At 69.9% G+C, this 86,067-nt stretch carries 88 protein-coding genes and 2 pseudogenes; 39 read left to right on the top strand and 51 right to left on the bottom strand.

The window, feature by feature from the left end; translation table 11 throughout:
• Window positions 1-92 precede the first annotated feature (92 nt).
• Genes gad through AU195_RS10585 form a run of 4 tightly spaced genes read right to left on the bottom strand, consistent with a single transcriptional unit; the run spans window position 93 to window position 4,388 of the window.
• Window positions 93-1,484, bottom strand: a complete 1,392-nt coding sequence (gene gad / locus AU195_RS10600; protein WP_059159019.1) for a glutamate decarboxylase — start codon at window positions 1,482-1,484, stop codon at window positions 93-95.
• An 18-nt stretch (window positions 1,485-1,502) separates the two neighbouring features.
• Complete coding sequence (locus AU195_RS10595) at window positions 1,503-2,924, bottom strand: NAD(P)H-hydrate dehydratase (RefSeq protein ID WP_059159031.1); 1,422 nt, start codon at window positions 2,922-2,924, stop codon at window positions 1,503-1,505.
• Window positions 2,925-2,965: 41 nt separating this feature from the next.
• Window positions 2,966-3,637 (bottom strand): maleylpyruvate isomerase family mycothiol-dependent enzyme, encoded by a 672-nt coding sequence (locus AU195_RS10590; protein ID WP_286149214.1) that lies wholly within the window; start codon window positions 3,635-3,637, stop codon window positions 2,966-2,968.
• On the bottom strand, window positions 3,624-4,388 hold the full coding sequence (locus AU195_RS10585; protein ID WP_059159018.1) for a DUF899 domain-containing protein: 765 nt from the start codon (window positions 4,386-4,388) through the stop codon (window positions 3,624-3,626). Before AU195_RS10585 ends, AU195_RS10590 begins: the two co-directional genes overlap by 14 nt.
• An 85-nt stretch (window positions 4,389-4,473) precedes the next feature.
• On the opposite strand from AU195_RS10585, the gene AU195_RS10580 reads away from it, so the two are divergent.
• A complete protein-coding gene (locus AU195_RS10580) occupies window positions 4,474-4,806 on the top strand; it encodes an ArsR/SmtB family transcription factor (RefSeq protein WP_059159017.1) in 333 nt (110 codons plus the stop codon).
• Window positions 4,803-5,237 carry an SRPBCC family protein gene (locus AU195_RS10575; RefSeq protein WP_059159016.1) on the top strand — a complete coding sequence of 145 codons (435 nt, stop codon included), beginning with the start codon at window positions 4,803-4,805 and terminating at the stop codon, window positions 5,235-5,237. Before AU195_RS10580 ends, AU195_RS10575 begins: the two co-directional genes overlap by 4 nt.
• A gap of 19 nt (window positions 5,238-5,256) precedes the next feature.
• On the opposite strand, the gene glmS is transcribed toward AU195_RS10575, so the two are convergent.
• Window positions 5,257-7,122 carry a glutamine--fructose-6-phosphate transaminase (isomerizing) gene (glmS, locus tag AU195_RS10570; protein ID WP_059159015.1) on the bottom strand — a complete coding sequence of 622 codons (1,866 nt, stop codon included), beginning with the start codon at window positions 7,120-7,122 and terminating at the stop codon, window positions 5,257-5,259.
• Between the two features lie 55 nt (window positions 7,123-7,177).
• Here glmS and AU195_RS10565 point away from each other — a divergent pair, with 55 nt between their 5' ends.
• Together AU195_RS10565 and AU195_RS10560 are read left to right on the top strand one after the other, a co-directional pair.
• Entirely contained in the window at window positions 7,178-8,023 is an 846-nt protein-coding gene (locus AU195_RS10565) for a dienelactone hydrolase family protein (RefSeq protein WP_059159014.1), read from the top strand.
• Window positions 8,024-8,059: 36 nt separating this feature from the next.
• Entirely contained in the window at window positions 8,060-9,109 is a 1,050-nt protein-coding gene (locus tag AU195_RS10560; protein ID WP_157531102.1) for an LLM class F420-dependent oxidoreductase, read from the top strand.
• 22 nt (window positions 9,110-9,131) lie between these two features.
• On the opposite strand, the gene AU195_RS10555 is transcribed toward AU195_RS10560, so the two are convergent.
• The 11 genes from AU195_RS10555 to eccCa all read right to left on the bottom strand — a co-directional run bounded on the left by AU195_RS10555 (window position 9,132) and on the right by eccCa (window position 20,499).
• A complete protein-coding gene (locus AU195_RS10555) occupies window positions 9,132-10,478 on the bottom strand; it encodes a hypothetical protein (RefSeq protein ID WP_059159013.1) in 1,347 nt (448 codons plus the stop codon).
• A gap of 3 nt (window positions 10,479-10,481) precedes the next feature.
• The gene (locus AU195_RS10550; protein WP_059159012.1) at window positions 10,482-10,787 is read right to left on the bottom strand and encodes a DUF7162 family protein; all 306 of its coding nucleotides are present in this window, start codon (window positions 10,785-10,787) and stop codon (window positions 10,482-10,484) included.
• A gap of 41 nt (window positions 10,788-10,828) precedes the next feature.
• Window positions 10,829-12,166: a phosphoglucosamine mutase gene (gene glmM / locus AU195_RS10545; protein WP_059159011.1), complete on the bottom strand. Its 1,338-nt coding sequence runs from the start codon at window positions 12,164-12,166 to the stop codon at window positions 10,829-10,831.
• Window positions 12,167-12,262: 96 nt separating this feature from the next.
• Window positions 12,263-12,631, bottom strand: coding sequence for a hypothetical protein (locus tag AU195_RS10540; RefSeq protein ID WP_059159010.1), 369 nt, complete (start codon window positions 12,629-12,631; stop codon window positions 12,263-12,265).
• A 379-nt stretch (window positions 12,632-13,010) separates the two neighbouring features.
• Window positions 13,011-13,448 carry a hypothetical protein gene (locus AU195_RS10535; RefSeq protein ID WP_059159009.1) on the bottom strand — a complete coding sequence of 146 codons (438 nt, stop codon included), beginning with the start codon at window positions 13,446-13,448 and terminating at the stop codon, window positions 13,011-13,013.
• Between the two features lie 339 nt (window positions 13,449-13,787).
• On the bottom strand, window positions 13,788-14,264 hold the full coding sequence (gene rpsI, locus AU195_RS10530) for a 30S ribosomal protein S9 (RefSeq protein WP_059159008.1): 477 nt from the start codon (window positions 14,262-14,264) through the stop codon (window positions 13,788-13,790).
• Window positions 14,261-14,704 carry a 50S ribosomal protein L13 gene (gene rplM, locus AU195_RS10525; RefSeq protein WP_059159007.1) on the bottom strand — a complete coding sequence of 148 codons (444 nt, stop codon included), beginning with the start codon at window positions 14,702-14,704 and terminating at the stop codon, window positions 14,261-14,263. Before rplM ends, rpsI begins: the two co-directional genes overlap by 4 nt.
• A gap of 262 nt (window positions 14,705-14,966) precedes the next feature.
• Window positions 14,967-15,263 (bottom strand): WXG100 family type VII secretion target, encoded by a 297-nt coding sequence (locus AU195_RS10520; protein ID WP_059159006.1) that lies wholly within the window; start codon window positions 15,261-15,263, stop codon window positions 14,967-14,969.
• 20 nt (window positions 15,264-15,283) lie between these two features.
• The gene (locus AU195_RS10515; protein ID WP_059159005.1) at window positions 15,284-15,607 is read right to left on the bottom strand and encodes a WXG100 family type VII secretion target; all 324 of its coding nucleotides are present in this window, start codon (window positions 15,605-15,607) and stop codon (window positions 15,284-15,286) included.
• 33 nt (window positions 15,608-15,640) lie between these two features.
• Window positions 15,641-16,831 (bottom strand): type VII secretion-associated protein, encoded by a 1,191-nt coding sequence (locus AU195_RS10510; RefSeq protein ID WP_286149213.1) that lies wholly within the window; start codon window positions 16,829-16,831, stop codon window positions 15,641-15,643.
• On the bottom strand, window positions 16,813-20,499 hold the full coding sequence (gene eccCa / locus AU195_RS10505; RefSeq protein WP_059159027.1) for a type VII secretion protein EccCa: 3,687 nt from the start codon (window positions 20,497-20,499) through the stop codon (window positions 16,813-16,815). The genes AU195_RS10510 and eccCa overlap by 19 nt, the downstream gene beginning before the upstream one ends.
• A 118-nt stretch (window positions 20,500-20,617) precedes the next feature.
• Here eccCa and eccD point away from each other — a divergent pair, with 118 nt between their 5' ends.
• Together eccD and mycP are read left to right on the top strand one after the other, a co-directional pair.
• Window positions 20,618-21,922 carry a type VII secretion integral membrane protein EccD gene (eccD, locus tag AU195_RS10500; RefSeq protein WP_286149212.1) on the top strand — a complete coding sequence of 435 codons (1,305 nt, stop codon included), beginning with the start codon at window positions 20,618-20,620 and terminating at the stop codon, window positions 21,920-21,922.
• Window positions 21,919-23,256 carry a type VII secretion-associated serine protease mycosin gene (gene mycP / locus AU195_RS10495; protein ID WP_059159003.1) on the top strand — a complete coding sequence of 446 codons (1,338 nt, stop codon included), beginning with the start codon at window positions 21,919-21,921 and terminating at the stop codon, window positions 23,254-23,256. The genes eccD and mycP overlap by 4 nt, the downstream gene beginning before the upstream one ends.
• Here the strand turns inward: mycP and eccB are convergent.
• A complete protein-coding gene (gene eccB / locus AU195_RS10490; RefSeq protein WP_059159002.1) occupies window positions 23,212-24,585 on the bottom strand; it encodes a type VII secretion protein EccB in 1,374 nt (457 codons plus the stop codon). The two genes, mycP and eccB, sit on opposite strands and share 45 nt — an antisense overlap.
• A gap of 99 nt (window positions 24,586-24,684) precedes the next feature.
• Between eccB and AU195_RS10485 the strand changes: the two genes are divergently transcribed.
• Window positions 24,685-25,827 carry a GGDEF domain-containing protein gene (locus AU195_RS10485; protein WP_286149211.1) on the top strand — a complete coding sequence of 381 codons (1,143 nt, stop codon included), beginning with the start codon at window positions 24,685-24,687 and terminating at the stop codon, window positions 25,825-25,827.
• Here AU195_RS10485 and AU195_RS10480 read toward each other — a convergent pair.
• Window positions 25,824-26,378, bottom strand: a complete 555-nt coding sequence (locus AU195_RS10480; protein ID WP_059159000.1) for a CGNR zinc finger domain-containing protein — start codon at window positions 26,376-26,378, stop codon at window positions 25,824-25,826. The genes AU195_RS10485 and AU195_RS10480 overlap by 4 nt on opposite strands.
• A gap of 75 nt (window positions 26,379-26,453) precedes the next feature.
• On the opposite strand from AU195_RS10480, the gene AU195_RS10475 reads away from it, so the two are divergent.
• From AU195_RS10475 to AU195_RS10465, 3 genes are read left to right on the top strand one after another with little or no spacing between them, the layout of a single operon-like run.
• A complete protein-coding gene (locus tag AU195_RS10475) occupies window positions 26,454-27,527 on the top strand; it encodes an EamA family transporter (protein WP_059158999.1) in 1,074 nt (357 codons plus the stop codon).
• A gap of 17 nt (window positions 27,528-27,544) precedes the next feature.
• On the top strand, window positions 27,545-28,219 hold the full coding sequence (locus tag AU195_RS10470; protein WP_082703027.1) for a cutinase family protein: 675 nt from the start codon (window positions 27,545-27,547) through the stop codon (window positions 28,217-28,219).
• Window positions 28,220-28,224: 5 nt separating this feature from the next.
• Window positions 28,225-28,938, top strand: a complete 714-nt coding sequence (locus AU195_RS10465) for a cutinase family protein (RefSeq protein WP_059159025.1) — start codon at window positions 28,225-28,227, stop codon at window positions 28,936-28,938.
• Between the two features lie 3 nt (window positions 28,939-28,941).
• Here AU195_RS10465 and truA read toward each other — a convergent pair whose 3' ends face one another.
• The 8 genes from truA to infA all read right to left on the bottom strand — a co-directional run bounded on the left by truA (window position 28,942) and on the right by infA (window position 33,609).
• The gene (gene truA / locus AU195_RS10460) at window positions 28,942-29,844 is read right to left on the bottom strand and encodes a tRNA pseudouridine(38-40) synthase TruA (protein WP_059158998.1); all 903 of its coding nucleotides are present in this window, start codon (window positions 29,842-29,844) and stop codon (window positions 28,942-28,944) included.
• A 4-nt stretch (window positions 29,845-29,848) separates the two neighbouring features.
• Window positions 29,849-30,454 carry a 50S ribosomal protein L17 gene (rplQ, locus tag AU195_RS10455; protein ID WP_059158997.1) on the bottom strand — a complete coding sequence of 202 codons (606 nt, stop codon included), beginning with the start codon at window positions 30,452-30,454 and terminating at the stop codon, window positions 29,849-29,851.
• A gap of 63 nt (window positions 30,455-30,517) precedes the next feature.
• Window positions 30,518-31,570, bottom strand: coding sequence for a DNA-directed RNA polymerase subunit alpha (locus tag AU195_RS10450; RefSeq protein ID WP_059158996.1), 1,053 nt, complete (start codon window positions 31,568-31,570; stop codon window positions 30,518-30,520).
• A gap of 75 nt (window positions 31,571-31,645) precedes the next feature.
• Complete coding sequence (gene rpsD / locus AU195_RS10445; protein ID WP_059096607.1) at window positions 31,646-32,251, bottom strand: 30S ribosomal protein S4; 606 nt, start codon at window positions 32,249-32,251, stop codon at window positions 31,646-31,648.
• 20 nt (window positions 32,252-32,271) lie between these two features.
• The gene (gene rpsK, locus AU195_RS10440) at window positions 32,272-32,688 is read right to left on the bottom strand and encodes a 30S ribosomal protein S11 (protein ID WP_011558523.1); all 417 of its coding nucleotides are present in this window, start codon (window positions 32,686-32,688) and stop codon (window positions 32,272-32,274) included.
• 4 nt (window positions 32,689-32,692) lie between these two features.
• On the bottom strand, window positions 32,693-33,067 hold the full coding sequence (gene rpsM, locus AU195_RS10435) for a 30S ribosomal protein S13 (protein ID WP_011558522.1): 375 nt from the start codon (window positions 33,065-33,067) through the stop codon (window positions 32,693-32,695).
• A gap of 171 nt (window positions 33,068-33,238) precedes the next feature.
• Window positions 33,239-33,352 (bottom strand): 50S ribosomal protein L36, encoded by a 114-nt coding sequence (gene rpmJ / locus AU195_RS10430; RefSeq protein WP_003879483.1) that lies wholly within the window; start codon window positions 33,350-33,352, stop codon window positions 33,239-33,241.
• A gap of 35 nt (window positions 33,353-33,387) precedes the next feature.
• Window positions 33,388-33,609 carry a translation initiation factor IF-1 gene (gene infA / locus AU195_RS10425; protein WP_003418601.1) on the bottom strand — a complete coding sequence of 74 codons (222 nt, stop codon included), beginning with the start codon at window positions 33,607-33,609 and terminating at the stop codon, window positions 33,388-33,390.
• A 356-nt stretch (window positions 33,610-33,965) separates the two neighbouring features.
• On the opposite strand from infA, the gene AU195_RS10420 reads away from it, so the two are divergent.
• Window positions 33,966-34,958: an Acg family FMN-binding oxidoreductase gene (locus tag AU195_RS10420; RefSeq protein WP_059158995.1), complete on the top strand. Its 993-nt coding sequence runs from the start codon at window positions 33,966-33,968 to the stop codon at window positions 34,956-34,958.
• Window positions 34,959-34,962: 4 nt separating this feature from the next.
• Here the strand turns inward: AU195_RS10420 and AU195_RS10415 are convergent, their stop codons facing one another.
• Complete coding sequence (locus AU195_RS10415; RefSeq protein ID WP_059158994.1) at window positions 34,963-35,502, bottom strand: GNAT family N-acetyltransferase; 540 nt, start codon at window positions 35,500-35,502, stop codon at window positions 34,963-34,965.
• Window positions 35,502-36,317: a universal stress protein gene (locus AU195_RS10410; RefSeq protein WP_157531101.1), complete on the bottom strand. Its 816-nt coding sequence runs from the start codon at window positions 36,315-36,317 to the stop codon at window positions 35,502-35,504. Before AU195_RS10410 ends, AU195_RS10415 begins: the two co-directional genes overlap by 1 nt.
• 186 nt (window positions 36,318-36,503) lie before the next feature.
• Here AU195_RS10410 and AU195_RS10405 point away from each other — a divergent pair, with 186 nt between their 5' ends.
• From AU195_RS10405 to AU195_RS10395, 3 genes are all read left to right on the top strand, one after another.
• The gene (locus AU195_RS10405; protein ID WP_059158993.1) at window positions 36,504-37,397 is read left to right on the top strand and encodes a universal stress protein; all 894 of its coding nucleotides are present in this window, start codon (window positions 36,504-36,506) and stop codon (window positions 37,395-37,397) included.
• Window positions 37,398-37,404: 7 nt separating this feature from the next.
• Window positions 37,405-38,403, top strand: a complete 999-nt coding sequence (locus AU195_RS10400; RefSeq protein ID WP_059158992.1) for a magnesium transporter — start codon at window positions 37,405-37,407, stop codon at window positions 38,401-38,403.
• A 103-nt stretch (window positions 38,404-38,506) separates the two neighbouring features.
• Window positions 38,507-39,385, top strand: coding sequence for a universal stress protein (locus AU195_RS10395; protein ID WP_059158991.1), 879 nt, complete (start codon window positions 38,507-38,509; stop codon window positions 39,383-39,385).
• Here AU195_RS10395 and AU195_RS10390 read toward each other — a convergent pair.
• The 5 genes and pseudogenes from AU195_RS10390 to AU195_RS10370 form a co-directional block, all read right to left on the bottom strand.
• On the bottom strand, window positions 39,369-40,019 hold the full coding sequence (locus tag AU195_RS10390; protein WP_059158990.1) for a hypothetical protein: 651 nt from the start codon (window positions 40,017-40,019) through the stop codon (window positions 39,369-39,371). The genes AU195_RS10395 and AU195_RS10390 overlap by 17 nt on opposite strands.
• Before the next feature lie 119 nt (window positions 40,020-40,138).
• Window positions 40,139-41,140 (bottom strand): zinc-binding alcohol dehydrogenase family protein, encoded by a 1,002-nt coding sequence (locus tag AU195_RS10385; RefSeq protein WP_059159024.1) that lies wholly within the window; start codon window positions 41,138-41,140, stop codon window positions 40,139-40,141.
• Window positions 41,141-41,161: 21 nt separating this feature from the next.
• Window positions 41,162-41,983 (bottom strand): sigma 54 modulation/S30EA ribosomal C-terminal domain-containing protein, encoded by an 822-nt coding sequence (locus AU195_RS10380; protein WP_059158989.1) that lies wholly within the window; start codon window positions 41,981-41,983, stop codon window positions 41,162-41,164.
• A 101-nt stretch (window positions 41,984-42,084) separates the two neighbouring features.
• Window positions 42,085-42,891: pseudogene (locus tag AU195_RS10375) on the bottom strand (universal stress protein).
• Window positions 42,892-42,917: 26 nt separating this feature from the next.
• Window positions 42,918-43,184: a DUF1918 domain-containing protein gene (locus AU195_RS10370; protein WP_059158988.1), complete on the bottom strand. Its 267-nt coding sequence runs from the start codon at window positions 43,182-43,184 to the stop codon at window positions 42,918-42,920.
• Window positions 43,185-43,371: 187 nt separating this feature from the next.
• On the opposite strand from AU195_RS10370, the gene AU195_RS10365 reads away from it, so the two are divergent.
• Complete coding sequence (locus AU195_RS10365; protein ID WP_059158987.1) at window positions 43,372-43,803, top strand: pyridoxamine 5'-phosphate oxidase family protein; 432 nt, start codon at window positions 43,372-43,374, stop codon at window positions 43,801-43,803.
• Here AU195_RS10365 and AU195_RS10360 read toward each other — a convergent pair.
• Window positions 43,800-44,477, bottom strand: coding sequence for a hypothetical protein (locus AU195_RS10360; RefSeq protein WP_059158986.1), 678 nt, complete (start codon window positions 44,475-44,477; stop codon window positions 43,800-43,802). The two genes, AU195_RS10365 and AU195_RS10360, sit on opposite strands and share 4 nt — an antisense overlap.
• 192 nt (window positions 44,478-44,669) lie before the next feature.
• Here AU195_RS10360 and AU195_RS10355 point away from each other — a divergent pair, with 192 nt between their 5' ends.
• The 4 genes from AU195_RS10355 to AU195_RS10340 all read left to right on the top strand — a co-directional run bounded on the left by AU195_RS10355 (window position 44,670) and on the right by AU195_RS10340 (window position 50,877).
• Complete coding sequence (locus tag AU195_RS10355; protein ID WP_059159023.1) at window positions 44,670-46,712, top strand: erythromycin esterase family protein; 2,043 nt, start codon at window positions 44,670-44,672, stop codon at window positions 46,710-46,712.
• Window positions 46,713-46,757: 45 nt separating this feature from the next.
• A complete protein-coding gene (locus AU195_RS10350; protein WP_286149215.1) occupies window positions 46,758-47,390 on the top strand; it encodes a hypothetical protein in 633 nt (210 codons plus the stop codon).
• Window positions 47,390-49,714 carry a heavy metal translocating P-type ATPase gene (locus AU195_RS10345; protein WP_059158985.1) on the top strand — a complete coding sequence of 775 codons (2,325 nt, stop codon included), beginning with the start codon at window positions 47,390-47,392 and terminating at the stop codon, window positions 49,712-49,714. The genes AU195_RS10350 and AU195_RS10345 overlap by 1 nt, the downstream gene beginning before the upstream one ends.
• 170 nt (window positions 49,715-49,884) lie before the next feature.
• The gene (locus AU195_RS10340; protein ID WP_059158984.1) at window positions 49,885-50,877 is read left to right on the top strand and encodes an Acg family FMN-binding oxidoreductase; all 993 of its coding nucleotides are present in this window, start codon (window positions 49,885-49,887) and stop codon (window positions 50,875-50,877) included.
• Between the two features lie 47 nt (window positions 50,878-50,924).
• Here the strand turns inward: AU195_RS10340 and AU195_RS10335 are convergent, their stop codons facing one another.
• Complete coding sequence (locus AU195_RS10335) at window positions 50,925-51,569, bottom strand: response regulator transcription factor (protein WP_172800538.1); 645 nt, start codon at window positions 51,567-51,569, stop codon at window positions 50,925-50,927.
• Window positions 51,570-51,580: 11 nt separating this feature from the next.
• Window positions 51,581-52,561, bottom strand: a complete 981-nt coding sequence (locus AU195_RS10330; RefSeq protein ID WP_059158982.1) for an Acg family FMN-binding oxidoreductase — start codon at window positions 52,559-52,561, stop codon at window positions 51,581-51,583.
• A gap of 184 nt (window positions 52,562-52,745) precedes the next feature.
• On the opposite strand from AU195_RS10330, the gene AU195_RS10325 reads away from it, so the two are divergent.
• The 3 genes from AU195_RS10325 to AU195_RS10315 are packed head-to-tail and all read left to right on the top strand — an operon-like array spanning window position 52,746 to window position 56,232.
• Window positions 52,746-54,233: a bifunctional aminoglycoside phosphotransferase/ATP-binding protein gene (locus AU195_RS10325; RefSeq protein ID WP_286149209.1), complete on the top strand. Its 1,488-nt coding sequence runs from the start codon at window positions 52,746-52,748 to the stop codon at window positions 54,231-54,233.
• Between the two features lie 36 nt (window positions 54,234-54,269).
• Window positions 54,270-55,325: a zinc-dependent alcohol dehydrogenase family protein gene (locus tag AU195_RS10320; RefSeq protein WP_059158981.1), complete on the top strand. Its 1,056-nt coding sequence runs from the start codon at window positions 54,270-54,272 to the stop codon at window positions 55,323-55,325.
• A gap of 19 nt (window positions 55,326-55,344) precedes the next feature.
• Entirely contained in the window at window positions 55,345-56,232 is an 888-nt protein-coding gene (locus AU195_RS10315) for a universal stress protein (RefSeq protein WP_059158980.1), read from the top strand.
• Here the strand turns inward: AU195_RS10315 and AU195_RS10310 are convergent.
• Window positions 56,229-56,693: an SRPBCC family protein gene (locus AU195_RS10310; RefSeq protein WP_059158979.1), complete on the bottom strand. Its 465-nt coding sequence runs from the start codon at window positions 56,691-56,693 to the stop codon at window positions 56,229-56,231. The two genes, AU195_RS10315 and AU195_RS10310, sit on opposite strands and share 4 nt — an antisense overlap.
• 71 nt (window positions 56,694-56,764) lie before the next feature.
• Between AU195_RS10310 and AU195_RS10305 the strand changes: the two genes are divergently transcribed.
• The 9 genes from AU195_RS10305 to mmsB all read left to right on the top strand — a co-directional run bounded on the left by AU195_RS10305 (window position 56,765) and on the right by mmsB (window position 67,018).
• Entirely contained in the window at window positions 56,765-58,429 is a 1,665-nt protein-coding gene (locus tag AU195_RS10305) for an NAD(P)/FAD-dependent oxidoreductase (RefSeq protein ID WP_059158978.1), read from the top strand.
• An 11-nt stretch (window positions 58,430-58,440) separates the two neighbouring features.
• Complete coding sequence (locus AU195_RS10300) at window positions 58,441-59,901, top strand: ATP-binding protein (RefSeq protein ID WP_059158977.1); 1,461 nt, start codon at window positions 58,441-58,443, stop codon at window positions 59,899-59,901.
• A gap of 29 nt (window positions 59,902-59,930) precedes the next feature.
• Window positions 59,931-60,761 carry an LLM class F420-dependent oxidoreductase gene (locus tag AU195_RS10295; RefSeq protein WP_059158976.1) on the top strand — a complete coding sequence of 277 codons (831 nt, stop codon included), beginning with the start codon at window positions 59,931-59,933 and terminating at the stop codon, window positions 60,759-60,761.
• A 30-nt stretch (window positions 60,762-60,791) separates the two neighbouring features.
• Complete coding sequence (locus tag AU195_RS10290; protein WP_059158975.1) at window positions 60,792-61,643, top strand: LLM class F420-dependent oxidoreductase; 852 nt, start codon at window positions 60,792-60,794, stop codon at window positions 61,641-61,643.
• Window positions 61,644-61,748: 105 nt separating this feature from the next.
• A complete protein-coding gene (rfbB, locus tag AU195_RS10285; RefSeq protein ID WP_059158974.1) occupies window positions 61,749-62,756 on the top strand; it encodes a dTDP-glucose 4,6-dehydratase in 1,008 nt (335 codons plus the stop codon).
• The gene (rfbC, locus tag AU195_RS10280) at window positions 62,753-63,373 is read left to right on the top strand and encodes a dTDP-4-dehydrorhamnose 3,5-epimerase (protein ID WP_059158973.1); all 621 of its coding nucleotides are present in this window, start codon (window positions 62,753-62,755) and stop codon (window positions 63,371-63,373) included. The genes rfbB and rfbC overlap by 4 nt, the downstream gene beginning before the upstream one ends.
• A gap of 40 nt (window positions 63,374-63,413) precedes the next feature.
• Window positions 63,414-64,934 (top strand): CoA-acylating methylmalonate-semialdehyde dehydrogenase, encoded by a 1,521-nt coding sequence (locus AU195_RS10275; RefSeq protein ID WP_059158972.1) that lies wholly within the window; start codon window positions 63,414-63,416, stop codon window positions 64,932-64,934.
• An 8-nt stretch (window positions 64,935-64,942) separates the two neighbouring features.
• Window positions 64,943-66,109 carry an isobutyryl-CoA dehydrogenase gene (locus tag AU195_RS10270; RefSeq protein ID WP_059158971.1) on the top strand — a complete coding sequence of 389 codons (1,167 nt, stop codon included), beginning with the start codon at window positions 64,943-64,945 and terminating at the stop codon, window positions 66,107-66,109.
• Between the two features lie 36 nt (window positions 66,110-66,145).
• Window positions 66,146-67,018 carry a 3-hydroxyisobutyrate dehydrogenase gene (gene mmsB / locus AU195_RS10265; RefSeq protein ID WP_059158970.1) on the top strand — a complete coding sequence of 291 codons (873 nt, stop codon included), beginning with the start codon at window positions 66,146-66,148 and terminating at the stop codon, window positions 67,016-67,018.
• Between the two features lie 6 nt (window positions 67,019-67,024).
• Here the strand turns inward: mmsB and AU195_RS10260 are convergent, their stop codons facing one another.
• From AU195_RS10260 to AU195_RS10240, 5 genes are all read right to left on the bottom strand, one after another.
• Window positions 67,025-68,041, bottom strand: a complete 1,017-nt coding sequence (locus AU195_RS10260) for an NAD(P)/FAD-dependent oxidoreductase (protein WP_059158969.1) — start codon at window positions 68,039-68,041, stop codon at window positions 67,025-67,027.
• Window positions 68,038-68,547 (bottom strand): isoprenylcysteine carboxyl methyltransferase family protein, encoded by a 510-nt coding sequence (locus AU195_RS10255; RefSeq protein WP_059158968.1) that lies wholly within the window; start codon window positions 68,545-68,547, stop codon window positions 68,038-68,040. Before AU195_RS10255 ends, AU195_RS10260 begins: the two co-directional genes overlap by 4 nt.
• 3 nt (window positions 68,548-68,550) lie before the next feature.
• Complete coding sequence (locus AU195_RS10250; protein ID WP_059158967.1) at window positions 68,551-69,603, bottom strand: type III polyketide synthase; 1,053 nt, start codon at window positions 69,601-69,603, stop codon at window positions 68,551-68,553.
• A gap of 118 nt (window positions 69,604-69,721) precedes the next feature.
• Window positions 69,722-70,285, bottom strand: coding sequence for a TetR/AcrR family transcriptional regulator (locus AU195_RS10245; RefSeq protein ID WP_059158966.1), 564 nt, complete (start codon window positions 70,283-70,285; stop codon window positions 69,722-69,724).
• A 54-nt stretch (window positions 70,286-70,339) separates the two neighbouring features.
• Window positions 70,340-71,143: an HAD family hydrolase gene (locus AU195_RS10240; protein WP_059158965.1), complete on the bottom strand. Its 804-nt coding sequence runs from the start codon at window positions 71,141-71,143 to the stop codon at window positions 70,340-70,342.
• A gap of 140 nt (window positions 71,144-71,283) precedes the next feature.
• Between AU195_RS10240 and AU195_RS10235 the strand changes: the two genes are divergently transcribed.
• Together AU195_RS10235 and AU195_RS10230 are read left to right on the top strand one after the other, a co-directional pair.
• Window positions 71,284-71,943 (top strand): response regulator, encoded by a 660-nt coding sequence (locus tag AU195_RS10235; RefSeq protein ID WP_059158964.1) that lies wholly within the window; start codon window positions 71,284-71,286, stop codon window positions 71,941-71,943.
• Complete coding sequence (locus AU195_RS10230; RefSeq protein WP_059158963.1) at window positions 71,940-73,133, top strand: GAF domain-containing sensor histidine kinase; 1,194 nt, start codon at window positions 71,940-71,942, stop codon at window positions 73,131-73,133. The genes AU195_RS10235 and AU195_RS10230 overlap by 4 nt, the downstream gene beginning before the upstream one ends.
• Before the next feature lie 16 nt (window positions 73,134-73,149).
• Here the strand turns inward: AU195_RS10230 and AU195_RS10225 are convergent, their stop codons facing one another.
• Window positions 73,150-73,629 (bottom strand): MarR family winged helix-turn-helix transcriptional regulator, encoded by a 480-nt coding sequence (locus tag AU195_RS10225; protein WP_059158962.1) that lies wholly within the window; start codon window positions 73,627-73,629, stop codon window positions 73,150-73,152.
• A gap of 92 nt (window positions 73,630-73,721) precedes the next feature.
• On the opposite strand from AU195_RS10225, the gene AU195_RS10220 reads away from it, so the two are divergent.
• Window positions 73,722-74,666, top strand: coding sequence for an NmrA/HSCARG family protein (locus AU195_RS10220; protein ID WP_059158961.1), 945 nt, complete (start codon window positions 73,722-73,724; stop codon window positions 74,664-74,666).
• Here AU195_RS10220 and AU195_RS10215 read toward each other — a convergent pair.
• The 6 genes from AU195_RS10215 to secY form a co-directional block, all read right to left on the bottom strand.
• Window positions 74,648-75,151: a MarR family winged helix-turn-helix transcriptional regulator gene (locus AU195_RS10215; RefSeq protein ID WP_059096577.1), complete on the bottom strand. Its 504-nt coding sequence runs from the start codon at window positions 75,149-75,151 to the stop codon at window positions 74,648-74,650. The two genes, AU195_RS10220 and AU195_RS10215, sit on opposite strands and share 19 nt — an antisense overlap.
• 25 nt (window positions 75,152-75,176) lie before the next feature.
• The gene (locus AU195_RS10210; protein ID WP_059158960.1) at window positions 75,177-75,905 is read right to left on the bottom strand and encodes an anti-sigma factor family protein; all 729 of its coding nucleotides are present in this window, start codon (window positions 75,903-75,905) and stop codon (window positions 75,177-75,179) included.
• Window positions 75,902-76,402, bottom strand: a complete 501-nt coding sequence (locus tag AU195_RS10205) for a sigma-70 family RNA polymerase sigma factor (RefSeq protein WP_059159020.1) — start codon at window positions 76,400-76,402, stop codon at window positions 75,902-75,904. The genes AU195_RS10210 and AU195_RS10205 overlap by 4 nt, the downstream gene beginning before the upstream one ends.
• Window positions 76,403-76,475: 73 nt before the next feature.
• Window positions 76,476-77,279, bottom strand: a complete 804-nt coding sequence (gene map, locus AU195_RS10200; RefSeq protein WP_059158959.1) for a type I methionyl aminopeptidase — start codon at window positions 77,277-77,279, stop codon at window positions 76,476-76,478.
• A 1-nt stretch (window position 77,280) separates the two neighbouring features.
• A complete protein-coding gene (locus tag AU195_RS10195) occupies window positions 77,281-77,826 on the bottom strand; it encodes an adenylate kinase (RefSeq protein WP_059158958.1) in 546 nt (181 codons plus the stop codon).
• Window positions 77,823-79,148 carry a preprotein translocase subunit SecY gene (secY, locus tag AU195_RS10190; protein WP_059096573.1) on the bottom strand — a complete coding sequence of 442 codons (1,326 nt, stop codon included), beginning with the start codon at window positions 79,146-79,148 and terminating at the stop codon, window positions 77,823-77,825. The genes AU195_RS10195 and secY overlap by 4 nt, the downstream gene beginning before the upstream one ends.
• 276 nt (window positions 79,149-79,424) lie before the next feature.
• On the opposite strand from secY, the gene AU195_RS10185 reads away from it, so the two are divergent.
• From AU195_RS10185 to AU195_RS10170, 4 genes are read left to right on the top strand one after another with little or no spacing between them, the layout of a single operon-like run.
• Complete coding sequence (locus tag AU195_RS10185) at window positions 79,425-80,351, top strand: class I SAM-dependent methyltransferase (protein WP_059158957.1); 927 nt, start codon at window positions 79,425-79,427, stop codon at window positions 80,349-80,351.
• A 10-nt stretch (window positions 80,352-80,361) separates the two neighbouring features.
• Window positions 80,362-81,291, top strand: a complete 930-nt coding sequence (locus AU195_RS10180; RefSeq protein WP_059158956.1) for a class I SAM-dependent methyltransferase — start codon at window positions 80,362-80,364, stop codon at window positions 81,289-81,291.
• Window positions 81,272-82,171: a class I SAM-dependent methyltransferase gene (locus AU195_RS10175; RefSeq protein WP_059158955.1), complete on the top strand. Its 900-nt coding sequence runs from the start codon at window positions 81,272-81,274 to the stop codon at window positions 82,169-82,171. Before AU195_RS10180 ends, AU195_RS10175 begins: the two co-directional genes overlap by 20 nt.
• 3 nt (window positions 82,172-82,174) lie before the next feature.
• Window positions 82,175-83,083, top strand: a complete 909-nt coding sequence (locus tag AU195_RS10170; protein WP_059158954.1) for a class I SAM-dependent methyltransferase — start codon at window positions 82,175-82,177, stop codon at window positions 83,081-83,083.
• A 19-nt stretch (window positions 83,084-83,102) separates the two neighbouring features.
• Here AU195_RS10170 and sppA read toward each other — a convergent pair whose 3' ends face one another.
• Entirely contained in the window at window positions 83,103-84,884 is a 1,782-nt protein-coding gene (sppA, locus tag AU195_RS10165; protein WP_059158953.1) for a signal peptide peptidase SppA, read from the bottom strand.
• Between the two features lie 58 nt (window positions 84,885-84,942).
• On the opposite strand from sppA, the gene AU195_RS10160 reads away from it, so the two are divergent.
• A complete protein-coding gene (locus tag AU195_RS10160) occupies window positions 84,943-85,869 on the top strand; it encodes an LLM class flavin-dependent oxidoreductase (protein ID WP_059158952.1) in 927 nt (308 codons plus the stop codon).
• Between the two features lie 10 nt (window positions 85,870-85,879).
• Here the strand turns inward: AU195_RS10160 and AU195_RS26065 are convergent.
• A pseudogene (locus tag AU195_RS26065) lies at window positions 85,880-86,067 on the bottom strand (HNH endonuclease signature motif containing protein); the annotation flags it as partial.

Raw genomic sequence — 86,067 nt, 5'->3', positions numbered from 1 at the left:
CGCACCCGCGCCCAAGACCGGGCCCGCCGCATCGAAGCCGAACGCAAACTCAACGACGACCTCGTCGCCGAACGCAACAAACCACCGCCCTTCTAATGGGCGAACGGCTGCACCTCGTCGAAGTGGCCGCCGGGCTTGAGCTCGTCGAGATGCTTGAGCACGGTGACCATGTCGTCACGCAACGCACGGGCCAGGTCGGCGGAGAAGCCTTCCCGCACCACGACCCTCAGCACCGTGACGTCCTCCGCGCCCTCCGGCATGGTGTAGGCCGGCACCTGCCAGCCATAGGAGCGCAGCGTCTGCGAGATGTCGAACTCGGTGTAGCCCGGGTCGCCCTTCAGCCGGAAGCTCACCACCGGGATCGCCGAGCCGTCGGTGATCAGCTCGAAGTGCTCGCTGTCGCGCAGTTCGTCACCCAGCCACCGGGCGGTCTGCGACAGCGACTGCATGACCTGTGCGTACCCGCCGCGGCCCAGCCGCAGAAAGTTGTAGTACTGGCCGACGACCTGATTGCCCGGCCGCGAGAAGTTCAGCGTGAAGGTCGGCATATCGCCGCCCAGATAGTTGACCCGGAACACGAGGTCCTCGGGCAGATGCTCGGCGTTGCGCCACACGACGAAGCCGATCCCGGGATAGGTCAGCCCGTATTTGTGCCCGCTGACGTTGATCGACACCACCCGCGGTAACCGGAAGTCCCACACCAGATCCGGATGCACGAACGGCACCACGAACCCGCCGCTGGCGGCATCGACATGCACGGGTACGTCGACCCCGCCGTCGGCGGCCAGCTTGTCGAGCGCGGTGCAGATCTCCCCGATCGGTTCGAGCTCACCGGTGTAGGTGGTGCCCAGGATCGCCACCACCCCGATCGTGTCCTCGTCGACGTGGTCGAGTACCTGCTCGGGGGTGATGACGTAACGCCCCTCCTCCATCGGCAGGTAGCGCGGTTCCACATCGAAGTAGCGACAGAACTTCTCCCACACGACCTGGACGTTCGAACCCATCACCAGGTTTGGGGTATGAGAGCGCCAGTCCTTCCCCTCCTTCTCCAGGCGCTCGCGCCACCGCCACTTCATCGCCAGGCCGGCCAGCATGACGGCCTCGCTCGATCCGATCGTGGACACCCCGGTCGCGCTGTAAGGGTCGTCGTCGCGTAGGTCCTCGGCATGGAAGAGGTCGGCCACCATGCACACGCACCGCTGCTCGATGGCCGCGGTGGCCGGGTACTCGTCCTTGTCGATCATGTTCTTGTCGAACGTCTCGGCCATCAGTTTCTCGGCCTCGGGGTCCATCCACGTGGTGACGAAGGTGGCCAGGTTGAGTCGCGAGCTTCCGTCGAGCATCAGTTCGTCGTGGATGAACCGGTATGCCGCCTGCGGTTCCATCGCCTCGTCCGGCAGCCGCAGGGAGGGCACCGGCGCCATCGCCAGCCGACCGGTGTAGGCGGGCGAGATCTGCGGGACGCGACCGTGTGTGCGGGACATAGACGGTTCCTTTCGGGATCAGATACTGGCGAGTGCGGTGCGGATGTGGTGCAGGATGCGCGACGCCGAGGTCGGCGCCGGTCGAGGTCCGGGGTCGGCTGCGGACGCGTTCGCGGCGTGGGCGTGGACGAAGGCCGCCACCGCCGCGGCCTCGCCGGGAGGCAGGCCCGCGGCCAGCAGCGCGCCGATCATTCCCGACAGGACGTCGCCGGAACCGGCGGTGGCGGCCCACGCCTCACCCGCCGGGTTGAGGTACGCCCGACCGTCCGGTTCGGCGACGACGGTGACGTTGCCCTTCAGCAGCACGGTGGCGCCGAACTGCTCGGCCAGGCGGCGGGCCGAGCGGATCCGGTCGTCTCCCGGTGGGGATCCGGCCAGTCGCGCGAATTCCCCGGCATGCGGGGTGAGCACAGTCGGCGCGCTGCGGTGGGCGACGAGGTCGGGATGGGCGGCCAGCAGCGTGAGCCCGTCGGCGTCGACGATCACCGGCAGGTCGGTGTCCAGCGCGAAGCACAGCGCCGCCGCCCCGGCCTCGTCCGTGCCGAGCCCGGGGCCCACGACCCAGGACTGCACCCGCCCCGCCGCGGCGGCGCTCGGCGCGGCGACGACTTCCGGCCAGTGCGAAACCACCTCGGCCGCAGCGCTTCCGGCGTAGCGCACCATGCCGCTGGTGGCGGCGACGGCCGCCCCGGTGCACAGGATCGCCGCACCCGGGTAGGTCGACGAACCGGCCAGCACGCCGGTGACCCCCTGGGTGTACTTGTCGTCCGTCGGCCCCGGTCGCGGCCACCGGGCGCGCACGTCGGCGACCTCGATGCCGAGCACATCCGACGGCGGCAGGTCCAGACCGATGTCGATCAGTTCGACGCGGCCGCACTCCCCCAGCGCATGCACGGGTTTGAACCCGCCGAACGTCACCGTCAGCGCGGCGTGCACATGCGGCCCGTCGGCGCCACCGGTGTGCACGTCGAGACCGCTGGGGATGTCGACGGCCACCACCGGGATCCCGGCGGTGTCGACGGCGGCGAACACCTCGGCCGCGGCGGGTCGCAGCGCCCCGGAACCGGAGATACCCACCACACCGTCGATCACCAGATCCGTTGCTGGCGGAACCCTTTCGACTATCCGACCACCGACCGCACGCAACGCGGCGAGCCCCTTCGGATGGGCCCGGTCCGGGTTGAGCAGCACTGCGGTGGCCGACGCCCCGCGCCGGCGCAGAAACGTCGCGGCCCACAGCGCGTCGCCGCCGTTGTCCCCTGACCCGACGACGGCGCAGACCTTCCGGCCGGCGACACCGCCGGTGCGCGCGGTGAGTTCGCGGGCGATCGCCGTCGCCAGACCGAACGCCGCGCGCCGCATGAGAGCGCCGTCGGGGAGGCGCTGCAGCAGCGGTGCTTCCGCGTCGCGGATCGCCTCCGCGCTGTAGTAGTGCCGCATCAGCCACACCCTACGTGGGGAGGTGGTGCGCGCGGGTGGCCTTACTCGACGATGTCGGTGGCGGCCGGACCGAACAGGTACAGCGCGTCGAGAACCGGTTCGGGGTCACCCGACCAGTCCATCGCCGCCAACTGCGCGCGACTGCGACGCCCCGTCCGCCACCGCAGCGTCTCGAATCTCGATGTCCGTAAACGCAGTTCGCCGTCACCGGTCGCGGGCCCGCTGAGGTGCTCGCCGTCGTCGAGCACAACGCGCAGCGTGACGGGCGGATCCAGCATCTCGAGCAGTTGGTCGCAGACGTGCCGAACGGCCTCGGAGTCGCGTGCTCCCGGTCGGCCGAGCGCCCCGCGGATGTCGTGCTCGTGGCTGACGATGTCGCCGACCGGCGCGACCAGCCCTCGGGTGCCGGCCAGTTCGTTCAACGTGTCCGTCGCCTCGCCCCAGGCGGCGAGCAGGTCGGCGGTGCCGGTCTCCCGGGACCTGGCGACCTGGGCCGCGGTGTGCGCGTCGGTCGGCACTCCGGACAGGCGGCCGTCGCACCATTCCTCGGCCACGGCCACGAGGTGCCCCACGACATCGCGGACCGTCCACCCCGGGCACGCCGGCACCGCGGTGGCCCACTGCGCGTCGTCGAGTCGGGAGACGAGCTCGACGATCCGCTCGTAGCACCCCCGGTACAGCTCTGCGCTGCGCTCGGCCTCAGTGCTCGGCACAGCAGTCACGCCCCTCGGGCCGGCGGGGAGGTCGTGGGTCACGGGGATCGTCCGGATCAGGATCGCCGAACCATCTCGACGGTTCGCGCTGACCGTATTCGTCGTGCCAGCACCACCATTCGTACGGTGGTTCCTGCGGATAACCCGGCGGCGAGTCCTCCCACGTCTCCTGGCGCCCGAGCGCGGTCATGTCGAGGAACGCCCAGGTGTTGACGAACACCTCGTCACCGCGGTCGTTGATGAAGTAGGTGCGGTAGACCCTGTCGCCGTCGCGGATGAAGGCGTTGGTGCCGTGCCACTGGTCGCAATCGAAGTCGGCGTCGAAGTCGTCGGTGATGCTGTACCAGGGGATGTTCCAGCCCATTCGCGCCTTCACCCGGTCGAGGTCCGTCTGCGATGCGCGCGAGGCGTAGACCAACGTGGTGTCGCGTGCGTTGAGGTGCGCGAGGTGACCGATGTGGTCGGCCATCAACGAACAGCCGACGCAGCCATGCTCGGGCCAACCGTGCACACCCGGTTCGACGAAGGCGCGGTACACGATCAACTGGCGGCGGCCGTCGAACAGATCGAGCAGCGTCGCCGGTCCGTCCGGCCCCTCGAACGCGTACGGCTTGTCGACGGCCATCCACGGCATCCGCCTGCGCATCGCGGCCAATGCGTCACGCGCGCGCGTCATCTCCTTCTCCTTGACGAGCATCTGCCGGTGCGCGTCCTGCCATTCCTGCGCAGACACGATCGGTGGTGTGGTCATCACGTCCCCTTCGACAAACATTAAACAAATCAGTTGAACGTCACTTCAGCCAGCACACCACACGACTGCCGCTATAGTCAACAACATGGTTGAAGATCAGGTGCTGGATCGCGCGTACGCCGCGCTCGCCGATCCGACCCGCCGCCGACTACTGGAGACCCTGCGCGGTGGTGACGCGCGCATCACCGATCTGGCCGCTCCCCTGCCCATGACCTTCGCCGGCGTCTCCCGCCACATCGGGGTGCTCGAATCGGCGGGCCTGGTCACCCGGGAGGTGCGCGGCCGCGAACACTGGTTGTCGCTGCGGCCGGACGGTCTCACCGGCGCCGCCCAGTGGATGGACGAACAGACCGAGTTCTGGTCCACCCGCGCCGACGCCCTGGCGGCCCGGCTGTCCCGGAAGCGGCGGGCGAAGTGACCGAGGCGCCGACCGTCCGCGTGCAGCGCCTGATGCCCGCACCCCCGGACGAGGTGTTCGACGAGTGGCTCGATCCGGAATCGCTGAAGGAATGGATGTGTCCGCATCCGACCCGCGTCGTCGACGTGCGACTCGACCCCCGCGTCGGGGGGCAGGTCCGCTTCGACGTCGACAATGTGGGCGTCCCGCTGCTGATCACCGGACAGTTCCTCGAGATCGACCGACCGCGCCTCCTGCGCTTCACCTGGAGCAACTCGGACTGGCCGGACCCCACCGCGGTCAGCATCGTCGAGGTCACCTTCGCCCCCGCCGACAACGACGAGACGCTCATGTCGATCGAGCACAGGCTGCTCCCGCCAACGGAATTCGAGAACTTCCGCAGCGGCTGGGCGCTCACCTTCGATCAGCTCGCCGCGCAGTTGGCCGGCTAGGCGTCGACGCCGGCCGGCGCTATTCGACGGTGACGGACTTCGCCAGGTTGCGCGGTTTGTCGACGTCGTAACCGCGGGCCCGGGCGACCTCGGCGGCGAAGACCTGCAGCGGGATGGTCGAGAGCAACGGCTGGAAAAGCGTTGTGGTGGCGGGGATCTCGAAGATGTAGTCCGCGAACGGCCGGACGGTGTCGTCACCTTCCTCGGCGATCACGATGGTGACCGCGCCGCGGGCCTGGATCTCCCGGATGTTCGACAGCAGCTTCGCGTGCAGCATCGACGCCCCCTTGGGTGAGGGCATCACCACGATCACCGGGAGGTCCTCGTCGATCAGCGCGATCGGACCGTGTTTGAGCTCACCGGCGGCGAAGCCCTCGGCGTGCATGTACGCCAGTTCCTTCAGCTTGAGCGCGCCCTCGAGCGCCACCGGATAGCCGACGTGACGGCCGAGGAACAGGATCGTCGGCTTCTCGGCGAAGCGCCGCGCCAGTTCCACGATCGGGTTGAGCTGCTTGAGCACCTGCGCGACCAGCCCCGGCATCGCCTCGAGTTCGCGGTACTCCCGCGACACCTCGTCGGGGTACTTGGTGCCACGCGCCTGCGCCAGCGCCAGGCCGACGAGGTAGTTGGCGGCGATCTGAGCGAGGAACGTCTTGGTCGCCGCGACGCCGATCTCCGGTCCGGCACGGGTGTAGAGCACGGCGTCCGCCTCGCGCGGGATCTGGCTGCCGTTGGTGTTGCAGATCGCCAGCACCTTGGCCTTCTGCTTCTTGGCATGCCGCACCGCCTCGAGGGTGTCGGCGGTCTCACCGGACTGCGAGATCGCGACGACCAGGGTGCTGCGGTCCAGCACCGGGTCGCGGTAGCGGAACTCGCTGGCCAGTTCGGCCTCGACGGGCAGCCGCGTCCAGTGTTCGATCGCGTACTTGGCCAGCAGCCCGGAGTGGTACGCCGTTCCGCAGGCGACCACGAACACCTTGTCGATGTCGCGCAGTTCCTGATCGCTCAGGCGCTGCTCGTCGAGCACGATGCGACCGTCGACGAAGTGGCCGAGCAGCGTGTCGGACACCGCCGCGGGCTGCTCGGCGATCTCCTTGAGCATGAAGTACTCGTAGCCGCCCTTCTCGGCGGCCGACAGGTCCCAGTCGATGTGGAACTCTCGGAAGTCGACGTCGGTGTTGCCGTGGAAGTCGCTGACGGTGTAGCCGTCCGCGGTGACCACGACGGCCTGGTCCTGGCCGAGTTCGACGGCGTGGCGGGTGTGCTCGATGAACGCCGCGACGTCGGAGCTGACGAACATCTCCCCGTCGCCGATCCCGAGCACCAGCGGCGTCGAGCGGCGGGCCGCGACGATCGTGCCCGGTTCGTCGGCGTTGGCGAACACCAGCGTGAAGTGCCCCTCCAGCCGGCGCAGCACGGCCAGCACCGAGGCCGGGAAATCACCCGCGGTGTCGCCGTAGCGGTACTGGCGCCCGACCAGGTGGACGGCGACCTCGGTGTCGGTGTCGCTGGCGAACTCGACGCCCTCGGCCTCGAGCTCACCGCGCAGCGGGGCGTAGTTCTCGATGATCCCGTTGTGGACGACGACGATCTTGCCGTCCGAGTCGCGGTGCGGGTGCGCGTTGCGGTCGGTCGGCCGACCGTGCGTCGCCCATCGGGTGTGGCCGAGCCCGCTGCAGCCGGCCAGCGTCTCCGGCGCCGAGCATTCGAGGACCTCGCCGAGGTTGGCCAGCCGGCCCGCCCGCCGGTGCACCGTCATCCCGCCGTGTCCGTCCAGGAGCGCGATGCCTGCCGAGTCGTACCCGCGGTACTCCATCCGGTGCAACGCGTCGACCACGATCGCGCAGGCAGGACGATGCCCGACATAGCCGACGATTCCACACATAGAGAACCAGGGTAGTGCAAGAGCCTCACGGGGCACGGTGAGCTACGGTCGTCAGGTGGCCAGCACAAAGAAGCTGTTCAAGGCTTTGACCCGCCGCGGCCCGCATCGCGTTCTGCGCGGTGACCTGGCCTTCGCCGGTCTACCCGGCGTGGTGTACACCCCCGAGTCGGGGCTGAACCTGCCCGGTGTGGCGTTCGGTCACGACTGGCTGGCCAGTGGCATGCGTTACAGCGGCACGCTCGAACACCTCGCATCGTGGGGCATCGTGGCCGCCGCCCCGGATACGGAGACCGGTATCGCGCCTTCGGTGCTGAACCTGGCCTTCGACCTGGGCACCACCCTGGACATCATCACCGGCGTGCGGCTGGGACCCGGCAAGATCAGCGTGCACCCGACGAAGCTCGCCGTCGCCGGGCACGGGTTCGGCGGATCGGCGGCGGTGTTCACCGCCGCGGGGATGCCGGGTCGGCTGAAGGCGGTCGCCGCACTCTTCCCGACGGTGTCGCGCCCCCCTGCAGAGCAACCGGCGGCGTCGCTGGGGCTGCCGGGGCTGATCCTGGCCGATCCGGGCGATCCCATGTCCCTGCGGTCGAATGCGGTCGAGTTGGCGCGGGCGTGGAAGCCGGCGACGTTGCGCGCGGTGCACAAGGTGACCGCCGGTGGCCTGGTGGAGGGCCGCCGGTTGGCCCGGGCGATGAAACTGCCCGGTGAGGACAAGGGCACGCAGAAGATCGTGCGCGCGCTGCTGACCGGCTACCTGTTGCACGAGTTGACCGGCGACAAGGCTTATCGCGACTTCAGCGACCCCGAGGCGGTGCTGCCCAAGACCGACCCGATGGATCCGCACTCCGACGATCCGGTCGATCTGGAGAACAAGGTGGTCGCGCTACTCAAGCCGTAATTACCCCAACCAACCGGTTGGGTGTATAACCCTTCCATGTCTTCTCTGCGCACTGGCATCTTCTTGAGTTATGCGGGCGGCTTCCGTGAGGCGGTCGAGGACGTGGTCGAACTCGAGAAGGTCGGGGTCGACCTCGCCCTGGTCGCGGAGGCCTACTCGTTCGACGCGATCAGCCAGCTGGGTTACCTGGCGGCCAAGACCACCCGCATCGAGCTCGGCTCCGGAGTGGTGCCGATCTACGTGCGGACCCCGTCGCTGCTGGCGATGACCGCGGCCGGGCTGGACTACGTCTCCGACGGCCGCTTCCGGCTGGGCATCGGCACATCCGGCCCGCAGGTGATGGAGGGGTTCCACGGCGTCCCGTTCGACGCGCCGCTGGGCCGCACCCGCGAGGTGGTGGAGATCTGCCGCAAGGTGTGGCGCCGCGAGAACGTCGAGTTCGACGGCCGGTACTACCAGATCCCGTTGCCCGCCGACCGCGGCAGCGGCCTCGGCAAGCCGCTGCATCTGATCAATCATCCGGTGCGCGAACGCATTCCGATCACCATCGCCGCGCTCGGGCCGAAGAACGTCGAGCTGACCGCCGAGATCGCCGAGGGTTGGCAGCCGGTGTTCTTCTACCCCGAGAAGGCGGACGCGGTGTGGGGTGAGGCCCTGCGCGCGGGCTTCGCCAAACGCGACCCGGAACTCGGGCCGCTCGACGTGATGGTGAGCGCGGCGCTGGCGATCGGCGACGACGTCGATGACCGGCTGGAGTGGGTGAAACCCCAACTGGCGCTGTACATCGGCGGTATGGGTGCGCGCGGCAAGAACTTCTACCACAACCTCGCGACGCGCTACGGGTTCGGTGAGGTGGCCGATCGCATCCAGGATCTGTACCTGTCCGGCAAGAAGGCAGAGGCGATTGCCGCGGTGCCCGACGACCTCGTCCGCTCGGTGTCGCTGATCGGGCCGAAGAGCTTCGTCCAGGAACGGCTGGCCGCGTTCGCCGAGGGCGGCGCCACCACCCTGCTGCTGCAGCCGGTGACGGCCGATCGCGGCGAATCCGTGCGTTTTGTGGAAGACCTGCAGGCGTTGCTGCCCTGAGCTCGGCCGTCACGAAGCGGCCTCACTCGCCCACCTGCGGAACCTCGTCGGCGGCGATCTCACACGGCGTGGCCGGCTCGGCCGCGGGCGCTGGTGCGGCCAACGGCGCGGCGGGAGCCGGGGTCGGGGTGGTCGGCTCGGGGACGGGCTCGTCGGCAGTGGCGGTGGCCGACTCCTGCTCCGCGGCCGGCTCGTCGGCGTCGGGCTCGGGTTGGGGCTCGGCTTCCGGGGTGTCTTCCTGCTTTTCCGTCTCCTCTCCGTCTGTCTCCTGTTCCCCGGTCTCCTCTTCGGGTGTCGCGTCCTCCTCGGTGTCTTCCTCGTCGTCTTGCTCGTCGTCTTGCTCGCCGAGTTCGAGCGGATCCTCGAGGTCGCCGGGCTCGGGGACGTCGCCGAGCGCATCGCCGATCGACGGCATCAGTCCGCCGATCATCTCGCCGAGCTGCTGACCGAGGCCTCCTATGCCGGACGTGCCCGAAAGACCCGGAAGACCCGAGCCGATATCGGGTAGCGCGCCGGCCGACGGCATCGGCGGGGCCGGCATCGCGGCCGCGGCCGCGGGTTCGGTCATCGGAGGAAGTGCGGTCGCTGGTGGCGGCGGTGCCATGGGTGTTGGCGCCGCCATCGGTGGCGGCGGTGTCCACGGTGCGGCGGCGCCGACCCCCGGCGCAGGTGCAGGGCCGGCTGCCCACGACTGGGCCGGCTCCGGAAAGTTGGGCGCCCCTTCACTTCTCACCGCGGTGGTCGCGGTGTCGAAGCATCGCACGATCGCCGCGCTGGCGGCCTCCATCGCAGTGACCCACTCCGCGCGGACGTCCCGTTCGACGAACGGTGCGACGTGGGCGTCGACCAGTTCGCTGGCTGCGGCCCGGTCCCCCACCCCGGTGGTGACGGTCTCCGCAGCGGCCCGCCACTCCCCGCGCACACCGTCGGTTCTCGCGTCGACCTCCTCCGCCGCGGCGACCTTGGCGTCGACGATCCGCCAGAGCTCGTCGCGCAGCGCCCCCACCTGTTCGGCCGCCGCAGACAGCGCGGTGACCGCCTGCGCCGACGCCGCGCTGTGCCGGCGCAGGAATTCGGCGGCCGCATCCGCACCCGCCCCTTTCCACGCCGCGCCCAGCGCGATCACCTGCGCGTCCTGCAACTCCTGCGCGTCGCGCACCGCGGCCACTGCCGCGCGAAGTGCGGCGTGATCGGCGTCGAGCGCGTGCAGGTCGAGCCCCGCCTCACTGGCGTAGGCATGTTCCACGCGGTCGGTCAGGCCGTGACCGCAGGTGCCGAGCGCCTGACACGCCGAGGCGTAGCGCGCGAGATCGTCGACGGCAGGGCGTCCTTCGGCCAATCGGCCCGCCACGTCGTAGGTGCCCGCCACGGCTCACCGCACCCGCGATGCCGCGTCGGCGTCGGCCTGGGCGTATCGAACGGCCGAGGCGCGCAACTCCGAAGCGACGCCGGACGCCGAGCGTGCCCACCCGTGCAGCATGGCGACGACGTCGTCGATTGCGGCGCGCAGCGCGTGTCCGTGCGCGGCATAGTCCCGGCCGGCGGCCGACCCGTCGAACGACAACATCGAAAGATGCGTGCGGACAACGGAATCGACGAGGTTCGCCACGCTGTCGAAGTGCGCGGCGATGCTGACAAGTGCCGCACCGTCGACGTGGGCGGCCCGAACTGCTCCCATACCAGGTTAAGACGCCGCGCGGGCCGCGCCGGTTCCCTGGGTCAGCGCTGTTCGCTCACCGATTCGGCCACCCGGACCGCCAGCTGCCGAGCCGTGTCCTCGTCGGCCGCCTCGACCATGACCCGGACCACCTGTTCGGTGCCCGAGGGCCGCAACAGGATTCGCCCGGTGTCCCCGAGTGCCGCCTCCGCTTCGGCCACCGCGGTCTGCACCGAGGGCGCCTGGGCGACGGTCGCCTTGTCCGCGACCTGCACGTTGATCAGTACCTGCGGCAGTGTCTGCATCGGTTCGGCCAGCGCCGCCAACGACTTGCGCGTCTGCGCCATCCGCGACATCAACCGCAGACCGGTCAGGATGCCGTCCCCGGTGGTGCCCATCGAGGGCATGACGATGTGACCGGACTGCTCGCCGCCGAGCGCGTAGTTTCCGGCGCGCAGTTCCTCGAGCACGTACCGGTCTCCGACGCTCGTGGTGCGGACCTCGATGCCTGCTGCGCGCATGGCGAGATGCAGACCCAGATTGCTCATCACCGTCGCGACCAGCGTGTCGGAGGCCAACTCACCGGCCTCACGCATGGCCAGCGCGAGGACCACCATGATCGCGTCGCCGTCGATCACGCGGCCGTTGCCGTCGACGGCCAGACAGCGGTCGGCGTCCCCATCGTGGGCCAGGCCCAGATCGGCTCCGTAGGACACGACGGCCGATTGCAGGGTCTCCATGTGGGTGGACCCGCAGCCGTCGTTGATGTTGAGGCCGTCGGGATCGGCGTTGATGGTCAGCACGTTGGCGCCGCCGGCGCGGTAGGCCAACGGCGCGGCCACCGAGGCAGCGCCGTGGGCGCAGTCGACCACGACGGTCAGCGCGTCGAGGCGGGTGGTCACCGCCTTGCCGACGTGGCGCAGATAGCGGTCGAGGGCGTCGGGTGCGTCGACCACGCGGCCGATCCCGGCACCGACCGGGCGCTCCCCCGAGCCCTGCTGCACGAGGTCTGCGATGCGGTCCTCGGTGGCGTCGTCGAGCTTGTGCCCGCCGGGACCGAAGATCTTGATGCCGTTGTCGGGCATCGGGTTGTGCGAGGCGGAGATCATGACGCCGAAGTCGGCGTCGTAGGCACTGGTCAGGTAGGCCACTGCCGGGGTGGGCAGCACGCCGACGCGCAGGGCGTCGACGCCCTCGCTGGTCAGCCCGGCGATCACCGCCGCCTCGAGCATCTCGCCGCTGGCGCGGGGATCGCGGCCCACCACGGCGACCCGTCGGCGCGGTTGGCCGGTGGAGCTCAGCTGTCTGGCGGCCGCCGAGCCGAGCGCCAGGGCGAGCTCAGCGGTGAGATCGCGGTTGGCGACCCCGCGCACGCCGTCGGTGCCGAACAGTCGAGCCATGCGGACAAACTTCTCACACATGGCGGCCGTGGAGCCAACTGCCGCACACCACACCGCCCGCATCCGAGGTGGATGCGGGCGGTGCGGTTGGGCCAGTTATCCCTGGGGCCGGTTCGCGGCGCCCGGAGCCTGCTCGGAGCCACCCGGGCCGTTCTGCGTCACGGTGACGCCACCGGCATCCGCGATCTCGCACTCGGTGATCTGGGTGCCGGCCGTATCGACCTGTGTGACCTCACCGAGAACGCCGGCGTTCACATCCGCGACATCGCACAGCTGCGCGACGACGTTGGCGGCTACGCCGACGTTGACGTCCTCGAGGATGGTCACATCGCCGATGCCCACGTTCACCAAGCCGTCGCCGATGATCGTGTCGGGCTGGGCCTGGGCCAGACCCAGACCGGCCGAGAACAGGAGCCCTCCACCCAGGACGGCACCAGCGGACGCACGCTTCACAATGCTCTTCACGTAAATAACTCCTTCAGTCGCAGAAGCGTGATCCGGCCCCTATTCGAGCGACTGACCCATACCGGCGGCGGGAACGGCCCACCGTCGCCATTTCGACGTTCACGCTTCCGGACAAAGACTTCCTTGATCCGTGCGAATTCAAACGGAACTCTCACTGTTTTATCATCAGCAAAGAGTAAAATGATGAGAAGCTAATTAACTGGACCGTTAATAACGATGTATCCGGCGCACTGGTCAGAGCCTCATAGAGACCTTCGCCGCGGCTCCGCTCCCCGTTACTGCCATCCGCAAATAAATTCTTCCAGCACTCACGCGGAACCCCCCGGAACGACTCACCGCCCGCATCCGGGTGGATGCGGGCGGTGAGCCAGTGGATCGACTATCCGATCGGGGCGGTGTCGGCCGGAGCGGTCTCACTCGACTCGCCCTCGCCCGGGATCTGCACACCGTCCGGGGTGTTGGCGGGCGCCTGCGCGGGCACCTCGGCGGCGGGCGCCTCGGCAGCCGGCACGCCGTTCTTGATGGCCAGCGCGCCACCAGGCAGGTTCTCGCACACCGTCTGGTCGGTGCCCTCGCTGGTGACCCGCTCGACCAGCGCGGTCACGTCGGAGGCCGGGGTGCCGCAGATCGCACCGGCGGCGGTGGCGGCGGTCTCGACGTCCACACCCTCGAGGATCGCGGTGTTGCCGACGGCGACCGTCACGACGCCCTCAGGCGCCTCGACCGGCTGGGCGTTGGCCAGGCCGAGCCCGGCGGTGAACAGGAGTCCGCCACCCAGGATGGTGCCGACAGCGGTGTGCTTCATGATCTTGTTCATGGGGATTGCTCCTTTTCAGTCAGGAAGTCACGGCCCGGTTCGGTGACGAGTGACTGACTCGCCCCCGGGGGCAGAAGGTCTGCCGACGCCGGTCAGCGGCGCCCGTGCTTCTCTCCGAGGTTTTCCGATCCTGCTGCTGGATTTCAAGCGGCCGCAAATGATCAAGCGGCCTTACGCGGGCTGTCTAATTAACTCAGCCGGCGCAATAAGGGGGAATTCCCAGGGCACAGGCCATATGGAGACCGGAATTGATTTTCACTGAATTCCCGCTGTGGTACCGCTCACAAAATGCAAATCGCCGGGCACATCGGAGATGTGCCCGGCGATTCGGTGAAACGATCAGCGCTTGCTGTACTGAGGCGCCTTACGCGCCTTCTTCAGCCCGTACTTCTTGCGCTCGATGGCACGCGGGTCACGGGTGAGGAACCCGGCCTTCTTCAGCGCGGGACGATCCTCGGGCTGCACGAGGATCAGCGCGCGAGCGAGGGCCAGACGCAGGGCGCCTGCCTGCCCGGACGGCCCGCCGCCGTCGAGGTGGGCGTAGACGTCGAAGCTCTCCAGCCGGTCGACGGTCACCAGCGGGGCCTTGATGAGCTGCTGGTGCACCTTGTTGGGGAAGTAAGCCTCCAGCGTGCGCCCGTCCAGGTTGAACTTGCCGGTGCCCGGCACGAGGCGCACCCGCACCACGGCCTCCTTGCGGCGGCCGACGGTCTGGATCGGACGGTCGATGTACACGGGCTCGCGGGGTTCGACGTCCGCAGCGGTCGCATCGTCCGTGGTCGGCTCGACGGTTTCGGTACCAATCGCCTCTGTCATTGCGCCACCTGCTTGATCTCGAACGGAATCGGCTGCTGTGCAGCGTGCGGGTGGTTGGGACCCGCGTACACCTTGAGCTTCTTCTGCACCTGCCGGCTGAGCTTGGTGTGCGGCAGCATGCCGACGATCGCGTTCTCCACGACGCGGGTCGGGTGCTTGAGCAGGAGCTCGCCGATGGTGCGCCGGCGCAGGCCGCCGGGGTAACCCGAGTGGCGGTAGGCGTACTTGTTGTTGAGCTTGTCGCCGCTGACGGCGATCTTCTCGGCATTGATGACGATGACGAAATCGCCACCGTCGACGTTGGGCGTGAATGTCGGCTTGTGCTTGCCGCGCAGCAGTTTGGCTGCTTCGACGGCGAGCCGGCCGAGCACCACGTCGGTGGCGTCGATGACGTACCACGAACGCGTGGTGTCACCCGCCTTCGGCGTGTACGTAGGCACAGTGCTTACCCTTCTCATCTCGGGTTTTACCCCGCTCGGACCCCGGTGACCCGGGTGACGGTCTGGCGTGACGGAGGGTGGTCCCGGCGACCGACGTTGACCCGGGGACCCGCGTTACCGTGATGGCACCGCACGCCAACGAGGCAGCTTACCTGCGCGCGTCGTCGCAGGTCAAAACGCGGTTGGGCACCGCCCGCACAGAACTGTGCGGTCCCGCGGGGCTCCCCTCCCGTTGGGACCGCACAGGGTCTGTGTGCGCGGGTCACCACCCCCACGCGTTGGCCGCGCTGCGATCGGTCGCTGCGACGTCGTCGGCACCGTCGCGCACTGCGTTGCCCAGGCTGAACAGGATCTCGTTCAGCGCCGCGGCCGCCTGATCCCAGCGCAGCTGCTCGGTGCGGTAGGCCTCGGCGGCGTGCCGCGTCCACACCTGCTGCAGCGGCGCGATCTGCGCGCGCAGGTCGTCGAGCGCGGCGTTGAGCCGGCCATGCGTCGCGTGGATCTCCTGGCGGACGGTGTACTCGATCTGGTCGAAGTCGTAGGACAGAACCTTGTCCATGGTGTCTCCCATTCTCGCTGCTACAGGGTGGTGCCGATGACACCGATTTGGTGTGAGTGCCCGTCGGAGGCGGCGAGCAGCGTCTGCTGATTGCTCCGCATGGTCTCGGCAATGCGCGCCAGAGCGGTGTGGAGCTTCACCGATTCGCCGTTCCAGCGGTCCACCACCTCGCGGAACCGCACGGCCGCCACCCCACCCCACACCGACGGCGGCACGCTGGTCATCCGACCGATGAACGACTGCAGCATCGCCCGGATCTCTTCGTTGCGGGCGTCGATCGCGCCGGCGACGGAGCCCATGAGCTCGAAGTCGGTGTTGAGTGCGCCGCCGGTGGGTGTCGTCATCGAGGCTTCCCTTCTGCTGTGGTCGGATATGACTTACGACGGTGCCGGTCGCCATCCGGTTCCGTTCTCTGACGACTTTTTTCCGACGATCGCGTGTGCGGACCGCACCGCGGCGTCACATACCGACCGGACGGCGTCAGCCCTTCCGGGCGGGCTCTGACAGCCGATCCCGATGCGCAGCGCGTCGTCGACCAGCACGGCCCAGTCCGTCTGGTGACTCGCGCGGTGCTCGCGGTAGGTGGCGACCTCCCGGCCGCCGCGGATGTCGTCGGCGTGGAAGTCCGTGAACACCCCGGCCGGCTCCGTCGCCAGTGCGTCGTGCAGTGTGCGCGCCACCTCGTCCAGCGGTTGGGCATGCGGCAGTGGCGACTGCGTGACATGCAGTGCGACAGCGTGATCCGCGGGTGAGGTGATCTGCACGCGAGCCGATCCGCGGCCGTCGGTGATGCGCTGAACGGTCCACAGCGCCGGTACGACGACCGCCGCGCGGCCCTCCACCAGAAGCGCGCCGGGCTCTGCCGGTGCCGGTGCCGGTGCCGGTGCGTGCGTGATCCCCGCCGCGCCCACACCGGCGGCGGCCAGCAGCGCACCGGCCAGTACCGGAACCGCGCGCCGACCGGGACGTTCCGGCGGTGGCGCGTCGGGCGGCGCGGATGGCGGCACCCGGGCCAGCTTCCTACCGGCGGTCGTGACCGTGACACCGCGCTCGCGGAGGGCGACAGCGATCGCCGTCGCCAACGCCGTTCCACCGAGACCCGGCGGCGTATCAACGACAACCTCTCTCGCCCAGGCTGCTTCGCTGACCACCGCGGCGCATACCGCGGCGTCGGATGTGCGGGTGAGGGTACAGATGCCCGCAGAGCTGACGGCCACATGTTCGGCGGCGATCTCCACGACTGCGTCGGATCCGCCGGCGAGCGCATCAGCCCGGGAGACGGCGACCGCAGTTCCGCAGATGTCGCCCGCCGCGTCGAGCACCGCTTCCACCCGGCGCCTGCTCCACCAACTGGGATGGACCACGGTGAGGTCACCGGCGGCGGGACCGGCGGCCGACCGCAGGAGGTCCGCCATGACCGCGCGGACCGTGACCGGGCGGTCCTGCACGATCATCAGGGTGTCGTCGATCGCTTCGATTGCCGCGCAGGCCAAGTCGTCGTCGACCGGGCAGGGACCACGCACCGTTGCGGGTCCCACCTCGACGGCGGTCACGGCGGCTCGGTCCACGCCACCTGGATCAGCTGATCGGTGGCACCACGGGTGATCAGCGTCGCGCGTCCCGGTGCCAACACGCTGGAGCGCACCGATCCCAGCAGCACCCCTTCCTCGGGCCCGGCGCTCATCATCATCCCCATCGCGCCCAGATCACGCAGCCGCGCGAGCAGCGGGTCGAACATCGCCCGCGCCGCGCCACCCGAGCGGCGGGCCACGATCACGTGCAAGCCGATGTCGCGAGCGTGTGGCAGATACGCGAGCAGCGGTGTCAGCGCGGTCGCGCCGGCGACCAGGTCGTAATCGTCGATGACCACGTAGGTCTCCGGACCCGTCCACCAGGATCGGTCGCGCAGCTGTCGCTGGGTGACGCCGGCGCCGGGCATCCGGGCGGCGAAGCGCTCGATCAGCTCGGGTACCGCGGCGGTCAACCCCGCCTCCGCCATCACGTAGCCGGCCAGATGGTCGGATTCGACGACCCCGAGCAGCGTACGGCGGAAGTCGACGAGGAGCAGTTGCACCGCATCCGGCGGGCTGCTCGCGGTCAGCGAGGTGCACAACGCGCGCAGCGCCGCCGTCTTTCCGCACTCGACGTCGCCGAGCACGATCAGGTGGGGCTGCGTCGCGAAGTCCAATGTCGCTACCGCTCGGCCGTTCTCGGCGACGCCGATGGCCACCTGCGTCGGCGACTCGACCGTAGCGAGCTCGTGTCGGTGGACGAGCGTGGGCAGCGGCGCGATGGGCGGTGCGCCGCGGTGGCCGTAACGGGTCCGCAAGGTCTCTGCCGCCGCGGCGAGAGCAGCCGCGAGCCCGTCGGCGGTCGGACGGCCGTCGAGACGTGGTACCGCGACCACCGTCTCGCGCCCGTCGTGGGTGAGCCCCCGCCCCGGTGCGCCGTCGGTGAGTTGCCGTGCCCGCTTACGGTCCATCTCGGATTCGGCCGGATCCCCGAGGCGCAGTTCGATTCTGGTGCCGAGCTGATCCTTGAGCGCGGGGCGCAGATCGGCCCACCGCGAAGCCGCGAGGATGACGTGCACACCGTAGGCCAGCCCCTGCACGGCCAGTGCGGTGATCGACGGCTCCAGTTGCTCGAAGTCCCGTCGCAGCACCGACCAGCCGTCGACGACCAGGAACACCTCGCCATACGGGTCCGCACCGGTGGCGGGATCGCCCGCCGCGCGGCGCCGCCGGTACTCCGAGATCGACTCGATGCCACCGCGCCGGAAGCGTTTCTCCCTGATGCGTACCAGCGATTCGCACTCCGCGACGATCCGCCGGATCAGATCGGGATCCTGTCGCCCCGCGACGGCCCCCACGTGCGGAAGCTCCGACATCGCGGCCAGGGCGCCACCGCCGAGGTCGAGGCCGTAGAACTGCACCTCGTGCGGATCGTTCGTGGCGGCCAGAGCCAGCATGAGCGTGCGCAGTGTCATCGACTTGCCGGAGCGCGGACCTCCGATGACGGCGACGTTTCCCGCCGCTCCACCCAGCGCGACGGAGAACAGATCACGACGCTGCTCGAACGGACAGTCGACGAGCCCGATCGGCACCGTCAGCGGCGCGGCCCGGTCGCTGGGGGCGCGGGACAGCACCGCGTCGAGCGCGGGCGGACCGGACAATGGCGGCAGCCACACGCGGTGCGCGGGCGTGCCGAGCCCGGCCAGCCGGTCCACCACCGTGTCGAGCACCGTCGGCGCAGAAGCGCACGCACCAGGCGCAGGACGATCCGACTCCGGTGACGAGGCGGTGAACAGCCGCGGTGTCAAATGCTCCGCTGACGGTGCCGGGCCGGCGGCGACGGGGCCCGAGACGAATGCCGTCCGGAACCGGACCATGTCACCGGACGCCGTCTTGAGATACCCCAGGCCCGGGGTGTTGGGCAGTTCGTGGGCGTCGCCCACGCCGAGGACGGCCCGGGATTCGCCCGCCGAGAACGTCTTCAGGCAGATCCGGTAGGACAGGTGGGTGTCCAGCCCGCGGAGCCGGCCTTCGTCGAGCCGTTGACTCGCCAGCAGCAGGTGCATGCCCAGCGACCTGCCGACACGACCGATGGCGAGGAACAGTTCCGCGAAATCAGGATGCTGGGTGAGCAGTTCGGAGAACTCGTCGACCACGATCAGCAGCACAGGCAGCGCCACCAGTTCGGGACGGGACGCCTGCGCCTGCCGGTAGTCGGCGATGTTGGCGACGTTGCCTGCGGTCCGCAACAACTGCTGGCGCCGGTGCATCTCACCGGCCAGCGCATCGCGCATGCGCGCGACCAGGTGGGACTCCTGGTCGAGGTTGGTGATGACGGCCGAGACGTGTGCGGCCCGCTCGAGGCCGAGAAACGTTGCGCCGCCCTTGAAGTCGACGAGGATCAGATTGAGCGCATCCGGCGGATGGGACGCGATCAACCCGAGCGTCAGCGTGCGTAACAACTCAGACTTGCCCGACCCCGTGGCCCCCACGCACAGCCCGTGCGGTCCCATACCGTGGTGTGCGGCTTCCTTGAGGTCGAGCTCGACCGGTGTCCCGTTGTCGGACAGCCCGATGGGCACCCGCAGGAACCGATTCGGCGCGTGCGACCGCCAGGCCGCCGCGGGATCCAGCGTCGTGGGATCGGCGATGCCGAGCAGGTCTTGCCAGTTCCGCGGCCCGCCGCGAACCGGTGTCTCGGCGACAGCCCCGGCGCTCGCGGCCACCCGCCGGGCACAGGCCGCGGCCTGATCGATCGTGAGACCGTCGGGGCGGCCCGCGCGTTCGTCACCCGTGCGGTCCCGAATGGTCAGCTCCCCGCATTCGACGCGCACCGTCACCGCACTGCGCTGCGGTTCACCGAGACACCACACGGTCACGCCCGGCGCCGCGACCGGAGGTGGCACCCCGTCGGCGATCACCAGCGCATGCCCGCCGGACGACCTGTGGTGTGGTAGCCACTTGAGCCACTCCCACTCACCGGCGACCGGAGGGGCGGATGCGGCACGCACCGACACGTCCCCGGGTCCTTGCAGCGCGACGAGTTGGCAGACCGCCGCCCGGATGAGATCCCGCCCCGCCGTCAGGTCTCCGGTGACACCGATCAGTCCCGGCTCGGTGACCTTCACGGTGAGCGGGGCGCCTTCCACCGTGGACCGGTCGCGGACCAGTGTCCGCATCGCCTCGACGGTCACCGGATCGGCGTCTTCTGCGTGGCCGACCTCCGGGGCGACGAGCCGCACAGTCAAGGGAACCCGCCCCAGACCGACTCGCACACAACCGAAATCGTCCTCGCCGACGGTGCGCTCCCACATCCGTGCGCTGCCGGCGATCGCCCACAGCGTCTCGGGCGCCGGGTGCAGGTGGTGGCCGTCGTCGTACTGTCGGCGCGCGGAACCGGCGACGGCCCGGTCGACGCCGTCGAGGTAGCGCAGATAGTCGCGGCGGTTCCGCTCCACCTCGACCCCGCGCTGGGCGCCGCGGGCACCGAACACCAGGCTGCCCACCAACGACATCGCCATCATGACGGGGAAGAGGCCGGCCATCGGGCTCCTGGGCTGACCGGCGCCGGACGTGAAGTACAGCAGCATCATCCCGCCTGCGGCGATGAGCATCGCGAACGGCATCAGCCGGGCCAACGGATGACCGCCGGCCGGGCGCGGCACCGGTGGCGGCGCGTCCAATGCGAATTCCCCCGTACGGGGCATGCGTTCGGCGATGTCCATCAGTGATTGGACGGTGCGCGGCGCCGATCGGTTCCCTGTCCACAGGAACCGATTTCCGTGCGCGGTGGTGTCGTGGTGCGCGGCTACCGTGACCACATCGTCAGCGATGGGAGTAAGCATGTCCGCCAACATGTGTCACGTCACCGTGCACGCCGACGACGATTCCGGAGCGGTGGATCTCGCGCTGCCGGCCCGGCTGCCGGTGGCGTCACTGATCCCCGACATCGTCCGCCTGGCGGGCGCCGACACCGGGGCCCCGGCACGCTGGCAACTCGCGACCCTGCTCGGCACAGTCCTCGACGACTCCGTTCCGCTGTGGGACCAGGACGTTCGCGACGGCGACGTGTTGCTGCTGAGTGCAGCGCTGCCCCGGGTGCCACGGTTCGACCGGGGCGACGCCGTCACGGCGGTGCTGACGTCCGCTCCCCCTCCGGGTGACACGCGCGCGCTTCGGGTGACCCTGGGATTGGTCGCCGCGTCGGCGGGGGCTCTCGCCGCCGTCGCCGGGCACAGATCGGTGTCGCCGGCCGTCGCCGGGGTGCTGCTGTGCGTGGTCGCCGGCGTCGCGGTGACCGCGTCGCGCGCCGGTCGCGAGCCGTGGGTGTGCGGACCGCTCGGCTGCCTCACCGTGCTGATGACTGCGCTGTGCGGGGCGCTGGTGGTGCCGGGTCCGTTCGATGCGCCACACGTCCTGCTCGGAACTGCTGCCGCAGCGGCCGTTTCGTTGGTCCTCCTCCGCCTCCGGGTGGGCTCACCGGTCGCGGCGACGGCGTCGGCGTGCGCGGGTCTGCTGTGCACCGCCGCGATGTCGGGCGCGGTGCTGTGGTCCGTGCCGCGGCATGCGGTCGGCGTGCTGCTCGCCCTGCTCGCCCTCGGTGCGTTGAGTCTGACCCCGCGCCTTTCGGTCGCGTTCTCCGGACTCGCGCCGGCGCCTTCGCTGACCGACCCGCCGGTCGCCGATGCGGACCGCCGGGCAATGGCGGGCCACCGGATCCTTGTCGGGTCGGTGATCGGGGTCTGCGCGGCGGCGTCTGCCGGCACCGCCGTGGTGTCGATCGCGGTTCTGCGCGGCGCGGGGCACTGGCTGTCGAGCGCCGCGTTCTGCGCCGTCGTCGGGGCGGCGTTGCTACTGCGGTCACGCTGCTACGCCGCCGGGCGGTGCCGCTGGGCGCTGGCCCTCTCCGGATTGTGCTCGCTCGCAGCAGCATTCGTGGTCGTGGCCGTGCGTCACGGACATTGGGCGGCGGTCGTCGCGGTCTGCATCGGCGTCACCGCGATCGTGCGTGAGAGTCCGGCCGAGCCGTCACCGGTCGCCTCGCGGTCGGTCGAGGTGTTCGAGTACGTCGTCCTGGCCGCCGTGGCGCCGGTCGCCTGCGCGGCGCTGGACGTCCTCACCCTCGTCCGGACCTCGAGCCTGATATGACCGGCCGGTTCACCGCCGTCGCGCTGACCGGGCTGGCCGTGGCAGCGGTGCCGGTGGCCACCGCGCCGCCGGCATCGGCGGTGACCCCACCCGCGGTCGACGAGTCCTTCCTGCCGGCCGCCGCACCACCGGCGCCGCCACAACGCACCGAACAACGGGCGGAGTGTGACGGCGCCGTCGACGACCGCGACCCGGCCGGCGACCCGCACCAGTTGGACATGCTGAATCTGCCGCAGGTGTGGCCGCTGACCCGGGGTGCGGGTCAGACGGTCGCCGTCATCGACACCGGTGTCGCGCGGCACCGACTGCTCCCCCGGCTCGTGCCCGGTGGTGACTACGTGTCGGGCGGCGACGGCACCGACGACTGTGACGGGCACGGCACGCTGGTCGCCGGGATCATCGCGGCGACAGGTGAATTCACCGGTGTGGCACCGGACGCCGCGCTGTTGGGCATCCGCCAGTCGAGCAACAAGTTCGGGCCTGCCGACGAGCCGGGCGCCACCGGGTACGGCGATGTGCAGACGCTGGCGAAGGCGGTGCGCGTCGCCGCGGACCTCGGTGCCACGGTGATCAACGTGTCGTCGGTGGCTTGTCTGGCCGCGGCCGCCACCCTCGACGACCGGGCGCTGGGGGCCGCGCTCGCCTATGCCGTCGACGTGCGCAACGCGGTCGTGGTCACCGCGGCGGGCAACGTCGGCGGTCCGGGTCAGTGTCCCAAGCAGAACCCGGCGCAGCCCGGCCGACCCGATTGGCAGAGAGTCGAATCGATTGCCAGCCCGGCCTGGTACGACGATCTGGTGCTCACCGTCGGATCGGTGGGCCTCGACGGCACGCCGTCGCGGTTCAGCCTCGCCGGCCCGTGGGTCGATGTCGCCGCACCGGGCGAGCATGTGCTGTCGCTGGACCCCGACGGCGACGGCGTCGTCGATGCGCTGCCGACGGCTGACGGCCACACGTCGATCGCAGGCACCAGTTATGCCGCGCCGGTGGTCTCGGGGATCGCCGCGCTGGTCCGCGCCCGCTGGCCGCACCTCACGGCGCGCCAGGTGATGCAGCGCATCGAGGACACCGCGCACCCGCCGCCGGCGGGGTGGGATCCCGTCATCGGTCGTGGTGTCGTCGACGTCGCGGCCGCCGTGAGTCGTGGCCTCTCCGCCGCCCCGGCCGAAACTCCGGCACGCTCTCTCATCGCACCGACCGACGTGCCACACGACAACGGACCGCGCCGGGTCGCCATGGCGGGCGCGGGGATCTGCGTCGCGATCACGCTGCTGGTCGCGGTGAGCGCGTCATCGCACCGGCGCGGCCACGCCGAGGGCGTCGCGCGTCACTGACGCTGCGGCGCGGCTCAATTCGGGTCCGCGGGGCAGGCGGGCGAGCACCGGCCACGGCGACGGCACGGGCGGCGACGTGACGCCGAGTGTGCGCGCGGTGTCGTCGTCGGGCACCCCGAACAGCACGCCGAGGTCCGTCATCAGATAGCGCGGTTGCGCGCCGCCCCCGCCGCCGGTGACGCTGACCGGACGGGCGAACACGCTGCGACCCGGCGGGACGGAGACCGCATCCACGTTCGGACCCGCCCCGTCCGCCTGCGCCAGCTGCACGACAGCACCGGCTGGAACGGCGTCGACCAGCGTGGTCGTCACGTCGCCGCCGTCCATTGCCCAGTGCGCGCACAACACGGCCGGTTCGGTGATCACCACCCGGTCGGGATGGGTGGCGGTCGGCAGAGTGTCGAGGACGTCGGCCGCCGCCACGGTGCCGGGCGTGACGGTGGGGATGTCGCCGCTGCGCTGACCGACGGTGAACCGGATCAGGTCGGCGGTGACCTCGCCGATGCGCTGGACACCGTCGGCCAGTACGACGTAGTACTCCGTGGCGGCGGCTCGGGGCAGCCGGACGACCTCACCCACCGTGCGGCCGGCGACCGCGCCCCGGTCACCGGCGCGCGGCACCGTGGGTGCGGTGATCGGCGGACTCTCGGGCAGCGCGTCGAGGAGCGCGCGGGACACCGGGCGCGGCGTGACGCCCTCCACCCGCAGCGCCCGCACGACGGCGGTGTCACGCAGGTCGACCGCTGCCCGCCGTCCGGCGTACAGGAGGTAGGTGACGGCCGGACCTTCCGACCGCGCGGTGACCAGCACCGCGCGGTCCGCCTCGAGCGCGCCCGGTGGTGACGGCCCGACCAGCACCGACGTCGACGCGGCGCCGTCGCACACCGTCCATCCCGCGTCCTGCGGCGGCACCGCAGGTCCGATCGCCGCCGGCGCCCCGGCGATACCGGCCTGCGGTCCGCGCGGGGCGTCGGCCAGAGCCCGGGCGCTGACCGTCCGAGGCTCCGCGGCGCTGCCGGCGACCAGCCGGGCCGAAGCGAGGTTGGGTACCGGATGCACGGTGTCGCCGATCCGCACGTACAACGCCCCGGTCTGCGCCTCCATCACGATTGCGGCGTCGCCGAGGCCGCCCTGCGGGCGCAGCACCGCCAGGATCGCGCAGCCGGCCACCGCGATGGCCGCGAGCACCGCACCGGCGACGAGCGCGATCGACTGGCCGCGCAGCGGATCGTCGAGCATCCGGACGTCGGCGCGGACCAGCGCGTGTTCCATGCGACGTAGCAGGAACCGGTATCCGCTGACGTGCAGCCCGGTCGTCGGTCGGCCCATGTCCACCCCCGAGGGGCAGCGTAACGGCGCTCTCGACCCGCTTTCGACGCCGATTTCGTGGTCGCGGTGTCGGTGGCCGGGCATACAGTGTTTGAAGCGGTGGGAGGTACAGAGATGTTCCAGGCGGTGCGGCAGTACTGGCGCCAGCCCGAGCATTTCTATTGGCTCACCTCGTTCCTGGCGGCCCGCGAGGCACAGTCGGCGACGTGCCGGTTGATCGCGATGTTCGTCGCGACGCTCGGGTTGGTTCCGCTGGCGATGCAATGGAGCGATGCCGGACCGCGGACCGCCTTCGAACGCGGGGTCGCCGTCACGGTCACCGTCTCCTGTCTGGTGATCGCCGGGTTCTGGCTCCGGCGCCGGTGGCCGTCGCGTCGACAGTCCGGAGTGTTCGTGGTGGTGACGGCGGTCATCATCGCCGCCGGGTGCCTCATCATGTCCGACCCCGAGGCGGGGCTGCTGCTCGCGACGGGTTTCGCGGTGCTCGGCGCCTACATAGCGCTGTTCCACACCGCCCACTACATCGTGCTGGTGTTCGCGCTGGCCGAGTTCACCGGGATCGTGCTGGCGTTCCGACTCGCCGAGACGGCCGATCCGGTGTGGGCCGTGACGTCGTTGATCATTGTCATGACCGTCACGGTGGCCGTGCCGTTCGCGTGCCATCTGCTGCTCTACGCCGTGGACATCGATGTGGACAACGCCGACATCGACCCATTGACCGGGTTGCTCAACCGCGAGGCCTTCTACCGGGCCGCCGGCCACGTCGTCGCCCGCAGCCGCGACGACGACCAGCGTCTCGTCCTGGTGGTGATCAACCTCGACAACATGCGCCTCCTCGGTGAGACCGACGGTGAGCAGGCGTGCGAGCGGGCCCGGGTGGCGATCGGCCAGACGCTGCGAGAGACCACCCGCCACAACGCATTCGTGGCCCACACCGGCGACGACGAGTACCTGATCGCCGACACCTTCGCCACGACGGACTCCTTCCCGTTGGTCGAACGGGTGCGAAAGGCGATCGCCGCGACCCCGCCGCGGGTGACGGCGAGTATGGGCGTCGTCAGCACGCCGATGCGCGGGTTGGGAGCCTGCCCGCCCGCGGAATTGCTCGACGAGCTGATCACCATCGCGACGATGGCGATGTACGACGCCCGTCGTGCGGGCGGCAATCAGGCGCGGTACGTCTCGTGCGACCGGCCGGCCGTCCTCGACAACGCGCGGCGGCCGGGCAGCGACGACCTCTAGGAGTCCTTGGCGCGCCGTTCGCGGTAGGCCGCCACGTGTTGACGGTTGCCGCAGTTGCCGGTGTCGCAGAACATCCGCGACCGGTTGCGCGACAGGTCCACCAGCACCGCCTCACAGTCCGGGGCAGCGCACGTCTTCAGCCGACGCAGCTCACCGGCGCGGATCAGGTCGGCCAGCGCCATCGCCATCTCCGCGCCCATCCGTTGCCAGAGCGGATCGTGGACCGACGCCAGGTGCAGATGCCATTCCGGCATCTCGGGGTGGCGGGTCAGCCAGGGTGAGGCCCTGGTGTCCGCGAGCAGTGCGTTGACCTGACCGACGGTGCCCTCCTCGTCGTCGGCGGCCGCCCAGATCTTGCCCAATCGCACCCGCAGCCCGTGCACGGCGGCGAGCTCGGAGTCGTCGCGGTCACGCCGCCCGGTCCAGCCGAACCCGTCGAGGTACTCGTCGAGAGCGGACAGGTCGCCGAGTTGTTCGCCGTCGACCCGATCGGTGTTGACCAGCACACACGCCGCACGCAGCGTGAGTTCCGTGTCATGAGTGAAATGCATTTGACTCATGACTCCTTCGATCGATACGGTCAGGACCAAAGCTCATTTTACTCATTACATCCTTCGGAGGTGCCCATGGCTGCGCTCGGCGCGCTCACGTCACAGCGTGCAGCGGTCGACCACTTCCGGGTCGGCTTGATGCTCGCCGTCGGTTCGGCGTTCGCGTTCGGCATGTCCGGACCGCTCGGCAAGTCGCTGATGGTCGCCGGTTGGAGCCCCACCGCGGCCGTGACGGCCCGGCTGGCCGGCGGCGCGCTCCTCATGGCGGTGTTCGCGACGGTCGTCCGCCGCGGCTGGCTGCGGGAGGCGGTGTCGCACTGGCGGACCGTCCTCGTCTACGGCGCCGTCCCGATCGCCGGCGCACAGCTCTTCTACTACAACGCCGTCTCCCACCTGACGGTCGGCGTGGCACTGCTGTTGGAGTACACCGCCCCGCTGCTGGTGGTGGCGTGGCTGTGGCTGACCACGCGTCGCAGGCCGTCCACGTTGACCCTGGCGGGCGTCACCCTCGCGGTCACGGGCATCATGCTCGTCCTCGGGGTCATCGACAGCGGCGGCTTCGCCGCCGCGCACATCAACCTCGTCGGCGTCGGCTGGGGACTGGCCGCCGGCGTGTGCGCCGCCTGCTACTTCCTGATGTCGGAGCGGGTCGCCACCGGTGAGGCGAACGCGGGCAGCGTCCATCCGGTCACCCTGGCCGCGGCCGGACTGGCGGTCGGCGGGGCGCTCACCGCGCTGCTCGGCGTCGTCGGTGTCATGCCGCTGACCTTCACCGCCGACGACACCGCGATCGCCGGGTGGACCACGTCGTGGGTGGTGCCGGTGCTCGCCCTGGGCCTCATCCCGACCGCGATCGCCTACACGCTGGGGATCATGGGCATCGCCCGGCTGCGGCCACGGTTCGCCTCGCTGGTCGGCCTCTCGGAGGTGCTGTTCGCGGTCCTGGCCGCCTGGGTGCTGCTCGGTGAATCGATGACGGCGGTGCAGGCCGTCGGCGGGGCCATCGTGCTGTGCGGCCTCGCCCTCGCCCGCCAGGGAGACCGGCACGATTCCCGCGAAGCCCACGGCCGGGATCTGGTTGCGGCGGCGATGTGGCCCGAAACACCGGTCGAGGAGCGGGAAGAAGCGCGAACTGTTGGCTATAGCTAGCCCACCTATGTGAGTATGTGCCGGTGATCTCGCTTAGCGCCGGTGCGCGTCTGGCCGCCACCGCACTCTCCGTCGTCACCGCCGGTGTCCTCGTCGCGGCGGGCCCCACACCGACGGCCGCCGCGCAGGGTTGCTCCGATATCGAGTTGATCTTCGCGCGAGGCACCAGCGAACCCGTGGGCATCGGCCGCGTCGGCCAGGCACTCGCCGACGCGATGCGCCCCATGCTCGGGGGCCGCACGCTGAGCACCTACGGGGTGAACTACCCGGCCACCTACGACTTCCTGACCACCGCGGCCGGTGCGGCCGACGCGACCGCGCGCATCGCGTCGGTCTCGGCGCAGTGCCCCGGCACCCGGTTCGTCCTCGGCGGGTATTCGCAGGGGGCGGCGGTGATCGACATGCTGGCCGGCGTTCCGCCCCTCGGAAACCGGATCGGTGACATCGGTTCCGCGCCGCCGCTGCCCGGCGGTTACGTCAGCGACGTCGCGGCGGTCGCGGTGTTCGGCAACCCCGCCACCAAGTTCGGCAACCCCGTCAACGCGCGAGGGTTGTTCGCCGGCCGCGGAATCGACCTGTGCAACGACGGCGACCCGATCTGTTCGGACGGCCGCAACCCGTTCGCTCACAAGAACTACGAGTCCTCGCCGTTCATCGGTCAGGCAGCAGGTTTCGCAGCCGGCCTGATTTGACGATCATCTCGGTTAACATCGACGGGGTGCATGATCATTCTGCGTCGCTCCGCTGGGTCCGCCGGTCTCTGACGCTCGCCGCGTCCGTCTTCGTCGCCGCCGGACTCCTCATCGCGCCCTCGACACTGTCCCGCACCGCCGCCGTGGCCTCCGCACAGGCGTGCCCGCAGGCGGAGCTGATCTTCGCCCGCGGCCGCACCGAGGCGCCCGGCGCAGGCGTGATCGGCAATGCGCTCATCAGCGCCCTGCGCAGCAAGACGGACAAGGACATCGACATCTATACCGTCCAGTACCCGGCGGACACCGAGATCGACGTGGGCGCCAACGACATGAGCTCGCGCATCCAGGACATGGCCGGACGCTGCCCCGACACCCGGCTGGTGCTGGGCGGCTACTCGCTCGGCGCAGCCGTGACCGACGTCGTCCTGGCCGCGCCGATCGCGGCGTTCGGGTTCGACAAGCCGCTGCCGCCGGGGATGGACCGCCACATCGCCGCCGTCGCGTTGTTCGGCAACGGAGTCGCGTGGGTCGGTCCGATCACCAACTTCAGCCCGCTCTACCGCGAGCGCACGATCGAGCTGTGCCACGGCGCGGACCCGATCTGCAGCCCGGCCGACCCGAACACGTGGGAGGGCAACTGGCCCGACCACGCGGCCAGGGCCTACGTGAACGCCGGCATGGTCAACCAGGCCGCCGACTTCATCGTCGGCCGTATCTGACCCCTACTCGATGACGCGCAGGTCCCGCGTGACCAGGGTCCGTGCCGCCAGCTCGTCGTCCGGCGGATAGTCCACCCCCACCAGGGTGAGTCCCTGCGGCGGGGCGGCGGCGAACTCGCTGGAGCGCCGCGTCGCGCTCAGCAACCCGGCGCACCACCCGGGCTCACGGCGGTGTTCGCCCACCGCGATCAGCGCACCGACGAGTGAGCGCACCATCGACCAGCAGAACGCGTCCGCGCTGACGTGTGCGGTGACCAGGTCGCCGTCACGCGTCCACTCCAGCCGTTGCAGATCGCGGATCGTGGTAGCGCCTTCGCGGTGACGGCAGAACGCCGCGAAGTCGCGCAGACCGACCAGCAGCGAGCTCGCCGAGTTCATCGCCTCGACGTCGAGCGGTCGCGGCCACGGCGTGACGAAGCGCGCCAGGTGTGGTTCCACGCCGTAGGGGGCGGTGCCGAGCCGGTAGGTGTAGTGGCGCCGTAGTGCGGAGAAGCGGGCGTCGAAACCCGCGGGCGCACGGGTGATGTCGCGGACCCGGACGTCGGCGGGCAGGAACCGCCCGAGCCGGCGGACCAGCGGCTGAAACTCCGGCTCGGAGGGCCGCGCGGTCCGCGGGTAGGCGTGCCCCAGCGCATCGGACGGCACGTCGACGTGAGCGACCTGACCGGTGGCGTGCACACCGGTGTCGGTGCGCCCGGCCGCCCGAACGGTCAGCGGTGTCCGGAACATCGTCGTGAGCGCCTCGTCGATCAGGCCCGCCACAGTGCGCTGACCGGTCTGCGGCGCCCAGCCCGCGAAGTCGGTGCCGTCGTAGCTGACGTCGAGCCGAAGACGGGTCACCGGACGCGAGGAGGAGAAATGATCCAGCCCGCCACTCCGGGGAGTGACGGGCTGGTCTGCGCTCATGTCGCTAGGACTTGTCAGCGTCCGAACCCTCGGTGGTGGGGTCGTCGGTCTCGGTCGACCGCGACGCCTCCGAAGCCGTGGTGTCCTCCGCTTCGGTCACCACATCGGCCTCGACCGCCGCCGAATCGTCGGTGTCGGGACCCTCGGCGGCCTCGGGCTCGACCGACGCCTGCGGCGCCGCAGCGGCGGCCACCGGAGCGGTCTGCTTCGAGGCACCCACGCGGCGGGCCCTATTGGCCTCCGACGTCACCGTCTTCTCCCGCACCAGCTCGATGACCGCCATCGGGGCGTTGTCGCCCTTGCGCGGCTCGACCTTGATGATGCGGGTGTAGCCGCCCTCGCGGTCGGCGAAGAACGGGCCGATCTCGGCGAACAGCGTGTGCACGACGTCCTTGTCGCGGATCTTCTTGAGCACCTCACGCCGGTTGTGCAGCGTGCCCTTCTTGGCGTGGGTGATCAGCTTCTCCGCGTAGGGCCGCAACGCCCGCGCCTTCGGCTCGGTCGTCTTGATGCGGCCGTGCTCGAAGAGCGACGTGGCCAGGTTGGCCAGGAGCGCCTTCTGGTGGCTGGACGACCCGCCGAGGCGGGGGCCCTTTGTGGGCTTGGGCATTGCGACTGTCTCCTCAATGGGGCCGGCCCCCGTATCAGGTAGGACCGGGACGGAATGTTCTCTTTAGAGCTGTTCGGTTTCGGCGAAGTCCTGGTCGGTGTCCAGGTCGTAGCCGGCGTCGCTGTTCCAGGTGCCGGTGGCGGCGTCGTACCCGGCGACCTCGGACGGATCGAAGGTGGCCGGGCTGTCCTTGAGCGAGAGACCGAGCTGGTGCAGCTTGATCTTCACCTCGTCGATGGACTTCTGGCCGAAGTTGCGGATGTCCAGCAGATCGGACTCCGTGCGGGCGACGAGCTCGCCCACGGTGTGCACACCCTCGCGCTTGAGGCAGTTGTACGACCGGACGGTCAGGTCCAGATCGTCGATGGGCAGCGCGAACGACGCGATGTGGTCGGCCTCGGCCGGCGACGGGCCGATCTCGATGCCCTCCGCCTCGACGTTGAGCTCCCGCGCCAGACCGAACAGCTCGACCAGCGTCTTGCCCGCCGAGGCGAGCGCGTCACGCGGGGTGATCGAGTTCTTGGTCTCGACGTCGAGGATCAGCTTGTCGAAGTCGGTGCGCTGCTCGACACGGGTGGCCTCCACCTTGTAGGTCACCTTGAGCACCGGGCTGTAGATCGAGTCGACCGGGATGCGGCCGATCTCGGCGCCGGACGCCTTGTTCTGCACGGCGGGCACGTAGCCGCGGCCGCGCTCGACGACCAGCTCGACCTCGAGCTTGCCCTTGTCGTTCAGCGTCGCGATGTGCATCTCGGGGTTGTGCACGGTCACGCCCGCCGGCGGGACGATGTCGCCCGCGGTGACCTCACCGGGACCCTGCTTGCGCAGGTACATGGTGACCGGCTCGTCCTCCTCGGAGGACACGACCAGGCTCTTGAGGTTCAGGATGATGTCGGTGACGTCTTCCTTCACCCCGGGGACGGTGGTGAACTCGTGCAGCACACCGTCGATGCGGATGCTGGTGACCGCTGCGCCGGGGATCGACGACAGCAGCGTGCGCCGCAGCGAGTTGCCGAGCGTGTAGCCGAAACCGGGCTCCAACGGCTCGATGACGAACCGGGAGCGGTTCTCGGCGACCGTCTCTTCGGACAGTGTGGGGCGCTGAGAGATCAGCATGGTGTTTTCTCCTTCGTCACGACACCCGCTATTTGATGCCGCGTGACCCTGCCGCCATCGGGACGGCCGGGGGTGTTACTTCGAGTAGAGCTCGACGATCAGCTGCTCGGTCAGCGGCACGTCGATCTGTGCGCGCTCGGGCAGCTGGTGGACGAGGATGCGCTGACGTTCGCCGATGACCTGCAGCCACGACGGGATCGGCCGGTCACCCGCGGTCTCCCGCGCGATCACGAACGGATCGGTGTTCAGCGACTTCTCCTTGACGTCGATGATGTCGTACTGCGACACCCGGTAGCTGGGGATGTCGACCTTGACGCCGTTGACGGTGAAGTGTCCGTGGCTGACCAGCTGACGGGCCATCCGGCGGGTGCGCGCCAGGCCGGCGCGGTACACGACGTTGTCCAGCCGGCTCTCGAGGATGCGCAGCAGGTTGTCGCCGGTCTTGCCGGGCTGCCGGTTCGCCTCGTCGTAGTAGCGACGGAACTGCTTCTCCAGCACGCCGTAGGTGAAGCGGGCCTTCTGCTTCTCCTGCAGCTGGGTGCGGTATTCGCTCTCCTTGATCCGCGCGCGGCCGTGCTGGCCGGGCGGGTAGGGGCGCTTCTCGAACGATTGATCACCACCGACGAGGTCGACGCCGAGACGGCGCGACTTGCGGGTGGCAGGTCCGGTGTAACGAGCCATGAGTGTTGGTTCCCTCTCCCCTAGACCCGGCGCCGCTTGGGCGGACGGCAACCGTTGTGCGGCTGCGGCGTGACGTCGGCGATGGCGCCGACCTCGAGGCCGGCGGCCTGCAGCGAGCGGATGGCGGTCTCGCGGCCCGAACCGGGCCCCTTCACGAACACGTCGACCTTCTTGACCCCGTGCTCCTGGGCCTTGCGGGCGGCGTTCTCGGCGGCCAACTGCGCGGCGAACGGCGTCGACTTACGCGACCCCTTGAAGCCGACGTGACCCGACGACGCCCAGGCGATGACGTTGCCCTGGGGATCGGTGATCGACACGATCGTGTTGTTGAACGTGCTCTTGATGTGTGCGGCGCCGTGCGGGACGTTCTTCTTTTCCCTGCGGCGGGTCTTCTGCCCCTTCTTCGCGGAGGAAGCGGCGGCTTTCTTCGGTGGCATCTACTTACCTGGCCTTCTTCTTGCCGGCGATGGTGCGCTTCGGGCCCTTGCGGGTGCGCGCGTTGGTCTTGGTCCGCTGGCCGCGCACCGGCAGGCCGCGACGGTGCCGCAGGCCCTGGTAGCAGCCGATCTCGATCTTGCGGCGGATGTCCGCCTGCACCTCGCGGCGCAGGTCGCCCTCCACCTTCAGGTTCGCTTCGATGTAGTCGCGCAGCTGGGTGACCTGATCGTCGGTGAGGTCCTTGGTGCGCAGATCCCGGTCGATGCCGGTCGCCTCCAGGATCTCCTGGGAGCGGGTACGGCCGACGCCGTAGATATAGGTCAGTGCGATCTCCATGCGCTTGTCGCGCGGGAGGTCAACGCCCACTAGTCGGGCCATGGGTGTGCCATTCCTTCTTCTTTGCGGAGGTCTTTTCCCAGTCCGATCCCGCCGTGGTGGCGGGGCCCGGCCTCCGTCCGGGCGTGTCCGAGCAGCCAATCTGTTCGGTGGTACTGGGAGGTCAGCATTCAGTTGTTCGAGGGTGCGGCCGGCGTTGGAGCCGGGCCGGGATCAGCCCTGCCGCTGCTTGTGGCGGGGGTCGGAGCAGATCACCATGACCCGCCCATGCCGACGGATCACCCTGCACTTGTCGCAGATGGGCTTGACGCTCGGGTTCACCTTCACGGCGTGCAGATCCTTCTTGGTCGTTCTGTCTGGGTTTACTTGTACCGATACACGATGCGGCCCCGGGACAGGTCGTACGGAGACAGCTCCACCACGACGCGGTCCTCGGGCAGGATGCGGATGTAGTGCTGCCGCATCTTGCCGCTGATGTGGGCGAGGACCTTGTGACCGTTCTCCAGCTCAATGCGGAACATCGCATTGGGCAGGGGTTCGACCACGCGACCCTCGACCTCTATGGCACCGTCTTTCTTTGCCATAACTTTTCGGAGATCCTCCGTTGTCTTCTGGTTGTTCGGCGCCTGCCGCCGAATCGGCGACACACTGCACTGGCACAGTTGCGCTCCGACCACGAAACGTGAGCCGGTAGTCGGATATTCCGGAAACCAGAGGCACGCAAGAGCCGGCGCGGGCACCGCACCGTTGGTCAATACTACCCGCTCGGGTGGGCTGCCCAAAATCACGCCGATCAGCGCATCTGCCGGGCGCCGCAGCCGCCGGACCGGTGACGACCGCGAGAAGCGTAAAGGTCCCACCCGAATCGGGACCTTCGTCTCTGTCGGCAAACCGTCGCCCGCGGCACCGTGGTGGGAACACCCTCCCGAGAGGCACGATCATGACCGTTCGGTCGCCCGGCGCCGACACCCTGCGTACGGCCCTCAGCCTGGCCAACCGCGCACCCTCCATCCACAACTCTCAACCGTGGCACTGGCAGGTGGGCACCCACAGCGTGCATCTGTACGCCGATCAGTCGCTACAGCTGGCGCACACCGATCCCGACGCGCGGGAGCTCATCGTCAGCTGCGGCGCGGCGCTCAACCACTGCGCGGTGGCGCTCACCGCGCTCGGCTGGCCACCCAAGATCCACCGCCTGCCGAACCCGGCCGAACCCTCGCACCTCGCGTCTCTGGAACTGCACTCGCATACGCCGAGTGAGTCCGACATCGCCCTCGCCGCGGCGATCCCGCGCCGGCGCACCGACCGGCGGCACTTCAGCGACTGGCCGGTTTCGATGGGAGACATCGCGCTGATGGGGTCACGCGCCGCCCGCGCGGGGGTGACCATGCGGCGCGTCGAGATGACACCCGCCTTCCGGGCCGCGCTCGCGCTGGCGGTCGGACAGCACGCGGCGGATCCGGACTATGCGGAGGAACTGGCCGCCTGGACCGGACGTCACGCGTCGACGGTGGGGGTGCCCGCGCGCAACAGCCCGGCATCCGACCCGGCGGCCGCGGTACCCGCACGGTGGTTCGCCGGTACGGCGCTTAAGCAGCCGGCGGGCGCGGAGGCGTCGCGCGACAGCGGTGTCGTCGTTGCGCTGGGGACCGCGACCGACGATGTCATGGGCCGGTTGCGCGCAGGCGAGGCGGCCAGCCTCGTCATGCTCACCGCGACGACGCTGGGGCTGGCGACGTGCCCGATCACCGAGCCGCTCGAGATCCGCGCGACGCGCGAGGCGATCCGCGACGACGTGTTCGACGACCTCGTGTATCCGCAGATCCTGCTGCGCGTCGGATGGGCGCCGGTCAATGCCGATCCGCTGCCCGCGACACCGCGACGTCCGCTGGGCGAGCTGGCGACGTGGCTGGACGGATCTGTCCTCGTGTGACCGATCAGGGCGTGCGCCCGAGATCCACCTCGACCGAGACCACCGCACCCTCGAGGTGACGGCGGCACGGCCAGCCGGAATCGGTGAGCACCGTCTGCATCTCGTGATTCTCGGCGAGGACGTCGGCGATGAAACAGCGTTGGCCGTTGGCCCGGGCGATACGGCCCAGCGCGTCGAGCAGGACGGTCCCGACGCCGCGATGGTGTTCACCGTGGGCGACCACGATCGCGACCTCCGCGTAGCCGGGGCGGGCCGTTTCGACGTAGTTGGCCACGCCGAGCAGCGTGTCCTCGTCGAACGCCGCGAGAGTGAATCGGTCCGCTGATGTCTCGACCAGGACGCTCACCCACTGGTCGATGTGCTGGGGATGCGCGGTGAAGAACCGCAAGTATCGCTCCCGCTCGGTGAGGCCGCGAGCCATCGCCCTGATCGCTGCGCCGTCGGCGTCTGTGACGCGCCGGAGGGTGACCACGCTGCCGTCGAGAAGTGCTGCGGTGGCGGGTAATTCGAGACCCGTGCGCGAAGCCTCCGGCGGGACTGACATCAGCGGACCACGAGCACTGAGTGCCGCCTGCCGCCGTCGAACAGTGCGCCGTGCGGACCGACGATGTCGGCCACCGCTTCCGCGTCGGCAGCACCGATGACCACCATGTCGATGTCGCGCTCCCGCTGGTGGGCCAGGTACCGCACGATGGTGTCCCTGGTCGGCACCACGTCCGTGTGCACATCCGGGTAGTGCCGCGTCGATTCCGTTGTGTGGCGGTCCAACTCGTCGCGGCTGGGTTCGTGCGACTCCCACCGGCGAACTCCGACGATCACCACGGAGGACCCGCGTAACCGGGCCTCGTCCAACGCGCCCGTGACGACGCACTCGCTTTCCGGCGTGGCATCGGTGGCGACCGCCAGCCAGCCGTCGCCCGCGGGAGTGGCGCCTCCCCGCAGCACCGCGACACAACAGAGCGCCTGGGTCGAGACCGTGACGGCGGTCGAACCCAGGACGACGTTGGCGACCGCACCGATGCCCACCGATCCGACGCAGATCATCTGCGCGCGAAGGGACTCGGCGAGGAGTTCGCCCTCCGGAGCGCCCCAGAGGATGTCCGTTTCGACGTCGACGTCCCGGCCTGAGGACTTCGCCGCGGTCGATGCCGCCCGGAGCACCGTCTCGGCGTATTCGCGTTCCAGCCGGAATTCGTCGTCGGACTGACCCGGTTGTCGCGTCACACCCGTGGCGTGCACCAGGCGCAGCGGCGCGGAACGCGCGGCGGCTTCGTCGACCGCCCACCTCACGGCATCGAGCGCGGCCTGTGAGCCGTCCACTCCCACGACGACCGGCCGAATCGGATGTGTCGTATCCATCGGAACTCCCAATCTGCAGCGCGGTACGAGGGTATGGGACGGACGGCACCGCCGACGGAGTCGTTCGGCCCGCCGGCTCGGGTCTTTGGTCCTCCCCCGCGTGCGGACGTGGTGACCAACGCCTCTGCGCATCCGGCCACCGACGTCCTAACGTCGGCATAGATCACGGATCAGCGGGGAGGCGAGATGACCACATCAGCCGGTCAGGGAATTCTGGTGGGGGTCGACGGGTCGCCACAGGCCCTGCGAGCCGTGACCTGGGCAGCACGGGAAGCCGTCGGCCGGGATGTGCCGTTGACACTCGTCCACGTGCTGCCCGATCTCGAAATGCGGATGTGGCTGGACGTTCCACCGACGGAGGAGTTCTGGCGCACTGTCGAACACCAGAATCGTGAGAACCAGGCCGAAGCGGTGAAGGCGGCCGAGGCCGCGGTCACGGGTATCGGCACCGGCCAGCTCACCCTGCGCCAGCGCAGCGTTTCGGGCAACACCGTGTCGACGCTGGTCGACCTGTCCAAGGACGCCGAGATGGTGGTGGTGGGCAGCCGCGGCCTCGGCGCGATCGGACGACGGCTGCTGGGCTCGGTGAGCCGGGGTCTTCTGCACCACGCGCACTGCCCGGTCGCGGTGATCCACGAGGATGAGGCCTCGGCCCCCGATCGGGAGCGCGCACCCGTGGTCGTCGGCATCGACGGATCACGGGCATCCGAACTGGCCACGGCCATCGCCTTCGACCAGGCATCGCGCAGACATGTCGATCTCGTCGCCGTCCACGCGTGGAGCGATCCGACGATCTATGCGTTCCCCAACGAGGAGTGGATGACCTTCAAACCGCAGGCCGACGAGGTGCTGGCCGAACGGCTGGCGGGTTGGCAGGAACGCTATCCGGATGTGACGGTGCGTCGGGTCGTGGTGCGCGACAGAGCTGTTCGACAGTTACTGGAGCAGTCCGAGAACGCTCAGCTTGTGGTGGTCGGCAGCCACGGCCGCGGCGGGTTCGCGGGGATGCTCCTGGGATCGGTCAGTTCCGCGGTCGCCCAGGCTGCCTCCGTACCGGTCATCGTGGCACGCAAGTCCTGACGACGGCATGGCACCGACGAAGCAAGTTGTCGCGAACGGAACGGAATTCCTGGGCCCGCCTGACCGCGCGCTACACCATGCCTCGCTGCGGATTCCCGTGGCCGCGCCCGAAGCCCCGGTCGGCGAGACGCTGAGCGCCATGCGCGGCAGGCACTTCGACAGCGCCGTCGCCGTCGCGGTGATGGACGGGGACCGCCTGGCGGGCATCGTGACCATCGAGCGCATGTTCGGCGCCGCGGACGGCGCACTGCTGCGCGACGTGATGGACCCGGAGCCGCCGGTGGTCGCGCCCGACACCGATCAGGAGCATGCGGCATGGGAGGCCGTGCAGCGCGCGGAACCGGGACTGGCCGTGGTCGACGAGGCCGGCCGCTTCCGCGGACTGATCTCGCCGCAGCGCCTGCTGACCGTTCTGCTGGCCGAACACGACGAGGACATGGCGCGGCTCGGCGGCTTCCTGCGCGGTGCGGCGACGGCGCGGTCATCGAGCGTCGAAGCGGTCAGGCGGCGGCTGTGGCACCGGCTGCCGTGGCTGATCCTCGGTCTTCTCGGGGCCATGCTGTCCGCGGTGCTGATGACGGCGTTCGAAGGCCAGCTCGACGCGAATCTCGCTGTCGCCTACTTCATCCCCGGCATCGTCTACCTCGCCGACGCGGTCGGCACCCAGACCGAGACCCTGGCGATCCGTGGGCTGTCGGTGGGTGTCGGCATCCGGCGCATCACCGGTCGCGAGACGCTGACCGGAGTGTCGGTGGGGGTGTTGCTCGGTGCGCTCATGTGGCCGGTGGTCGCGGTGATGACGGGAAGCGTGACGCTGGCGTCGGCCGTGTCCATCGCGATTCTCGGCGCCAGCGCGATCGCGACACTGGTGGCGTTGTTCCTGCCATGGCTGCTGCACCGGCTCGGGATGGACCCGGCGTTCGGTGCCGGGCCGCTGTCCACCGTCGTGCAGGATCTGCTGACGATCATGATCTACTTCGGCGCGGTCAGCATCCTGATGACCTGATCGGCAGTTCGGGCCGAAGGTCCCTATCTGCGTTCGCCGTCCCTACCTAGCGTTGCTCATGGGGTGCCCCGGACGGCGGCCCGTCGGACCGAGAGGATCAGTGATGACCGACAGCGCGCCAGAACCGGACATCGTTGTCGGCGTCGACGGTTCACCGACTTCGGACCACGCCGTCCGGTGGGCTGCGGGCGAGGCGCTGTCGCGCAGGTCGCGCCTGACCCTGGTCCATGCCGCGCCCGCGAGCATGGCGGAGTGGTCGGCCATCCCGGCACCCGTCGGGATCCTCGACTGGCAGCGCGAGATGGGGCGGCAGGTTCTCGAGGTCGCCGCGCAGATCGCCGACGGCGTCACCCGTGGCGCGGTGCCGGTGTCCACGGAGTTCTTCGTCGCCGCGCCCGCCGTGGAACTGGTGGATCTGTCGCGCAAGGCCGAGCTGGTGGTGGTGGGCAGTCGCGGTCGCGGGGCGCTTGCGCGAACGGTGTTGGGGTCGGTCAGCACGGCACTGGTGCACCGCGCGCACTGCCCGGTTGCGGTGATCCATGCGGAGGCGCCGATCCCACTCGACTCCCGGGCCCCGATCGTGTTGGGCCACGACGGATCCACGGGCTGCGAGTCGGCCACCGAACTGGCCTTCGAGGAGGCCGGCCGGCGCGGTGTGGAGTTGGTCGTCGTGCGTGCCTGGTGGTCGCCGGGCGCGTTCGAGTTGCCAAGCGCCGACTGGGAGAAGTTGTGCCCCGCAGTCGATCGGGAGTTGGGCGCACAGCTGGCGCCCTGGCAGCGACGCCATCCAGAGGTGGCCGTGCACCGCGTGACCGTACTGGACCAGCCCGCGCGCCGACTGGTCGAGCAGGCCGAGTCCGCGCAACTTCTCATCGTCGGCAGCCGCGGTCACGGCGCGGTGGCCGGCGCGCTGTTGGGGTCGGTGAGTACCGCGGTGGCGCAGGCGGTCCGGGTTCCCGTCATCATCACCCGGCCGCGATGAGCCGCGCGAACGCCGGCGCCTGCCCGGTCAGGATGCGGTTGACGAGCGCCATCGCGGCCCTCATCTGCTTCTCGGCCTGATCGAGATTCGCCGTGAACTCACCTTCGTAGTTGTGCGGTGAGTTCGCGACCACGGCCAGACACATGTGGGCAGCCGAGTGCGCGTCCTCCGTCGCGGCGTCCAGTTCCGCGGTCAGATCACGGTCAGGAGAGGGCAGTTGAGCCGGAACGCCCACGGCGGCGGAGTCGTGCATCCGCTGACAGGCGGACGCGAGCCCGGAGGCGTTCATCCGGCGCAGCGAGCTCTCGGCGTCGTAGAGCGATTCCTGCAGGTCCGTGACCGCCGACTGCGCCGTCGACCACCACTCGCGGACGGCTGCCTGTTCGGACGCGACGACGACATCGTGTGTCCGGGCGGCGTCGACGACGGCGAGCAGAGCCACCACGCCGACGACGGCGGCGACGATCGTGGCCACCGCGCCCCGGCGGGTGACCGAGTGCCACCGCTGGCGGCGGCCCACCGGCTCGGACAGCGCATCCAGGGGTGCGCCGCACGTCGGGCAGAAGCCGGTCACATCGCGGTGATCCTCGGGGCAGGCGGCCGAGTCGTCGGCGCCGGGCGGGGGCAGGGTCATTGACGCTTCTCCCTGTCGGGCGGGTTGCTCCTGCTTGCGACGGTAGGAAACCCGCGCCGCTAAGGCCAGGGTCGTTGGTCCCGAACCGGTGATGCCGATTGCCCCACCTGGTGTCCCGCTCACCCGAGCAGGACGGCAGCGCCGGCGATGCGGCCGGCGCACAGATCGTCGAGCGCGGCGTCCGCACGGTCCATCGGGTACTCCGGGCTCGTCACCTCGATGTGGTGGCGGCCGGCGAACTCGAGGAACGCCCGCGCGTCTGCACGGGTGTTCGCGGTCACCGACCGCACCTGGCGTTCCTCGAACAGGTGGCGTTGATAGTCCAGTGACGGGATGTCGCTGAGGTGGATGCCCGCGATGGCGAGCGTCCCCCCGCGGTCCAGACCCTCGAGCGCGGGTAACACCAGATCGCCCACCGGGGCGAAGAGGATCGCGGCATCCAGTTTCACCGGGGGCGGGTCGGCGGCGCCCTGCACCGACGCTGCGCCCAGCCCCCGCGCCAGGTCCTGTGCGCGCTCTCCTCGGGTCATCACGTGGACCTCGGCGCCCTGCGCCAACGCCACCTGCGCGGTGATGTGGGCGCTGCCGCCGAATCCGTAGATGCCCAACCGACCGCCGGGTGGCAGGTCCGCCCGCAGCAGCGACCGGTATCCGATGATCCCCGCACACAACAGCGGGGCCAGCTCGGTGTCGGTGTAGCCGGACGGCAGTCGGTGCACGAAAGCCGCGGGTGCCGTGGTGAATTCGGCATAACCACCGTCGGCGTCCCACCCGGTGTAGCGCGAGTGCCGGCACAGGTTCTCCTGCCCGCGCAGACAGTAGCGGCACTGTCCGCAGGTGTGCCTGAGCCACGCCACGCCCACCCGGTCGCCGACCGCGGACTCCGGATCGGTGTCGGGTCCGAGTTCGACGACCTCTCCTACGACCTCGTGTCCGGGCGTCACGTGGTGACGGTGGACGGACAGATCGCCCTCCGCGATGTGCAGGTCGGTTCGGCACACCCCGCATGCCCGCACGGCGATCAGGAGCTCACCGCTACCGGGTTCGGGCACCTCGGTGGTGCACCACTCGAGCGGGCGCGTGGCCATCGGCCCCGGAACGCGCACCCGCCAGGCATGCATGGTCCGCACAGTCACCGCCCCCTATCCCGCCGGCGTGATCAAGCCGTAATGGCCGTCATAGCGGTGATACAGCACGCAGGCACGTCCCTCGGCGGCTTCGACGAAGAACAGGAACGGCAGCCCAGACAGATTCAGGCGCTCGACGGCTTGTGCCGTCGTCAGGCAAGGCACCTGCTGGTCGCTGATCGCCACGGGCAGTCGGAACGGCGCCAGGTGCTCTCGGGACCTGGGCGCGACGAGCGTCAGGCGGTATCCGGCCTCCCCGCCTCGAGACAGCACAGCGGCGTACCCGGTGGCTTTTTCGGTGAACAGGTGAAAATCGTGGTCGAGGAGCTCCATCTCCTCCGCCGCCTCGTCGAGGGTGCACGCGTCGAGGGTGAACGCCTTGCGCCGCACCACTTCACGGTCCTGAGCCGGACGCGGGAAGTGGGCCGGGCGACGCTCGGGTTCGGAGTGGTGACGCCATTCGTGCGGCTGGCCGGTGGGCATCGCGCCCCGCCGCGCTTCCCAGTGGCGCGCCACCCGCTCGAGCCGCCGGCGCAGTCGATCCTCGAGCCGATCGATCGCCTCACGGGCGGTGGCGCCCTCGACCTGCGCGCGCACCAGCCTGCCCGCCACGTCGAGGTTGGCCTGTGCGATGACGGGCCGCTTCCCGGTCGGGGCGGGCCGCTCGGTCAACCTCACGCGGGCAGCGAGGACCGGGCCGTCGGCGACACGGCCCAGCCGGCCGATCTTGGCCCTGGCGTAGTCGACCGCACCCGGCATGTCACCACCGGTGGTGACGTCGACGTCGAATTCCGCCTGCACGCGGTCGTTTTCGCTCACATGACCTTTCGTACGCATGTCCCGCCCGCACGAGAAGGGCCATTGGTCACCGCTTACCCACGTAGTGCACGATGGCGGCCACCGTTCGCAACTTCGCAGTGAGTCCCCGGCGTTCCATATCAGGTCCGGATCACGAGGACCGACGAGCGCCCGTGCGGGAACACCGGATGTCCGTGTGGGCCAAGGATCGCCGCGAGTCACCCGGCGTCGGCGGCGCCGATCACCGCCAGGTCGATCGGTTCGTCGTGCTCGCGGACGAAGTGAGCGACGTCCCCCGGGGCCGCGACGGGGTAGATGTGGACGTCGCCGAAACTCTTCCGCCACTGTGCGACGATGCGGTCGAGTTCGCCGCTCTCGACGCCACCCCGAGGCGACCGGCCGAGGAGCAGCACCGGAAGCTTGCGGAGTCGCGCTTCGCGCACCGCGCCTTCGATGACCGCCTCGTCGTCGGGTGTGCCGGTCGCCGCGGCGACGATCCAGCGGACGTCGCCGGGGTCACCGGTCTGGGTGAAACGGATCACCGCCACCGGACAGTGCGCCTGTTCGGCGAGATCCGTTGCGGTGGAACCCAGTATGGACCTTCCATATCGGTCGATGCCGACCGATCCCACGCACACGAGGTCCGCGTCCCGGGAGCGGGCGATGAGCACCGCCGCGGGTTGACCGGTGGCGATCTCCGTGTCCACCTTGACCGGACGCCCGGTCGCCTCGACGGCAGCGCGCGCGGCGCGAAGCGACGCATCGGCGTGGTGCAGTTCGCGTTGGTACTCGTCGGCGGACGGATGCATCGACTTCATCACGCAGATGAGAATCAAAGGGACGGATCGGCTGACGGCCTCCTCCACCGCCCACGTCGCGGCGCCGATCGCCGCGCCGGACCCGTCGATACCCACCAGCACCGAGGAGAATCGCCGTTCGTCGCTCATGATCGCTCCTCCGCCCGGCAGGCCGATTACTTTCCGTTGTCGTGGAGGATGGCGGACTGCACGGCTCCGAACCGGTGGCGTGCGCGTTCGTCGGCGGCGCGTTGCTCTTCGGCGGTGAGGACCACGGCATCCGGGCCCGGGAACACCGTCGCCACGTGGTCGGTCTCCAGCCAGCGCACCACGTACGGCGGTGAGCCGTCCTCGGAATGCACCTCGGTGATCAACCCCCGGTGTTCGGGGCGGTCGACCGCCGTTCCCTTGACAACGAGCCAGTCACCCACCTTGGCCTTCATGACATCCCCTTCCGTCCGACGATCACTGTCGTCGGCCACGCCCTCGTCGGGTAAGGGCAGGAGGACACCAGCGGACGGGTCGAACGTCCCGACGGCCCTCCGCCGATAGGGACTTTCGACCCTGTTGTCCGCGGACCCCCTCACCGAGACTCGTGCCATGACTCCGGACCGCGATAGCGTCGCAGCCATGTCCGACGAAACCAGGTCCGGAACCGCGCCGGTCTCCGTCCTCCCCCTGAGCGAATGCTGGAACCTCTTGTCGGCTGTGTCCCTCGGCCGACTCGTCACGAGCGTCGACGGCCAGCCCGAGATCTTCCCGGTCAATTTCGTCGTCCAGCGGCGCACCGTGCTGTTCCGCACGGCCGAAGGAACCAAGCTGGTGAGTACGGCGATCAACCACAATGTGCTGTTCGAGGCCGACGACCACAACGTCGCCGAAGGCTGGAGCGTCGTGGTCAAGGGGGTGGCCAAGATCCTCCACGATGACGACGAATTGGCCGAAGCCGAACGCGGGCAGCTACTTCCGTGGACGTCGACGGCGAAGCAGCACTACGTCCGGATCCGGCCGCTGACCGTCACCGGCCGGCGATTCGCCTTCGGACCGGGGACGGCGAGCTAACCGACGCGGTGAGCCTCCGCACTCGCCGCGGCCGCGGCTGCCTCCGCCTGACGGTCGCTCTCGGCGCGACGCTTGATGCCGATCAGCATGCCGCGGGTGAGCAACGCCCTCGCCGGCCCGAACAATTCAGCGAGCATCACCTCGCCGGGGTGACGTAGTCCCAGACGGGACCTGATCAGCAGTCTGCAGCGGTCCTCTCCGCGAGGCATCAGGTGGAACGACCAGACCACCGTCCACGGAACCCCCGGCGGTTCGGCGAACAAAACGATCGTCTGCCCCTCGACGAGTTCGGCGACCCGCATCTCGACGCCGTCGGCCAACCCGAACCAGCCCCGTGGCACCAGCCTCACCGCGTCCCCCTCCGCGAGGTGCTGCCATTCCTCGTGGAGCTCATCGGCGTTGCGGTACTTCAGACCCAGCCTGTTCTCCGCTCTCTCGTAACTGTAAAGGCCGCCCCGGTTCTGACCCATCTGGACCAGCCACGGCCACGTCGCCTCGGCGGGCGCGTCGATCCACACCGCCTCGGTGGCTTGAATCACCGGCGGGTGCACGAGTCGATCACCGGGTAAGTGGCTACCTGATTCCGCTTTGGTGGTGCCCCAATCGCGGAAGTACCGTCTTGCCGCGTAGAGCAGGGCCCCTGTCGCACCCAGCTTCACCACACCGTTGGTCATGTGCCCAGCCTCCGCCCACGCCGTCGCCGTCCGCTAGGGCCGGTGGTCCCTTTCGCATTGCCGCCGTAGGTGTCCGTGCACCGCAGCCACCCGCTGTACGAACGGCCCCCGCCCGGAGGACTTCGGTCCCTAGCTGTGCCGATCCGACGGTGGTCGGATACCGGTGTAGGCAAACCGCTGATCGGAGAGACGATGACTCGGACCCACCGACCGCTGCAAACCCCCCGGCGCGTCTTCCGGGACCGCCGCGAAGCGGGTCGGGTGCTGGCGGATCTGCTCACCGCGTACCGCGGGCGAGATGACGTCATCGTGTTGGGGCTCGCACGCGGCGGCATCCCGGTGGCGTGGGAGGTCGCCGCGGCCCTCGGCGCTCCACTCGACGCGTTCATCGTCAGGAAGCTGGGCGCCCCGGGGCACGAGGAGTTCGCGATGGGTGCGCTGGCCACCGGCGGTCGCGTCGTGCTCAACGACGACGTCGTGCGCGCGTTGCGCGTCAGCCCCCAACGACTCCGGGACATCGCCGAGCGGGAAGGACGCGAACTCTTCCGCAGGGAAGCCGCCTACCGGCCCGGGCGCCCTCCCCTCGACGTGTCCGGCAAGACCGTCGTCCTCGTCGACGACGGGCTGGCGACCGGAGCCAGCATGATGGCCGCGGTACAGGCCCTGCGCGACGCCGATCCGGCCGAGATCGTGGTGGCGGTGCCCGCCGCGCCGGAGTCGACGTGCCAGGAGATCCTCGGCATCGCCGACGACCTGGTCTGCGCGAGCATGCCGACGCCGTTCGTCGCCGTCGGTGAGTCGTTCTGGGACTTCCGGCAGGTGAGCGACGACGAAGTCCGCGAGTACCTCACCACCCCGACGACGGGGGTCACCGCAGCACCCGCGCCCACCGCCCAGACACCGGCCGCCGTGGTGGGCCGGTGTGCGGTGGACGCACCCGATGGCGTGCCACCACTGGATGCGCTGGAGGAGATCATCGGTGACGCCCGGGTGGTCCTCATCGGCGAGGGGTCGCACGGCACCCACGAGTTCTACGCCGCCCGCGCCGCCATCACCAAGTGGCTGATCGAACAGAAGGGTTTCTGCGGGGTCGCCGCGGAAGCCGACTGGCCCGACGCCTACCGCGTCAACCGCTACGTCCGCGGCCTGGGTGAGGACGACACCGCCGACGACGCGCTCCGCGGATTCCAACGCTTCCCGGCGTGGATGTGGCGCAACGTGGTGGTGCGGGACTTCGTCGAGTGGCTACATGCCCACAACCGGCAACGCCGCTTCCTCGATCAGCGCGAAACCGGTTTCTACGGCCTGGATCTCTACAGTCTGCACCGCTCCATGGAGGAGGTCATCTCCTACCTCGACTCGGTCGACCCGCGCGCGGCCGCCCGCGCCCGCCGGCGCTACTCCTGCTTCGATCACGCAGCGGCCGACGACGGTCAGGCCTACGGTCATGCGGCCGCCTTCGGCGCGGGCCTGTCCTGTGAGCGCCAGGCAGTGGACCAGTTGGTCGACATGAACTACAGCGCAATCGATTACCTTCACCGCGACGGCCTGCTCGCCGAGGACGAGCTGTTCTACGCCCAGCCGAACGCCCAGACCGTCCGCGATGCGGAGGTCTACTACCGGACGATGTTCAGCGGTCGTGTGACGTCGTGGAATCTGCGTGACGAACACATGGCCAAGACACTGCAGGCGCTGCTGGCTCACCTCGACCGCCACCCCGGCGCCGACCCTGCCCGAATCGTGGTGTGGGCGCACAACTCCCATGTCGGTGACGCCCGGGCCACCGAGGTTGCCGCCGACGGTCAACTGACTCTGGGGCAGCTGGCGCGTGAGCGTTTCGGCGAGAGCTGCCGCTTGATCGGCCTGACCACGTATACGGGCACGGTCACCGCAGCCGCCGAATGGGGTGGCAGCGCCGAGCGCAAGGCCGTCCGTCCCGCCCTGAACGGCAGCGTCGAGGAGCTGTTCCACGAGGCCGACCGACCCGCGTTCCTGGTGTCCCCGTTGATCAGCCGCGCCGTCGAGGAACCGCTGTCCACCGTACGGTTGGGCCGGGCGATCGGCGTCATCTACCTCCCGGCGACCGAGCGCCAGAGCCACTACTACCACGTCCGGCCCGCCGATCAGTACGACGCGATCATCCACATCGACCGGACGCGGGCGCTCGAACCGCTGGAGGTCACCAGCGAATGGGTGGCGGGCGAGACCCCCGAGACGTACCCCAGCGGATTGTGAGGTTCGACCGTGTTGGGAAGGCAACGACCACTACTGGCGGACGTGATGGCGATGGCCGGCCTCGCCGCCCTCTACCACCTCCACACGCGACCGTGGATGTACACATGGGGGGCGCGCGACGACGAACTGACCACGTCGCTGCCCGGTGATGAGCTCGTCGCCGGGGACACCATCCGCACCACCCGGGCCGTGACCATCGACGCACCGGCCCGGGATGTGTGGCCGTGGCTGGCGCAGATCGGTGAGGGCCGCGGTGGTTTCTACAGCTATTGGCCGCTCGAGCGCGCAGTCGGCGCCGATATCCACAACGCCGACGTCATCCACCCCGAATGGCAGCACCTGGAGGTGGGCGACACGATCTGGTTGGCCCGGCGCTACGGTCCGGTGGCCCGCCAGATCGTCGCCGCGGTCGCCGCCGAATCGCACCTCGTTCTCATGTCACCGGCCGATTTCGAACGGGTGCGACACGGGGAACGAGCGGGCGGGTACTGGTCTTTCGTCCTGCGACCCGAAGGCGGCGGCACCCGCCTGCTGGTGCGCGGTAGCGGAACACCCGTGGGGCGTTTCTGGTTCGACATCCCGCACTTCATCATGGAGCAGAAGATGATGCGCGGCATCGCCGAACGCGCGCAACGGACACGGCAGCGAGCCGCTGTCGAAGGCCGACTCGGGGTGTGATGGGCGATCGGACTCCGTGGGTTTCGCGGCTTCGCCCGCTGATCGAGCCGGCGCTGGCGGTGCTCACCGTGGCCGCACTCGCCGCGGGCGGCGTCGCCTGGCTGGCCGATCGGCGTGCCGTCGCTGACGGGTGCTGGATCGTGGGGACTGTGCTCGCGGTGGTGCCTGCGGTGGTGTGGGTGGTCGCGGCGTTGCGTCGTGGACGGGTCGGCGTCGACGTGATCGCGGTGCTGTCGCTCGTCGGCACCCTGCTCGTACACGAGTATCTGGCCGGTGCGCTGGTAGCGGTGATGTTGGCCGGTGGCCGCGCGCTGGACGCCGCCGCCACGCGTCGCGCCTCTCATGACCTGCGGGCGCTGCTGGAGCGGGCCCCACGGTTCGCGCGACGGCGGATCGGCATGCAGGTGAACACGATTCCGCTGGAGGAGGTCGTCCCGGACGACGTGTTGATCGTCGGGCCCGGCGAGGTGGTGCCCGTGGACGGGCGGGTGCGCGACGTCGTGGCGGTGCTCGACGAGTCCGCGTTGACCGGTGAGCCGCTCCAGGTCGAGCACGCGGTCGGCGAACCGGTGCGCAGCGGTGTCGTGAACGCCGGCGGAGCGTTCGAGTTACGCGCCGTTGCGACGGCCGAGGACAGCACCTATGCCGGAATCGTGCGGCTGGCCCGCCAGGCCGGCGCGGAGAACGCCCCCCTGGTGCGGTTGGCCGACCGCTACGCCGCGTGGTTCCTGCCCTTGACGCTGCTGCTGGCCGGTGCGGCGTGGCTGGCGAGCGGTTCAGCGGTGCGGGCAGTGGCGGTCCTGGTGGTGGCCACGCCGTGTCCGTTGCTGCTGGCGGCACCCGTCGCGATCGTGTCGGGGCTGTCGCGCGCCTCCCGCGCCGGGGTGATCATCCGCAGCGGTGGGGCACTGGAAAACCTGTGTCGGGCAACCACTTTGGTGATGGACAAGACCGGCACGGTGACGATGGGACGCCCGATGGTCGTCGATGTGGCCATCGCCCCCGGCGGCGAGGCGACCGAGGTGCTGCGGCAGGCGGCGTCGGTGGACCAGTTCTCCCCGCACGTGCTGGCCGAGGCCGTCGTCACCGAGGCGCTCAATCGCGGCCTGACGCTGTCACTTCCCACCGAGGTGGTCGAAGAGCCCGGCCGCGGTGTCACCGCCACCGTCGACGGCCATCGCGTCTCGGTGGGCAAGCTCCCGGCCGGGAGCACGACCCGCGGCTGGCAGGGCGGTGTGGTCAACCGGGCCAGTCTGGACGGCGCCGCGATCGCGTGGGTGAGCATCGAGGACGACCCGGTGGGTGCGGTACTGCTGCGAGATCCGTTGCGCCGCGACGCCCCCCGGACCATGCGCCGGCTGCGGGCGGCGGGGCTGAACCGGTTGGTGCTGCTCACCGGGGATCGCGCCGAACCGGCCCGCGAGGTCGGCACCGTGCTGGGACTCGATGAGGTGTACGCCGAGCAGACGCCGGCGGACAAGGTCGTCGCGGTGCGGGACGAGCGCGAACGCGCGGTGACGGTGATGGTGGGTGACGGGATCAACGACGCCCCGGCGCTGGCCGCGGCGACGGTCGGTGTCGCGATGGGTGCGCGGGGGGCGACCGCGTCCTCGGAGGCCGCCGACATCGTGCTGACGACGGATCGCGTCGACCGCCTCGCCGACGCGATGGACATGGCCCGCTGGTCGCGGCGCATCGCCGTCCAGAGTGCCGTGGTGGGCATGAGTCTGTCGCTCCTGGCGATGGTGGTCGCGGCCTTCGGCTGGTTACCGCCCGCCGTCGGCGCCCTCCTGCAGGAAGGCATCGACGTCGCGGTGATCCTCAACGCGCTGCGCGCCCTGCGTCGAAACCCCTCCGCCGCAATGGATCTGCCGCCCGCCACCGAGCGGCTGCTGCGACGTTTCGCCGCTGAACACGATGAGCTTCGCGAGACACTCCCCCTGCTGCGCGACAGCGCCGACCGGCTGGCCGCGGCACCCGACGCCGCCGCATTGGACTCGCTGACAACCGTGCACCGGTTGCTCACCGACCGGATCCTGCCGCACGAAGCGGCCGAGGAGAACGAGCTGTATCCGGCGTTGGCCCGCCCGTTGGGCAGCGGTGAGGCCACCGCCACCATGAGCCGGACCCACGCCGAGATCCAGCTGCTCGCCGACCGCATCGGCGCCCATGTCGTCCTCGCCGAATCGACCGGGGCGATCCAACCCGACCAGGTCGATGACCTGCTGGCCTGTCTCTACGGTCTGTACACGTTGCTGCGGTTGCACTTCGTGCAGGAGGAGGAGAACTACTTCACGCTCGCCGAGGACGAGCCGGCGTCCTGACTCGGGACCATTCGCCGTCGCGTTCGGGCCGATGGTCCCTATCCGGGCCGGCCGTCAAGCGATGTAGTCGGAAGTGTTCTCCGCTCAGGGACATTCACATATCGGAGGAGGGACGCCATGGCCGTCGGCACCACCACACCCGATACCTCGCCGACCCGAGGGGCGCAGCGGTGACCACGCACCGTCCGGACAAGGAGACGGTGCACGCCGCTCTGTCGCTGGCGGTTCGCGCCCCCTCGATCCACAATGCGCAACCCTGGCGGTGGCGCGTCGGAGACGACAGCGTGCACCTCTTCGCCGAGGAGGCCTGGCACCTGCCACGCACCGACCCCGATGGACGCGACCTCCTGATCAGTTGCGGCGCCGCGCTGAACCATTGCGTGATCGCGCTGTCCGCCCTGGGGTGGCGGTCGGTGGTCCACCGGTTCCCCAACGCCGCCGAACCGCTCCACCTGGCCGCGATCGAGATGCAGCGTCAGGCTCCATGCGAGGTCGACATCACGCTTGCTGCCGCGATACCGCGGCGGCGCACCGACCGCAGACACTTCAGCGCCTGGCCGGTCGCCATCGGTGACATCGCCCTGATGGGCGCCCGCGCCGCCAGAGCCGGTGTCACGATGCGCCGGGTGGAGACGACCGCCGGTTTCCGCGACATCGTCGCAAAAGCCGTGTGGGAACACGCCTCCGACCCGCACTACCGCGAGGAGTTGTCGATGTGGAGCGGGCGGCATGCGTCGACTGCCGGTGTCCCCGCGCGCAACACCCCCCTGTCCGAGCCTCGAGCACGCGTTCCCGGGCGGCTGTTCGCCGGCACCGCGCTCGACCAGCCGGCCGGAGCCGATCCGGCCGACGACAACGCCGTGCTGTTCGCCCTCGGCACCGCCGCCGACGACGACCTGGCACGCCTGCGCGCCGGCGAAGCGACCAGCCTGGTGCTGCTCACCGCAACCGCGCTCGGGCTGGCGACGTGCCCGGTCACCGAGCCGCTCGAGATCCCCGCCACCCGTTCAGCCGTCCGAACCGACGTCTTCGGTGAAGGCGCCTTCCCCCAGCTGCTCTTCCGGGTGGGCTGGGCGCCGGTGAACGCCGATCCGCTGCCGTCGACCCCCCGCAGGCCGCTTGGCGACGTCGTCTCGTGGCTGGACGGTTCGCCGTTCGAGTGACCAACCGCCGGAACGTGGTTCGGGCCGGCGGGACGGATGGCGAGTGGTCAGCCCGGGGAGTCGTGCGTCCGGTCGAGCCTGGACACGAACACCGCTGCCTGTGTACGGCGCTCCACACCGAGCTTGGCGAGCAGCCGCGACACGTAGTTCTTCACCGTCTTCTCCGACAGGAACATCCGGGCGGCGATCTGCTTGTTGGTCAGACCCTCGCCGAGCAGCCCGAGCAGGACCCGCTCCTGGTCGCTGAGCCCGGGCAGCGGGTCGGGGTGCTCGGCGGCACCCCGCAGCTTGGCCATCAGTGCGGCGGCGGCGCGGTTGTCGAGCAGGGACCGGCCCTCGCCGACCTCCTTGATCGCCTTGGCGAGGTCCATGCCTTTGATGTCCTTGATGACGTAACCGCTGGCGCCGGCGAGGATGGCATCCACCATCGCCTCATCGGAGGTGAACGAGGTCAGCATCAGACAGCGCAGGTCCGGCAACCGTGACAGGAGGTCACGGCACAGCTCTATGCCGTTGCCGTCCGGCAGCCGGACGTCGAGCACGGCGACCTGGGGCCGCAGCGCAGGGATGCGCGCCAGCGCCTCCGAGACCGAGCCCGCCTCGCCGATCACGTCGAGGTCCGGTTCGGCGCTGAGCACGTCGATCAGGCCGCGACGCACCACCTCGTGATCGTCGACGAGGAACACGGTCACGGGCTCTCCCGTCACAGCCGCACCTCGAGGACGTCGTCGAGCCGACGCCGGGGCGTCGGTGGCGGGACGGGGTCGTAGGCGGGAGCCGCCCCGACACGGACCAGCACCTGCGGAAGGTCGCGATCGACCAGTGCGGAGATGATGTCGCGGCTGGCGCGTAGTTCGGTGAGATGGGTCAGCGTGCAGGTGGCCATCCCGGCCAACGTCGCCTCCAACAGCAGCTGCGACAGCGTCTCACCACAGCCGAGGAGGTCGCGCCGGGTGTCGTCGTGTGCCGAGATGACCAGCACCTTCGAGTGATCCTCCGGCACGCTCATGCGCCGCTCGGCCGCGCCATGGGTGACCGGGAAGTGGCGGCCGATGTCCACGCGGTCGCTTTCGGCGGCCGACACCAGGGAGCTGTGCGGTATGCCGTCGGAGACCGCCAACCACCCGGTCCACCAGGCCAATTCGGCGTGGTATTGAGAATCGTAGAGCCGCAGCGACTCGGTGAGCTGTGAGGCCTCCGCGAGTTGCGGCCGGGCGTCGTCGGCGACGACGTCCAGCATCGCCACCGACTCGTCGATCGCGTCACGCAGCAGCAGCTCCAGCGAGTCCCAGTCAGGCGGCGGCCCGAACGGCAGCCGGTCGGTGAAGCGGCGCGCGATCGCCGCGGCGCGGGCGCGGTGGCCGTCGGTCACATAGGACATCGGCGAGAAGTCGATGGCGGCCAGATGCAGGTGATCGTTGGGGTTGGGATAGCGATCGATGTGCGCGATCCAGCCGCCGGCCGCCATGGCGACCCGCAGATGATCCAGGACGGCGCCGCAACTCAGGAGCGCCTCCCGGCCGGACTGGTCGGTGGCCACGAGCCGGTCGGTGTCGAGGAAGAGCTGCAGCCCGGACCGGTCGGCGACCCAGCGCCACGGCTGGCTGTTGTGCACAGACGGCGCCCGGCACGCCAGCTGCACCGCGTCGCTGATCGTGTCGATGTCCGCTCGCGTTGTGGTCATCGATCAGCCTTCCTGTTCACGTGTCCCCAGACCACGGTCACGTCCCGCCGGATCGGCGGCAAGAGTCTTTGGTCACACGCGGCGAGGATGGGGACTTAAGGCCCCGTCCAGTCGGGACCTTTCGACCCGGCATGAGGCCGGAAGGCCGCTGCGCCACGTCGGCTCCCGACGCGACCATTGCCCCATGACCACCACGGAGGACGTCACCGCTGCCCATGATCTGCCGGTGAACGACATGGCCGCCGAGGTGTACGAGACGCACACCGGTGTGGTGCTCCTGCTCGGCGAGAAGGCCTACAAGGTCAAGAAGCCGGTGATCACGGACTTCCTCGACTTCAGCACGCCCGAACAGCGGGAGCGGGTCTGCGCCCGCGAGGTCGAACTGAACAGCCGCCTGGCGCCGGGCAGTTACCTCGGGGTCGCGCACCTGCGCGGACCCGGTCACGCCACACCGGAACCGGTCGTGGTGATGCGCCGCTACCCCGACCGGTACCGGCTCCGGACCATGGTGGCGCGCGGTGAGCCGACCGAACACCACCTGACGATGCTCGCGAGCATGCTCGCCCGGTTCCACGCGACCGCTCACCGCGGCGCGGACGTCGACGCCGCCGCCACGACCGCCGCCATCCGGCAGCTGTGGTCCGAGAACCTCACCGAGCTGGACCGCTCCGCGGGGACCGTGGTGTCCGCCGAGGCCGTCGACGAGATCCGCCGCCTGGCCATGCGGTATCTCGACGGCCGGGACGCGCTGTTCGCCGGCCGCATCGCCGACCGCCGCATCGTCGACGGTCACGGCGACCTGCTGGCCGACGACGTCTTCTGCACACCCGACGGCCCGGTCCCGCTGGACTGTCTGGAGTTCGACGACCGGATGCGCTTCGTCGACGGCGTCGACGACGCCGCGTTCCTGGCGATGGACCTGGAGTTCCTGGGCCGGCGCGACCTCGCCGACCACTTCCTCGACCAGTACCAGGAACTCGCCGGCGACACCGCGCCCCGCTCGCTGATCGACTTCTACATCGCCTACCGCGCCGTCGTCCGCGCCAAGGTGGACTGCATCAGGGTCGGCCAGGGGCATGCGGGCGCGGCGGCCGACGCCCGGTGGCACCTCGACATCGCCGCCGGCCACCTCAAGGCGGCCGCGGTTCGGCTCGTGATCGTCGGCGGTGGTCCCGGGACGGGCAAGACCACACTGTCCGGCGCTCTTGGCGAGTCCGTTGGCGCTCAGGTCATCTCGACCGACAACGTCCGTCGGGAACTGCAGGAGTCCGGGATCGTCCACGGCGCCGCGGGAGCCCTGGAGAGCGGGCTGTACTCACCCGACAACGTGGCGCTGGTCTACGAGACGGTGCTGCATCGAGCGGCGGTCCTGCTGGCTCACGGCGAGTCGGTGGTCCTCGACGGCACCTGGCGGGACCCGCGTCACCGCCGCGCGGCCCTGGAGTGCGCCGAGCGCTCCTCAGCGGTGTTGGTGGAACTTGCCTGCGACACCACACTTTCCGCCGCGCAGACCCGGATCGGGCACCGGTCGTCGACGACATCCGATGCGACACCGCAGATCGCGGCCGACATCACGGCGCCCATCTGGTCGGGCGCACACCGTGTCGACACGGGGCGCCCACTGGCCGACTCCGTGGCGGAAGCACAGCAGATCTGCTGTCTGGCGTACTGACGGCCACGAAACAGCACCGAACAGGAGGACCCGCCGATGCACGCGATGGTTTACCACGGTCCGGGTAGGCGGTCGTGGGAGCAGGTGCCCGATCCGGTCGTGCAGCGCGCCACCGATGCCATCGTCCGCGTCGACGCGGTGACCATCTGCGGCACCGACCTGCACATCCTCAAAGGGGACGTACCCGAAGTGCAGCCGGGCCGGGTCCTCGGTCACGAAGCCGTCGGCACGGTGACCGAGATCGGTTCCGCCGTCGAGAAACTCGCCGTCGGTGACCGGGTGCTCGTGTCGTGCATCAGCGCCTGCGGCAGTTGCCGATACTGCCGGGACGGGCAGTACGGCCAGTGCCTCGGTGGCGGCGGATGGATCCTGGGCCATCTCATCGACGGAACGCAGGCCGAGTACGTCCGCGTGCCATTCGCCGACAACTCCACCCACAAGGTGCCTCCCGGGGTGAGCGATGAACAGATGGTCATGCTCGCCGACATCCTGCCCACGTCCTACGAGGTGGGCGTGCTGAGCGCCGCGGTGCGCCCCGGCGACGTCGTGGCGATCGTCGGCGCCGGTCCCATCGGCCTCGCCGCGGTCCTCACCGCCAAGCTCTACAGTCCCAGCCACATCGTGGTGATCGACATCGCCGAGAGCCGGCTGGAAGCGGCGAAGACCGTCGGCGCCGACACCGTCGTCGACTCGGCGTCACAGGATCCGCGCGCGGTGGTCGACGCACTCACCGACGGCCTCGGCGCCGATGTGGCGATGGAGGCCGTCGGCGTGCCCGAGACCTTCGAGCAGGCGGTCCGCCTGGTCCGGCCCGGCGGACACGTCGCCAACGTCGGGGTGCACGGCAAGCCCGCCACGCTGCACCTGGAGGACATCTGGATCAAGAACATCACGATCACCACGGGTCTGGTGGACACGCACTCGACACCCGCCCTGATCAAGCTGGTGGCCGGTCACCAGATCGACACGGCGGCGATGATCACCCACCACTTCGGTATGGACGAGTTCGACCTCGCCTATGACGTGTTCAGCCGACCCGGCGAGACGGGAGCGCTCAAGGTGTTGCTCACGCGCCCACCGCACACCGACTGACCCAGCGAAAGGCACGCTCATGACGCAACGCACCGCCCCGGTCGTCGTCGGGATCGACGGCTCGCCGACCAGCATCGACGCCGCGCGGTGGGCCGCCGCGGCGGCCGCGGCGTACCGCACGTCGTTGCGGCTCGTCCACTCGACCGCCACGGCCGGTCACTTCTTCACCGACGCCGCGGTGGTCGCCATCCGGGCGGCCGCGCCCGAGGATCAGCAGGCCGCCGCTGAGAAGACGCTCGATCTAGCGAAAGAGGCTGTGGCCGAACACTTTCCACACCTGGGCGTCGTCACCGAGGCGGTCGGCGAGCCGGCCCACGAGGCGTTGATCGGCCGCAGCCGCGACGCCGCCCTGGTCGTCGTGGGCTGCGACGATGTCAGTCCGGCCGCGGCAGTGCTGGTCGGGTCGACGACGTTGCGGGTCGCGACGCAGGCGTCGTGTCCGGTGGTGGCGTGGCGTCAGATCGCGCGGCCGGGTACGGCGCCGGTCGTGGTCGGGGTCGACGGCACGCCGGCCGGGACGGCGGCCCTGGCGGCCGCGTTCGAGTTCGCCGACCGGTTCGGCGCCCCCCTCACCGCCGTGCACTCGTGGGCGGCGGGGCTGGACGCCGACGCGGTGGCCATCCCCTACCTCATCGACTGGGACGCCCTGGAGTCCGCGGAGTGGGGGCTGCTGACGCGCGCCCTCGAGCCCTGGACGGACAGGTATCCCGGCGTGGAGGTCGCGACACTGCTCGACGATGCGAAGCCGGGCCACGCCCTCCTCGACCGCCTCACCGGCGCGCAGCTCGTCGTGGTCGGCAACCATCGAGCCAACGTCGTGAGCGCCGCGCTGCTGGGGTCGACGAGCCTGAACCTGCTCCACCACAGCCGCGTGCCGGTCATGGTCTGCCACGCAGCCGACGTCTAGATGCTCCCGGCCGTCCGCTTGATCGCGGCCAGCGTCTCGGGGATGCCGGAGTGTGCGGCCGCCGTGCGCTCGGCGATCTGCGCGTCGGCGTCGGCGCCGTAGCGTTCGCGGAACCCGTCGACGCCCCGGGGCAGCAGCCGCCAGTGCTCGGTCAACCGGGTCCCGTCCTCCTCGGGTGCCACGGTGAAGCCCCACCGCACCCAGCCGCCGTTGACCTCCCAGACGAACTCGCGGCCGTCGGCCACCGTCACCTGGCTGCGCGTCTCCCACTCCCGATCGGGAGTCGCGTTGCGCCCGGTGAACCAGGCACCCGCGACGGGCCCGGTGTCCGGGTCGTCCCACCAGCAGGCCCGGCACACCGGGCTCCACTCACCCATCCGGGTCACGTCGGACACCAACGCGTAGACGGCGTCGGGGTGCCGTGCCACGAACACCGAATCGGAGAACTGGAGTTCGGCCACGGGCGCAGTCTAGATACCGTGACCCCGGCATATCCGATATCGACTGGACGACCGGCGCATACTTGATCGCGATGACAGGCCCTGCCGCGGTAGCCCGCAAACCCGTGATCCTCACCGTCGACGACGACCCGGCGGTCTCCCGTGCGGTGGCGCGCGACCTGCGCCGTCACTACGGCGAGCACTTCCGGATCGTGCGGGCCGAATCCGGCCCGGATGCGCTCGAGACACTCAACGAACTGAAGCTGCGCGGCGAGACGGTCGCGGTGTTCGTCGCCGACTACCGGATGCCGCAGATGAGCGGTATCGAGTTCCTCGAGGAGGCGATGGACCTCTACCCGATGGCGCGGCGCGTGCTGCTCACCGCGTACGCCGACACCCACGCCGCGATCGACGCCATCAACGTCGTCGACCTGGACCATTACCTGCTCAAGCCGTGGGATCCCCCGGAGGAGAAGCTCTACCCCGTCATCGATGCGTTGATCGAGGCGTGGCGCGAGACCGGGGACCGGGCCATCCCGCACACCAAGATCATCGGGCATCCGTGGAACGCCAGATCATCGGAGGTGCGCGAGTTCCTCGCCCGAAACCGGTTGTACTACACCTGGTTCCGTGCCGACGAGCGGAAGGGGAGGCAGCTGCTGGAGGCAGCCGGCCAGGACGGGATGACGCTGCCGGTGGTGATCACCGAACAGGGCGAGACCCTCGTCGACCCGTCCGACGCCGAACTGGGCGCCACCCTCGGGCTGACCACCACCCCCGCCGAGGACTTCTATGACCTGGTGGTGATCGGCGGCGGGCCCGCCGGTCTGGCCGCCGCCGTGTACGGAGCCTCCGAGGGTCTCGAGACGGTGCTCATCGAGCGCACCGCCACCGGCGGGCAGGCCGGGCAGAGTTCCCGTATCGAGAACTACCTCGGTTTCCCCGACGGCCTCTCGGGTGCGCAGCTCGCCGAGCGGGCGCGCAGGCAGGCCGAGAAGTTCGACGCCGAGCTGATCACCGCGGCCGAGGTGACGGCCCTGGAGATCGACGGGTCGGCGCGCACCGTGCGGCTGTCCGACGGCCGGTCGATCGGCGCCCGCGCGGTGATCCTGGCGATGGGCGTCGAATACCGCCAGCTGCCCGCCGAGGGATGCGACGGGCTGACCGGTGCGGGGGTGTACTACGGCGCCACGGCGTCGGTCGCCGCCGACTGCGAGGACGACGAGGTGTACGTGATCGGCGGCGCGAACTCCGCCGGCCAGGCCGCGATGCACCTCTCGCGCACGGCCAGCAAGGTCACGATCGTCAGCCGCCGCAGGCTCGAGGACTCGATGTCGCACTATCTGATCCAGCAGATCAGGGCCAACGACAAGATCCGGGAGCTGCCCAACACCGTGGTCCACGCGGTCAAGGGCAACGGCCACCTCGAGGGCATCTGCCTGGAGAACACGCTCACCGGGAACCGCGAGGAGCACACCTGCGGCCGGATGTTCATCTTCATCGGCGCCGAACCGCGCACCGAATGGCTCGACGGCATCGTCGTGCGCGACGACCACGGGTTCATCCTCGCCGGGCCCGATCTGCGGGAGATCTCGGGCTGGACGCTGGACCGCCCGCCGCACCACCTGGAAACAAGCGTGCCGGGTGTGTTTGTTGCAGGTGATGTGCGAGCCGAGTCCGCCAAACGGGTGGCCGCCGCCGTCGGCGAAGGGTCGATGGCGGTCATGCTGGTGCACCGGTACCTGGCGGAAGCCTGAAAGGGGTCACCATGGGCGAGACGTGCCTGCGCGACGAGCTGCGCACGCTGTTCCTGTTCGAGGCGCTGTCCGACGAGCAGCTCGACACGCTGTGCGCCAACGGCCACATCCAGACCTTCCCCGCGGGCCCGCTGTGCAGTGAAGGGGACCCGGCCACCTGCTTCTACGTGCTCATCGACGGTGAACTGGTGATGTCGAAACGCTCGGGCGGCACCGACATTCAGACCGGCCGCACCTCACAGCGCGGGGTGTACTGCGGTGCGTGGTCGGCCTACGTCCCGGGTGAGGAACACGTCTACGAGGCCACCGTGCGGCTGACGAAACCGTCGAGGTTCTTCGTTCTCGACGCCGACGCGTTCGCCCGCTTCATGCAGACCCAGTTCCCGATGGCGGTGCATCTGCTCGAAGGCCAGACCGTCGGCAGGCGCAGGCAGCACCAGATCATCGGTCAGCGGGAGAAGCTGCTCGCGCTGGGCACCATCACCGCCGGGCTCACCCATCAGCTCAACAATCCCGCCGCGGCCACCGCGCGTGCCGTCGCCGACCTGCAGGAGGGCGTCGGCAAGATGCGCCACAAGCTGGCCATGCTCGCCGACGGCAAGTTCAGCCCCGAGGCGCTGCGGGTGCTGGTGAAGATCCAGGACGAAGTGGCCGAACAGGTCGCCAAGTTCCGCAGCCAGGACCTCACGGCGCTGGAGACCTCGGACCGCGAGGAGCAGATCGGGGACTGGCTCACCGACCACGGGATCGCCGGCGGCTGGGACTACGCCCCGACCTTCGTCGAGGCGGGCCTCGACGTCGACTGGCTGGAGCGGATCTCGGCGTCGATCGACGACGTCATGGACGGGACGTGCTCGTCGTCGCTGCCGAGCGCCCTCGGCTGGCTGAAGTACACGATCGACACCGAACTGCGGATGCGCGAGATCGCCGACGCCAGCAAGCGGATCTCCACGCTGCTCGCCGGGGCCAAGCAGTACTCGCAGATGGACCGCGGCGCCTATCAGAGCGCCAATGTCCACGAGCTCATCCACAGCACGATCAAGACGATCTTCGGCGACAAGATCGGCAAGGACAAACCGGTCGCACTGGTGTGGGAGAAGGACACGTCGCTGCCCGAATTGCTCTGCTACCCAGGCGATCTCAACGAGGTATGGTCCAATCTCATCCAGAACGCGATCCAGGCGATGGGCGGGCGGGGCACGCTGACCGTGCGCACCATGCGCGAGAACGAGGACCGGGTGCGCGTGGAGATCTGCGACGACGGGCCGGGCATCCCGGAGGAGATCGTCGACCGCATCTTCACACCGTTCTTCACCACCAAACCGGTCGGCGAGGGCACCGGGCTGGGCCTGGACCTGGCGCGCCGCATCATCGTCGAGAAGCACCACGGCGACCTGTCGGTCCAGTCCACGCCCGGCGACACCCGCTTCATCGTCTGTCTGCCGCTGCAGGCGCCCTCGCCGGAGGAATAGTCGCCGCCGCGGCGTCGGTTGCAGCCGTCATGACCAAACCCGATCTCGGTAGGTACGGCGTGTTCGGCCGCGCCGTGACACCCGCGCAAGCCAAGGACATCGAGGCGCTCGGCTACGGCGCCGTCTGGGTGGGCGGCTCACCGCCCGCCGAACTGGACTGGGTCGAACCCATCCTCGACCGGACCACGACGCTGCAGGTCGCCACCGGGATCGTCAACATCTGGACGGCGGCGGCCGGGCCGGTGGCGGAGTCCTTCCACCGCATCGAGGCCGCTCATCCCGGCCGGTTCCTCCTCGGGATCGGCGTCGGCCACCCCGAAGCGCACCAGGCGTACCGCAAACCGCTCGAGGCGCTCACCGAGTACCTCGACGCACTCGACGAATACGGCGTGCCGCGGGAGCGGCGGGTGGTGGCCGCGCTGGGCCCCAAGGTGCTCAAGCTCTCGGCCGACCGCGCCGCGGGGGCGCATCCGTACCTCACCACCCCCGAGCACACGGCCACCGCACGCGAGGTGATCGGCGCCGGGGCGTTCCTGGCGCCCGAGCACAAGGTGGTGATGACCACCGACGCCGAGAGGGCCCGCGCGGTCGGGCGCAAGGCGCTCGACGTCTATCTGAATCTGGCCAATTACCTCAACAACTGGAAGCGTCTGGGTTTCGGTGATCAGGACGTGGCAAAACCGGGTAGTGATCGGTTGGTGGACGCCGTCGTGGCCTACGGCACCGTCGACGCCATCGCGGCCCGGCTGAAACAGCACCTCGACGCCGGGGCCGACCACGTGCCCGTGCAGGTGCTGACCGGGCCTGACAAGCTGGTGGCCGCACTGGCCGACCTCGCCGGTCCGCTCGGCCTGCAGTGAGCCGGATCGCAGACGACTGAAGGAACGGATATGACCGAAGGCGTTTCCCTCAAACCCGGGCTGGGCCGTTACGGCGTGTGGACCCCGGGCGCCCCGAAACCGGAGCAGGCCGCGGAGATCGAGAAGCTCGGCTACGGCGCGGTCTGGGTCGGCGCCTCACCGGCGGCCGATCTCGAGTTCGTCGAGCCGATCCTCGAGGCGACCGAGACCCTGCAGGTCGCCACGGGCATCGTGAACGTGTGGGCGTCGCCCGCCGAGGAGGTCGCCGCCTCGTACCACCGCATCGAGGACAAGTTCCCGAGCCGGTTCCTGCTCGGCATCGGAATCGGGCACCCGGAGGCCACCGAGGAGTACCGCAAACCCTACGACGTGCTGGTCGAGTACATCGACAAGCTCGACGGGGCGAAGGTGCCGACCAGCCGCCTGGTCGTCGCCGCGCTCGGCCCGCAGGTACTGAAGCTGGCCGCGCGGCGCAGTGCCGGCGCCCATCCGTACCTGACCACGCCGGAGCACACCGGCCAGGCCCGCAACCTCGTCGGCCCGACGGTGTTCCTCGCTCCCGAGCACAAGGTGGTGCTCGGCTCCGACGTCGAGGAGGCGCGCCGGATCGGCCGCGAGACCGTCGACTTCTACCTCGGGCTGAGCAACTACGTGAACAACTGGAAGCGGCTGGGCTTCACCGACGAGGACGTCGCCAAACCGGGCAGCGACAAGCTGATCGACGCGGTGGTCGCGCACGGTTCGGCGGACGCGGTCGCGGCCCGGCTCGAGGAACACCACGAGCGCGGCGCCGATCACGTGGCCATCCAGGTGCTGGGCGGCTGGGACAAGCTGCTTCCGACGCTGAAGGAGTTGGCGGGCCCGCTCGGGCTGACGAAGTAGGCGCCGCCGTGGACCGCCCAAACGAACAAACGGGCGCGAAAGTGCGAGGAGATCTCGCCATTGCGTCGATCTCGCGTGGGTTCGGCGCCCGCTAGGGTTTCACCCATGCGGTTGCTGGTCACCGGCGGTGCGGGGTTCATCGGGGCGAACTTCGTGCACGCCACGCTCCGCGAGCATCCCGACTGCGCGGTGACGGTGCTCGACGCGTTCACCTATGCGGGCAGCCGGGAGTCGCTGGCGCCGGTCGCCGACCGGATCCGGGTGGTCGAGGGCGACGTGGCCGACGCCGGCTTGGTCGACGCGCTCGTCGCCGACCTCGATCCGGGCGCCGACGCCGTCGTGCATTTCGCCGCCGAGACCCACGTCGACAACGCGCTGGCCGACCCGGGGCCGTTCGTACAGACCAACATCGTCGGCACCTACACGGTGCTCGAGGCGGTGCGCCGCGCCGGTGTCCGGCTGCATCACGTGTCCACCGACGAGGTGTACGGCGATCTGCCCCTCGACGACCCGCGGCGGTTCACCGAGTCGACGCCGTACAACCCGTCGAGTCCGTACTCGTCGACCAAGGCCGCCGCCGATCTGCTGGTGCGGGCGTGGGTGCGGTCGTACGGGCTACGCGCGACGATTTCGAACTGCTCCAACAACTACGGGCCGTATCAGCACGTGGAGAAGTTCATCCCCCGCCAGATCACCAATGTGCTGACCGGGCGACGGCCCAAGCTCTACGGCGCCGGCGCCAACGTGCGGGACTGGATCCACGTCGACGACCACAACAGCGCGGTGTGGCGGATCCTGCGCGACGGCGTCGTGGGCCGGACCTACCTGATCGGCGCCGAGGGCGAGCGGGACAACCTCACGGTGCTGCGCACGCTGCTGAGGATCATGGACCGCGACCCAGACGACTTCGACCACGTCACCGACCGCGCCGGCCACGATCTGCGCTACGCCATCGACCCGTCGACGCTCTACGACGAATTAGGTTGGAAGCCCGCACATCTCGACTTCGAAGAAGGGCTGCGCGCGACGGTGCAGTGGTATCGCGACAACGAGGGGTGGTGGCGCCCGCTCAAGGACGCGGCCGAAGCGGCCTACGAGGAGCGCGGCCAGTGACCGCCCGGGAGTTGACGGTGCCCGGCGCCTGGGAGATCACCCCCACCGTGCACGCCGACGCGCGCGGGTCGTTCTTCGAGTGGTTCACCGACCGGGAGTTCACCGGGTTCGCCGGACACCGCCTCGACCTCCGGCAGGCCAACTGTTCGGTGTCACGGGCCGGGGTGCTGCGGGGGTTGCACTTCGCCGCGGTGCCGCCCGGGCAGGCCAAGTACGTCACCTGTGTGCGTGGCGCGGTGTACGACGTGGCCGTCGACATCCGGGTGGGCTCGCCGACGTTCGGGCGCTGGGATGCCGTCCTGCTCGACGACCGGGACCGCCGGTCGATCTACCTGTCCGAGGGGTTGGGGCACGCTTTCCTTGCGCTGCAGGACGATTCGACGGTGATGTACCTGTGCTCGACGGGTTACGACCCGGCCCGTGAGCACACGGTCTCACCGGCCGATCCGGCGCTGGGCATCGACTGGCCCTTCGACGGTGAACTCGTGCTCTCCGACCGCGACGCCGCCGCTCCGACGTTGGCCCAGGCCCGCGAGGCCGGTCTGCTGCCGACGTGGGACGCGTGCCGGGCGTTCGTCGACGCCCTGCGCCGCCCTCTTGTCAACGAGCCCGACTAGTTACTAGGATGTCCTAGTATCTCGAGCGAGGGGCATTCTCATGACCAACCAGATCCAGCACTTCATCAACGGCAAGCGCACCGCAGGCGAGTCGACCCGTACGGCGGACGTGATGAACCCGAGCACCGGGGCGGTGCAGGCCCAGGTCCTGCTCGGCTCGCGCGCCGACGTCGACGCCGCGGTCGCAGGCGCCGCCGAGGCCCAGAAGGAGTGGGCGGCCTGGAACCCGCAGCGCCGCGCCCGCGTCATGATGCGCTTCATCGAGCTGGTGAACCAGAACATCGAAGAACTGGCGGAGCTGCTGTCGATCGAACACGGCAAGACCGTGCCCGACGCCAAGGGTGACATCCAGCGCGGCATCGAGGTCATCGAGTTCGCGATCGGCATCCCGCACCTGATCAAGGGCGAGTACACCGAGGGCGCCGGCACCGGCATCGACGTCTACTCGATGCGCCAGCCGCTCGGCGTGGTCGCCGGCATCACCCCGTTCAACTTCCCGGCGATGATCCCGCTGTGGAAGGCGGGTCCGGCGCTGGCCTGCGGTAACGCGTTCATCCTCAAGCCGTCCGAGCGCGATCCCTCGGTGCCGGTCCGGCTCGCCGAACTGTTCATCGAGGCCGGTCTGCCCGCGGGCGTGTTCCAGGTCGTGCACGGCGACAAGGAGGCCGTCGACGCGATCCTCGAGCATCCGGTCATCCAGGCCGTCGGCTTCGTCGGCAGCTCCGACATCGCCCAGTACATCTACGCGGGCGCCACCGCCAACGGGAAGCGCGCGCAGTGCTTCGGCGGCGCGAAGAACCACATGATCGTGATGCCCGACGCCGATCTCGACCAGGCCGTCGACGCGCTGATCGGCGCCGGTTACGGCAGCGCCGGTGAACGCTGCATGGCGATCAGCGTCGCGGTGCCCGTCGGCAAGGAGACCGCGGACCGCCTGCGCAACAGGCTGGTCGAGCGGGTGAACAACCTGCGCGTCGGCCACAGCCTCGACCCCAAGGCCGACTACGGCCCACTGGTCACCGAGGCCGCGCTCAACCGGGTCCGCGACTACATCACCCAGGGTGTCGAGGCCGGCGCCGAAGCCGTCGTCGACGGGCGCGAACGGGCCAGCGACGAGATGCAGTTCGGTGACGACAGCCTCGAGGGCGGCTACTTCATCGGCCCCACGCTGTTCGACCACGTCACCCCGGACATGTCGATCTACACCGACGAGATCTTCGGCCCGGTGCTGTGCATCGTGCGCGCCGACAACTACGAGGAGGCGTTGCGCCTGCCCACGGAGCACGAGTACGGCAACGGCGTGGCGATCTTCACCCGCGACGGCGACACCGCACGCGACTTCGTCGCCAAGGTCCAGGTCGGCATGGTCGGCGTCAACGTGCCGATCCCGGTTCCGGTGTCCTACCACACCTTCGGCGGTTGGAAGCGCTCCGGCTTCGGCGACCTCAACCAGCACGGGCCGCACTCGATCCTGTTCTACACGAAGACCAAGACGGTCACGCAGCGCTGGCCGTCGGGCATCAAGGATGGCGCCGAGTTCGTCATCCCCACCATGAAATAAGCCGGGTCATGGATTATTTCGGCCTCGACGACGACGAACGGGTGATCGCCGAGACGGCGGCCGCGTTCGCCGAGAAACGACTGGCCCCGTACGCGTCGGAATGGGATGAGAGCCACCACTTCCCCACCGACGTGTTGCGGGAGGCGGCCGAACTCGGCATGGCGGCGATCTACTGCCGGGAGGATGTCGGCGGCAGCGGGCTGCGCCGCGTCGATGCGGTGCGCATCTTCGAGCAGCTGTCCGCCGCCGATCCGGCCATCGCGGCGTTCCTCTCGATCCACAACATGTGCGCGTGGATGGTGGACACCTACGGCTCGGAGGAACAGCGCAAGGCGTGGGTGCCGCGGCTGGCGTCGATGGAGAGCATCGCCAGCTACTGCCTCACCGAACCGGGTGCGGGATCGGACGCCGGTGCGTTGCGCACCAAGGCCGTTCGCGAGGGTGACCACTTCGTCCTCGACGGGGTGAAGCAGTTCATCTCCGGCGCGGGCAGTTCCGACGTGTACGTGGTGATGGCCCGCACCGGCAGCGAAGGGCCGCGCGGCATCTCCGCGTTCGTGGTCGAGAAGGACACGCCCGGTGTGAGTTTCGGCGCCCAGGAACAGAAGATGGGCTGGAACGCCCAGCCCACGGCGCAGGTGGTGTTCGAGAATGCGCGGGTGCCTGCCGAGAACATGCTCGGTGGCACCGAGGCCGAGGGCAGCGGATTCGGGATCGCGATGAACGGCCTCAACGGCGGTCGTCTCAACATCGCCGCGTGCTCGCTGGGCGGGGCGCAGACGGCCTACGAGAAGGCGGCGGCCTATCTGGCCGACCGGCAGGCCTTCGGCGCCACGCTGCTCGACGAGCCGACCATCCGGTTCACCCTGGCCGATATGGCCACCGCACTGCAGACCTCTCGCACCTTGCTGTGGCGGGCGGCGAGCGCACTCGACGAGAACCACCCGGACAAGGTGGAGTTGTGCGCGATGGCGAAGCGCTACGTCACCGACGCCTGCTTCGACGTGGCCGATCAGGCGCTCCAATTGCACGGTGGCTACGGCTATCTGCGCGAATACGGGGTCGAGAAGATCGTCCGTGATCTGCGGGTGCACCGGATCCTCGAGGGCAGCAACGAGATCATGCGCGTGGTGATCGGGCGGGCAGCCGCCGCCCGGGCCCGCGCGTCGGCGTAGGACACCAGAACTGATGGGCGACGGGAGAAGACGACAGTGACGACGATCGCGTTCTTCGGGCTGGGCCACATGGGCGGGCCGATGGCGGCCAACCTGGCCAGGGCCGGTCACACCGTGCAGGGTTTCGATCCGGTGCCCGCGCTGCGGGCCGCCGCGCAGGACAACGGCATCGCCACGTTCGACAGCGGCGCCGAGGCGGTGACCGGCGCCGAGGTGGTGATCACCTCGCTGCCCAACGGCGCGATCGTGAAGAGCGTGTACGACGAGGTGCTGCCCTCGGTGGCGGCGGGCACGCTGTTCATCGACACCTCCACCATCTCGGTCGACGATGCACGCGAGATCAACGCCGCCGCGACGGCGAAGGGGTTCGCCCAGCTCGACGCCCCGGTCTCCGGTGGGGTCAAGGGCGCCACGGCGGGAACGCTGGCGTTCATGGTCGGTGGTGACGACGAGGCCGTCGCGCGTGCCCGCCCGGTGCTGGAACCCATGGCGGGCAAGGTCGTCCACTGCGGCGCGTCGGGCACGGGCCAGGCCGCCAAACTGTGCAACAACATGGTGCTCGCCGTCCAGCAGATCGCGATCGGTGAGGCGTTCGTCCTGGCCGAGAAGCTGGGCCTGTCGGCGCAGTCGCTGTTCGACGTGATCACCGGCGCGACCGGCAACTGCTGGGCGGTGCACACGAACTGCCCTGTGCCGGGACCGGTTCCGGCCTCCCCGGCGAACAACGACTTCACACCGGGGTTCGCGACGGCGCTGATGAACAAGGACCTCGGCCTGGCCATGGCGGCGGTGTCGTCGACGGGTGCGTCCGCACCGCTGGGCAGCCACGCCGCCGAGCTCTACGCGCAGTTCGCGACCGATCACGCCGATAAGGACTTCAGCGCGATCATCGAGACCCTGCGGGGCTGACGGACCTCAGGCCGCGAGTCGGTTCACGACGCCGGCGAACACGCCCGGCAGTGCCCGCGCGGCGGGCACGATGCGCGGCCGGATGGACGGGGTCGACCCGGCCCGAACCAGGCCCTCGGTCACCAGCCGATACCGACGGGTCAGCGCGCGCCACCGCCGGTCGTAGTCGTCGATGCGTTCGCCCACAATGCAATCCACGAGCAGTTCGGCGGCGCCGAACGCCAGCCCGATGCCCTCGCCCGTGAGCGCGTCGACGTATCCGGCGGCGTCTCCGACCAGCAGCACCCGTCCGGCCGTGCGGCTTCGGGCCCTCTGCCGCAGCGGACCCGCGGCGCGGTCGGGCCCGTGGTCATGGCCCCGGATCCGTTCGGCGAGTGCGGGGAAATCCACGAGATGCCGGTCGAACCCGCCGCGCGACGAACTGAGGATCGCGATCCCGACACAATCGTCGGCCACCGGCGTCACGTAGGCCTCACTGTCCGGACCCCAGTGCACTTCGACGTGATCGCTCCACGGCGCGGTGTGGATGTGTCGGCGGATACCCCACCGGCGCGTACCGCGGCTGGGTTGGGCCAGGCCCAGCGCCCGCCGGATCGGTGAGTGCAGGCCGTCGGCGGCCGCCAGGTATCGGGCCCGAAAGTCCCCCGCCCGCACCGACGTTGCGTCCTGGGTGATGTCACCGGCGTCGCCACCGACGATCCGCACCCCCGCCGCCCGGGCGGCGTCCTGCAGCGCGGCGTGCAGCACGGTGCGTCGCACCCCGCGGCCGGGTCCGGTCCGGAACGCCGCCTCGACGCGGCGGTCACGGTCGAGGTAGGCGATCCCGCGCAGCGGCATCCCCGGCGGCGCCACCCCGAGGCGGTCCAGATGTGCGACGGTGTGCGGCATCATGCCTTCCCCGCAGGCCTTGTCCAGCGTGCCGGGACGGCGCTCGACGACCACCACCTCGAGTCCGGCGCGCGCGCCGTGGACCGCGGTGGCCAGCCCGGCCGGTCCGCCGCCTGCGACGAGCAGGTCGATCACCGCAGCCCCGCCAGGGCGGCGTTCTCGACCTGGATGCGGGTTCGCAACAGCGCGGCGTTGAGGACGGTGAACACCAGGGCGGTGATCCAGGCCCCGTGCACCAGGGGCAGCGCGACACCTTCGAGCACCACCGCGACGTAGTTGGGGTGCGGGATCAGCCGGTACGGGCCGCCGGTGACCCGCGCCGCGCCAGGGATCACCAGGACTCTGGTGTTCCACTGGCGGCCGAGGGTGGTGATGCACCACCACCGCAGCGCCTGCGCGGCGATCACCAGCGCGAGCATGGGGAATCCCAGCGCCGGGGTGAACGGCCGGTGCAGTGCGGTCACCTCGAGCAGGCACCCGGCGAGCAGGCCGGTGTGCAGGACCACCATCACGGGGTAGTGCCGGGCACCGTGCTCCACACCGCCGTGCTGCTGACTCCAGCGCCGGTTGCGTTCGGCCACAACGAGTTCGGCCAGACGCTCGACACCGACCGCGGCGATCAGCAGCACATACCAGACCATGGCTCAGCGCCAGCGCAGCAGTACGAGTTCGGAGCAGAAGCCCGGCCCCATCGCCAACATCAGCCCGCAGCTGCCCGCGGGCGGGTGCTTGGCGATGGTGTCGCGCAGCACGTGCAGCACCGACGCCGACGAGAGGTTGCCGACCTCGGCCAGCGAGCGCCACGTCAACTCCAGTGCGTCGTCGGGCAGTCCGAGGGTCGCGGTGATGGCCTCGATCACCTTGGGGCCGCCCGGATGGCTCACCCAGGTGGCGATGTCGTCGACCGTCATGTGGTGGCCGTTCAGGAACTGCGCGACGTCGTCGCCGAGATAGCGTTCGACGACCTTCGGCACATCCGGGGAGAGCACGAGGCGAAAGCCGCCGGCGTCGATGTCCCAGCCCATCGTCCGCAACGAGTCTGGATAGAGATGGCTGCGGGAGTCGAGGATCTCCGGGCCCGATGCGCCGCCGGCGCGCCGGTCACCGACCGCGACCACCGCCGCGGCGCCGTCGCCGAACAGACTGCTGCCCACCACCGTTGCCATCGACGGGTCCGACTTCGACACCAGGGAACACAACTCGACGGCGAGCAGCACCGCCACCCCGTCCGGGTTCCCGCGCAGGTAGTCGTGCAACCGGGCGACCCCCGCCGCCCCGGCCACGCAGCCCAGCCCGAACATCGGCAGGCGCCGGACGTCGGGGCGCAGGCCGACGCGGGCGGCGATGCGGGCGTCCAACGGCGGTACGGCGATCCCGGTGACCGTGGTCGTCATGATCAGGTCGACGTCGGACGGGTCGAGGCCGGCGTCGTCGAGCGCACCGGTCAGCGCCACGGCGCCGAGTTCCACGGCGTGTTCGATGTAGAGGTCGTTGGCCCGGCCGAAATCGGTCAGTCCGGCGTACTCCTCCAGCGGCAGCACCGTGTGGCGGGTGGCCACTTTCGCGCTGCGGTGCAACGCGCGGATGCTGTCGGCGTACTCGCCGTAACCGGGGATCGCGAGGAGCGCCTCGGTCACCTCGTCCTGGGTGTAGCCATGTGGCGGCACCTCGCCGCGGACGGCTGCGACAACACTCATGGGAAGCCTCCTCTACCTTCACAACGGGTTCCGGCGGCGCGACGTTCAATCCGAAGGCGGTCTCGGACAGGCCGATTCGCTCGCCATCAAGTCAACGATTGATGACTCACCGGGGGCGTCAGTCGGAGACCGGCCCCATGAGGAGTTGGTGGATGACGGGACGCGCGAAGCGCATCAGGTCGTCGCGGCTGAGGTCGGAGACCGCGGGGTTGGCGAGCACGTAGCGGGTGGTGGCCAACCCGATCACGAACGCGCCCATCAGACCGGCGCGCTGGGCCGGATGGTCCGGGGTGACCGCGGCGAGCGCGGGTGCGACCTGCGTGGCGAACACATGGCGCAGCGTGTCGGCGGCGGATTCACTGGTCATCGCCGCGCGCAGGAGTGCGAGGAACGTCGTGTCCTGCTCCCACACCGCGAAGAAGCGGGACAGCAACACGTCGGCGATCTCATCGGCCGCGACCGCGGTCAGGTCGGGCAGGTCGATCCTGAATTCCGCTGCCTCGGCGAACAATTCCTGCTTACTGCCGAAGTACCGGATGATCAGCGCGGGGTCCACGCCCACGTCGGCCGCCACCCCACGCAGCGTGGTGCGCTGGTAGCCGTCGGAACCGAAGCGCCGCCTGGCCGCGGCGAGGATGTCCGCGCGCGTCTGTGGGGCGTTGCGCGTTCGGTCCGTACCCATTCGAAGAACAATAGGTGGCGGGGCGTCGGCAACCCCTCGAACGCCGACGGTCCGCTACGCCGCGGGCGCGGTCCTGCGGGCCGTCGAGCGGGCGTAGAGGCGTTCGCAGCTGGTCAGCCGCAACGGATCCGCGCCCGCGTAGTCGGCGCGCACCGCCAGCGCCGCCACCGCATCGCGCGGGGCGCTGTCCTGACCGACGAGGATGGTCGCCAGCCCGGCGGCCGTCGCCGTGCGCAGACCCGCCGGCGTACCGGTCAGCGCGACGACGCGGTCGGTGGTGACGCCGAGTTCGTCCATCGCGAGGCGGTAGGCGTCGATCCCCGGCGCCGTCACGTCGTCGCGGGTGACGATGGTCTCGACCTGGCCCTCCCCCACGAGCTGGCGCACCAGCGGCTCGGCCCAGGCGCGCCGGCCTGCGGTCACGACCGCGACCGGGATGCCTGCGGCGAAGGCGTCGCCGACGAGGTCGTCGAGGCCGGGCCGGGGGGTCGCGCCCGCATCGAGCACCATCTCGTCGAACATCATCGCCTTGGTCGAGCAGATCTCGTCGGCGAGCAGTTCGATCAGCACGTCGCACTCCGGGCCCACGCAGTGGTTGCGCAGTTCGGCCAGAACGCGCCGGCGTTCGTCGCGCAGTACCCGCAGCCGCCGGTACCGGGCCTGCGACCACTCGATGGGCACGCCGTGCGCGGCGAACGCGGCGTTGAACACCACGCGGTGCACGTCGTCGTCGAGGTCGGTCAACGCCTCGAGGTCGAAGATCAGGGCCCGCAACGGGGTGACGTCGGCATCGACCGGTCGGGCGCCGTCCCACCAGAACCGGCCCGCACACCATGTTCTCTCACGCGTTGTCTGCACTTGATCACAGTGGCCCAGGTCACACGGCGCCGTCCTCCCCCCTATGGGGGATTCGACGTGGCGAAGTTGCCCAGCCGGCGGCCGTCCCGCCTCTAAGGTGATGCCATGACCGCCCAGCGAGAAGCGAAGCGGCATCGCGCATGACCGGCGGGCCAGTGCGGATCGTCCTGGTCGACGACCACGAAATGGTCATCGAGGGACTCAAGGCCATGCTCGCGACGTACGCCGACCGCGTGTCGGTGGTCGGACAGGCGGTGGGCGCCGAACGCGCCGTCGGGGTCGTCGGCGACCTGCGCCCGGACATCGTGCTGTGCGACGTGCGGATGCAGGGTGCCAGCGGCCTGGATCTGTGCCTGGAACTGCGCGGACGCGATCCGGACCAGAAGGTGGTCATGCTGTCGGTGTACGACGACGAGCAGTACCTGTTCCAGGCGCTGCGGGTGGGTGCGTCGGGTTATCTGCTCAAGAGCATCAGCAGCGACGAGCTGGTCCGCCAGCTCGAACTGGCGCACCGCGGAGAGACGGCCATCGATCCGGGGATGGCGGCGCGGGCGGTCGACACCGCCGCCCGGCTGCAGCGCGACGAGTTCTGGCCCGGGGCCCGCCAGGGCCTCACCCAGCGCGAGAGCGAGATCCTGTCGTTCGTCGTGACGGGGCTGTCCAACCGCGGGATCGCCAACAAACTGGTCATCGGCGAGGAGACCGTGAAGACCCATCTGCGGTCGATCTACCGCAAACTCGGCGTGGGTGACCGCGCGGGTGCGGTGGCGACGGCGCTGCGTGAGGGCATCTACCAGTGAGCGCCCGTCCGCTGCTGACCGCCGACCGCGAGTTGGCCCTGCTGCGCGAGCTCATCCAGGCGACGTCCAGCGGGCCCGGCGTGGAACCGCTCGCGGCCGCCGCGGCCCGCATGATCACCGCGGCCACCGGCACCGACGTGTGTTTCGTCCATGTGCTCGACGACTCCGACCGGTCGCTGACCCTGGCCGGCGCCACCCCGCCGTTCGACAGCCAGATCGGCAAGATCCGGCTGCCGCTGGGTCAGGGCATCTCCGGTTGGGTGGCCAGTCACCGGGAGCCGGTGGTGATCGGCCACGACAAGGAGTCCGACCCGCGCTACATGCCGTTCCAGTCGTTGCGCGGCAAGGACTTCACCTCGATGGTGTCGGTGCCGATGCAGACCGACCCGGGAGGGCTGGTCGGGGTGCTCAACGTGCACACCGTGGAACGTCGTGACTTCTCCGAGCGGGACGTGGAGCTGCTGCTCGTGATCGGCCGGCTCATCGCGGGCGCCCTGCACCAGGCGCGGCTGCACCGGCAGTTGGTGGCGCGCGAACGGGCGCACGAGAACTTCGTCGAGCAGGTGATCGAGGCCCAGGAGATCGAGCGCCGCCGGCTGGCCGGCGACATCCACGACGGGATCTCACAACGGCTGGTGACGCTGTCCTACCGGCTCGACGCCGCGGTCCGCGCCCTCGACGATCCCAACGTGGTGGCCGAACAGCTCGGCAAGGCGCGGGAACTGGTGGCGCTGACGCTGGGCGAGGCCCGCGCGGCGATCAGTGGGCTGCGGCCACCGGTGCTCGACGATCTCGGGCTGGCGGGTGGGCTGGCGAGCCTGGCCCGGTCCATCCCGCAGGTGCAGATCGACACCGATCTCGCCGAGCGCCGGCTGCCCGACCACATCGAACTGGCGCTGTACCGCATCGCGCAGGAGTGCCTGCAGAACGTCGTCAAGCACTCCGGCGCCGCCACGGCGCGCTTGACGTTCGGGGTGGCCGACGAGGTGGCGCGGCTCGAGATCATCGACGACGGCGTGGGTTTCGACACCTTCGAACATCCGCTCGGCGGCGACGAGATGGGCGGCTACGGGCTGCTGTCGATGGCCGAGCGCGCGGAGATCGTCGGCGGCCGGCTCAACATCCGGTCCCGGCCGGGTGCGGGAACGGCGGTGACGGCGACGATCCCGCTGCCCTCGGTCACCGACTGAGCTCCCCCGGCCGAGGTCACCCGGGCAGCGTGCATTCGGTGCGCCGATGCGCCTCGACCGCCGCGACGACGTCGTCGGCGATCTCACGCAGCACCTCGAGGCGGTCCGGTCCGACCACGTCGATGAACAGCTCACGCACCCTCGCGGCGTTGGCCGGCGCGCACGCCGCCAACGCGGCGCGGCCGTCGTCGGTCAGCGCGACGAGCGGATAGCGCCCGCCGGCGGGTTCGCGCCGGACCAGCCCGCGGGCCTCCATCCGGCTCAGGTGGTGCGACAACCGGCTCTTCTCCCACTGGGTCGCGGCACCGAGGTCGACGGGGCGCATGCGACCGTCCTCGGCCTCGGACAGGTTCACCAGGATCTCGAAGTCCGAGTCGGACAGGTCGAATTCGCGTTGCAGGTGTCGATGCAGGTGCCGGCCCAGGGTCTGCTGCATGGCGATGTACGCACGCCACGCCCGCTGCTCGTCGTCGGTGAGCCATCTCCCGGTCGCCATGACGCCGATCCTAGCCGACGGGTTGACGTATCAACCCACTCGCGCCTAGAGTCGCCTCTAGGTTGATACATCAACTCCGAGAGGGGACAGACATGACGGGGCAGAAGATCATCGCGGTCGTCGGCGCCACCGGCGCCCAAGGCGGCGGCATGGCCCGGGCACTGCTCGACGACGGTGAGTTCGCCGTCCGCGCGCTGACCCGCGACCCCGGGTCGGCGAAGGCGACGGCTCTGACCCAGGCGGGCGCGCAGGTCGTCGCCGCCGACCTCGACGACGAGGCCAGTCTGGACGCCGCGTTCGCCGGCGTCCACGGCGCGTTCGTGGTCACGAACTACTGGGCGCCGGTGGCACCGGACGACCGACGGTCGCGGGCGCAGCGGGAACTCGCGCAGGCCCGGGCCGCGGCGCGGGCGCTCGAACGTGCCGGCGCGGGCCACGTCGTCTGGTCGACGCTCGAGGACACCCGGGGCCAGTTCGCCGACGACGCCGCCGTCCCGGACGTGGAGGGCTACAAGGTGCCGCACTTCGACGCCAAGGCCGAGGCGGACGCGTACTTCGCCGGCCTGCCGACCACGTACCTGCGGACCACGCTGTTCTTCGAGAACTTCGTCGATTCGTTCCCGCCGAGCCGCGGTGAGGACGGCACCCTGACACTGGCGCTGCCGATCGCCGACCAGCCGCTGGCGGGTATCGCGGTCGACGACATCGGCCGCACGGCGCTGGGCGTCCTGCAACGCGGCGACACGCTCGCCGGGCAGACGGTCAGCATCGCCGGCGACATGCTCACCGGCGACGGATACGCCGCGGCGCTGACCGATGCGCTCGGTGAGCCGGTGACCTACCGCCCCGTGCCGTTCGACGACTTCCGCGCACAGGGATTCCCGTCAGCGGTCGAGATGGGCAACATGTTCCAGTACTACGCGGAGAACTCCGCGGCGTTCACCGGCGCCCGCGACCTGGACCGGGTCCGGGAACTCAACCCGCGGCTGCAGTCCTTCCGGGTCTGGCTCGCCGGCCGTCAGAAGTCCCCCGCGTGACGGCGCAGCGTCTCGATCGAGGCGGCCAGGGCGCGCGACTCGTCGGCGGACATGCCGATGTCGGCGAACACCTCGTTGTTGAGCGTCACGGTGGCGTCCTCGACGGTCTTGCGGCCGAGTTCGGTGATCCGCACGAGCGTGGTGCGGCCGTCGGTCGGATGCGGGACGCGTTCCACCAGACCGCCGGCCTCCAGCCGCCGGATGGCGTGGGTGACGCTGGTGACGTGCACCTGCAGCCGGTCGGAGGCCTTCGTGATGGGCAGCGCGCCCGACCGGCTGAACGCCAGCAGCCGCAGCAGCTCGAATCGGGAGAAGCTCAGATCGTAGGGCCGTAGCGCGGTCTCGACGCGGGCCAGCAGGATCTGGTGGGCCCGCATGACGGAGGTGACGGCGACCATGCCGTCGGCGACCTCACCCCAGCCGGCGGATTCCCAGTTCGCGCGGGCCAGCGCGATCGGGTCATGCTCATCGGGCCCTTCGGTCACCGACCTTTTTTACCATTGCCCGAACTCACAGCGTCTTCTCGAGCAGCACCTCGCGGGTGTCGGCCGAGACGAGTTGCACCGAGGCGATCTCGTCGCGCCGCATCGTGGTGTTGCCGCTCGGCAGGGCGGTGGCGCCGGACAGCCCCAGCCAGGTCGCGATCTCCGAGCGGGTGCCGTCGCGGCCGACCACCACCATGCCGAGCCGGCTCGCAAGCGCCGCGGCACCGCCGCCGGACCACTGGCCGTACGTGCACGCCATGTCGATGCGGGTGCCCCAGCCGAACTCCGACAGGCTCACGGTCGCGTTGAACGGGGTCGGCGCGAGTTTGGTCATCTCGTAGGTGGCCGCGGTGACCTCCGGTGTGGTGGGCTGCAGCCCGAGACCGCCCGGGCGGATCGCGATGACCAGCCCGACGGCCAGCAACGCCGCCGCCACCCCCACCGCCGCCGACGTCAGCCACCGCGACCGGCGCCTGCGCCATTTGGCCTTCTCGAGCACCGCGTCGAGCACCTCGGGCCGCAGCGGCGGCGGGTCGGGCTGCTCCCCGAATTCACCACGGTCGAAGGAGCGCACGTCGTCGGCGTCGAGCATGGCCAGCAGCGCGGGCACGCCGCTGATTTCCGCGACCGCGGCCCGGCACCGGGCGCAGATCTGCATGTGCGCCTCGAACTCGCGCCGGTCGGCGCTGGTCAACGAGCCGAGCACGTAGGCGGCGTCCCATTGCAGATAGGGATCGCCCAAGGCCTCGATCATCGCGTCACCCCCATCTCCTGCAGGTTCAAGCGCAACGCCCGGACCGCGTAGTGCAGCCGGGATTTCACGGTGCCCTCCGGTATCTCGAGTTCGGCGGCGATCTGCCCCGTCGTCCACCCCTGGTAGTACGCACGCCGCACCACCGCCCGGTGGTCGTCGGACAACTGGGCGAGCGCCGAGCCGATGAGCATCCGGTCCAGCGCGGAGTCCACCTTGTCGGGTTCGGTGGGGTGCGCGACGGATTCGACGTCCGGGGTTCCGGATTCCCTGCGGTAGCGCGCGCTGCGCCGCTCGTCGATCACCAGGTTGCGCGCCACGGTGAACAGCCAGGCCCGCGCCGAGCCGTCCGGCCGGTGCCGCCACGCGCGCAGCAGCGTCTCTTGCACGACGTCCTCGGCGGCGGCGGCGTCCCCGGTCAGTTTGAGCGCGTAACGCCACAGCGCATCGGCGTGCTCGTTGTAGAGCACGCGCATCATCGTGGCTTCCGGGTCGTCCATCGCCACCTCCGTCAAGTACACGACGTCGGCGGCGGTTTGGTTCAGCGCCGGTCCAGCCCCGGCGGCCGCCGGATCAGGCCGCGGGCAGGGTCAGGATCCGGGGTCCGTCCTCGGTGACGGCCACGGTGTGCTCCCAGTGCGCCGCACGCGAACCGTCCGAGGTGATGACCGTCCACTCGTCCTCGAGGATCGTGGTCTTGGTCGTGCCGAGGGTGAGCATCGGCTCGATCGCCAGCACCGACCCGGGGGCGAGGCGCGGGCCGCGGCCGGGGGCGCCCTCGTTGGGCAGGAACGGATCCATGTGCATTCGCCTGCCGATACCGTGTCCGCCGTAGCCGTCGACGATGCCGAAGGCCCGCTGATAGCGCGCCTCGGCGGCGCGGGTGCCCTTCTCGATGGCGTGGGAGACGTCGGTCAGGCGGTTGCCGGGCAGCATCGCCGCGATTCCCGCCTCCATCGATTCCCGGGTGGCCGCCGACAGCGCCTCGTCGACGGGGATGAGCGGGCCGACGCCGAAGGTGACCGCCGAGTCGCCGTGCCAACCGTCGAGGATGGCGCCGCAGTCGATCGAGACGAGGTCACCGGAGGCCAGCATCTCGGTGGCCGAGGGGATGCCGTGGACGACGCGGTCGTTGACCGACGAGCAGATGCTGGCGGGGAAACCGTGGTAGCCGAGAAACGACGGGATACCGCCTCCGTCGCGGATGACGGCTTCGGCGATCGCGTCGAGTTCCTTGGTGCTCACACCCGGGACGGCCGCTTCCCGCACCGCGCTCAGCGCCGCGGCGACCAGCGCCCCGGCGGCGGCCATCGCGTCCAGCTCCCCGGGGGTGCGTTGCGCGACGACCTTGTCCTTGCGCAGCCTCAGGCCGGCCACGTCACTTGCCCAGTGCCTGCAGCGCCCGGGCGAACACCTCGTCCATGGACCCGACGGCGTCGACGGTCTTGAGCTCGTCGCGGTAGTGGTCGAGCAGCGGGGCGGTCTCGTCGCGGTACACCTTCATCCGGTTGAGGATGATCTCTTCGGTGTCGTCGGCGCGGCCGCGGCCCTTGAGCCGGGACAGCAGCTCGTCCTCGGAGACGCGGAATTCGATCACCGCGTCGAGGGACAGGTTGCGGGCGTCGAGCATGTCGCCCAGCGCCCGGGCCTGTTCGACCGAACGGGGGTAACCGTCGAGGATGAAGCCGTCCTTGGCGTCGTCCTGACCGATGCGGTCTTCGACGAGCGCGTTGGTGAGGGTGCTCGGCACGAGGTCGCCGGCGTCGAGGTAGCGCTTGGCCTCCACCCCGAGTTCGGTCTCGTTCGTGATGTTGTCGCGGAACAGATCGCCGGTCGAGATGTGCGGGATCCCCAGCTTCTCGGCCAGCTTCGCGGCCTGCGTGCCCTTGCCCGCACCCGGCGGTCCGAGTAGAACGATCCTCACTTCAGGAACCCTTCGTAGTTGCGCTGCATGAGCTGACTTTCGATCTGTTTGACGGTGTCCAGACCCACGCCGATCATGATCAGCACGCCGACGCCGCCGAAGGGCAGGTTCTGCACCGGACCGCCGCTGCCCACGGTGAGGAACAGGTTCGGCAGCACCGCGATGACACCGAGGTAGATCGAGCCGGGCAGCGTGATCCGGCTCAGCACGTAGCGGAGGTAGTCGGCGGTCGGCTTACCCGGGCGGATGCCGGGGATGAATCCGCCGAACTTCTTCATCTCGTCGGCCCGCTCGTCCGGGTTGAACGTGATGGACACGTAGAAGTAGGTGAAGAAGATGATCAGCGCGAAGTAGATGCCGATGTACCAGGGGCTGCTCGGGTCCGTCAGATACTCCGCGACCAGACGATCCCACCAGCCGGTGCCCGGATTGGAGCTGCCGCTCTGGATCAACTGCGTGATCAGCTGCGGGATGTAGATCAGCGACGAGGCGAAGATGACGGGGATGACGCCGGCCTGGTTGACCTTCAGCGGCAGGTAGGTCGAGGTGCCGCCGTACATCCGGCGGCCGACCATGCGCTTGGCGTACTGCACCGGGATGCGGCGCTGGCCCTGCTCGACGAACACGACGCCGATGATGATGATGAGCGCGCCGGCACAGACGGCGGCGAACACCATGCCACCGCGGCTGTCGAGGATCGACTTGCCCTCGCCGGGCATGGCCGCCGCGATGCTGGCGAAGATGATCAGCGACATGCCGTTGCCGATACCGCGCTCGGTGACGAGCTCACCCATCCACATGACCAGCGTGGCGCCCGCGGTCATCACCAGCACGATGACCAGCAGCGAGAAGATCGACTGGTCGTTGATGATGTCGAGGGCGCAACCCTGCAGGAGACCGCCGTTGGCGGCCAGCGCGACGATGCTGGTGGACTGCAGGACGGCCAAGGCGACCGCCAGATAACGCGTGTACTGCGTCATCTTGGCCTGTCCGGCCTGCCCCTCCTTGCGCAGCTGCTCGAACCGCGGGATCACCACGGTCAACAGCTGCACGATGATGCTCGCGGTGATGTAGGGCATGACGCCCACCGCGAACACCGACAGCTGGAGCAGCGCACCGCCGGAGAACAGGTTGATCAGCGAGTAGATCTGGCCCGACTCACCGCCGCTGACCTGGGCGATGCACTCCTGCACGTTGGGGTAGTTGACCCCGGGAGACGGCAGCGAGGCGCCGACCCGATAGAGCAGGACCACGCCCAGCGTGAACAGGATCTTGCGCCTCAGGTCGGCCGTCCGCAGCGACGAGATGAAAGCCGAAAGCACTCTTTCCTCCTGCGCAGCCGACCTCTTGAGCGCGGCGTGCCAAATGGGGCTGGACAAACCAGCGTCATGGTCAAGTCACACGCACCGTCTCGGACAGGACATCTCGCCTGCTAGCGGCACGCGTCAAACAGTCTACGAGAGTAACAGTTGCCACCGGGCATGCCCGCATCGCTGCGCACTCGCAGATTGCCTACAGATTCGAAGCGTACAGTCGGCGCGAGCTGGTTAACCCGGCTAATTAGTTGACGGGCCGCACTCTCGACAAGGGGTCAACCGATGGCACGTACCGACAACGACACGTGGGATCTGGCGTCCAGCGTGGGAGCCACCGCCACCATGGTCGCCGCGGCGCGGGCCGTGGCGACCCGGCAACCGGACGCGGTGATCGACGATCCGTTCGCCGAACCCCTGGTGCGCGCGGTGGGTGTCGACTTCTTCACCCGACTCGCGACCGGGGACATCACCCCGACCGATCTCGACCCGGACGGCGCCGGCGGCGCCGGCAACATGGATCGGTTCGCCGACGGGATGGCCGCGCGCACCCGGTTCTTCGACGATTTCTTCTCCGACGCCGCCGATGCCGGGGTGCGCCAGGCGGTCATCCTGGCCGCCGGGCTGGACTCGCGCGCCTACCGACTGCCGTGGCCCGCGGGCACCGTGGTGTTCGAGGTCGACCAGCCGGGTGTGATCTCGTTCAAGACGGACACGCTCGCCCGGCTGGGGGCGCGGCCGACCGCCGACCGCCGCACGGTTCCGGTGGACCTTCGCGACGATTGGGTCGGCGCGCTGGACGCCGCCGGATTCGACCGCACCACGCCGACGGCCTGGATCGCGGAGGGGTTGTTCGGATATCTGCCGCCCGAGGCGCAGGACCGGCTGCTCGACCAGATCACCGAAGTCAGCCCGCCGGGAAGCCGGCTGGCCGCCGAGGGTGTGGTGAGCTCGCCGGACGTCGACGAGGAGCAGATCCGCGAGCGGATGGCTGCGGTGCGCGACCAGTGGCGTAGGTACGGGTTCGACCTCGACTTCTCCGAGTTGATCTACACCGGCGAGCGCGCCGAGGTGGCGGCCTACCTCGCCGAGCGCGGCTGGCGAACCGACAGCATCACCGCGACTGCCCTACTGGAGAAGTGCGGGCTGCAGTCGGCCGAGGACTCCAGCGCCAACTTCGCCGACGTCCGCTACGTGACCGCGGTCAGGTAGGGACGCCGCCATGGCGCGCAGCGACGAGGACACCTGGGATCTGGCGTCCAGCGTGGGCGCCACCGCGACGATGGTGGCCGCGGCGCGGGCCGTGGCGAGCCGGCAACCGGACGCGCTGATCGACGACCCGTACGCCGAAGCGCTCGTGCGCGCGGTGGGTGTGGAGTACTTCGTGAAACTGCTCGACGGGGACATCACCCTCGAAACGGACGACGCCGCGATGCTGGCGGTGATGACCGACGTGATGGCGGTGCGGACCCGGTTCTTCGACGACTTCTTCCTCTCGTCCGGTCAAGCGGGGGTCCGCCAGGCGGTCATCCTGGCGTCGGGCCTGGACGCCCGCGCGTACCGGCTGCCGTGGCCGTCGGACTCGGTCGTCTACGAGATCGACCAGCCCGAGGTCATCGAGTTCAAGACCCGCACCCTGGCCGGCCTCGGCGCCTCCCCCGCGACCGCCCTGCGCACCGTGGCCGTCGACCTGCGCGACGACTGGCCCCGCGCGCTGCGCGACCGTGGCTTCGACCCTCGGGTCCCGACGGCGTGGATCGCCGAGGGGCTGTTGATCTATCTGCCGCCGGAGGCGCAGGACCGGTTGTTCGACAACATCACCGCACTGTCCGCGCCGGGCAGCAGGCTGGCCACCGAGTTCCACCCGGACCCGAGCGCACGGATCGGCGCGGCCTCGGCGCGCATGAGCCAGGAGTGGCGCCGCCACGGCCTCAACCTCGACATGGCCGACCTGTTCTACGACGGTGAGCGCAACCCGGTCGTCGACTACCTGGCCGAGCAGGGCTGGGACGTCGAGGCGCGCAGCAGACCGGACATGTTCGCCCGCTACGGGCGGCCGTTCCCCACCGGCGACGACGTGGAGGCGCTACGCCAGTCGCTCGCCGTGACCGCGACGAAGAGTGAGGACCCTGATGGCCCGTACCGAAGGTGACACCTGGGACCTGGCGTCGAGCGTCGGCTCGACGGCGACCGGCGTGGCCGCGTCACGCGCGCTGGCCTCCAAACAGCCCGACCCGCTGATCGTCGACCCCTATGCCGATCCTCTGGTGAAGGCCGTCGGGCTGGAGCACTGCAACCGGCGCGCCGACGGCGAGATGCACGTCGAGGGTCATCCGATGCTCGACAACCGGCGCGCCTGCGAGCAGATCGCGGTGCGGACGCGGTTCTTCGACGACTTCTTCACCGCCTCGACTGCGGCGGGCGTGCGGCAGGCGGTGATCCTGGCGTCCGGGCTGGACACCCGCGCCTACCGGTTGGACTGGCCCGCCGGGACGGTCGTCTACGAGATCGACCAGCCCGAGGTGGTCGAGTTCAAGACCCGCACGCTTTCCGGGTTGGGCGCCTCCCCCACCGCCGAACTGCGCACCGTCGGGGTCGACCTGCGCGACGACTGGGCGAGCGCGCTGCGGGACAGCGGCTTCGACCCGGGTGCTCCCACGGCGTGGATCGCGGAGGGGCTGTTGATCTACCTTCCGCCCGAGGCGCAAGACCGGCTGTTCGACACGATCATCGCGCTGTCGGCGCCGGGCAGCCGGATCGCGACCGAGCACATGGACTTCGGCGGGTCGAGCGACGCGTGGCTGCAGCGCGTCAGCGAGTGGTCGAAGCACGTCGGCTCGAAGGTCGACCTGCTCGACCTGTTCTACACCGGAGGCAACCCGGCCGGCACGTATCTCGCCGAGCGCGGTTGGCGGATCGAGGTGCTCACGTCGACTCAAGCGTACGCTGCCAACGGATTCGAGTATCCGGAAGACCTGGCCGCGGTGGCCGCCGACTCCGGTTACCTCACGGCGACACTCGAAACGAGGTAGGCCATGGCACGAGCTGAGGGCGACAGCTGGGATGTGGCATCGAGCGTCGGCGCGACGGCCACGATGGTGGCGGCGGGCCGGGCGGTCGCGAGCCGTGATCCGCGCGGCCTGATCGACGATCCGTATGCCGCGCCGCTGGTGCGCGCGGTCGGGATCGAGTTCTTCACCAAGGTCGCCGACGGCGAGTTCGACATGACCGAACTCGATCCGTCGTCCGGCGCGCAGATGCAGGCACGCATCGACGAGATGGCCTTGCGGACACGGTTTTTCGACGACTACTTCCTCGCCTCCACCAGCGGCGGCATCCGTCAGGTGGTGATCCTGGCCTCCGGGCTGGACTCGCGGGCCTACCGCCTGCCGTGGCCCGACGGCACGGTGGTCTACGAGATCGACCAGCCGGCGGTGATCGAGTTCAAGACGTCCACGCTCGCCGGGATCGGGGCCGAGCCCACCGCGCAGCGGCGGACCGTCGCGATCGACCTGCGGGAGGACTGGCCGGCCGCGTTGCGGGCGGCTGGTTTCGACAGTGCGGCGCCGACGGCGTGGTGCGCCGAGGGTCTGCTCATCTACCTGCCGCCCGAGGCCCAGGATCTGTTGTTCGACAACATCACCGCGATGAGCGCCGCGGGCAGCACGGTGGCGACGGAGTATGTGCCGGGGATCCTGAACTTCGATGCCGAGAAGGCCAGGGCGTCGACGGCCCAGATGCGTGAGCACGGGTTGGACCTGGACATGCCGTCGCTGGTCTACCACGGCGACCGCAAACACGTCATGGAGTACCTGACGTCACTCGGATGGCAGGTGACGGGCCTGCCGCGGGCGCAGCTGTTCGCCAAGCACGGGGTGACGATGGTCGACCACGACAACGACCCGCTCGGTGAGATCGTCTACGTCAGCGGCACGTATCGGTGATCCGCGGCCGGCCCGGCGGTCAGAACCTGTACTCCCCCAGCCACATTGCGTTGACGCCGCTCATCGACCGCTCGGCCTGGTCGATGAGGTTGACCACGGACCGGCCGACCAGCACCCCGAGGGCGTCGGGCAGCGATGCCGCGGCGGGCTGCGAGGACGGCTTGGGGCGCAGCATGTCGAGCAGCGACGAGGCCGGGTAGTTGACGATGCGCACGTCGGCGCCGGGCTCCAGGCCGGCCAGCACCTTGGCCCGGTCGATAGCGGTGCGCAGCCCGCCGAGTTCGTCGACCAGCCCGCGCTCCTTGGCGTCGGCGCCGGTCCACACCCGGCCTCGCGCCACCTCGCCGACGGCCTCCACGGACAGTCCGCGGCCGTCGGCGACGCGTTCGACGAAATCGGTGTAGAACAGGTCGGCCTCGGCTTCGACGTGGGCCTGCTGTTCGTCGGTGAACGGCGAATCGGCCGACCACGCATCGGCATTGGCGTTGGTGCGCACCGAATCCGAGCCGACGCCCAGACGGTCCTTGAGTTCGCGGGCGACGAGCTTGCCCGTGACGACGCCGATCGATCCGGTGATGGTGCCCGGGTTGGCGACGATCGCGTCGGCGCCCATCGAGACGTAGTAACCACCGGATGCGGCGACCGCCCCCATGGAGGCGACGACGGGGGTGCCACCCTCGCGGACACGCAGCACCTCACGCCAGATGGTCTCCGATCCGGTGACCGACCCGCCGGGGCTCTCGACTCGGAGCACGATCGCCGAGACGTCCTTGTCGGCGGCCGCTTCCCGCAGTGCCGCGGCGATGGTGTCACCGCCGGCGCTCGAATTGCCCAGCGGCAGCAGGCCGGGGCCGCCGCGGCCGCTGACGATCGGCCCGTGGAGGGTGACGACCGCGACGGTGGGTTTGGCTTTACGGCCGGGGATCGACGGACCGCCGCCGGGCGCGGTGGCGCGGGCGTAGCGGGACAGGAACAGCCGCGGCGGCGCGTCGGGACCGTCGACGTTCTGGGGTGTGACGCCCTCGACGCCGGCGAGGTCGGCGATGCGCGCGTAGGCCTGGTCGCGGAAGCCGATGCGGTCGACCAGTCCGCCGCTCACCGCGGCATCACGCAGCAGTGGGGCTTTGTCGGCCAGGGCGTCGATGTCGTCGGCGTTGAGGTTGCGCGACTCGGCGACGGCCGTGAGCACCTGGTGATTGAGGCTCTCGATCAGCCGGCTGTCGGCTTCGCGGTGCGGCTCGGTGTAGCTGTCCTGGGTGAAAAGGTTTGCCGCAGACTTGTATTCGCCACGGGCGGTGAACTGCGCCTCGATGCCGGCCTTGTCGAGGGCGTCACGCAGGAACAGCGCGCTGGTGGCGAAGCCGACCAGGCCGACCGTGCCGGACGGCTGCATCCACACCTCACGGAACGCCGAGGCGAGGTAGTAGGACAGCGTGCCGGGGTAGGTTTCGGCCCAGGCGACTGAAGGCTTCTTGGCGCTGAACGCGGCGATGGCCTGCCGCAGTTCCTGGACGGGGGCGGCGGGCGCGGCGGTGATCTGCACACGCGCGATCAGGCCGGCCACGCGGTCGTCGTCGGCGGCGCGGTGGATGGCGGCGACCACCTGACGGAGCACCATGGGACGTCCGCCCGCCGAGATCATCGCCAACGGGTCGAACCCGCTGGTCTCCGGCGGCACCGACATGAGGTCGAGTTCGAGCACGCAGCCGCTGGGGATGCCCTTGTGGCGAGCGGTGTCGACCCGCCGAACCAGGGCACGTACATCGTCGGCGCCGGGGATGCCGGGTAAGAAGGCGAACATAGGACCGAGGGTACCGGCGTGCCGGAAGTGCACCGGCGGGCCGCCGTACCGTGATGGAGTGCGCTTCTCGATCTCGATCCCCCAGCTCGATCCCGACGGCTTCGACGCAGAGGGTGTGAAGAGCTACCTGGCCCGGGCCGAGGAGTTGGGCTTCGAAGGCGGATGGGTGTTGGAGCAGCCGATCGGGCCGACGCCGCTCATCGCACCGCTGGAGCTGTTGGCGTATGCGGCGGCGTGTACGACGCAGCTGCGGCTCGGCGTGGGCGTGCTGGTGTCGTCGCTGCATGACCCGCTGCAACTGGCGGCATCGATCACCGCAGTCGACCGGCTCAGCCACGGACGGCTGGATGTCGGGGTGGCGCCGGGTGGTGGGCGGCGGAAGTTCGCGGCGTTCGGCGTGGCCCGGGAGACGTTCGTGGGGTACTTCACCGAAGGCCTCGAGTTGATGAAGGCGGCGTGGTCGGATGATGCGCGGGTGACCTTCCACGGGCGGTTCCGCGATGTCGACGACCTGCCGATCCAGCCGAAGCCGGTCCAGCGTCCGCATCCGCCGATCTGGTTCGGCGCCAACGCCCCTGCGGCGCTCGCGCGGGCGGTTCGGCACGGTGACGGCTTCCTCGGCGCCGGTTCGTCGAGCACCGAGAGCTTCGCCGCCGCCGTGCAGGTGGTGCGTCGCGAGCTCGGCGAACAGGGCCGCGACGCAACGAGATTCAGGATCGGTAAGCGGGTGTACCTGATGGTCGACGACAACGCGGCGCGGGCCAGTGAACGTGTGATGACCGGCTTGCACCGGATCTACGGCAACATGGCGGGCATCGACGCGGTCCCGGTGGCGGGCACGCCCGACGAGGTGGCGCGGGGCCTGCGGGAGGTCATCGCCGCCGGTGCGCAGATGGTGCTGTGCAACCCCGTCGGCGGGACCGTCGCGGAAGACCGCGAACAGATGGAACGCCTGGCGGCCGAGGTGCTTCCGCAACTCGGCTGACCCATCCGCGTCAGAACGGCGGTGGTTTGGTGCGTTCGGCGACGAAGCCGTCGTTGAGTCGGCGTTCAGCTTCGATGCGCCGGGCGCGATTCTGCGCGCGAGTGCGTCGCCGTTTGGGCATCATCATGAGGCCGCGGTCGGTTTTCGTGGTGTTGGTCGGTCCTATCGGTGCTGGGGCGGTGGGGGTGCACAGGGTGG

Origin of the sequence: Mycobacterium sp. IS-1496, from assembly GCF_001499995.1 — a bacterium.
Classification (GTDB): Bacteria; Actinomycetota; Actinomycetes; order Mycobacteriales; family Mycobacteriaceae; genus Mycobacterium.
This window is presented reverse-complemented; position numbering and strand designations above follow the sequence as displayed.

Coding starts and splice junctions, on each gene's coding strand:
- gad (WP_059159019.1), bottom strand. CDS start 1,484: ATGTCCCGCACACACGGTCGCGTCCCGCAGATCTCGCCCGCCTACACC.
- AU195_RS10595 (WP_059159031.1), bottom strand. CDS start 2,924: ATGCGGCACTACTACAGCGCGGAGGCGATCCGCGACGCGGAAGCACCG.
- AU195_RS10585 (WP_059159018.1), bottom strand. CDS start 4,388: ATGACCACACCACCGATCGTGTCTGCGCAGGAATGGCAGGACGCGCAC.
- AU195_RS10580 (WP_059159017.1), top strand. CDS start 4,474: ATGGTTGAAGATCAGGTGCTGGATCGCGCGTACGCCGCGCTCGCCGAT.
- glmS (WP_059159015.1), bottom strand. CDS start 7,122: ATGTGTGGAATCGTCGGCTATGTCGGGCATCGTCCTGCCTGCGCGATC.
- AU195_RS10560 (WP_157531102.1), top strand. CDS start 8,060: ATGTCTTCTCTGCGCACTGGCATCTTCTTGAGTTATGCGGGCGGCTTC.
- AU195_RS10550 (WP_059159012.1), bottom strand. CDS start 10,787: ATGGGAGCAGTTCGGGCCGCCCACGTCGACGGTGCGGCACTTGTCAGC.
- glmM (WP_059159011.1), bottom strand. CDS start 12,166: ATGGCTCGACTGTTCGGCACCGACGGCGTGCGCGGGGTCGCCAACCGC.
- AU195_RS10535 (WP_059159009.1), bottom strand. CDS start 13,448: ATGAACAAGATCATGAAGCACACCGCTGTCGGCACCATCCTGGGTGGC.
- rpsI (WP_059159008.1), bottom strand. CDS start 14,264: ATGACAGAGGCGATTGGTACCGAAACCGTCGAGCCGACCACGGACGAT.
- AU195_RS10520 (WP_059159006.1), bottom strand. CDS start 15,263: ATGGACAAGGTTCTGTCCTACGACTTCGACCAGATCGAGTACACCGTC.
- AU195_RS10515 (WP_059159005.1), bottom strand. CDS start 15,607: ATGACGACACCCACCGGCGGCGCACTCAACACCGACTTCGAGCTCATG.
- eccCa (WP_059159027.1), bottom strand. CDS start 20,499: ATGGACATCGCCGAACGCATGCCCCGTACGGGGGAATTCGCATTGGAC.
- eccD (WP_286149212.1), top strand. CDS start 20,618: ATGTCCGCCAACATGTGTCACGTCACCGTGCACGCCGACGACGATTCC.
- mycP (WP_059159003.1), top strand. CDS start 21,919: ATGACCGGCCGGTTCACCGCCGTCGCGCTGACCGGGCTGGCCGTGGCA.
- eccB (WP_059159002.1), bottom strand. CDS start 24,585: ATGGGCCGACCGACGACCGGGCTGCACGTCAGCGGATACCGGTTCCTG.
- AU195_RS10480 (WP_059159000.1), bottom strand. CDS start 26,378: ATGCATTTCACTCATGACACGGAACTCACGCTGCGTGCGGCGTGTGTG.
- AU195_RS10475 (WP_059158999.1), top strand. CDS start 26,454: ATGGCTGCGCTCGGCGCGCTCACGTCACAGCGTGCAGCGGTCGACCAC.
- truA (WP_059158998.1), bottom strand. CDS start 29,844: ATGAGCGCAGACCAGCCCGTCACTCCCCGGAGTGGCGGGCTGGATCAT.
- rplQ (WP_059158997.1), bottom strand. CDS start 30,454: ATGCCCAAGCCCACAAAGGGCCCCCGCCTCGGCGGGTCGTCCAGCCAC.
- AU195_RS10450 (WP_059158996.1), bottom strand. CDS start 31,570: ATGCTGATCTCTCAGCGCCCCACACTGTCCGAAGAGACGGTCGCCGAG.
- rpsD (WP_059096607.1), bottom strand. CDS start 32,251: ATGGCTCGTTACACCGGACCTGCCACCCGCAAGTCGCGCCGTCTCGGC.
- rpsK (WP_011558523.1), bottom strand. CDS start 32,688: ATGCCACCGAAGAAAGCCGCCGCTTCCTCCGCGAAGAAGGGGCAGAAG.
- rpsM (WP_011558522.1), bottom strand. CDS start 33,067: ATGGCCCGACTAGTGGGCGTTGACCTCCCGCGCGACAAGCGCATGGAG.
- infA (WP_003418601.1), bottom strand. CDS start 33,609: ATGGCAAAGAAAGACGGTGCCATAGAGGTCGAGGGTCGCGTGGTCGAA.
- AU195_RS10420 (WP_059158995.1), top strand. CDS start 33,966: ATGACCGTTCGGTCGCCCGGCGCCGACACCCTGCGTACGGCCCTCAGC.
- AU195_RS10415 (WP_059158994.1), bottom strand. CDS start 35,502: ATGTCAGTCCCGCCGGAGGCTTCGCGCACGGGTCTCGAATTACCCGCC.
- AU195_RS10410 (WP_157531101.1), bottom strand. CDS start 36,317: ATGGATACGACACATCCGATTCGGCCGGTCGTCGTGGGAGTGGACGGC.
- AU195_RS10405 (WP_059158993.1), top strand. CDS start 36,504: ATGACCACATCAGCCGGTCAGGGAATTCTGGTGGGGGTCGACGGGTCG.
- AU195_RS10400 (WP_059158992.1), top strand. CDS start 37,405: ATGGCACCGACGAAGCAAGTTGTCGCGAACGGAACGGAATTCCTGGGC.
- AU195_RS10395 (WP_059158991.1), top strand. CDS start 38,507: ATGACCGACAGCGCGCCAGAACCGGACATCGTTGTCGGCGTCGACGGT.
- AU195_RS10390 (WP_059158990.1), bottom strand. CDS start 40,019: ATGACCCTGCCCCCGCCCGGCGCCGACGACTCGGCCGCCTGCCCCGAG.
- AU195_RS10385 (WP_059159024.1), bottom strand. CDS start 41,140: ATGCATGCCTGGCGGGTGCGCGTTCCGGGGCCGATGGCCACGCGCCCG.
- AU195_RS10380 (WP_059158989.1), bottom strand. CDS start 41,983: ATGCGTACGAAAGGTCATGTGAGCGAAAACGACCGCGTGCAGGCGGAA.
- AU195_RS10370 (WP_059158988.1), bottom strand. CDS start 43,184: ATGAAGGCCAAGGTGGGTGACTGGCTCGTTGTCAAGGGAACGGCGGTC.
- AU195_RS10365 (WP_059158987.1), top strand. CDS start 43,372: ATGTCCGACGAAACCAGGTCCGGAACCGCGCCGGTCTCCGTCCTCCCC.
- AU195_RS10360 (WP_059158986.1), bottom strand. CDS start 44,477: ATGACCAACGGTGTGGTGAAGCTGGGTGCGACAGGGGCCCTGCTCTAC.
- AU195_RS10355 (WP_059159023.1), top strand. CDS start 44,670: ATGACTCGGACCCACCGACCGCTGCAAACCCCCCGGCGCGTCTTCCGG.
- AU195_RS10350 (WP_286149215.1), top strand. CDS start 46,758: ATGGCGATGGCCGGCCTCGCCGCCCTCTACCACCTCCACACGCGACCG.
- AU195_RS10345 (WP_059158985.1), top strand. CDS start 47,390: ATGGGCGATCGGACTCCGTGGGTTTCGCGGCTTCGCCCGCTGATCGAG.
- AU195_RS10330 (WP_059158982.1), bottom strand. CDS start 52,561: ATGACCACAACGCGAGCGGACATCGACACGATCAGCGACGCGGTGCAG.
- AU195_RS10325 (WP_286149209.1), top strand. CDS start 52,746: ATGACCACCACGGAGGACGTCACCGCTGCCCATGATCTGCCGGTGAAC.
- AU195_RS10320 (WP_059158981.1), top strand. CDS start 54,270: ATGCACGCGATGGTTTACCACGGTCCGGGTAGGCGGTCGTGGGAGCAG.
- AU195_RS10315 (WP_059158980.1), top strand. CDS start 55,345: ATGACGCAACGCACCGCCCCGGTCGTCGTCGGGATCGACGGCTCGCCG.
- AU195_RS10305 (WP_059158978.1), top strand. CDS start 56,765: ATGACAGGCCCTGCCGCGGTAGCCCGCAAACCCGTGATCCTCACCGTC.
- AU195_RS10300 (WP_059158977.1), top strand. CDS start 58,441: ATGGGCGAGACGTGCCTGCGCGACGAGCTGCGCACGCTGTTCCTGTTC.
- AU195_RS10295 (WP_059158976.1), top strand. CDS start 59,931: ATGACCAAACCCGATCTCGGTAGGTACGGCGTGTTCGGCCGCGCCGTG.
- AU195_RS10290 (WP_059158975.1), top strand. CDS start 60,792: ATGACCGAAGGCGTTTCCCTCAAACCCGGGCTGGGCCGTTACGGCGTG.
- rfbB (WP_059158974.1), top strand. CDS start 61,749: ATGCGGTTGCTGGTCACCGGCGGTGCGGGGTTCATCGGGGCGAACTTC.
- AU195_RS10275 (WP_059158972.1), top strand. CDS start 63,414: ATGACCAACCAGATCCAGCACTTCATCAACGGCAAGCGCACCGCAGGC.
- AU195_RS10270 (WP_059158971.1), top strand. CDS start 64,943: ATGGATTATTTCGGCCTCGACGACGACGAACGGGTGATCGCCGAGACG.
- AU195_RS10255 (WP_059158968.1), bottom strand. CDS start 68,547: ATGGTCTGGTATGTGCTGCTGATCGCCGCGGTCGGTGTCGAGCGTCTG.
- AU195_RS10250 (WP_059158967.1), bottom strand. CDS start 69,603: ATGAGTGTTGTCGCAGCCGTCCGCGGCGAGGTGCCGCCACATGGCTAC.
- AU195_RS10245 (WP_059158966.1), bottom strand. CDS start 70,285: ATGGGTACGGACCGAACGCGCAACGCCCCACAGACGCGCGCGGACATC.
- AU195_RS10235 (WP_059158964.1), top strand. CDS start 71,284: ATGACCGGCGGGCCAGTGCGGATCGTCCTGGTCGACGACCACGAAATG.
- AU195_RS10225 (WP_059158962.1), bottom strand. CDS start 73,629: ATGGCGACCGGGAGATGGCTCACCGACGACGAGCAGCGGGCGTGGCGT.
- AU195_RS10220 (WP_059158961.1), top strand. CDS start 73,722: ATGACGGGGCAGAAGATCATCGCGGTCGTCGGCGCCACCGGCGCCCAA.
- AU195_RS10210 (WP_059158960.1), bottom strand. CDS start 75,905: ATGATCGAGGCCTTGGGCGATCCCTATCTGCAATGGGACGCCGCCTAC.
- AU195_RS10205 (WP_059159020.1), bottom strand. CDS start 76,402: ATGGACGACCCGGAAGCCACGATGATGCGCGTGCTCTACAACGAGCAC.
- AU195_RS10185 (WP_059158957.1), top strand. CDS start 79,425: ATGGCACGTACCGACAACGACACGTGGGATCTGGCGTCCAGCGTGGGA.
- AU195_RS10180 (WP_059158956.1), top strand. CDS start 80,362: ATGGCGCGCAGCGACGAGGACACCTGGGATCTGGCGTCCAGCGTGGGC.
- AU195_RS10175 (WP_059158955.1), top strand. CDS start 81,272: ATGGCCCGTACCGAAGGTGACACCTGGGACCTGGCGTCGAGCGTCGGC.
- AU195_RS10170 (WP_059158954.1), top strand. CDS start 82,175: ATGGCACGAGCTGAGGGCGACAGCTGGGATGTGGCATCGAGCGTCGGC.
- sppA (WP_059158953.1), bottom strand. CDS start 84,884: ATGTTCGCCTTCTTACCCGGCATCCCCGGCGCCGACGATGTACGTGCC.